This window comes from Microlunatus sagamiharensis, from assembly GCF_900105785.1.
Classification (GTDB): domain Bacteria; phylum Actinomycetota; class Actinomycetes; order Propionibacteriales; family Propionibacteriaceae; genus Microlunatus; species Microlunatus sagamiharensis.
The window spans coordinates 2,122,021-2,237,363 of the sequence record NZ_LT629799.1; the positions used below are offsets into that span (position 1 = coordinate 2,122,021).

Here is a 115,343-nt window from a genome sequence, read left to right on the forward strand (position 1 = left end):
GGCGCCAGAGGAACAGGTAGGTGTCCTCCCCCGCGTCGAGCGCGACGGTGACCCACGCGTCGTCCCAGGTCGGCAGTTCGGTCGGGAACCGCGGGATCGCGCGGGCCAGCGCGTGCCGCGTCTGCTTGTGGACCCGTACGCCGTCGGCGACCAGCGCGAGCTGCGCGTCGTTCATCCGGTCGAGCAGGCCGGACTGGTAGAGCCGGCCGGCGAGCCCCGTGCACATCGTGAAGGCGATGGTCTCGTCGTCCATGCCGGCCTGCGGGTACGCCCAGTGCGCGGCCTGCTCGGGCAGCACGTGGACGAGCGAGGAGGCCGCGATCGCCGGGTAGAGGAGCGGGTCCTGCTGGTCGGAGGTCGACTGCAGCGCCAGCCGCGACAGCATCGCGAAGTCCGACCGCAGCGCGCCTGAGCCGCAGTTCTCGACCACCAGGTCGGGATGCCGGTCGAGCACCCCGTCGAGCCAGCCGAGCAGGGCACGGTTGTGCCCTAGCAGCCCGTCGCCGACGCTCTCGGCGTCGAGGTCGGTGCCCGGGCCGGGCGTGACGTTGTCGTCGAACTTGAAGTACCCGATCCCGAGCTCGGCGACGAGCCGGTCGACCGCCGCGTCGACGTGGGCGCGGGCCTCGGGGCTGCGCAGGTCGAGCAGGTAGCGGGACCGCTCGCGGACGCGGACCCCACCGCGCTGCAGGAAGGCGGTCGCCGGCAGGGTCTCGGCGGCCCGGCTGGTGACGCCGACGACCTCGGGCTCCACCCAGAGCCCGGGCACCATGCCCCGGCTGCGGATGTGGTCGAGGACGAAGCCCAGACCACGCGGGAAGCGCGCGGTCGACGGCTCCCAGTCCCCCACCGAGGACCACCAGCCGTCGGTGTCGTCGTACCAGCCGGCGTCGATGCAGAAGTACTCGCAGCCGACGGCCGCGGCTGCGTCGATCAGGGGCAGCAGCTTGGCCTCGGTCGGGTCGCCCTCGAGGGTGTCCATGTAGTCGTTGAAGACCACCGGCAGCGTCGCGTTCTGCGGGTGGTCTCGGCGGGCGGCCCGGCGGTGCCCCGCGAGCCGGCCGAAGGCGTCGTCGAACGACTCCCCGACGGTGAACGCCGCCGGGACGGTGGTGGAGGTCCGGTCCTCGGTCACCGTCACGGACCAGTGGTGCAGCGCGTCGGTCGGGCCGAGGACGGCGACGTACGCACCGTCGACCCGGCCCTCCAGGCTCGGCGGACCGGCGGCCTCCTCGCTCCCGACCGCGCCGCCGACCAGCCCGTTCGACGCGCCGGCGCGCTCCCCCACCTCCCAGAGCCACGCGCCGTTGTGCTCGACCTGCCAGGCCAGCGTTCGGCCCGACCGGCGGTCCTGCAGGGCGCCGACCGGCAGGTGCGTCGCCGAGGACCAGGTGCTCGTCGCGCTGGCGCTGACGCAGCCGCGGATCGTCTCGCCGGGAGCACCCGGACGGGTCCGCGCGAGACCGGGCGCCTGCAGCGGCCGCGCGGACCAGCGGTTCTCGGCCGACCAGCCGCAGTCGGCGCGCCACACGTCGAGGTCGGCGACGGCGTCGGAGACCAACGCGCCGGTGGCCAGGCTGGTCACCGCCCACAGCACCACCGGTTCGCGACCCGGCGCCACGCCGACCGTGGTCCAGGTGCGGGCGGCCGCGGCGCCGGGCAGGACCTCGAACCGCGTCCGGGTCGTCAGCCCCGAATCGGGATCGGCCTGCTCCACGACGAGCACCTCGGTGCCGCCCTCGACCGACCGCTCGTGGCCGACGTGGCGCAGGCCCCCACCGACGTGGGTCCCGCTGTGCCGGCCGCCGTTGCTGCTGGGGTCGAGGCCCCAGGCCGGGGTGAGCACCTCGACCAGCGGCTGGTGCGCCCGTACGTATGTCGCCGGGTCGAAGGCGTCGGCGAACTCTTGGCCCGGCGTCACGTCGACGAGGCGTACGGGTCCGCCCTCGGCCAGCAGGCGCAGGCTGAGGCGGGGGGTGTTCCACTCGATGGTGACCACGTCGGTCAACAGAGCTGCCTCTCGTGATGTCGGGTCCGCCGTCGGGCCCTGGCCGGGCTGCCGGGAACCACCGGGTCGTGCCGGGGATCGTGCTGGGGTGGTGCCGGGGTCGAGCGCGGGCGCCGGTCAAGCCGGGTGCTGCCCGACGCTTCGGTCGAGCTGCGTCGGGAGAGCTGGGAGCACGATAGTCAGCGGGACCATCGTGGGATCGGTGTGCCCCCGCCCAGCATCGAGGCCTTCTCGAGGAGAAACGTCGTCGGCGCTCGCCGGCGCGCGGCACACGTCCTCGCCGGTCGCTGCATGCTTCGATCCCGCGGCTGCGGGTAGGACAGGAGCACGAGCGGATCGGTGGCCGAGAGCCTCCTGCTCGGGGTCGACGCGCGTTGAGACCACAGCGCGCGGGCCGTACGACGGCGGCCCCTCCGCGGACGTAGCGCGGAGGGGCCTGCCGCCATCATTCCCCGGACGACCGATGACCGGGGAGACGGCTCAGCACCGTCCTAGCGAAGCCGTGGTCCGACCGCCGCGCGAACGCTAGGGTCGCGCCAACGATCGACGAGGGGTGGGCCGGTGACGGCGGACGATCAGCCGTACGGTGCTCCGCACGCCGCGGGGCAGCGCGAGGCGGAACGGGACGACCTGGGGGCGAGCCTCCGAGGTCTGTCCCTGCTGTCCTCCGCGCGCTTGCCGCTGCCGGAGGTGCTGACCCGGATCGCCCGCTACGCGGTCCAGGCCATCCCCGGGGCCGACGGGGCCGGCCTGACCTTGCTCGAGCACCACCGCTCCGACACCATCGTGCAGACCGCCGACTTCGTGGGCGAGGTCGACGCGATCCAGTACGGCGTGGGCGAGGGGCCCTGCATCACAGCGGCTCGGGACGCGGTCACGGTGATCTCGGGCTCGATCGGCGCCGACCCACGCTGGCCGCGGTTCGGCGGCCGGGTCGCACGGCTGGGCGTGCACAGCGCGATCTCGCTGCCGCTGGTCACCCCGGACGAGGTGGTCGGGGCCATGAACGTCTACGCCTTCGCCAAGAACGCGTTCGACGAACGGGCGGCGGAGCTGGGCGAGGTGTTCGCCGTACCGGCTGCCGTGGCGGTGCAGAACGCCCGCGTGCTCGAGGACGCCCGGCGGCTGTCCGAGCGCCTGCAACGCACCCTCGACGAGCGGATGGTGATCGAGCGTGCGGTCGGGATCGTGATGAGCCGCTCCGGCGTCGAGGAAGGCGAGGCGCGGGCACGGCTCACGCGTCTCAGCCAGCACGAGCACGTCAAGCTCGTCCAGGTCGCCCGCACCTTGGTCGAGGAAGCCGCCCGACGCGCCCGGAGCCGACCGCACGAGCGACCGCTCGACTGAGGGACCCCGGGCGTCCACGCGGCCGGGGCACGCCGTCAGGCCGCGCGACGCTGGGCGACCAGCGGGCACAGGAACGGGTCCTTGCCCTTGAGGCCCACGGTGTTCAGGTAGCCGACGACGCTGCGGTAGGACTCCCAGAGCGTGGTCTGGGTGTAGGGCACCCCCTCGGCGGCGCAGTGCGCCCGTACCAGCGGGGCGATGAGGCGCAGGTGCGGCCGCGCGACGGAGGGGAAGAGGTGGTGCTCGACCTGGAGGTCGAGCCCACCCATGAAGACGCTCATCAGCGGCCCCCCGCTGATGTTGCGGCTCATGAGGACCTGCCGACGCAGGAAGTCGAGCTTCAGGCGCGACGACACCAGCGGCATCCCGATGTGGTTCGGCGCGAACGCCGAGCCCATGTAGAGCCCGAAGACCCCCAGCTGCACCACGACGAACACGAGGGCCTTCTCGGGCGGCAGCACCACCAGGACGAGGGCGAGCAGCCCGCCGAGACGCAGGGTCAGCAGCGTCGTCTCGAGAGCGCGTCGCTCGACCTTGCCCCGGCCCGCGACCCGCTTGACGGCCTCGACGTGGAGCGACAGCCCCTCGAGCAGCAGGAGCGGGAAGAAGTACCAGCCCTGGTGCGCCATGAGCCAGCGGAACAGCCGGCCGTCGGACCGGGTGGCTGCGGCCGGCGTGACGGCGACCGCGCCGAGGGCGATGTCGGGGTCGACGCCCTCCTTGTTGGGGCTCGAGTGGTGCTTGGTGTGCTTGCTGCGCCACCAGCCGTAGCTGATGCCGACGAAGAGGTTGGCGAGGACGAGGCTGGCGCCGTCGTTCCAGCGGCCCGACCGGAAGATCTGGCGGTGGGCGGCGTCGTGGCCCAGGAACGCGACCTGCGTGAGCACCACCCCCAGCACGGCAGCCGACACCAGCTGCCACCACGAGTCGCCGAGCCGGACGAAGCCGGCGACCCAGACGGCGAGCACGACGACGGCCCCCACGAGCTTGGTCCAGTAGTAGCCGTAGCGACGCCGCATCAGACCCAGCTCGGCCACCTGCCGGGTGAGGGCGGTGAACGAGCTCCCGGCCTCGCGCGGAGCCCGCGTGCCGGCGGGCGGAGGCGGTGGCGCGGCGGCGGGTTCGGGCAGCGTCCGGCAGACGGGTGAAGGGATGGTCCGGGGGACGAGGGAGGTCACGAGGGAGGCCTGTTCGGGCGATCTTCCCAGGACGGTGCTCAGGTCGACCGCGAGACGCGGACGGGACGCGCGGCGACGGTCGTCACGGCGGTCCCGGTCCTGAGTGGCTGCTCGAGCAGCGGTGACGAGCCTAGCCGCGTGGGACGACGGGGGTCGGGGTGCGAGCGTGCACGTCGACGGGGGTGGCCCCCGAAGGCGACCGACGCAGGAGGACCCGTTCGTCTCGGACTCGCACGATCTCCGGCCGACCGCTAGGATCCTCGTCGCTGCAGCAACAGCCGGTCTGGAACGCGTGCCGCCGCTCGCTCGAGCCGCGACGCGCAGGAGCCCACCACCAGACCACCTGGGCAAGGCCGCAGGACAGGTCCTGGTGTCCTCTCCGTCTTTGTCCCTCGTCGACGACGAGGACGGCCCCCGAAGCAGCGACAGCGCGCCTCCGGCCGGCGGCAGCGCCCTGGCAGCGGCCCTCGCCGACTCGGCCGAGCTCATGCACACCGCGGTCGGCAGCCGCCGGGTGCTCGACGAGCTCGTCGCGGCGGCGCTCCGGCTGGTGCCGGGCGCGCAGGACGCGTCGGTCATGCTCTCGGAGCGCGACGTGTTGACCGCCCAGCGCGCGACCAGCCCGACGGTCGAAGGGGTCGACACCGTCCAGCTGGAGCTGCGTGAGGGTCCGAGCCTCGAGGCGGCCGCGCACGCGCGGCCCGTGCGCGTCGACGACATGGGCCAGGAGGAGCGCTGGGCGGCCTTTGCGCCGCAGGCACGTGGTCTCGGTGTCGTCAGCACGCTGTCCCTCCCGCTCCGGACCCGGACGAGCGTCCTGGGCGTGCTGAACCTCTTCAGCACCCGGGTCGCCGCGTTCGGGGACGAGTCCGAGCAGACCGGGTTGCTGCTCACCCGGCACGCCGCCATCGCCCTCGCGGAGGCACGGGGCGTCGACAACCTCCACCGAGCCGTGGCCGGCCGCGACCTCATCGGGCAGGCCAAGGGCAGGCTCATGGACCGCTACGGGCTCGACGAGGCGCGAGCCTTCGGCGTCCTGCGACGGCTCAGCCAGAACACCCATCGCAAGCTCCACGACGTCGCCCGCCAGATCGCCACCACCGGACAGATGCTCGAGCTCACCGCGCTCGAGGCCGAGCTGGTGCCCGCCCGCGCCGCAGCACCCGACGATCCTGCCCCCGGACTTGGGCCCCGCTGCTGACGACGCCGAGCCCGCCGGCGACGTGGACCCTCCCGCCGGCCACGTGGACACTCCTGCGGACGACCCGGACGTCACCAGCGACACGGCACCAGGTGCAGACGAAGCCTGAGGGACGCTGCCGCGCGTCCGCGGCCCGAGGTGTGCTCCGCCGACCCGGCCGGAACCAGGCGCGGGCAGTCAGGCGGCGCTGCTGCGTCGCATCCGTGCGTACGAGGTGCTCCGAAGGATTTTGCAGCCCTGACCAAGGGCGGCGCCGCGCTCTCGCCGATCGCGGCGCGGTGGCTCGGCAAGCTCAACAGCGCAGCGCGCCGGGCCACCACGGTCAGCACCGACGGTGCACGGAGCCTGTCGGTCCCCCTCCCCTTCGAGGTCCTCGCCCAGCGGGATCAGCCTCTCCGGCCGCGCCCGCTGCGCCCTCTCGCCGAGCGGCTGGCATGATCGGGGGAACGGGTCAGACATCGGCTCGCCGGCTCCTCGTGCACCAACGACGGCGGTCTGCTGCTCGACCTGGAGGACCTTCGCGGTCCGCAGGGCGCGTGCGACCCGGGAAGGCACGACCATGACCAGCGACGCCCACTCCAGCCCTCAGGGCGAGCCGTCCGCAGAGGACCACGGGACGGCGAGCACCGACGCGCTCGCCGGCCGGCTCGGCGGGCTCGCCCGACAGCTCGAGGCCACGGACGACCCGAGCACGATGCTCGACGAGCTGGTCGCCGCGGCCGTCGCGATCATCCCCGGGGTCGAGCACGCCTCGCTGAGCATGGTCCAGCGGCGTCGAGAGGTCCGCTCCGACTACCCGTCGAGCGAGCTCCCGGCACGGGTCGACGCCATCCAGAACGAGGTCGGCGAAGGTCCCTGCCTCGACGCGATCTACGAGGAGCAGACCGTCCGGGTGCCCGACATGCTCCACGAACCCCGCTGGCCGCGGTTCGCGAAGCGGGCGCACGACGCCGGGGCGGGCAGCATGCTCTCCTTCCAGCTGTACGTCCAGGACGACAACCTCGGCTCGCTGAACCTGTACAACACCCGGGCGAACGGTTTCGATGACGAGTCCGAGCAGGTCGGTCTGCTCTTCGCCAGCCATGCGGCGGTCGCGTACGCCGACTCCAAGAAGATCTCCAGCATGGGTCGCGCGCTCGCCAGCCGGGACCTGATCGGTCAGGCGAAGGGCATGCTGATGGAGCGCTACCACCTCGACGCGGATCGGGCCTTCGGCGTCCTCACCCGGGTGAGCCAGGCGACCCACCGGCCACTCCGCGAGATCGCCGAGGAGCTCGCCACGACCGGCCGGCTCACCGCGCTCGAGCCCGATCGAGGGGGCGGCGAATGACCGTCCCGCGGGCGGCCGGAGCGTGACGTCGATCGAGGCCTCCCTCATCGAGGCGCTGGACGGCGGACGCGGGGCCGTGGCGGCGGACCGGCTGTGCGAGGCGTGCGTCACCCTCCTGTCGGTCGACGCGGCCGCGATCTCCCTCGTCTTCGACGGGGTCAACACCGGCACCCTGGGCGGCAGCAGCGACCGGGCGCGGTTGTTCGACGAGCTGCAGTTCACCTACGGGGAGGGCCCCTGCCTGGAGTCGGTGGCGACCCGGGCCCCGGTGCTCGCGCTGGACCTGGGCGCCGAGGTAGACGCCGGCCGGTGGCCCGCGTACGGCCCGGCGCTGCTCGACCAGGGCATCGCCGGCGTGTTCGCGATCCCCGTGCTGGTCGCCGGGGAGTACGTCGGGGCGCTCGACCTCTTCCGGCGCCAGGTGGTGGCGCTGGACGGCTCGGACCTCTCCGGGGCCCTGGTGGCGGCGGAGCTGGCGGAGATGCCGCTGCTGGACCTGCTCAGCGCGACCACGCAGGAGCCGTTGGAGCCCGGGACGCCCGCCTGGGCCGAGCTCGACAGGATCAGCCGGGACGAGGTCAGCCAGGCCACCGGCATGCTGGTGGCCCAGCTCGACGTGGATTCGGCCCAGGCGCTCGTCCGGCTGAGGGCCCACGCCTACGCGACCGACCGTTCGGTGACGGCGGTCGCCCGCGACGTCATCGACCGCCGGCTCCGGCTCGAGGCCTGATGACCGCACACCTCCCCCGCCCGGCCTCGGCCGGCACCACCTCCGCTCGGAAGGGAGCTCCTGATGGCCGACGATGCTCGTGAGGCACGCGTGCTCAGCGCCGTGGTCACCCTGGTCGACAACCTGCTGCAGGACTTCGACGTCGTCGAGCTGCTCACCGACCTGACCGAGCAGTGCGCGACCCTGCTCGACGTGTCCTCGGCCGGGCTGCTGCTCGCTGACGCGCGCGGCGGGCTGCACCTGATGGCCGCCACCTCCGACCACACCGAGGAGATCGAGCTGCTGCAGCTGCAGGCCGACGAGGGGCCCTGCCTGGACTGCTACGCCAGCGGCCGGCCCGTCTCGATCGCCGACCTCTCCGCCGTGAGCGGTCGCTGGCCGCAGTTCGTCCCGGCCGCACGCAGCGCCGGGTTCGCGTCGGTGCACGCCGTCCCGATGACGGCGGCCGGCAGCGCGTTGGGAGCGCTGAACCTGTTCGGCACCCGGTCCGGGAGCCTCAACGAGTCCGACCTCCTGGTCGCCCGCAGCCTCGCCCACGTCGCCAGCGTGGCCATCGTGCAGGGACACCCGCCGACCCCGGAGACCGTCCTGCCGCGCCTGAAGTCGGCGCTGGCCAGCCACGTGGTGGTCGAGCAGGCCAAGGGCTTCCTGCGCGAGCGCCTCGACGTCACCGTCACCGAGGCGTTCGCCCTGCTGCGTCGCTACGCCCGCGAGAACGACACGCACGCCTCCGCCGTGGCGCGCCGGCTCATGTCGGAGCCGGCGTCACGGCCCACGATCGTGGACGGCATCCGGCGGCTGACGGCGGCGGTCTGAGCACGAGCGGGGCCCGAGAGGTCGACACCGCGGTGGATGGGGCGTAGCGTCGTCCGCGCTGATAGTTCAGCCGAAGTGGGGATCAAGGCGCCGCCGTCCCAGCCGCGTCCTGCTGATCGAGCGCTCACGACCGACCAAGCGCTCATCGTGATGGAGCCCCCGTGCCCGAACCCTCCAGCGTCCTCCCCGTCCGTCCGACCGGTCCCGAGGACCGGCCCGGTGTCCGCGGCCACGCATCGTCAGCCGTGCCGCGACGACTGCCACGAGGCGGCAGGCACGCCGGCGCACGCTCGCTGCCGACCCAGGCCGCCAGGCAAAGCCGCTGGTCGAGTGGGCCGGAGACCGCCGAGGACGACCTCATGCGGCGCGTCTTCGTCGCCTCGGCGTCGCAGCGCTACCGGTTGGACCGAGATGCCGCGACCGTGTCGCCCACGGAAGCAGCCTGATGGGTCAGGTGCAGGCGTGGCGCGCGCAGGCCGCGTGCCTCGGCCACGACCTGTCGGTGTTCTTCCCCCCGGGCGGAGCGTCGGCCCGGGCTGAGATCGCCGAGGCCAAGCGCGTCTGCGACGCGTGTGTCGTGCGTGGTGCGTGCCTGGAGTGGGCGCTCCGGAGCGGGGTCTCGGACGGGGTCTTCGGCGGGCTCGACGCAGGAGAGCGCACGTCGCTCCGGCCGCCACGTACACGGCGCCGACCGTCACCCGTGCTCGTCAGGACGACACCGCGCAGGTGACGGCGGGCAGCTGGTGGGCCAGGACGACGGGCGCGAGGAAGGTCGTCGAGGCACCGCGACGACCGCCGCTGCTACTCACCGAGAGGGGCGTCGGCAGAGACGGACGAGCCCTCACGACCGGACGGTCGTGAGGGCTCTCGACTCTGTCAGGTCGTCGCCGACAGCTCGCGACGACCTCAGGGGTGGAGGTGGCGGGAATCGAACCCGCGTCCTTGGACAGCGAACCAGGTCTTCTCCGGGCGCAGCTGGCTAGTCGTCTTCTCGGTCCCTGCGCTCGCGCCAGCACGTCGCAGACAGACCCAGTCTCAGAAAAGTCCCGGACGCACCCTGAGACACGGTGCGGCCAGCAAGTCCTCTAGATGAGGCCAGGTTCCGGGGCGAGGACGGCCTCGGTCTGACCCTTCGATCACTGTTTAGACAGCGAGAGCGAAGTCAGTGCGCTTAGAGTTGGCACTTGTTGGTTTCCAAGGGACATTAACGAGTTGACCTTGGATTCTCGGCCCGCTTCTCCTGGGACTACCGACCCAAGTCGAAACCGATCACCCCCTGTTGAGTTGTCCACCCCGTCGGCCGCGTACGGCTTCCGGAGCGAGGGCCCACTCTACCTGCGTAGCGCGGGACCTGCCATGGGTAACGCGAGAGGGCCGGGAACATTCCCGGCCGGCTCACGGTCCACGGACCCGGGTGCTGCCCGCTACCTCTCGGACAAGACCTGCAGCTTGAGCACCCGCGTCACCGGGTTGCGCCAGTCCTCGCCCTGCAGCGCCTTCGCGCCGCCGACGATCGTGAGGATGAACCAGCCCAGCGCCATGAAGCCCATCACCGGGTCGAAGCCGTCGCCGGGGAAGATCGCCGTGGTGATGCCTCCCGCGATCAGCAGGAGGAACGACAGCAGCTGGAAGTTGAACGCCTTCGCCGCCTCGCGACGGGCGTACGTCCCCGGGCTCGAGAGCCCGAAGACGACCAGCGGGCCGAGGATCCAGAGCAGGAACACCGAGAAGTGCGCGAAGCCGGCGGCGCCCCGTCCGGCCTGCTGACGCAGCTCGGGCCGCACGAGCGGCTGGTAGGCCGGGTGCAGGCCGACGGCCTGCGAGGCCATCGGCACCTGCACGAGCCCCAGGAAGGCCTCGTTGAGCCCACGACGGTCGTGGGCCTCGAGGACCCGTCCGAGGCGCCAGTCGAGCTCGCTCTCCCCGATGCGGTCCTCGGCGTACGCCTGCTGCAACCAGGCCACCGCACGGTCGCGCTGCTCGGGGGTCACGCTCATCGTCAGCGTGGGGTGCGGGTGGTTCGGCTGCGTCGCGCTCATGGGTTCAAGGATCGTCCGGAGAGGGACCGAACCACCATCAGGCGCGACCCCGGTCCCTCCCCGATGAACGTTCCCTGAGTGCACCGGCGCCCTTCGACAGGCTCAGGGATCGTTGGCGCGTCTGCCCGAACGCTCCCACGCCCCCTGAGCTTGTCGAAGGGCCACGAAGTGGTCGGCGCTCCACCCCGGACGCACGAACGGACCGCGCCTGCCGGGCGCCCTTCGACAGGCTCAGGGATCGTTGTCACGTCTGCCCCGAACGCTGGAGCTTCACACGCCCCCTGAGCTTATCGAAGGTCCACGACGTGGTTGGTGCTCCACCCCGGACGCACGAACGGCCCGCGCCTGCCGGGCGCCCTTCGACAGGCTCAGGGATCGTTGTCGCGTCTGCCCCTAGCGCTGGAGCTTCACACGCCCCCTGAGCTTGTCGAAGGGCCACGACGTGGTTGGTGCCTCCCTTCCACGCACGGACGAAGCGCGCCTGCTCAGGGGCCCTTCGACAAGCCCAGGGATCGTCCTCGGGTCTGCACGAACGTCCGGTCCGAGCGCTCGGGATAGGTTGAACGCATGTCTGAGAAGCCCGAGATCGACGCACCCGAGGGTCCCCCGCCCACCGAGCTGGAGGTCACCGACCTGACCGTCGGCGACGGGGCGGAGGCCGCAGCCGGCAACACCGTCAAGGTGCACTACGTGGGCGTGGCCTACAGCACCGGCGAGGAGTTCGACGCGTCGTACAACCGCGGCGCCCCGCTCGACTTCCCCCTCGGGGCCGGCCACGTCATCCGCGGCTGGGACGAGGGCGTGGCCGGGATGAAGGTCGGCGGCCGCCGTCGCCTCGTCATCCCGCCGCACCTGGCGTACGGCGACCGCGGCGCGGGCGGCGTGATCGCCCCGGGCGAGACCCTGATCTTCGTCGTCGACCTGGTCGACGTTCGCTGAACGAGCCCGGCGAGCGGGCGCCGCGCGGCCTCGTCGAGGTCCGCGGCGCCCGCGAGCACAACCTCCGCGACGTCGACGTCTCGCTGCCGCGCGACGCGGTCGTCGCCTTCACCGGCATCTCCGGGTCGGGCAAGTCCTCGCTCGCGTTCGCGACGATCTTCGCGGAGTCCCAGCGCCGCTACCTGGAGTCGGTGGCGCCGTACGCCCGCCGGCTGATCCAGCAGGCCGGGGTCCCCCGTGTCGCCTCGGTGACCGGTCTGCCGCCGGCCGTCGCCCTGCAGCAGCAGCGCGGCGGGGTCGGGTCCCGGTCGTCGGTCGGCACCCTGACCACGCTGTCGAACACGCTGCGGATGCTCTTCTCCCGTGTCGGGGACTACCCCGACGGCGCCGAGCGCCTCGACTCCGACGCCTTCTCGGCCAACACCCCGGCCGGCGCGTGCCCGCACTGCCACGGCGTCGGCCAGGTCTACGCCGTGAGCGAGTCCTCCGTCGTGCCCGACCCCTCGCTGAGCATCCGCGACGGCGCGGTCGCCGCCTGGCCGGGCGCGTGGCTCGGCAAGAACTTCCGCGACATCCTCCGGGTGCTGGGCTACGACGTCGACCGGCCGTGGCGCGAGCTCGACCGGGCCGACCGCGACTGGATCCTCTTCACCGACGAGCACCCCGTCGTCACCGTGAACTTCGAGCGCGAGGCCGGTCGGATCCAGCGGCCCTACCAGGGCCGTTGGACGGGTGTGCGCGAGTACGTGCTCACGACCTTCGCGACCACGAGGTCGGCCCCCATCCGCCGGCGCCTGCGCGGCTACCTCGACGCCAGCCCCTGCCCGGTCTGCGGCGGCCGCCGCCTGCGGCCGGAGGCCCTCGCCGTCACCTTCGCCGGCCACGACATCGCCTCGTTGACCGCCCTGCCCGTCGAGCGCCTGACCGCCGTCCTCGAGGAGGCGGTGGGTGCGCACGACCCCGACAGCGCCGCCGGCACGCTGCTGGGCGAGCTGCTCGGGCGTACGGCGCTCGTGGTCGACCTGGGCCTGGGCTACCTCGCGCTCGACCGGGCGCTGCCGACGCTGTCGTCCGGCGAGCTCCAGCGGCTGCGCCTCGCCACGCAGCTGCGCTCCGGGCTCTTCGGCGTCGTCTACGTCCTCGACGAACCCTCCGCCGGCCTGCACCCGGCCGACACCGAGGCCCTGCAGGAGGTGCTGCTCGGCCTGCGCGACGCGGGCAACACCGTCCTGCTCGTGGAGCACGACCTCGACCTCGTGCGGCAGGCCGACTGGCTGGTCGACGTCGGTCCCGGGGCCGGCTCCGGCGGCGGCCTCGTGCTGCACAGCGGGCCGGTCGACGGCCTGGCGGCGGTCGAGGCCTCGGCGACCAGGCCCTACCTCGACCCGGCCTACCGGCCGGTGGTCAACGCCTCGCCGCGGGCGCCGCAGGAGTGGCTGCGGCTCGAGGGCGTGAGCGCCCACAACCTGCACGACCTCGACGTCGCGCTCCCCCTCGGCACGCTGACCGTCGTCACCGGCGTCTCGGGCGCCGGCAAGACGAGCCTGGTCAGGGTCCTGACCGGAGCCGTCCGCGACCACCTCGGGCTGCCCGACGAGCCCGAGGAGGACGGTGAGGAGCCGGACGAGGACACCGAGGACACGACCGCGGGCGAGGCGGACGACACGGCCGCCGACGACGTCGAGCCGCGGCCCGAGGTCCGGCGGGCGTACGGCCTCGAGCAGGTGACCCGGCTCGTGGTCGTCGACCAGCGCCCGATCGGCCGGACGCCGCGCTCGAACCTCGCCACCTACACCGGGCTGTTCGACGCCGTCCGGTCCGCGTACGCCCGCACGCCCGAGGCGAAGGCCCGGCGCTGGAGCGCCAGCCGCTTCTCCTTCAACGTGGCCGCGGGACGCTGCCCGACCTGCAAGGGCGAGGGGTTCGTCGCCGTGCGGATGCTCTTCCTGCCCGGCTCCTACTCACGCTGCCCCACCTGCCACGGCTCGCGCTACGCCGCGGAGACCCTCGAGGTCACCCGCGGCGGCCTGAGCATCGCCGACGTGCTCGACCTCGACGTCGATCAGGCGGTGGAGGCGCTGGCCGACATCCCGGCCGCCGTGCGGGGGCTGACCGCGCTGCGCGACGTGGGTCTCGGCTATCTGCGCCTCGGCCAGCCGGCGACCGAGCTCTCCGGGGGCGAGGCGCAGCGCATCAAGCTCGCCACCGAGCTGCAGCGCTCACGGCTGGCCGGCACGCTCTACGTCCTCGACGAGCCGACGACCGGGCTGCACCCGGCCGACACCGAGCGGCTGCTGCGGCTGCTGCAGGGCCTGGTCGACGGCGGCAGCACCGTCGTGGTCGTCGAGCACGACGCGGCCGTGGCCCTCGCGGCCGACTGGCTCGTCGACCTCGGGCCCGGGGGCGGAGACGCGGGCGGCCGGGTCGTCGACGCCGGCACCCCGGTCGAGGTGGCCCGGCGGGCGCTCGGCCCGACCGGCTCGCACCTGGCGCGGAGGCTCAGCCCGACAGGCTGAGGCTCACCAGCTGCTGCTACCTCCGCCGCCGCCGCCACCACCGGAGAAACCGCCTCCGCCGAAGGAGCTGCCGCCACCGAAGCCGGTGCCGCTGCTTCCCGAGCTCGCGCTCGGCACCGGCGTGGCCGCCGAGCTCAGCGCGCCCGTCAGGAAGCCTGTGTTGAAGGAGGCGAGGTTGAGGTTGCCGTAGTACCAGTACGGCGTGGTGTCCGGGATGCGGCCCATGGCCACCAGGTCGCCGCACACCTTGGCCCAGCGGTCGGCGAGCCCGAACACGATGGCCCAGGGCAGGTAGCGCGAGAAGATGTCCTCGCCCTCCTCGAAGCGCAGCTGGTCGGCCTCGGCCGTGGCCAGGTACTTCTCGAAGCCCTCGACCTGGTCGGTCCAGGCGCGGCCCTCGGGCGTGCGCTGCCCGCGACGCATCTTGTGCTTGACCACCGCGACCGTGATGACCACCGGCAGCAGCGCCACGGCGAGGAGCAGCGCCCACAGCCCGGCGTGAACGATCCCGAAGATCGAGAGCGCGACGACGGCGAAGCCGAGGCTCGTCGTCGTCTTCTTGCCGGGCACCTTGGTGAACCAGCCGCGCGCGGCGACCTGCTGGCGCACGGCGGCGTCCATGTCCTGGTGCGCCCGCAGCATGCTGCCCTGCGAGCTGAGGTCGACGACCGTGCCGGGCGGGTCGCCGCGGAAGACCCCGTTGAGGAGCCGCATCTCGTGCGGCGCCGTGGCGACGTTGGGGTCCCGCAGCTCGACGCGGACGTCGTCCTTGCTCTCGCTGATGATCCGCAGCCCACCCCGGACCGCGAGGTCGACCAGCGTCGCCGCGGTCTCCTTGGTGTCGATCTGGCCGTCGACGAGCATCCCGGCCTCGGCGACCGGGATCTTCGGGGGCACGAAGGCCACGGGGATCTGCATGTCCGGGTCGCTCAGCTCCGTGGCGACCTGCTGGTCACCGACCGGGAACGTGCCGGGCGGCATACCGGCAAAGCGCTGGTCTCGCCCGTTGCGCCGGTAGTAGGCGGCACCGAGCAACGGGCTGGCGATCGCCGCCCCGCCGACCGCGACCCCCGCACCCACGAGCGCCGCGTTCTCAGCCGGCGTCCGGGCGTCGGCGCGCGGTTGCAGGTCAGGGGTGACGACGGCGACCTGGCCCGGCTCGATCTTGACGCCGATCGTCATGTTCGACCGTGCGGCGAGGTCGTTCGTCTGAAACACACCGACGTCGCCCTGGACCCTCGGCGTCTGGGTGCAGGGGTCCTTGGAACCGACCGGCCCGGCGTAGCAGGTGAGCGCGTCCTCGTACGGGCCGTCAGGAACGTCGGCCGTGACGGCCACCCGCTCGAACGCTGGGTTCCCTGTGCCCGTGACGTCCCAGTACAGCTCGTCGTACGGAGGATTCGCGCCGGGCGAGCTGCGCAGCGCGCCCTGCACGTCGTACGTGATGACGTAGGTCGCGGTGGGGGCTGAGACCGTCTCGCTCGAGCTGCCGATCGTCAGAGTCGTCTCGACCAGACGACCCTTCTGAGAAGAGTCGTCCTCCTGGCTGACGTCGGTGTTGACCCCGTCAGGGCTGGAGACCCTGATGTTGCTGAGCGTGTAGACGGCGTCCTGGTCGGTGTCCTTGCCGTTCTCCGACCAGGGCTCGCGGACGACGAGGGTCCGCTTGATGCCGTGGCGGCCGGACTCACTGCCGAACTGCCAGACCCACGTCTCCTTGACGCTCAGCACGCCGCTCGGGTTGACCGTGTAGGCGACGTCCAGCGACCGCACCAGGTCGCTCGTGGCGGCGTACGCGGGCCGAGCGCCCAGCGCGAGCGTGGTCAGGACCACGCCGCAGGCGAGGAGCAGCGCGGCCAGCAGCCGCCCGGCGCGACCGAGCGGGGCCGGCAGGAGCGCCGCCCTCGCCCGGGAGCTCACCGATTCCTCCGGTTGCGGGCGGCCAGGGCCCGCTCGGCCTCGCGGCGCCCCTCGCGCTCGGCGAGGGCGTGGCGCTTGTCGTACTCCCGCTTGCCGGTGCCGAGCGCCAGCTCGACCTTGGCGTAGCCGTCGTTGAAGTAGAGCGACAGCGGGATGAGCGTCGCCGCGCCCGTGGAGCCGAGCTCGCGGGCGATCTTGTCGATCTCGCGGCGGTTGAGCAGCAGCTTGCGGGTGCGCCGCGCGGTGTGGTTGGTCCAGGTGCCGTGGCTGTACTCGGGGATGTTCGCGCCCCGCAGCCACACCTCGCCGTCGTCCAGCGTGGCGTACGCGTCGGTCAGGTTGGCGTGGCCGGCCCGCAGGGACTTGACCTCGGTCCCGCTCAGGACGAGGCCCGCCTCCCACGTGTCGTGGATGGTGTAGTCGTGCCGCGCCTTCTTGTTCGACGCGACGACGCTGCGACCCTTCTCCTTCGGCATGAGACCCATTCTCCCTGCTCGCGGGGTCGCCCGGGGTCCCGCCTCCGTGGACGGAGGCGGGACCGGCGCGATCAGCCCAGCGTGGCGGTGTCGATGACGAAGCGGTAGCGGACGTCGCTGGCGACGACCCGGTCCCAGGCCTCGTTGATCTTGTCGGCGCTGATGACCTCGATCTCGGCGCCCAGGCCGTGCTCGGCGCAGAAGTCGAGCATCTCCTGGGTCTCGGGGATCCCGCCGATGCTCGAGCCGGCGAGGCTGCGGCGGCCCGGGAGCAGCGAGAAGGCCTTGACCGACATCGGGTGCTCGGGGGCGCCGACCTCGACGAGGGTGCCGTCGACGCGCAGCAGGCTCATGTACGCGTCCAGGTCGAGGTTCGCCGAGACGGTGTTGACGATGAGGTCGAAGGACCCCTTCAGCTGCTCGAACGTGGCGGGGTCGCTCGTCGCGTAGTAGTGGTCGGCCCCGAGGCGGAGCCCGTCCTCCTGCTTCTTGAGCGACTGGCTGAGCACCGTGACCTCGGCGCCCATCGCGTGGGCGATCTTGACGCCCATGTGGCCGAGCCCGCCGAGGCCGATGATGGCGACCTTCTTGCCGGGGCCCGCGTCCCAGTGGTTCAGCGGGGAGTAGAGGGTGATGCCGGCGCAGAGCAGCGGGGCCGCCTCGTCGAGCTCGATGCCCTCGGGGATGCGCAGCGCGAAGTCCTCCTCGACCACGATGTGGGTCGAGTAGCCGCCGGCGGTCGGCTTGCCGTCGCGGCCGATGCCGCCGTAGGTGCCGATGTTGCCGTTGAGGCAGTACTGCTCCAGGCCCTGCTTGCAGCTGTCGCACTCGCGGCAGGAGTCGACGAGGCAGCCGACGCCGACGCGGTCGCCGACCTTGTGCTTGCTGACGTCCGACCCGACCTCGGCGACGACGCCGGCGATCTCGTGGCCGACGACGATCGGCCAGCCGGCGTCGCCCCACTCGCCGCGGGCGGTGTGGATGTCGGAGTGGCAGATGCCGGCGAACTTGATGTCGATCAGGATCTCGGTCGGGCCGACGTCGCGGCGCTCGATCGTGGTCGGGGCGAGCGGCTCGGTGGCGCTCGGGGCTGCGTACGCATGCACGGTCAGCATGGGTGCTCCTCGGTGGTCGTGGACGTCCAGGGCGGCGGGGTGACCGCGCGGGCACCTGGGTCCGGCGTGCCGGGGGCTACGGCACCCGGCGGCGGCGACCGCTCGGAGGCGGCGCCGTGGCCATCGTAGGCGGACGCACCGCAGGGGTCCCGGGGCGGTCGGCCGCCCCTCCCCCGCCCCCGGAACCCGTACACGCCGGGGCCGGACCCGCTTCCCCTGCGGTCCGACCCCGGCGTGCAGCACCGGGAGGTGTTTCCTGGGCCGGGTTGCGAGTCCGGCTCAGCTCGTGGGGCTGGTCAGTACCAGCTCATCGGGTTCACCATCGAGCCGTTCAGCCACACCATGAGGTGGAGGTGGCAGCCCGTGGAGTAGCCCGTCGTTCCGACGTAGCCGATGACCTGGCCCTTGCGCACCCGGTCACCCACCCCGACGGTGTAGCGGATGGCGTGGTTGTAGCCGGTGGTCACGTACTTCCCGTCGACCCGGCCGTGGTCGATCATCAGCCGGTTGCCGTAGCCGGCGTTGTAGTACTTCTCCGACACCACGCCGTCGTACGCGGCGTGCATGGCCGTCCCGCACCCGGCGCCGAAGTCGGTGCCGTCGTGCAGCTTCCACACGTGCAGCACGGGGTGGAGCCGCATCCCGTAGGGCGACGTGATGGGCGCCGAGACCGGGTAGATGAAGCCGTGGTGGGCACCGGACGAGGAGCTGCTGCCCACCGAGGGGCGGGGGGCGGCGGGCCGCGGGGTCGCCGACCGGGTCGAGCGGGACGCCGACGAGGACCGCTTGGCCGACTTGGCCGCCTTGGCCGCGCTGGCGGCCTGACGCGCCTCCTTGGCCTGCTCCGCGGCGCGCCGGGCGGCCGCCGCCTTCTCGGCGGCCCGGGCCGCCGCCTTCTCCTTGGCGATGCGCGCCGCGATGCGGTTCTCCACCGACGACCGCTCGGCGGTCAGCTTGGCGTACTGGGCCTTGTCGTTCGCGACGTCCTTGGCCGCGACCTGCTGGGCTGCCTGGCGGGCCGACACCTCGCCGGCCACGGCGGCCTGGGCCGAGCGGGCCTGGGCCTCGAGCGTGCGGGTGCGGGCTAGGGAGTCGGCTGCCTCGGCGCGGTCGTCGGCGACCTTCTTCTCGGCCTTGGCCATCTCGGCCCGCTTGGCCTTGAGCTGCGCCTCGAGCGCCAGCAGGTCGTCGATCTTGGCCTGCGTGGTGTCGAACATCGTCGTCGACCACTGCATGCGGGTCGCCAGGTCGGCGGTGCTCGCGTCGGTGATCACCGCGATGGGCATCAGGTTGGTCTGCTGCTGGTAGGCGCTGCGCACCATCACCCCGACCATCTTCTTCTTGGCGTCGAGCCGCTCCTGGCACTCGAGGACCGCGGCCTTGGCCTTGGCGAGGTCGGTCTGCGCCTGCTTCAGCTTCTTGGCCAGCCGGGCGTCCTCGACCCGCGCGGCGTCCAGCGCGGACTGCGCGCTGGCCAGCGCGGCCTGGGCGGAGGCCAGCCGGCTCTCCGCCTCGTCGAGCCGGACGCCGGCGCTGCTCAGCGCCGCGCTCGACTCGCTGAGGTCGGCCTTGGTCCGGCTGATCTGCTGCTTGAGCTCGGCCCGGCGGTCGGTCAGGTCGTCGGCCTGGGCCGACGAGACCAGCAGGCCGGCACTGAGGGCGACGACCAGCGCACCGGTCATGAGGGCGGCGGGTACGCGGCGAGGCGTGGCCAGGGCGCGGCGGAGCGGATGGAGCGGGTGGGGCTGACGCTGACCGGTGCGGTCGTCAGCGTCCGGAGCGTCGGTGACGCGGGGAAGGTCCGGCACAGCTGTCTCCCAATTCGGGGGTCCGCCGAGGGCTGCTGCAGGACCGTTCGCGGCGGTCCGGCTCTGACTCTCGACTTGAGATCGAGATTCTGGGGAGAATCCCGGTGTGTCGGTCGGGGTGACCGGCGGCCCGGATGTTACGCAGACGTCAGACCGGGGTCGCAACCCCTGGCACGCGAGTCACAGCCGTCCCAGGCGTGACTGAAGGTGAAGGCTTCATCGAGACTTCAGCAGCACGGTCGAGGCAGCACAGAGGCGCCTGAGGTGTCAAGACCCTGCAGTCCGAAGAGGCCCCGAGAGGCCCCGAGAAGCCGTCGGAGCACCAGCGCCCTGGTGCGAGGTCGTTGGACCACCGGTCAGCAGTGGGCGCCAAGCCGCCCTGCCGGACCCGGAACCGACCAGTGGTCAGCAGTGGGCGGTCTGGGCGCTCGGAACGGCCCGGAAGTGACCAGTGGTCGAGCGGGCGGAACCGGGGCCGGGTTCAGGAGTCCGAAGCCAGGGAGGCGAGGACGGCGGAGACGACCAGGCCCACCGCTCGAGGAGCGGTGGGCCTGGATCAGCGGCTCGAGGTCGAGCCGGCGGGACAGCGTACGGACGTCAGACGCGCAGGTACTTCCGCGTCGTGACGAGCGTCGGGATGATCGCCAGGACCAGGCCCACGAGGGCGACGCCGAGCATGGCCAGGCCGGTCTGGCTCCAGCCGATCCAGGGGATCGAGCGGATGGCCGGCTCGGCGCGCTGCATGACGATGAAGTAGACGCCGGCGGCGAGGGTCCCGCAGGCCAGCGCGGCCCCGACGAGGGCCGAGAAGACGGCCTCGAGCAGGAACGGCAGCGTGATGTAGAGGTTGCTCGCGCCGACCAGGCGCATGATGCCGATCTCCCGCCGTCGGGCGAACGTGGCCAGCCTGATGGTGTTGCCGATCTGCAGGGCCGCGGCGACGAGCAGCAGCGCGGAGGCGATGATCGTCCCCCACTGCACGAAGTTCAGGGCGTTGAAGAAGGGGTCGAGGTACTGGCGGAGGTCCTGGACCTTCTGCACCCCGCGCAGCCCCTGCACCGAGCTGACGACGCCCTGGTACTCCTCCGGGTTCTTGAGCTTGACCCGGAAGGACTCCTGCATCTGGTCGACCGTCAGCGAGTCGCGGATGGGGCTGCCCGCGTACGCCCGCTGGAACTCGTCGTACGCCATCTGCTTGGTCTCGAAGTAGACGCCGTCGGCCGCGACCTCGGGGTTGGACAGCAGCGTCTGCTGGATGACCTGCTTCTGGGCGTCGGTCGCGTCGGTGCCGGGGTCGCAGTTGTCGCCCTGGACGTCGGCGGTGCACAGGAAGATCGAGATCTCGATCTTGTCGTACCAGCGGCCCTTCATGAGGTCGACCTGCTGGCTGGCCAGCAGGCCCGCGCCGAACAGGGACAGCGAGACCCACATGGTCATGATGACCGCGAGGGTCATCGTCAGGTTCTGGCGCAGACCGGCGCCGGTCTCGGAGAAGATGTGACGGAAACGCATCAGCTGTCCTTCTGGGTGCTCACTGGTACCCGTACACGCCACGGCTCTGGTCGCGCACGACCTCGCCGTCGTCGAGCTCGATGACCCGCTTGCGCATCTGGTCGACGATCGTCGAGTCGTGCGTCGCCATCAGCACGGTCGTGTCCGCGCGGTTGATGCGGTCGAGCAGCTTCATGATGCCGATGCTGGTGGCCGGGTCCAGGTTTCCGGTCGGCTCGTCGGCGATGAGGATCATCGGGCGGTTGACGAACGCGCGGGCGATCGCCACGCGCTGCTGCTCCCCGCCGGACAGCTCCTCGGGCAGGCGTCCGCCCTTGCCGTCGAGCCCGACGAGCTCGAGGACCTCGGGGACGACCCGCTTGATGGTGGACTGCGGCTTGCCGATCACCTGGAGGGCGAAGGCGACGTTGTCGGTGACCGTCTTGTTCGGCAGCAGCCGGAAGTCCTGGAACACGGTGCCGATCTGGCGGCGCATCGCCGGGATCTTCCAGCTGTGCAGCTTGCCGAGGTCGCGGCCGGCCACGAAGACCTTGCCGCGCGTGGCGCGCTGCTCGCGCAGGATGAGCCGCAGGAAGGTCGACTTGCCCGAGCCCGAGGCGCCGACGAGGAAGACGAACTCACCCTTGTCGATGTCGACGTTGACGCGGTCCAGCGCTGCACGGCGCTGGCCGTCGTAGGTCTTGGAGACGCTCTCGAAACGGATCACTGGCTTGGTCCCGGCCGGGTAGGAAGCTCCGTCCCAGCCTCACGCTGGGCCAGACGGCCGCGTCCACTGTAGGTGAGCGCGGCGCTCGCCCCCCTCACCTCGGACCCGGGCGCGCCGGGCCGCCCCGGTCGAGCGGGGCTCAGGCCTCGACGTGGTCGCGCATGCGCCAGCGGATGCCCGAGTCGATGAACCCGTCGATGTCGCCGTCGAAGACCGCGTCGGGCGAGGAGACCTCGAAGTCGGTCCGGAGGTCCTTGACCATCTGGTAGGGGTGCAGGACGTAGGACCGCATCTGCGAGCCCCAGCTGTTGCCCCCGTCGCCCTTGAGCGCGTTCATCTCCGCCTCGCGGTCGTGGCGCGCCTTCTCCAGCAGCCGGGACTGCAGCACGCGCAGCGCGGCCGCCTTGTTCTGCAGCTGGGACTTCTCGTTCTGGCAGGAGACGACGATGCCGGTCGGCAGGTGGGTGAGCCGGACGGCGGAGTCGGTCGTGTTGACGCTCTGGCCGCCCGGGCCCGAGGAGCGGAAGACGTCGACGCGCAGGTCGGCCTCGGGGATGTCGATGTGGTCGGTCGACTCGGTGACCGGCAGCACCTCGACACCGGCGAAGGACGTCTGGCGCCGGCCCTGGTTGTCGAAGGGCGAGATGCGCACGAGGCGGTGGGTGCCCTGCTCCACCGAGAGCGTGCCGTAGGCGTACGGGGCCCGGACCTCGAAGGTCGTCGACTTGATCCCCGCCTCCTCGGCGTAGGACGTGTCGAAGACCTCGATGCCGTACTTGTGCCGCTCGGCCCAGCGCAGGTACATCCGCTGGAGCATCTCGGCGAAGTCGGCCGCGTCGACGCCGCCGGCTTCGGAGCGGATCGTCACGAGCGCGTCGCGCTCGTCGTACTCCCCCGCCAGCAGCGTGCGGACCTCGAGGGCGTCGATCGTCTTGCGCAGACCGGCCAGCTCCGCCTCGGCCTCGACCATGCTGGCGTCGTCGCCCTCCTCCTGGCCGAGCTCGACGAGCACGGACAGGTCGTCCAGGCGCGAGCGCAGGCTGGTGAGCCGGTCGACGTCGGCCTGGAGGCGCGAGAGCCGGGAGGTCACCTGCTGCGCGTGCTCGACGTCGTCCCAGAGGTCGGGTGCGGCGACCTGCTCCTCGAGCCCGGCGATCTCGCGCCGCTTGGCCTCGGGGTCGAGGACGGCCTCGATCGAGGAGAGGGCGCGCTCGAGCTCGGGGATCGCCACGGAGAAGTCGGTACCAGCCACGACGTGCGAGTCTAGGTGACCCTGTGCGGATGCAGATCGGCTCCGCGCGTACGAGGGGAGCACGCGTGCCCGAGGCTGCGCCCGAGGTGGTCCTGGCCGTCGACGTCGGCGGCACCAAGATGGCGCTGGCCCTCGTGGACGACACCGGCACGGTGCTCGCCGAGGAGCTGCGCCCGACCCCGGCCGAGGCGGACCCCGAGCGGGTGGTGGCTCCGCTGCTCGACGCGGTGGCCGCCCTCGTCCGTCGCCTCTCGGCCGCCGAGGGGCCGCTGCGGGTCGGGATCTCCTCGGCCGGGCCGTTGGACGCGCCCGCCGGCACCGTCTCACCGGTGAACATCGGCGCGTGGCGCGGCTTCCCGCTGGTCGAGCGCGTGCACGCCGCTATCGCAGCGGAGACGGACCGCCCGGTCGTCGTCGGGCTGGCCAACGACGGCCACTGCTTCACCCTCGGCGAGCACTGGCTGGGCGCGGGGCGCGACGTGGCCTCGATGGTCGGGATGGTCCTCTCGACCGGCGTCGGGGCCGGCGCGGTGCTCGACGACCGGCTCTTCGGTGGGACGACGGGCAACGCCGTGCACCTCGGCCACATCAGCGTGAACGCCTGGGGCGCACGCTGCGTGTGCGGCGGCCACGGGTGCGTGGAGATGTACGCCCGCGGACCGGCCATGGTCGCCGCCGCGCAGCAGCGCGGCTGGACCGGTGGCACCGACGCCAGGGCGCTGACCGCCGACGCCCGTGCCGGCGACCCGGTGGCCCTCGCCGTGATCGACGAGGGCATGCGTGCGCTGGCGGCCGGGATCGCCACGACGGCGACGGAGCTCGACGTGACGACGTTCGTCCTCGGCGGCGGGGTGTCGAAGGCCGGAGAGGTCGTCCTCGGGCCGCTGCGGCGGCACCTGCCCGACTTCGCCGTGCTCCCCTACGTCACCGACCTCGAGGTCAGACCCGCCGTGCTCGAGAACGCGGGGCTCCTCGGCGCCGCGGCGCTCGCCCTGCGCCTGGAGGCCTAACCGGAGCGACGCCCGCTCGGGTCGTCCGGCTCGTCCGGCTCGTCCGACGCTTCGGGGTCGGGCCGGCGGAGCTCCTCGACCCGGACCCAGGTCTCGCCGAGCGGACGCTCGCGCACGGGCCGGTCGCCGATCCACAGCAGCACGAAGGCCGCGAAGGACAGCGCGAGGGCCAGCACCGGACCGAAGACGAGGACGAAGACCAGCGCGAGGGCGAGCACGTCGAGGCCCAGGGCGATCAGCGCGCGCCGGGGGGTGAGCCGGCTGCGCCGGGCCCGCCAGGTCACGTACGCGACCCACGGCACCATCGCCACGAGCGTCACGCCGAGCGCGAAGCCCGACATGCCGCCGGTGAAGGCGCCCGCGACCAGCCGCAGCATCGCCACGAGCCCGATCGCCCCGGTCAGGACGCCGAGCGCGGTCCGCGCGCCGAGGGTGGTGCTCATGGCGCGTCAGCGTACGACCCGGTGGCCGCCCGTCCCGCCTGCGCCGGGTCAGGCGTAGCCGAGCGACTCCTGCAGCGCGCGGACGCGGGCGAGGTCGTCGGCGAACCCGTCGGCCGCGGTGAGGTCGTGCTGGTCGTCGTCGCTCATCACGACGTAGTGGACCGTCTCGACCACGGCGCGCTGCTGGCGGGCGGTGTACTCGTCCCAGTGGGCAAGGATCCGGGCCAGGCCGGCGTGGGCGGCGAAGGCACGGTCGATGTCGAGCCGGTCGTTGCCGTGCAGCGCGCCCTCGAGCATCGCCCGGTGGGCGGTGAGCGTCTCGCGCAGCACGACGACCTCGTCGGTGGTCACGCGCTCAAGGCTAGGGCCGCTGGGCGTCATCTCGACCCTGGTTCGTCCCGGGTCCTCGGGTCGCCCGCCGTTCGGTGCGAGAATGGCGGACCCCGAACGCGGCCGATCAGCATGGCCGGCCGCCGGGGACGCGGGAGCATAGCTCAGCTGGTCAGAGCACCTGCCTTACAAGCAGGGGGTCGGGGGTTCGAGCCCCTCTGCTCCCACCGCGTCATCGGGCTTCCCCGGCCTGAGGGTTTCTGTCATGGTTCGGATGACCCCCGAGCAAGGACACCCCGATGACGCGAGCCCTCAGCACCACGACGCACCCCTCCCCCGCGCTCCACCGACGCCTGGTGGCGGTGGTGCTGGCCGTGCTGCTCAGCCTGCTGATCGCCGCCGCGGGTCCGTCGACGCCGGCCTCGGCCGACGACCCTCCGACCCTGCCCGTGCCCAGCGTGCCGGACCGGCTCGGCGTCTCCGGCTACGACCTCGAGACCGACGCCGTCGCCGACGTGGTGGCCGGGAGCACCGGCAACAACCTGTTGCTCCGCTTCGACGCGGGCGGTCCACTGACCGACGGCACGGTCGTCCTCACGCTGCCGCGCCCGGCCTGGCGCTCACCCCTGCGAGTCGGCTACACCCTCGGCCTCGACGACCCCACGCTCGCGGGCAGCGTCGTCGTCCGGCCGAACGAGCAGTTCGGCGAGCTCGGCCCGGACGACTGCCGCGGCACCTCCGGCCCGCCGACCGTCACGGTCCTGAACACCGCGAAGGCGCAGATCGCCGTCGTCACCCACCTGACCTGCCGGCCCGGGCAGTCGGTGACGCTGCGGGTGTTCGACGTGCAGGCGCCCAAGTCCGTCGGTCGCTACGTGCTCCCGGTGTCGGTGTCCGACGCCAGCGGCCAGCGGAAGCCGTCGCAGGTGGCCCTGCGCGTGGTGCGCAAGCCCACGACCAGCCTCCGCGTCGACGTGCCGGCAACCGTGCACATCGCCGCCCCGACGCCGGTGCTGGTGCGCGCCGTCCGCCGCGACGGCCGCCTCGACACGGCCTACCGAGGGACGGTTCTGCTCCGCGCGGTCGACCGGCCCGACTGCACCTTCGACCTCCGCGAGCCCGTCACCTTCACGGCCGCGGACGGCGGGGTGAAGGTGCTGAGCTTCTCCGTGTCGACCCAGCAGTCGCACCGCATCGATGTCTCTGACGTCAACCACCGCGCCAACGCCGCAAGCAGCGACCCCTACGAGGTCGTGGGCGAGCTCGTACCCGTCACCTGCTCGGTCTCCTACCACTGAGGCAGCACGTCACAGGTCGTGGAGGCCGGGTTCAGGAGGCGCAGCGCTCTGCGAGCGCCCGGCTGGGCCCGGCGGCGACAGCCAGGCCGGCCCGCTCGAAGCCGGCGACCGCCGCCTCCGCCTCGCGGAACGCGGTCGCCCGGTCGCCCGTGGCCTCGGCCACGAGACCGAGCGTGTGGTGCACGTCGGCAGCCGTCAGCTGGTTGCCGACCTGCTCGGCGAGAGCGAGCGCCCGCACGGCCAGCGTGCGGGAGCGGTCGTGCTCGCCCATCAGGAAGAGCTCGCAGGCCTGGTTGCCGTACGCCATCGCGCGGCCGGCCTCGATGCCTGCCTGCTCGAAGACGACACCCGCGAGCCGGTAGGCGTCCTCTGCGGCGCGGTGGTCCCCGCGGTCCGCGTGCACGAGCCCGAGGTTGAGCCGGCACCCGCCCATCTCCTCCATCAACCCGGCCTGGGTGGCGAGCCGGAGACCTTCGGTCAGGGTCTCCTCCGCGGCGTCGAGCTCCCCGGAGGTCTGCTGGAGCGAGCCGAGCAGGCGGAACGCGGTGCACAGCCCGGCCCGGTCGCCGGCGCGCTCGAGGTCGTCGATCGCCCGCGCGGCGTGCTCACGGGCGGCCGCCAGCTCGCCCAGCAGGGTCTCGGCCCGCACCAGCTGCAGGAGGAGCAGCCCGGCCACGCCGTCGCCCGGGTCGCCCGCGTCCAGGCCGACGTGCAGCGTCCGCACCGCACCCTCCAGGTCGCCCGAGACCGAGAGCGCCCAGCTCCGCTCGTTCGCGAGCAGCCGGACGTCACCGCCGGGCGCGGCCGCGTCCGCCTCGTCGAGCAGGGCGAGCGCGTCCGCGTAGCGGCCCTCGCGGCGCAGCACGGAGGCCTCGCCCGCCCAGGGCCGCGCGTCGCCGCCGCGCCGGCGCGCCTCGCCGTAGAGCTCGCGCGCGCGGGCGTGCTCGCCGCGCTCGGCCCAGACGTCGGCCAGATCGGTCGCGAGCTCGGCGAGCTCCTCGGGCGCGACCGTACGGGCGGCCTCCACCGCCCGGCTGAGCGCCAGCACGGCTGAGTCCTGGGCGAGGAGGCGGCGGGCGTGCCCGGCCGCCCGCCGCAGCCACGGCAGGGCGCCGGCCAGGTCGCCGGCGAGGTAGAGGTGCTCCGCCAGCAGGGCCACCACCTCCTCCGACGGCTCCTCGACCGCGGCGAGGGCGTCCGCGACCCGCGCGTGGACCCGCTGGCGGCGTCGCGCCGTGAGCCGGGCGACGAGCAGGTCACGCACGAGGGCGTTCTCGAAGCGCCACGAGGTGACGATGCCGGAGGCCCCGTCCACCGGTCCCGCCCGTAGGACGTCGGCCGCGCGCAGGGCGGCGACCTGAGCCGCGCAGTCGTCGACGGAGAGGCCGGTCACCTGGCGCAGCAGGGCCGCCGGGACGGTGAGACCGATCACCGCGGCCACCGTCGCCACCCGGGCGGCCGCCGGCGGCAGGGCGTCGAGCCGGGCCGCGAGCAGCCCCTCGAGCGTGGCCGGCACCGAGTGCGCGTCGGCGACCAGCCGGACGAAGCCGTGCCGCTCCTCGAGCAGGCCCTCGAGCCGGAGCTGGCGGACGGTCTCGCGGACCATCAGCGGGTTGCCCTGGCCGCGGTCGGCGACGTGGGCCACGAGCCGGTCGTCCGGGACCGGGCCGAGCTCGGCGGTGACGAGCTCGCGGACGTCCGACCCACCGAGCCCGGCCAGCCGCAGGGTGGTCACCTCGCGTGACCCGCCCTCCTGCGCGTCCCGCGTCCCGAGGCAGAGCAGCACCCCGGGTACGGGGTCGTCGACCAGCTGCCCCAGCACCTCCGCCGAGGCCGTGTCGAAGCTCTGCAGCCCGTCGGCCAGCAGCATGACCGGGCCCCGCGCCGCCAGGTCGACCAGCCAGGCCCGGACCGCGGTCCCCAGCTGCCGGCGCACCAGGTCGGGCGAGCGCGGGTGCAGCGCGTCGTCGGCGCCCCCGCGCCCGACCAGGACCGCGGTGAGCTGCGGGTCGACCGGCGCGTGGTCGTCGGCCGCCAGCGCGGCCAGCCCGTCCTCGGCGCGCGGGTAGCGGTGCTGCAGCGCGGTCGCGACCAGCGGGACCAGGCAGCGGTAGGGGCTCTGCGCGTGGACCGCACCGAGGAGCTCGACCACGGCGACGTCGACGACGCGCGCCGCCCGGCCCACCTCGGCCAGCAGCCGTGACTTCCCGGAGCCCGGCGGCCCGCTCACCCGCACCACCACGCCCTCGCCGGCGCGGGCCCGGTCCAGGCGGTCGGCGAGCACCGCCTGCTCGGTCTCGCGGCCCACCAGCGGACCACCCTCGGCGCCGCTCGCGGTTCCCCGCCCGAGGAGCCGGAAGGCCGGGACCGGGGTCGTCCGGCCCCTGACGCTGAGCTCGCCGAGGTCGGCGAACACGAACTCCTCGCCGACGAGCGCCCGCGTCGAGGCACCGACGTAGACCTGGCCCGCGGGCGCGAGCGTCTGCAGACGCTGTGCGAGGACGACGGACTCCCCCAGGACCGCGTAGTCCATGCGAGCCGTCCACCCGACGGTCCGGGCCACCACCGGCCCGGTGCTCACCCCGACGTGGAGCCGCAGCGGGGCCGCCGACCCGTCGGGGACGAGGCCGGTCAGCCCGGACAGCTCCGCCTGCATGTCGAGGGAGGCGTGGAGCGCCCGCGCCGCGTCGTCCTCGTGGGCCACGGGGGCGCCGAACAGGGCCAGCAGGGCGTCGCCGGCGAACTTCTCCACGTGGCCGTCGTAACGGCCGACGACCCGGGCGAGCCCGGCCAGGACGGGGTCGACCACGCCCTGGAGGTCCTCGGCGTCGAGCCGACCGGCCAGTGCGGTGAAGCCGGACAGGTCCGCGAAGACGGCGGTCACGAGCCGGCGCTCCTCCGCGGGACGCCCGCCCTCGAGCGTGATCCGGTCCGCCACCTGACGGCCCACGAACCCCCGCAGGAGCTCGACCAGGGCGTCGGGACCGTCGGCGTCGACCGGTTCGTCGACCGGCCCGGCGGCCGGCTCCGCGGGTGCGGCGTCCAACGTCCGTCCGCAGCGGGCGCAGAACCGGTCCCCGGCAACGGCCACCCGTCCGCAGGCGCACGTCGTGCCCGTCACGGGACCCTCAGGACCCGGCGGGTGTGGCGGCGGTGTGCACGCCCTCATTCTCCGCGCGTGCCCCGACGGCCCCGCCGCCGCCCTTGTGTCGCCGAGACGACAGACGGGCACGGCGGGCCACGCGACTCTTCTCCTGCGGGTCCGAGGACGGCCCGCCGGACGACGCGGGCGGGGTTGGGTCAACGCGTGGTCCGTCGGGGTCCCGGGGGGCCACCGGCAGCGGCCTGGGGGTGCCGCTGCCGGTGCGCGGGACCGACCGGCACCCGGGACCGGCCCTGGCGCTGCGATGCTGACCCGGTGCCCGCCACGACCGCTCCCGGAACCGGCCCGGGCGGCTTCCTGGCCCGGCTCCCCGTCCCCGGGCGGGACGCGGTGCTGGCCGCCGCCGTCCGGCGCAGCTGGGACCCCGGGGAGCTGCTGGTGCGCGACGGCGAGGACGCCACCGCCCTGCTCGTCGTCACCCAGGGGCATGCCGTCGTCCGCCTGCTCCTGCCGTCGGGGAGCCAGGTCACGCTCGCGGTCCTGGGGGCGGGCGACATCGTCGGCGAGGTCGGCCTCCTGAACCGCGACCACGAGCGGACGGCGGACGTCATCGCCCTCGACGCGGTGGAGGCCCTTGTGCTGCGCCGCCCCGCGTTCGACCGCATCCGGCGCAGCACGCCCGAGGTCGACGACTTCGTCATGCAGCTGATGGCTCGTCGGATCGACCGGCTGAGCCACCGCGTGGCCGAGGCCCACCACCTGCCGGCACCGCGCCGGGTCGCCCGCCGCCTGCACGAGGTGGGCCGGCTCTACGGCACCGACGAGGTGTCGGTCCGCGTCCCGCTCACGCAGGAGGACCTCGCCGGGCTGGCGGGCGCGGCCCGCCCGACGGTCAACGCGGCGCTGCGACGCCTCGAGCAGGACGGCGTCGTCCGCCTCGGTCGTGGCGGGGTGGAGATCCTCGACCAGCGCGAGCTGCGCCGGCGGTGCTGAGCGCGCCCGAATCCTGCCCGGGGTTCAGCGGCGCTCCGCCAGCAGCACCGGGATGAGCCGGTCGGTCTTGGTCTGGTACTCCGCGTACGGCGGGTAGGCCGCGACCGCGCGGTCCCACCACTCCTGGCGCTCGCCGCCGGACAGCTCGCGCACGCGGGCGTCCCAGCGCTCGGCCCCGTCCTGGACCATGATCGCGTCGGGGTCGGCGACGAGGTTGTGGTACCAGACGGGGTGCTCCGGCGCGCCGCCCTTGGAGGCGACCAGCGCGTACGCCCCGTCGTGCTCCACCTTCATCAGCGCCATCTTGCGGAGCTTGCCCGAGCGGCGGCCGCGGGTGGTGAAGATGACGACCGGCATCCCGGTGTCACCCAGCGTGCTCGCCTCGCGACCGTCGGTCGCCTCGTAGGTCGCGACCTGGTCGCGGACCCACTTCTCCGGGCTCGGCTCGTACTCACCTTCGAGGGGCATGAAGCCAGACTAAGCACCGGTCTCGAGCCCGTCCACGGCGCCTGAGCCTGCCGGACGTGGCCCTTCGACAAGCTCAGGGATCGTGGTCGGGACACTCTTGCTGGTCTCGATGCCGCCGGCCCGTCCACGATGCCTGAGCCTGTCGAAGGCCGCCCCTCGACGGACTCGTCGAGCCGCTTGACGAGGAGCGTCAGCGCGCGGAGGCGGTCCGCACGTGCTCGACGATGTCGCGGGCCTCGCCGATGCCGTTCACGACGCTCCAGGTGGTCGTCCCGGAGCCGTCGATCAGGAACGACCCGCGCAGCGCGCAGCCGGCCTCCTCGTCGAAGACCCCGTAGGCCCGGGCGATCTCCCCGTGCGGCCAGTGGTCGCTGAGCAGCTCGAAGGGCAGGTCCTCGGCCTCGGCGAAGGCGCGCAGGGTGAACATCGCGTCGCAGGACACCGCCACCACCCGTACGCCGGCCTCGGCCAGCTCGGCGTGGCCGGCCCGCAGGGCGCCGAGCTCACCGGTGCAGATGCCGGAGAAGGCCCAGGGGTAGAAGACCAGCAGCACGCGGGCGTGGTCGGTGCCGGAGAGCAGGTCGTCGAGCGTGACCGTCTCGCCGTGCTGGGTCCGGGCGCGCAGTCCGGGCGCCCGCTCCCCCACCTGCGGCGAGGCGCTCGGGGCGGGCGACGTCACCGACGCGTGCCGCGGGGGCGTACGAGCTTGGTGGCGGCCCAGTCGGTGGACACGGTGGCGCTGACGGTCTGCGCGAGCCCGGCGGTGATCGCGGCCTCGGACAGGTCGCTGGCGTCGACGTAGCCGTCACGGCCGACCTTGGGCGTCATGAGCCAGATGTGGCCGGTGTCCGCGAGGTCGGTCAGGGAGTCGACGAGCCCGTCGACCAGGTCGCCGTCCTCCTCGCGCCACCAGAGCAGCACGACGTCGACGGCCTCGACGGCCTCCTCGACCAGCTCGCCGCCGACGGCGTCCTCGACCGCGAGGCGGAGGTCCTCGTCGACGTCGTCGTCCCACCCGATCTCCTGGACGACCTGGCCAGCGGTGAGACCCAGCTTGCTGGCCACCTGGCTGTCGCCGGAGGCACCTGCCGCCGTGGTCACGCCACTCTCCTCTCGTCCGGCCCACCGAGGTGGACCACGTCTCGTACGGACAGCTTCGCCGTCGTGGGGGTGAGCATTTCACAGCCGCGCCCCACCAGGAAGGGGACGAGCGAACCCGCGCGCGTCGCACCCGCTCATCCCGCGCGTAGGAGCTGTCGGTGAGCGGTGACAGGATGGGGGGACGCACACGAGGGCGCGCGAGGCACCACCCGCGCCGCGCCGCCCGGGAACGAGGAGCATCGATGGCGAGCCAGACCGGCCAGACCAGCACGACCGGCGCGATCACCGGCGGCGGCCCCCGGCCGACCCTGACGGCGGAGGGCCTGGTCAACCAGGTCCCCGACATCGACCCCGAGGAGACGCAGGACTGGCTGGAGTCGCTCGACGACCTCCTCGACGAGAAGGGCAAGCACCGCGCCCGCTTCGTCATGCTGCAGCTGCTGGCCCGGGCGCGTGAGCGCCAGGTCGGCCTGCCGGCCCTTCGCAGCAGCGACTACGTCAACACGATCCCGCCGGAGGCGGAGCCCTGGTTCCCCGGCGAGGAGCACATCGAGCGCCGGCTGCGGGCGTACCTGCGCTGGAACGCCGCGATCATGGTCAGCAAGGCCAACCGCAAGGGCCTCGAGGTCGGCGGCCACATCGCGACCTACCAGAGCGCTGCGAGCCTCTACGAGGTCGGCTTCAACCACTTCTTCCGCGGCAAGGACCACCCCGGCGGCGGCGACCACATCTTCATCCAGGGCCACGCCTCCCCCGGCATCTACGCCCGCGCCTTCCTCGAGGGCCGGCTGAGCGCCGACCAGCTCGACGGCTTCCGCCAGGAGGTCTCGCGCGGGCCGGGCCGCGGCCTGTCGTCCTACCCGCACCCTCGCCTGATGCCGGAGTTCTGGGAGTTCCCGACGGTCTCCATGGGCCTCACGGGCATCAACTCGATCTACCAGGCGCGGTTCAACCGCTACATGGCCAACCGCGGGATCAAGGACACCTCCGACCAGCACGTCTGGGCGTTCATGGGCGACGGCGAGATGGGCGAGCCCGAGTCGCTCGGCGCCATCCGCGTCGCCGCACGCGAGGGCCTGGACAACCTGACCTACGTCATCAACTGCAACCTGCAGCAGCTCGACGGGCCGGTGACCGGCAACGGCAAGGTCGTGCAGGAGCTCGAGTCCTACTTCCTCGGCGCCGGCTGGCACGTGATCAAGGTCCTCTGGGGCCGTGACTGGGACCCGCTGCTGGCCGCCGACGCGTCCGGCGCGCTGGTCAACAAGATGAACACGACCCCGGACGGGCAGTACCAGACCTACCTGGTCGAGGACGGCGCCTACATCCGCCAGAACTTCTTCGGCGGCGACCCGCGGCTGTCCAAGATGGTCGCGGGCTTCAGCGACGAGCAGATCAAGCGGCTCTCGCGCGGCGGCCACGACTACCGCAAGGTGTACGCGGCGTTCAAGGCGGCCTCCGAGCACGTCGGGCAGCCGACCGTGATCCTCGCGCAGACCGTCAAGGGCTGGACGATCGACGCCCTCGAGGGCAAGAACGCCACCCACCAGATGAAGAAGCTGACGACGAAGGACCTCAAGGCCTTCCGCGACCGGCTCTACCTCGACATCCCCGACAGCCAGCTCGAGGACCCGTACAACCCGCCCTACTACCACCCGGGGCAGGACAACGAGGAGATCCAGTACCTGCAGGAGCGTCGTCGCGCGCTCGGCGGCTACATCCCCGAGCGCCGGGTCAACCCGACGATCGTCAAGCTCCCCGGCGACGAGATCTACGCGCCGCTGATGGAGCCGGCGGGCGGGGCCAAGGTCGCCACCACGCAGGCCTTCGTCCGGCTGCTGCGCGACCTCATGCGCGACAAGGAGATCGGCCAGCGCCTGGTGCCGATCGCGCCGGACGAGTTCCGCACGTTCGGCATGGACTCGATGTTCCCGACGGCCAAGCTCTACAACCCGCACGGGCAGACGTACGAGTCGGTCGACCGCAAGCTGCTGCTCTCCTACAAGGAGGCCAAGAACGGGCAGCTGCTCCACGAGGGCATCAGCGAGGCCGGCGCCATGGGCTCGGCGATCGCGGCCGGGTCGGCGTACTCGATGCACGGCGAGCCGATGATCCCGATGTACATCTTCTACTCGATGTTCGGGTTCCAGCGGACCGGTGACTCGATCTGGGCGATGGCCGACCAGATGTCGCGCGGCTTCCTCATCGGGGCCACCGCGGGCCGCACCACGCTCACCGGCGAGGGCCTGCAGCACGCCGACGGGCACTCCCCGCTGCTCGCGAGCACCAACCCGGCGGTCGTGCACTACGACCCCGCGTTCGCCTTCGAGATCGGGCACATCGTCAAGGACGGCCTGCGCCGGATGTACGGCCATGAGGACCCGGAGCACCCGGACGGCGAGAACCTCATCTACTACCTCACCGTCTACAACGAGCCGGTCGAGCAGCCGGGCGCGCCGGAGGGGCTCGACGTCGACGCCCTGCTGCGCGGGCTCTACCGCTTCAAGACCGCGCCGATCGACCCGCAGGGCAAGCCGCGCGCGCAGCTGCTGGCCTCCGGCGTCGCGATGGCCGCGGCGCTGCGGGCGCAGACGATGCTCGCCGACGAGTGGGGTGTGGCCGCCGACGTGTGGTCGGTGACCTCGTGGAACGAGCTGCGCCGTGACGCCGTGGAGACGGCGACGTGGAACCTCAACCACCCGGGCGAGGACCAGCGCTACCCGCACGTGACCCAGGTGCTGCACGGCGCCGAGGGCTCCGTCGTGGCGGTGAGCGACTACATGCGCGCTGTCCAGGACCAGATCGCGCCGTACGTCTACCAGCCGTGGACGTCGCTGGGCACCGACGGCTTCGGGTTCGCCGACACGCGTGCGGCCGCCCGGCGCTTCTTCGAGGTGGACGCCGAGTCGATCGTCGTCGCGACGCTGGAGAGCTTGGGCCGCGAGGGCCAGTACGACCGCGCTGCGGCCAAGCAGGCGTACGACAAGTACCAGGTCGGCGACCCCACCGCCGTCGCCGGTGTGGCGCAGGAGGGTGCGGGCGCGTAGCGCTCAGCGCTCCCTGAGCTGCCGAAGGGCTACGGGGTGGTCGGCGTCCTGCCGATCGCCTCGTGGCCCTTCTGCGTTGCCGGGGTCGAGAACGCCGACCTCTGACGAGGCCCTTCGACAGGCTCAGGGAGCATCCGAGCTGACGCTCCCTGAGCTCGTCGAAGGGCCACGAAGTGGTTGGCGTTCTGGGGCTGCGCCGATCGGGGTGGGGCCGGGGTCCGTCCTTGAGGTCTGCTTCAGGTGGAGCAGGCACTCTCGAACCATGACGCTCTCCACGCCCCTCGGGAACCGCTCGTGAACGCCGTGTCCGGCTTCGGCCTCGTGGACCTGATCGCCCTCGTGCTCGTCGTGTCCTCCGTTGCCGGGGCGCTGGCGTCGCGGCGCGGGATCCTCGGGGCGTTGTTCTCCGGGGTCGGGACCGCGATCTTCTGCTGGCTCGCCTGCCTCGCGCTAGTGGCCTGGGCGCCGGGCGCCGTCGGTCAGGCCGCGTCGTCGAGCGCGCTGCTCCAGCTGGTCCCTGTGCCCGGTCCGGCCCTGCAGCAGGCCCGTGAGCTCGGGAACTGGTTCGCCGGTCAGCTCGACGCGCGCGCCTGACCTAGTCGAAGCGGCGGACCAGCGCCCGTCGGTAGCGCCGCCGGACCACGCGCTGGACCACGAGCAGGACCGGGAAGGCGAGCGCCCACGGGCTCGGCGCCGGCCGGGTCAGCGAGCGCAGGGTCAGCCGCACGGTGCCGGACGGGTCGCGGGACACGACGAACGCCTCCTCGCCCGACACCGGATGGCCGGCCAGCGTCCCGTACGCGAAGCCGACGCGGTCCGGCTCGCGGCAGACGGCGACGACGCGCACGGGCTCGACGACCCAGACCGGGCCGAGGGGGAAGGTCACGCGGCACTCGTCGCCCTCCGCGACGGGGCCGGCCGGCTCGACGACGAACCCGCTCGCGGTCTTCACGCCCCAGCGCAGCACCCGGTTGACGGCGTCGTCCCAGGCGGCCGGCCCGTGCCCGACGACGACCGTGGACTCGTGCCGCAGGAGACCGGGCGGTCGAGCGGTCCAGGTGGCCGAGGCCGGTTCGGTGGCGCCCACGCAGGCGTAGGTCAGGGACCGGGGCGCCACCGACGGAGCCTCAGCCGACGGTGCGACGGGCGACCACCGCGTACAGGGGGTCGCCGCGGTAGCCGCGCTCCGGTGTGCGGAGCGAGACCTCCGGCTCGTCGAACCCCCCGGCGAGGCGCACGTACGCCGCGGCGATCGCGCATCGGGTGGGCTCATCGGCGTACAACCAGCCGGCGACCGCCTTGGAGGGGAAGAGCCGGTTGGAGAAGGTGAGCACGACCGGGGCGCCCGGGCGCAGGACCCGGGCGGCCTCGCGCAGGACCTGCACGGGCCGCACGAGGTAGTCGACCGAGACGCAGCACAGCACCGCGTCGAAGGAGGCGTCGGCGAAGGGCAGCACCGGGTCGGCGTTGAGGTCCTGCACGACCCGCTCGGTGGCCATCGGGTTGGCGCGCAGCTCGCTGGCGTTCATCCCGAGGACGACGAGCTCGGCGGGCGCCGTGCGCAGGTGCGAGACCCAGGACGACATCAGGTCGAGCACACGACGTGGCTCGCCGGCCGACCCGTCGACGCCGAGCTCGGCGTACAGGTCGGAGACGGCCGCGATGGCCCCGTCGTCGATGTGGGTGACCAGCCGTGCGGGTGCGTAGAAGGTCGCGTCCGGGCGCTCGTCCTCGCGGGCGAAGAAGCCGGGCGGGAAGGCGTCCTCGCCGGCCGCGCCCGCGTCGGGGGTGTTCACGCGGCGGCCGCGGCCGCCTCGGTCAGGGCCGTGCGCGTCTCGGCCACGGCCTGCCGGTTGCCGGCGACGAGCCAGCGCTGCTCACCGAGGAGGACCTCCTCGGCCACGCCGCCGGCGCCGATCACCAGCGCGGCGCCCGGGTACCAGTCCCACGGGTGCAGGTTCGCCTGGAGGAAGACGCCGATGCGGCCCGTGGCCACGCCGGCGAGGTCGACGGAGGCCGAGCCGAACATCCGCGTCGTCGCCGCGGTGGTCGTCGCGGCGTTCCAGGAGGCGGCCTTGGCGCGGTCGCGCAGGTGCGAGGCGTTGGAGTAGGTCGCGACCGAGACCTCGGCCAGCGGCCGGTCGGCCAGGGCCGGGAGCTCGCGGCCGTTCAGCGTCGTCGGGCGCCCGCGCCCGCCGACCCAGAGCTCGTCGCGCGCCGGGTAGTAGACGGCGCCGAGCAGCGGGCCCTCGCCGTCGACGAGCCCGACGGCCGAGCACCAGTACGGGATGCCGGAGAGGAAGTTGTAGGTGCCGTCGACCGGGTCGACGTACCAGGTGCGGCCGCTGCCCTCGTCGTTGCTGCGGGCGCCCTCCTCGCCGACGAGGCCGTCGTCGGGGCGCTCCGCGTTCAGCCGACCGACCACCAGCGACTCGGCGGCGTGGTCGGCCGCCGACACGACGTCGGAGATCGACGTCTTGTAGTGGGTCTCGAGCCCCGCGTCGAGCATCCGGGAGGCCAGGCCGCCCGCCTCACGTACGAGATCGGCCGCCAGCGCGTCGTCGTCCACGGGCTCGACCCTATGCCGTGGCGGCTCGGGGGCCGGGAGGACGCGAGACGGACCGGCGCTGGTCGAGCCCAGACTCAGCCCTTGTCGGCCCAGGCCAGCAGCCGGTCGACGTCCCAGGTGTTGACGATGCGGTCGGGGTCGAGCCCCAGCGCCTCGGCCCGCTCGCAGCCGTACGCGAGGAACTCCAGCTGCCCGGGCGCGTGCGCGTCGGTGTCGATGCTGAACAGGCAGCCCGCGTCGATCGCCTGCTGCAGCAGCCTCGTCGGCGGGTCGCGGCGCTCGGGGCGGGAGTTGATCTCGACCGCGACGTCGAAGGTCCGGCAGGCCTCGAAGACGACCTCGGCGTCGAAGACCGACTGCGGCCGGGTCCCGCGCGAGCCCTCGATGAGCCGGCCGGTGCAGTGGCCGAGGACGTTGGTGCGCTTGTTGGCGATCGCGCCGACCATGCGGTGCGTCATCGTCTCGGAGTCCGAGCGCAGCTTGGAGTGCACGCTCGCGACGACGACGTCGAGGCGGGCGAGCATCGCGTCGGTCTGGTCGAGCCCGCCGTCCTCGAGGATGTCGACCTCGATGCCCTGCAGGACCCGGAACGGCGCCAGCTCCTGGCCCAGCCGCGCGGTGAGGGCCATCTGCTCCTCCAGCCGCTCGGGGCTGAGCCCGTGCGCGACGGTCAGGCGCGGCGAGTGGTCGGTGATCACGCAGTACTCGTGGCCGAGCGCGCGGGCGGTCGCCATCATCTCCTCGACCGGGCTGCCGCCGTCGCTCCAGGTGGAGTGGGTGTGCAGGTCGCCGCGGATCTTCGACCGCAAGCCCGCGCCGCCCCCGGCGAGCGGCTCGCGGTCGTCGCGCAGCTGCTGGAGGTAGTCCGGGACCCGTCCGGCCATGGCCTGCGTGATGACGGTCGCCGTCTTGGGTCCGACCCCGGACGCCTTGGCCCAGGAGCCCTCCACCTGACGCTTCGCCCGCTCCTCCGCCGGCATCGCCTCGACCGCGTCGGCCGCGCCGCGGTAGGCGCGTACGCGGTAGGTGTCGGCCCGGGTGCGCTCCAGCAGGAAGCCGATCTCGCGCAGCACCGCGACCGGGTCCAGCGGCTCTCCCGCGTCGCCCACCGTCGTCCTCCTCCCGGCCGGACGCGATCGCCCGACCCCTACGCTCGACCCTATGGCGGCGAGCACCCGGGGGATCACGAAGTCCCTGCTCCCCGCCCCCAAGTCCCGCGCGGCGATGGCCAAGCGCCTGTCCGGGGCCACCGCCGCGATGACGACCGCCACCGTCGCGGAGATGGAGGAGCGCCACCCGTGGTTCCGTGACCTCGACGCCGAGCACCGCTCGTGGGTCGGCGTGGTCGCCCGCGCCGGCATCGACGGCTTCGTCACCTGGTTCGCCGACCCCGACCCGCAGGCGGTGACGACGACCGACATCTTCGGCGCCGCCCCGCGCGCGCTGACCCGCAAGATCACGCTGTCGCAGACCGTCGAGCTCGTCCGCACGACGATCGACGTCGTCGAGGAGCAGATCGACGAGGTCGCCCCGCGCGGCGACCGGCCGGTGCTGCACGCGGCGATCGTCGGCTACAGCCGCGAGGTGGCCTTCGCCGCCGCGGAGATCTACGCGCGCGCCGCCGAGCTGCGCGGCGCCTGGGACGCCCGGCTCGAGGCGCTCGTCGTCGACGCGGTGCTGCGCGGCGAGACCGACGAGACCGTGCTGTCCCGGGCCTCGACGCTCGGCTGGCGCTCTTCCGGTGGCGTCGTGGTCGTGGTCGGGCCGGCGCCCGAGAGCGACGCGGGTCCCGCGGTGGAGTCGGTGCGGCGTACGGCGTCGGCGGCCGGGCTCGACATGCTCGGCGCCGTGCAGGGCGACCGGCTCGTGGTCGTCCTCGGCGGGGCCGGGCTGACCGAAGACGGCGCCGGGCGGAGCGTGGTGTCGAGGTTCGTCGACTGCTTCGGCGACGGACCCGTCGTGGTCGGCCCGCCGGTGGAGCACCTGATGGACGCCGCCGCCTCGACGCGCGAGGCCTTCTCCGGCTTCCGCGCCGCGCCGGCCTGGCCCGAGGCGCCGCGCCCGGTCGACGCCTCCGACCTGCTGCCCGAGCGGGCGCTCTCCGGCGACGGGCACGCGCGTCGCGCGCTCGCCCGCGACCTCTACGACCCGCTCGTCGCCGCCGGCGGCGGGCTGCTCGACACCCTGGTGACGTTCCTCGACCAGGGGCTGCAGGTGGAGGCCGCGGCCCGCGCCCTCTTCGTGCACGCGAACACCGTCCGCTACCGCCTGCGGCGCATCCACGAGGTGACGGGCTACTCCCCCACCGACCCGCGCGACGGCTACGCGCTGCGGCTGGCCCTGACCCTGGGCCGGCTGCGCCGCTGACCGCAGGCGCCACCCGAACCACGACGAGAGAGACGCGCCCCATGGCCCCACGCGAGACCCGCGAGCAGGTGCTGTTCGGCGCCGCGTACTACCACGAGTACCAGCCCAGCCCCCGGCTGGAGACCGACCTCGACCTCATGGTCGAGGCGGGCTTCACCGTCATCCGCGTCGGGGAGTCGGTGTGGACCACCTGGGAGCCCGAGGACGGGCAGTTCGACCTCGAGTGGCTGGCGCCGGTCCTCGACGGCGCGCACGCGCGCGGCATCTCGGTCGTCCTCGGCACCCCGACGTACGCGGTCCCGCCGTGGCTCGCCCGGCGCCACCCCGAGATCGCCGGCGAGTTCGCGAGCGGGCAGCGCACCCCGTGGGGCGGTCGCCAGGAGGTCGACTACTCCCACCCGGCGTTCCGCTTCCACGCCGAGCGCGTCGTCCGGGCGATCCTCGGCCGCTACGCCGGGCACCCGGCGGTGATCGGCTTCCAGGTCGACAACGAGCCGGGCCTGACCCTCTTCCACAACCACGGCGTGTTCGAGCGGTTCGTCGACGAGCTCCGGCACCGCTACGGCACCGTCGAGGCGCTCAACGAGGCGTGGGGCCTCGTCTACTGGTCGCACCGGCTCAGCACCTGGGCCGACCTGTGGCACCCCGACGGCAACTACCAGCCGCAGTACGACCTCGCCTGGCGACGGTTCCAGGCCCGGCTGACCACCGAGTTCATCGCGTGGCAGGCCGGCATCGCCCGCGAGTACGCCCGCGACGACCAGTTCGTCACCACCTGCATCGCCTACGAGCGCCCCGGCGTCGACGACGTCGGCCTCACCCGCGCCCTCGACGTGACGGCGGGCAACCCGTACTACGCGATGCAGGACGCGCTGGCCGTCCCCAGCACCGAGCGCCGCCCGCAGGGCTGGGCCACGGCCGGGGCCTGGACCCTCTTCCTCAGCGCCGACCGGATGTACGCCAGCAAGCAGGCGCCGTTCCTCGTCACCGAGACCAACGCGGGCGCCATCGGCGGCCCGGCCTCGAACTTCCCCGCGTACGACGGGCAATGGCGCCAGGCCGCATGGGCCTTCGTGGCGCGCGGGGCGGAGATGATCGAGTACTGGCACTGGCACACGACCCACTTCGGCACCGAGACCTACTGGGTCGGGATCCTGCCGCACGACCAGCAGCCGGGGCGGGTCTACGCCGAGCTCAGCCGCCTCGGGGCCGACCTCCGGGCGGCCGGTCGGCACGTCCTCGGCCTGCGCCCTGACGCGCGGGTCGGTCTCCTCTACTCGGCGGCCTCCAAGTGGGGCCTCGCCTTCCAGGCGCCGTTCAGCGTGGTGCCCGGCGTCGCGTCGTCGCCGGCGGACCACGACCAGCGCTCCTACCACCGCATCTTCGACGCCTTCTACCGCGGCACGTTCGACGCCGGCACCCCGGCCCGCCTGGTGCACGACACCCAGCTGGTCGACGAGGACGGCGCGACGCTGCTCGACCCGGCGGGGCTCGCGGAGGAGCTGCCCGTGCTCGTGGTCCCCGCGCTGCTCGTGGCGCAGGACGCGCTGCTCGACTGGCTCCGGGCGTACGCGGCCGCCGGCGGCCACCTCGTGCTCGGGCCGCGGACCGCCTACGGCGACGACGAGGGCCGGGCCCGGACCGACGTGAAGCCGGGGCGCCTCGCCGAGGCGGCCGGCGTCCGCTACCAGGAGTTCTCCAACCTCACCGACCCGCTGCCGGTGGTCGCGGAGAGCGACGCGTTCGACCTCGCCGACGGTGCGGCCGGCACCGACTGGGTCGACGGGCTGGTCGGCGAGGGCGCCAAGGTGGTGCTGGGCTACGAGCACCCGCACTTCGGCCGCTTCCCCGCGGTCGTCACGAACGACCACGGGCAGGGGCGCATCACCACGGTGGGCACGCTGCCCAGCCCCACGCTCGCCGCCGACCTGGTGCGCTGGCTGGTCGGGGCCGCCGGGACCTCTGAGGACCCGTGGGCCGGGCGACCCGCGTCGACCACGGTGCACTCCGCGACCAATACCGCCGGCGGCCGCGTCCACGTGGTGCACAACTGGGGCTGGGAGCCGGTCACGGTCGACCTGCCGACGCCGATGCTGGACGTCCTGGTCGAGGGCTCCTCCGAGCGCCTGACCAGCGTCCGGCTCGGCGGGTGGGACGTCCGCGTGCTCCGCGAGCCGGGGTCCGAGGACCGCCTGCTCTGAGGCGGACCGGGACGGCGTGGCCGCGCCGGTGACCCGGGTCTCGGCAACACACCGGCGGCGCTGTCGTACGGGTCACACGATTGTGGGAACCGAACAAGAGGACGTCCGAAGATTCGTGGTGTCCCTGCGCGACTTTCACCCCGAGGTCACGAAAGAGTAACCACGTGCTGGCCATCGTCGCGCCCGGTCAGGGCGCACAGACCCCGGGGTTCCTCGGACCCTGGGTCAAAGAGTCGTCCTTCTCCACCCGCCTCACCTGGCTGAGCGCCGTGAGCGGTCTCGACCTCGAGCACTACGGCGTCCACGCCGACGCCGAGACGATCCGGGACACCGCCGTCGCGCAGCCGCTGCTGGTCGCCGCGGGGCTGCTCGCGGCCCTCGAGCTCTTCCCGCACCCGGCGGACGCGTACCCCCTGGTGGGTGTGGCCGCAGGTCACTCGGTGGGTGAGATCACCGCCGCGGCAGGCGTGGGCGTCCTCTCCGCCGAGTCCGCGATGGTCTTCGTCCGCGAGCGCGGCCGCGCCATGGCCGCCGCCAGCGCCGCCCGGCCGACCTCGATGACCGCGGTCGTCGGCGGCCAGCCGGACGAGGTGCTCGCCGCCCTCGAGGCCCAGGGACTCACCGCCGCGAACCACAACGGCACCGGTCAGGTCGTCGCCGCCGGCACCGTCGAGCAGCTCGCCGCGCTCGCCGAGCACCCCCCGACGCGGGCCCGGCTCGTCCCGCTCAGCGTCGCCGGCGCCTTCCACACCGTGCACATGGAGCCCGCCGTGGACCGTCTCGGGCAGCTCGCCCCGGCGATCTCGGCGCGCGACCCGCGCACGCGCCTCTTGTCGAACCTCGACGGTCAGGTCGTCCACGACGGCCGCGAGGTCCTGCGCCGCCTGGTGGGCCAGGTCGCCTCCCCGGTGCGCTGGGACCTGTGCCTCGCGGCCATGGCCGACCTCGGCGTCACGGGCCTGCTCGAGCTGCCGCCGGCCGGCACGCTGACCGGCATCGCCAAGCGCAACCTCAAGGGCGTCGAGCTCTTCGCGCTCAACACCCCCGACCAGACCGGCGAGGCGATGGAGTTCATCCGCCGCCACGGCGCCCAGCCCGGGTCGTCCACGCCGATCAACGGCAACCCGACCTGGCGCCTCGTCGTCTCCCCGGGCAAGGGCCTCTTCACCCGCACCGAGGACGTCGAGGCCGGCATGCTGCTGCCCGCCGACAGCACCGTCGGCCTGGTGCGCAACCGCCGCGACGAGATCCCCGCGAGCGCCCCGTACGGCGGCATCGTCGTGGAGTGGCTCGTCGAGGACGGCGACCCGGTCTCCCCCGGCCAGCCGCTGCTGCGCCTGCACCCGACCGTGGAGTCCTCCGACGCGACCGAGGTGACCCGCTGATGGCGCTCAAGACGTCGACAGGCGCGCAGTTCGCCAAGATCATGGGCGTCGGCGGCTACCGCCCGCGGCGTGTGGTCGACAACGCCGAGATCGTCACCTACATCGACTCCTCCGACGAGTGGATCCGTACGCGGTCCGGCATCGTCGAGCGCCGCTGGGCCTCCGAGGACGAGACCATCCAGATGATGTCGGTCTCCGCGGCGCGCAAGGCGATCGAGCGGGCGGGCATCGAGCCGGGCCAGGTCGACACGGTGATCGTCTCGACGGTCACGCACCTGTCGCAGACCCCGGCCATCGCCACCACGATCGCCAACGAGCTCGGGGCCAAGGGCGCGGCGGCCTTCGACATCTCGGCGGCCTGCGCCGGCTTCTGCTACATGGTCGCCATGGCCGACGCGCTCGTCCGCGCGGGCTCGTCGAAGTACGTCGTGATCATCGGCGTCGAGCGCCTCACCGACCTGACCGACATCCACGACCGGTCGACGGCGTTCATCTTCGCCGACGGCGCCGGTGCCGCCGTGATCGGCCCGAGCGACGTCCCGGCCATCGGCCCGGTCGTTTGGGGCTCCGACGGCGACCAGGCCGACCTGATCACCCAGACCCAGCCCTGGGACACCGCGATCCCCCGCCACGAGCGCGGCGGGCACGACCCGGTCGCGCAGGCGGCGGCCGCTGCGGACGGGGTCGACGACCCGCAAGCCACGGCCACCTGGCCGGTCCTGCGCATGAACGGCAACCCGGTCTTCAAGTGGGCCTCCTACGCGATGGCCAAGACCGCGGCCGAGGCCATGGACGCGGCGGGCGTGCAGCCCGACGAGCTCGAGGTCTTCATCCCGCACCAGGCGAACAACCGCATCACCGACGCGATGTTCCGGGCGCTCAAGCTGCCCGAGGGCGTCGTCATCGCCCGCGACATCATCAACCACGGCAACACCTCCGCGGCCTCGGTGCCGCTGGCCATGGAGACGCTGCTCGAGTCCGGCGAGGCGAAGCCCGGCCAGACCGCGCTGATCATCGGCTTCGGCGCCGGCCTCGTCTACGCCGGCCAGGTCATCACCCTGCCCTGATCCCGACCGGACCAGCGCACCCCAGTTCACCCGCACGACCCGAGATCCACCCGAGAAGAAGGAGCGCTCAGCGCGATGCCCACCACCGAAGAGGTCCGTTCCGACCTGGCCGAGATCGTCAACGAGGTTGCCGGCGTGCCCGTCGACGACGTCCAGCTCGACAAGTCGTTCACCGACGACCTGGACGTGGACTCGCTGTCGATGGTCGAGATCATCTACGCCTGCGAGGAGAAGTTCGGCGTCTCGATCCCCGACGAGGAGTCCAAGAACCTCAAGACCGTGGGCGACGCCGTCGCCTACATCGAGCGCGCCGCGAACTGACTCATGAGGGGGGACGACCCCCCTCGCCCCCCGCTGAGTTCCACTCGCTAGCGCTCGCGGAACTCGGTGCCGGTGTGGGGGGGCGCCCCCCACCCGGGGGGCGACTCCCCACCCCCGGTCTCCGGAGACCGCACCACTCGCACCGAACCACCAGGAGTCCTTGATGTCCCGCACCCGTGTCGTCGTCACCGGCATCGGCGCCACCACCCCGCTCGGCGGGACCGCGCCCGAGACGTGGGCCGCGCTGCTCGAGGGGCGCTCCGGCGTACGCCGCATCCCGGACTCCTTCCCCGACGACCTCGCGACCAAGATCGCGGCACCCGTCGCGGTCGACCCGTCCGAGGTCCTGGAGCGCGTCGAGGCCCGACGGCTGGACCGATCGGCCCAGCTCGGTGTCGTCGCGGCCATGGAGGCCTGGGCGGACGCCGGCTACGGGCTCAAGGACGACAACCCGGTCGACCGCCAGCGCCTCGCCGTGGCGATCGGGACCGGCATCGGCGGCCTGCACACCCTGCTCGGGCAGTGGGACACCCAGAGGGAGAAGGGCGCCCGCCGGGTCAGCCCGCTGGCCATCCCCATGCTCATGGCCAACGCCACCGCGGCCAACATCGGGCTCCGACTCGGCGCGCAGGCGCCCGTCAGCACGGCCGTGTCGGCCTGCGCCTCCAGCAACGAGTCGATCGCGCTCGGCCTGGACCTGATCCGGCTCGGCCGCGCCGACGTCGTCCTGGTCGGCGGCACCGAGGCGTGCATCCACCCGATGCCCATGGCGTCGTTCGCGCAGATGCAGGCGATGAGCCGGCGCAACGACGAGCCCGAGCGCGCTTCGCGCCCCTGGGACGTCGACCGCGACGGCTTCGTCCTCGGCGAGGGCGCCGCGATGCTCGTCATCGAGACCCTCGAGCACGCCCAGGCCCGCGGCGCCCGGATCTACGGCGAGCTCGCCGGCGCCGGCATCACCGCCGACGCGCACGACATGGTCCAGCCGAACCCGGCCGGCGACACCCAGGCCCGCGCCATCACGTACGCGCTGCGCGAGGCCGAGCTGTCCGCCTCCGACATCGCGCACGTGAACGCGCACGCCACGTCGACCCCGACCGGCGACATGACCGAGATCAGCTCGATCCACCAGGCGCTCGGCGACTCCACCGAGGCGATCGTCACCGGCACCAAGTCGATGACCGGCCACCTGCTCGGCGGGGCCGGTGCGCTCGAGACGATGGCCACGCTGCTCGCGCTCTACCACCGCCAGGTACCGCCGACGATCAACCTCGACAACCCCGAGCCGGCGCTCGACGCCGACGTCGCCACCAAGGTCCGCGACCTGCCCACGGGCGACCTCGCCGCGATCAACAACTCCTTCGGGTTCGGCGGCCACAACGTGGCCGTCGCGCTCACCAACGCCTTCGCAACCCCGGCCACCCCGGCCGCCCGCTAGTCCACGCCCGACCCTCAGGAGGGCCACCATGACCACCACCGCCGCACCCCCGGCCGCCGCCGCTGCTCCCAAGAAGGAGAAGCTCCCCCGCGCGCTCGACCCGCGCAACCCCAACCACCGCCTGGCCGCGCTGCTGGACGAGGGGTCCGTCGAGCTGATCACGCCCGACGACGACTCGGGCATGCTCGCCGCCGTCGGGACGATCAACGGCTCGCGCGTGGTCGCCTTCTGCTCCGACGCGACCGTCATGGGCGGCGCGATGGGCATGCAGGGCTGCGACGTCGTGGTGCAGGCGTACGAGCGGGCGATGCGCGACCGCGTACCGGTCCTGGGGATCTGGCACTCCGGCGGCGCGCGCCTGGCCGAGGGCGTCCTGTCCCTGCACGCCGTCGGGCGGATCTTCCACGCGATGACGCAGGCCTCGGGCAAGATCCCGCAGATCTCGATCGTGCTCGGCTTCGCGGCCGGCGGCGCGGCGTACGGGCCCGCGCTCACCGACCTCGTGATCCTCGCCCCCGAGGGCCGGATCTTCGTGACCGGGCCCGACGTGGTCCGCTCCGTCACCGGCGAGGACGTCGACATGCTCCGCCTCGGCGGGCCCGACACCCACGGCCGCCGCTCCGGCGTCGTGCACCTGGTCGCCGACGACGAGGCCGACGCGCTGGCCCAGGGCCGCGCGCTCACCACGCTGCTCGCCGACCAGGGCGCCACCGCCAAGGAGGTCGCCGACACCGACCTCGCCGCGCTGCTGCCCGAGTCGCCCAAGCGCGCCTACGACGTGCACCCGCTGATCAACGGCGTCCTCGACGAGGGCTCGACGGTCGAGCTGCACGCCCGCTGGGCACCGAACGTCACCATCGCGCTCGGCCGCCTCGGCGGCCGCACGGTCGGTGTCGTGGCCAACAACCCGCTGCGCCTCGGCGGCTGCCTCGACTCCCTCAGCGCGGAGAAGGCGGCGCGGTTCGTCCGCATGTGCGACACCTTCGGCGTGCCGCTCGTCGTGCTGGTCGACGTCCCGGGCTACCTCCCCGGTGTCGGCCAGGAGTGGGACGGTGTGGTCCGCCGCGGCGCCAAGCTGCTGCACGCGTTCGCCGAGGCGACGGTCCCGCGCGTCACGCTGGTGACCCGCAAGGCGTACGGCGGCGCGTACATCGCCATGAACGCCCGCTCGCTCGGCGCGACGAAGGTCTTCGCCTGGCCGGGCGCCGAGGTCGCCGTCATGGGCCCGGTCGCGGCCGTGCGGATCCTGCACCGGCGCAAGCTCGCCGCGGTCGCCGAGGACGTGCGCCCGCAGCTCGAGGCCGAGCTGGCCGCCGAGCACGAGCGCATCGCCGGCGGCGTGGAGAAGGCCGTGGAGATCGGTGTGGTCGACGAGATCGTCACCCCGCAGGTCACCCGCTCGGCCCTCGCCACCGCGATCCGCGAGGCCGACACGGGCACGCGCGGGGACCACACGAACATCCCGCTGTAGGTCCGGTCGTCGCGCCACCGTTCGGGCGCCTCACCGCGGGGTCTTCCTCCTTCGCCCGCAGCCGGTCGTGGCAGCCGCTGCCGCGATCCAGGCGTCGGCTGCTCGCTCTCTCGTCCAGACCCCGCGGGCGCCCTCTCTCCCGGCGCGACGACCTCAGGTCCGCTCCCTGCCCCCGAGGTCTCGTGTCCGGTGCAGAGCGCTGCCCTGACGCTCAGGGAACCTGCCGGACTCAGCCGGCGGCGCGGCGGACGAGGTCCCGGAGCCGGCGCTCGACCTCGTCGGTGACCTCGAGGATGGCGTACGACACGGGCCAGGACGGGCCGTCGTCGAGGTGGGCGTCCTCGCTGAAGCTGACCATGCCGTAGCGGGTGCCGAACTTGGACCCGGGCTGGTAGTAGACGACGACCTTGCCGTCGCGGGCGTAGGACGGGAAGCCGTACCAGGTCTTCGGGTCGAGCTGGGGCGCCTCCTCCGCGACGATCGCGTGGAGCCGCTGCGCGACCAGCTGGTCTGTCCCGGCGAGCGCGGCGATGGCGTCGGTGCAGGCCTGCGCCTCGCGCTCCTTCCTGGCCGCGCCCTTCGGGGCCTTCGCCTGCTCGCGCAGCTCGCCCGCGCGCTGCTTCATGGCGGCGCGCTCGGCGTCGCTGAAGCCCTCCTCCGCACCTCGTTCGTCAGCCACCCGCGTTCTCCTCCTCGACGCTCCCCGGTCGGGCAACATCGTGCACCGCCTCATCGGTCGAGGGCCACCCCTCGGCCTGCGTCGTCCCGAGGGTCCGCAGGAGGTCGAAGCGCGAGGCGTCCTCGCTCCCCGGCACGGCGGTGTACGCGACCACGCGCAGGTCGGTGCCCGCGGCGGTGAAGACGTCGCAGTCCAGGGTCAGCGGCCCGACGACCGGGTGGTCGAACGTCTTCGGCTCGGAGCGGTGCTCGACGATCGTGGCCTCGGCCCAGAGCGTGGCGAAGGTCGCGCTCGCCCGGGTCAGGTGCGCCACGAGCTCGTCCACGCCGCGGTCGTCGGGGTAGCGGATCGACGCCCGGCGCAGGTCCGACACCAGCGCCCGCTGGAAGCGGAGCTCGTCCTCGGGCTCGCGCAGCACCCGGACGCCGGTGCCCGTGAACGCCTGCGCGACGAGGTTGCGACCCGGCACCGCGGGGCCCAGCAGCGCCGACCAGGCGTCGTTGGCGACGAGCAGCGTCCAGGTCGCGGTGTAGACGCCGATCGCCACGTCCGGCAGGCGCGCGAGCAGGCGCTGCACGCTGCCCGGGATGTGCGTCGGGACGAGTCCGGAGGACGGCGCCGCCAGGCCGGCCGCGGCGTAGAGCTGGTCGCGCTCCGGGTCGGACAGCTGCAGCACCCGGGCCAGCGACGCCACGACCTGCGCGGAGGGCCGTTCGGCCCGCCCCTGCTCGAGGCGGACCAGGTAGTCGACCGACAGGCCGGCGAGCAGCGCGACCTCCTCGCGGCGCAGGCCCCGCGTACGCCGTCGTCCGGCGGGGAAGCCGACGGCCGCGGGCTGCAGGCGGTCGCGCCACGCGCGCAGCAGCCCGGCGAGGTCGCTCGTGGTCGTCACCCCACCAGTTTGACCCGCGCCGCGGGCGCTGGGTGGTACCGCGGTTCCCAGGGTCGAGCGCTCCTACCCGTCTTCTCCACGGGACGCGCAGGGTGGACGCATGACCAGCCAGCACCCGACCACCCAGACCACGACCACCCTGATCACCGGCGGCAACAAGGGCCTCGGCCGCGAGACCGCGCGTCGGCTGAAGGAGCACGGCCACCACGTCGTCATCGGCGCCCGCGACGCGGCGCGCGGCGCCCGGGCCGCCGAGGAGCTCGGCGTCGACTGGGTCGAGCTCGACGTCACCTCCGACGCCTCCGTCGCCGCGGCCGCGCGCGAGGTCGAGGAGCGCTTCGGCGGCCTCGACGTCCTCGTGAACAATGCCGGCATCGCCGGGCCGTCGACCGCCGTCGACCAGGTGGACGCCGCCGCGATCACCGCCGTCCTCGACACGAACACGGTCTCCGCGGTGCGGACGATCCACGCCTTCCTCCCCCAGCTGCGCCGCTCGGCCAACCCCGTGGTCGTCAACGTCAGCAGCGGGCTCGGCTCGTTCGCCGTACGGGCCGACACCTCGCGCATCGAGAGCCAGGTCCCCTCGCTCGCCTACTCCGCGAGCAAGGCCGCGATGAACATGATCACGACGGTCTACGCCCAGTTCCTGCCCGAGCTGCGCGTCAACGTCGTCGACCCCGGCTACACCGCCACCGAGCTGAACGGGAACTCGGGCCCGCAGACCGTCACCGAGGGCACCGACGCGGTCGTGGCCATGGCGACCGTCGGCCCCGACGGCCCCACCGGGACCTTCACCGACCGGCACGGGGTCGTCGCCTGGTGAGCTCGGACCTGTCCCGCAGGAGCCGTCGCGCTGAGCCGGTCCTGCTGGTCGGCGTCGGGCGGACGGCGTGTGGACGTCCGTCCCTGGAGGGGCGCGGCCAGGTCAGCGGCTGAAGCGGGCGAACTTCTCCCGTGCTGCATCGGTGGCGGGGGTGAAGACGTTGACGAGGGTGCCGTCGGGGTCGCGCACCAGCAGGGAGCGGTTCCCCCAGGGCATGTACGTCGGGGCCTGCACCACCTCGGCCCAGCCGCTGACCTCGGCGTGCACCACGTCCACGTCCTCGGCGATCAGCTCCACGATCGCCGAGCGGTTCGCGGCCGGCTCCGCCGAGCCCGGCCCGAAGAGCCCGACGGTCCGGGTGCTGCCGATCGCGATGGTGCCGTTCGGGGTCCGCAGCTCGGCGAAGTCGGGTGTCGGCCGGTCGACGGACGCGCCGGTCAGGCGTGTGTAGAAGTCGACGAGGCGGTCGACGTGGTCGGTGATGAGCCGGACGGAGATGAGGTTCATGACGGCGACGCTAGGACCGGTACCGGACACTTCCGGCCCGGTATCCCGGCTACGTTTCGGCGGTGGCTCGACCGACCGCCCGTGTCCTGGCCCTCCTGGAGATCCTGCAGTCGGGCGGGGTGTGGAAGACCGCCGACCTCGCCGGACGCCTCGACGTCGACGCGCGCACCGTCCGGCGTTACGTGGCGCACCTGCTCGATCTCGAGGTGCCGGTCGAGTCGGTCCGGGGGACGTACGGCGGGTACCGGCTCATGCCCGGCTACCGGGTCCCACCGCTCATGCTGACCAGCGACGAGGCGCTCGCCGTGCTGCTGGGCCTGCTCGCGCGAGACACGGGGGCCGAGGGCGGTGCGGCCGACTCCGCCGCCCAGACCGCGGCCGGCAAGGTGCGCCGGGTGCTCCCCCGACACCTCGCCGCGCGGATGGACTCGCTGCTCGAGGTCGCCGACCTGAGTCCCGGCCACACCGCACCACCGGACGAGGCCCAGGTTCTCCTGCTCGTCGCCGAGGCGACGCGCGACCGGCGGCCGTTGAGGATCGAGCACGTCCGCGACGGCCAGGTCCGTCGACGGACCGTGGAGCCGTACGGCCTGGTGGCGCACCGCGACCGCTGGTACCTGTGCGGCGCCGACTCGCTCAGCGGAGAGGTCCGGACCTTCCGCCTCGACCGGGTGGACCGCGTGCAGCTCGGCGAGGGGACGTTCGACCCTCCCGACCAGCTCGACGTGCGGTCGTTGGTGCTCGAGGGGCTGGTCGCCACGCCGTGGCGTCTCCGCGTCGCGGTGCGTGTCCGCGCCACGCCGGACGAGGTTGGCGCGCTCCTGCCTCCGGGCCTCGCGGTGGTGGCTCCCGCCGAGGAGACGGGCTGGGTGCGCGTACGGATGCGTGTCGAGAGCCTGGGTTGGGTGCCCGGAGTGCTCGTGTCCCTCGCTGCCGACCTCGACACCGACGTCGTCGTCGAGGAGCCGGGCGAGCTACGCGAACGGGTGCACGCCCTGGCCCGACGCCTGCTGGACCCGCCGATCGCGCCCGGTACCTGATCGAGCAGCGTCCTGCTCGACGGGACGCCCGACGTCGGACGTGTCAGCGCACCCCGCCCTCTTCACGAAGGTCGACGCTCGACGCACTCTGCACGAGTGTGGGCAGCACCCTCCTGCTGTCGCCGTCGTGGCGGTTGGTGCTCCTTGATGCACGACCAGGTCGCAGCACCTCGTGCGTTCCAGGCATCGGTGGCTCTCCGGCACGACGGCGGATCTCGTGTGCCCGGTGGTCGAACCGCTCTCGCAAAGCGCGGACCCGCCCTAGGTTGCTGTCGTGTTCGTCCCCGTCAGGAGACCGACGGTGCCGCCGATCGAGTGGCGGCACGCCCTGCCCCGCTTGGTGGCGTCGTTCTTGCTGGTTCTCGCCTCGCTGCTCTGCTTCCACCTGGCAACCGGTCGACCCCCCGAGTCCGCTGCCAGCGAGTCGCTCGTCCAGAGCGTGCTGCTCGCCGCCGGCACGACCTTCTTCGGCATCTGGGAGCGGCGCGATCGCTACCGCGCCGCTGACCGACACCTGTCGATGGAGCAACGCGTCCAGGCGCTGGCGGCCAGCCAGCGCGGACCCGTCCCGACGGACGAAGCGGTACGGCGCGAGGCCGAGCGACTGGCACGTCTGTCGTACGAGGCGGCGATCAAGGGCATCGCCGCGCAGGCCATCCTGGGTGCCGGTGCTCTGGTCTTGGCCGTGCTGGCTCTCCTGACCTCACCGTGGTGGTGGGGCGACGCTGTGGCCGCCGCTGCCCTGGCGATCCTGTCGATGCGCGAGCTACGACGATCGCGCTCGAGGACGCTGCTGCTGATGACGCCGGCGGACAGGTGACACCACGAGCAAGCCGCACCGACCTCGGACCGCAGCCCGACCGTGCTCCCGCACGAGGGTCGGCGGGTTCAGCCCGGCGTCGCGCGGGCCGGGGTCAATGACTCTCGCGCCGGCGCTCGGCCCTGCTCCGGTGCACCTGGATGAAGACCAGGAGGAAGGTCAAGGCCGGGAGGTACGACTCGTACACGTAGCGAGGCAGTACGGCCTCAGCCACCAGGAACCCGGCGACGAGCAGGGCGATCGTGGCCCCCGCACCGATCAGGAGCGTCGACGTACTGACGTCGGCGTCGCTGTCCACCAGTGGAGCATCCCACCGACGACGGCTCCTCGGGGCGTGAACGGCGACCAGGGCCTGCGACCGCCTGACCGACGTCGGGGTCGTTCTCGATCGGTGAGCGCACGGTCGCTGCCGTCTCGTCCGACGGTCACTCGCGGTCACCGACCTCGAAGCCCGGGGTGAAGCGGCGTCGGTGGTCTACTGCGTCGGTGACGGAGACGGTAGCGATCGTGGCGCTGATCGCACACGGACGCGTGATGCTCGGCCACCGTCACCCTGCGAGACGTTGGTACCCCGACTGCTGGGACCTCTTCGGCGGACACGTCGAACCGGGTGAATCGCCCGAACAGGCGGCACGACGAGTGCCGCGAGGAGATCAGCGTCGACGTGCTCGACCTTGAGTCCATCGACGCTCCCGACGACGACCCCGCCGTCGTCGCCCACGCGTTCCTGACCAGACGCTGGATCGGACGACCGATCAACGCGGAAGCGGACGAGCACGATGCCATCGGCTGGTTCACCGCGGACGAACTGCCGCGGCTGCGCCTCGCCCAGCCCTCCTACCTCCGGTGGCTCACCGACGTGCTCGAGCGAGAGCCACCGCTCGAGCCGACTCCGTGACGCCGCAGCAGACCCTCGCGTGCGACGACGTCGCGGTCACCGTCTCGTCCTCGTCGGGAGGCCGGCTGCGAGCTCCGCTCGAGGGTCGCCGATGGAGGGCCTGGGTCTCCTCACCAGCTGTCCTGGAGCTCCTCAGCACCGCGCGGGCGCGGGTCCTGCTCGACGAACAGGAGGAGCTCGACGCCGTCTGCGCTGCGCCAGAGCTCTCCGACCATGATCGTCGGGACCCTGCTCGTGCCCTCGTGGCCGCCCAGGCCGGCCGCAGTGATCATGCGCGCCTTGACGTCCCGCCTGAAGCGCTCAGGACGGACGACCGCAGGAGGCGAGGAGCACTCCTGGACCACGAACCTCGTCCCCGCCCGGACGAGGCGTTCCGCATCGGACGGCTCGACCCAGTTGCTGACGCGGGTCCAGGAGTGCCCGGTGTCGTCCACGAGCGATCCGTCCGCCGCATACCCGAGGCCGCGAAGCACGAGCACCAGTGAACACCGCGTCGGAGGCCCCGGGCAGTCCTCCGTGCGGGCAAGGGGGATGTCCGTCGGTCTGCGGTCGAGCGCGACGTGGGGACACCGCCGGATCGGCGAGGGTGCCCACGAGCCGTACCTGTCCGTCACGGCGACGCTTCGGATGCCCCCTGGTCAGGTCTGGGGGTGGCGGCTCCGTCGGGAGCAGGGGTCGCGGTCCGTTCGAGGAAGGCCTCGGCCTTCTTGTCGGTCGTCGCTCGCCAGCTGACGACGCAGGCCGCGACCAGGAAGACGATCATGATGATCGCCAGCACCCGGAGGACCTGGCCGAACACCGGCCCGGTCACCGGCTCCAGGCTCGGAGGCAACAGCACGACGCCCACGAAGAACACCACCAGGCTGACCGCGGCGAGCCTGCCCACGACGGTGGAGCGGCGCAGCGACACCCTGTGCTCCGCGAGCTGACGCAGACGGGCCACCTCATCGGGTCCGTACGGCTCGACGCCGTCGATCTGCCGAGCAGCACGACGAGCGCGCCGGAACCCGGACCCCGCTCCGGGGAGCGGCCTCAGCGGCCGTGACCAGGACGACCAGTCCCGGAACTCCGCCGCCTGGCAGAAGAAGACGCCGCCCAGACCGAGCCCCTTGAGCAGCCCGCCGGCCGCTGACGCCAGCACTGCTCGACGAGCAGGTCCAGCCGGGGCAGCGCTCAACCCCGACGCCTGCATCGCAGCGTCGACGACCGAGACACCACCGATCAGCACTCCGAACGCCACGATCGCGATCCGCACCGTCCACCGCGCTCTGACACTCATGCGTTCGACCTCACGGTTCTCGGCCGGTCTGGGGCACACCTCGACACGGAGAACGATCCTCTGCCCTGTGATCGAGGCCCCGCTGGTGCTTCGCATCATTCCTCAGCATTCCTCGCGACACGAGCCTCACGACGAGCCGGAGAAGGTCACGTGTCGGACCGCCGACCGGCTCGGCTCGGCTCGGAGTGCGGTAGGACTGGCGGGTGTGCGGCTGAAGCTGGTCAGGCGTCGGCGGGACGAGATGGTGCGCACTCGCCGGTGGTCGCTGGTGCTCTTCTCGGTGCTGCCCGGCGTGTACGCCTTCCTGGCCATCACCCAGGAGCAGTGGTGGTGGTGGCTGGCGGAGGTGGTGTTCCTCGCCTTCCTGGCGTACCTCGTGACCCGGCCGCGTCGAACGACGACTCGCGGTCCTTAGCCCGCCGACGACCGGGCCTCGCTGACTGCTCGGGACGACGTCGGCGTCCGTCGCCGCTCGACGCCGTGAGGCAGCTGGCCCACGACGAGTTGCTGCGCACGCGGACCGTTGCGCGTCTCCTGGATCGGGTCAGGGGGGGTGGTCGTGATCGACCGTGCGTGCGTCACCTGAGCCCACGGTGAGCAAACATCCGAGCTGCCGATGGGGTCATCACCTACGTCGATGGGCCCTAGAGTCTTCGCCATGCGCCGCCTGCCCGACCTGGACTCGTTGCAGCTGCTGATGGCGATCGGGGTGCACGGCAGCCTGTCGGAGGCCGGGCGGCAGCACGGGCTCGGGCAGCCGGCGGTGACGGCACGGCTGCGGGCGATGGAGCGTCAGGTCGGGATGAAGCTGGTCGAACGCACACCACGCGGTTCCCGGCTGACCAGTGCCGGCGTGCTCGTGGCCGACTGGGCACGGGAGACGATGGCGTCGGCGTCCTCGCTCGACGCCGGGCTGTCGGCGCTGCGGGACGGAGGCGGCAGCCGGCTCACGATCGCCTCGAGCAAGACCGTCGCCGAGCACCTGGTCCCCGGGTGGCTGGCCGGGCTCGCCCGTCGCCACCCCGGTGCCACCATGCGGCTGGAGTCGATGGACTCCGAGGACGTCCCCGACGCCCTCGCGGCCGGGACGGCGGACGTCGGGTTCGTCGAGGGCCACGAGGCCTCCTCGAGCCTCAGCGACCGCGAGGTGGGGCGTGACGTCCTGCTGCTCGTGGTCAGCACCAGTCATCCCTGGGCCGAGCGCCACCCGCGCCGCGTCTCGCGGACCGAGCTGGCCCGGACCAGGCTCATCGACCGCGGACCCGGGTCGGCGCCTCGGCTCGCCCTGGACCACGCCCTGCGTGACGTCGGGGTTCCCCGTCCCGAACCGCTCGCCGAGCTGCCGACCAACCACGCGGTGGTGGAGGCGGTGATCGGAGGCTGGGGCCCGGCGGTGCTCAGCGACCTGGCCGTCGGCGTCGAGCTCGCCGCCGGCACCCTGGTCGAGGTCGACGTCGAAGGCCCCCCGCTGCGTCGACGTCTCCGGGCGTTGTGGCGCGACGACCAGCCGCTGGCTCCGCTGGCGGCCGAGCTCGTCGAACGCGCCGCGCAGCACCACGCGCGCGCGAGCCGGCGCCACCACCAGACGTTCTCCCACCCGCACCCGGAGCCGACGCTCGTCGGCGGCATCCGGTCCGCGGCCTCGGTGGAGCCCGAAGGCGCACTCGCCCGATGAGCGCCCTGCCTCTGTGGGCCCTCATCGGCCTGTTCGTCGTGGCCGCCGTCGTCGTCTGGTTCGCCGGGATCCAGCTGTCCAAGACGACCGACGTCCTCGACACCCGCTTCCACCTCGGCAGCGCGCTCGGCGGGCTGATCGTGCTCGCCGTCGCCACGAACCTGCCCGAGCTCGCCATCACCGTCAGCGCCGCGATCAGCGGGAACATCTCCGTCGCGGTCGGCAACATCCTCGGCGGCATCGCCCTGCAGACCGTCGTGCTGGTCGTCCTCGACCGCTTCGGCAAGCGCGGCAAGGACGTCAAGCCCCTCACCTACCGCGCCGCGTCGCTGACCCTCGTCGTCGAGGCCCTCGTCGTCGTCGCCGTCCTCACCGTCGTCGTCGCCGGCAGCCAGCTGCCCTCCGACCTCACCTTCGCCCGCCTCACCCCCGGCGTGGTCCTCATCGCCGTCGTCTGGCTGGTCGGCCTCCTCCTGGTCCGCCGCTCCGGGTCGCACCTGCCCTGGCACGAGGACGGCCGCGCGCCCGACAGCTCACCGCACCCCCAGGGCCACCGGCGCCGCAAGCCCGCGCACCACCAGGAGCACCAGAAGCACTCCACCGGCCGTACGGTGCTGGTGTTCGCCGTCGCGGCCCTGCTCACCCTGGGCGCCGGCGTCGTCCTCGAACGCACCGGCGACGCCGCCGCCTCGCAGGTCGGGCTCGACGGCGTGCTGTTCGGTGCCACGGTGCTCGCCCTCGCGACCTCCCTGCCCGAGATCTCGACCGGCCTGCAGTCGATCCGCCAGGGGGACGACAACCTCGCCGTCAGCGACATCTTCGGCGGCAACGCCTTCCTGCCCGTGCTGTTCCTCGTCGCCGCCCTGCTCTCCGGCAAGGCCGTGCTCCCCCAGGCCAACAGCAGCGACATCTACCTCACCGCCATCGCCATGCTCCTGACCCTCGTCTACACGACCGGCCTGATCTTCCGGCCGCAGCGGCGGGTGCTCGGCATGGGTGTCGACTCCCTCGCCGTGCTCGTGCTGTACGCGCTCGGCGTCGTCGGACTCGTCGGCATCAGCTGAACCCGGTCGCCCTCCCCAGCGCCACACCGCAGCCGTCGCGACCGGCGTCGGTCGAGCGCTGGTCGGCGGGAGGGACCGCTGTCGCGCCGGTGCCCGTGAGGTCGCTGCCCCGAGCATCGGGCGCTCGGGCTCAGGGCGAGCCGCCGGGCCGTGGATCGACCCGGCCTGCTTCGTAGGCGTAGATGACCAGGCCCGCTCGGTTGGTGCACCCGGTCTTGCTCAGCAGGTGGTTGACGTGGGTCTTCACCGTGGCCAGGGAGATGCTCAACCGCTCGGCGATCTGGTTGTTGTCGAGTCCCTGGGCGATCTCGTCCAGGATCTCGCACTCACGGGCGGTGAGGCCGGGAAGTGGGGCGGGAGCGCGTTCCGCCGCCTGTGCGGTCCCGAAGCCGGAGCCGGCGGTCAGCATCTCCAGGAGCTTGCGCTGCACCCCGGGGTCGAGCTGGGCTCGCCCGGTCGCGACCGCCATGATGGCGCTCCTGATCTCGGTGGCTCCGACGTCCTTGGTCAGGAAGCCCAACGCGCCGGCGCGCAGCGCCGAGAACACCCACTCGTCCTCGTCGTACGTCGTCATGACGACCACGCGGGCTCGGCTGCCTCGCGCCCGCATCTCCGTGATCGTGTCGATGCCGTTCCGGACCGGCATCTTCAGGTCCATCAGGACGACGTCAGGGTCGTGATCGGCGATCTGACGCAGGGCGTCGTCACCGTCCACCGCTGCGCCCACGACCTCCAGGTCGTCCAGCAGTCCGAGCATCATGCTCAGCCCCTCCCGGATCACCTGCTGGTCGTCCACGACCAGCACCCGGACGGGAGCCGGAACCGCATCGGTCCCGCTCACGGGCGAGCCGCCTGACCGCTGGTCGGCCGCAGTGCCGGCAGCGGCAGGGTCAGCTCGACCCTCCAGCCGCCCGCGCAGGGCCCCGCCTGGAGCGCTCCCCCGCACAGGCCGGCCCGCTCGCGAAGACCGGCCAGACCGTGACCGCCCTCGGGCGCAGGGGCGGCGACCGTCCCGCCGTCGTCGCGGACCTCGACCGTCAGCACCTGAGCAGTCCACCGCAGGAGCACGTCGACGGTGGCATCGGGCCCGGCGTGCTTGGCCGCGTTGGTCAGCGACTCCTGGACGGTGCGGTAGACGACGAGGTCGAGCTCGGCCGGCAGGTCCACCGGGAGCCCGCTCTCCTCCGCGGTGATGGCGAGGTGGGTGGTGCGTCGCGTCAGCTCGATCAGCGAGGGGAGCTGCCGGACCCCGTACGGGGTGTCGTCGCGCAGCGTCACCACGGCCCGACGGGCGTTGACCAGGCCGTCCCGGGTCAGCTGGTGGGAGGTGGCGAGGTGGTCGATCAGCCGCGGGTCGGCGTGCACGTGCTCGGCCAGCATGCGCGCGGCTTCCAGCTGGATCGCGAGCCCGGACAACGTGTGGGCCAGGACGTCGTGCAGCTCGCGGGCCAGGCGCGCGCGCTCGGCCAGCACCGCGGCCTCGTTCTGGGCGACGCGGGTGGCCCGCTCCTGGGCGTGGAGCGCCTGGACGCGCAGCGCGGCGTCGCGGTTGGCGCCGGCGAACCTGGTGGCGACGAACACGAAGGCGACGCCGATGCCGCTGCCGACGGCGGCGCTGACGGGCTCCGGCGAGACCGATGCTTCCGCTGCGACCAGACCGGCGCCCACCAGACCTGCGACCAACCCGGCCGCCAGGCCCCGGCGTCGCAACCCGATCGCGGCCACGGCCATGTAGCAGAGCACGTAACCGGGCCCCGAGGAGTGGATCGCGTCCAGGCCCGCCCCGCAGACGCCGGTGACCGCCAGGCACGGAAGGATCCAGCCCGGCTCTTCCGTCGTCCACAGGGTGGCGCTCCAGCTGACGAGACCGACGACCGTGAGGACCACGACCGACGTCGCCGCTGCTCTCCCCGACGGCAGGCCGACCGCCGCCGTCACCACCCCGACGACCGCGGTGCAGACCCAGCCGATCGTGATGAACACACGCGCGAACTCCCCACCGCGCAGGCTCTCGACCGTCACCGACCCAGACGCTGTCACAGTCCTGATCCGCTGCCGGGAGAAGGAGGTGGGCCGGCACGGGCCGCCGGGCGAAGGCTGCTCGTCATCACCCGTCGTGGTGACCGGCACCCGAGGAGGTGCTCCACACGGGCGATGCGGTCGAGACGCCGCCGCCGGCCTGGACCGGGCGGCGGCGTCTCGAGAGCGGAACGGTTGCTGGTCGGTGCCGGGACGGTCCCCCCTCGCGCCACGGACACCGATCCTGCGACAACCACTCCTGCGGAGATCAGCCGGAGCAACCGCGGCAGCGAGAGCTCGTCGATCATCCGAGTCCTCTCCTGCTGGTTGCCTGACAGCTCCACGCCACTCCCCCCCCGGATGGCGTGAAGCCAGATCCCCGTCGGGAAAGAGTCTGTCGTGGAGCTGACCGCGGATCGTCAACCGCACCGTTGATCTTTCCGGGTCGTCGCTCAACCCCAGGCTCAACCCCAGGGTGGTCAACCCTGCACCCCGGGCCCGGACACGATGAGCCGACCTCGGCGAGACCGTCGGGCCGGGCAACCCAGCCGCGGCCAGAGCCTGGAAGGGGTACGCGGATCCCGATCGGCGTGGGCCACCGACCGCGACAGGCAGGATGCGGTCAGGCTGGCGTGTCTCGTCCGAGGTCGCTTCCCGAGCGCACCAGAGCCACCCTCTGAACCCCGCACCGCTCTCCGACGCGTCCTGCACGTCAGCCGTCCTCGGTCGCTCGTGAAGTCAGTCGAGAGGCGAGCGGTCGGGTCCCCGTCGCGCCATCAGCAGCACGCCGACGACCACGACCGTCGCCGAAGCCAGTAGTGCCACGAGCGTGGCGATCGCACGGGGCACGCCGAGCGCCGGGAGAGCCAGCTGGAGAACCAGGTTCAGGGCGGCGAACACGAGGAGCGGGCCGGACCACCGCGAGCGGCCCCTCGAGTCGTCGTCCGACGTGCCCACGCGGTCGAGTATGCCGCCGACGTCTGGCAGACGTCCGATGCGTGCCGGTGGTATCGGCGCCGCTTCCAGGAATGCAAAGCGGCCTGCACCACCCGTCGTCGACCGACCGACGAGGGTCAGACGAGCGGGGACGGCGGGAAGCCCGGGCAGGCACCGCCGGAACGGCCTCGACGTGTCCTCGTCGGACGGACGGGACACGGGCAGACCGTGGGGAGCAGTTGGAGGACGATCAGGGTCCACGCCTTCTCAGGACCAGGACGTAGAAGCCGACGGCGATGAGAGCGCCGACGACCGGAGCGCCCGCGGGCGAGACCCTGCCCGAGCTGTAGTGGCTCACCAGTCCGTAGATCAGAGCGGCCACGGCGCCGACGAGGAAGGCGACGAGCACGCGTCGAGCAGACGACATGCGGCGACTCTCTCAGACCCGGGTCGCCAGCGGACCCCACAGCCACCGCATCGAGGTCCGGCTGCTTCCTGCGCTGCTCGATGCACCGTTGGTGAAGTGCGTCGTTCTCGGAGGACGTCGGCGTACGAGAAGCCGAGACCACGTCCTCAGAGGCTGAGCGCACGACAGCGACCAGCCGTACGCTCACGTCGTGGCGAGATGGCTGGTGGTCGGCTTGATCGCGCTCGTGGTGCTCGTGCTCAGCGAGGTCGTCTCCCGATCGGTGGTGACCCTGTCGGACAGCATCGTCCCGATCGTCGTCCTGCCCTTGACCGCGCTGGCTGTCGGGACCGGCATCGGCCTCACGAAGAGAGGCTCGGGTCGTGACTGACGCTGCGCCACCGTTCAGCGGCGACGCGCGCGCCCGCGTGGTGGGTGGACTCGTCTGCGGAGTGCTGGCGCTCGCATGCCTGACCTACGCCCTGGCCGCGTGGAGCTGGGACGGAGGGGTCGCCGCCCTGCTCCTCTTGATCGCCCTGCTGGTCGGCGTGCGGTCGAGGTCGATGCAGCTCGAGTTCGAGGTGGGTCAGCAGGAGAGGCATCGCGTCGTCTTCAGCTTCAACAAGTTCTGGGGCAACCTGGCCGTCACGGTTGATGGGCACTCGGTGGTGCGCGACCTGCGGACGTTGTCGGTGAGCCTGACCAAGACGTACCACCTCACGGTCGGCGATCGCGAGATCCACCAGGTCCGCATCGAGAAGGACCGGGCGCGCCTGCTCGCCGGGGCTCGCCGTCAGCCCGTTCGCGCTTACGTCGACGACGTCTTGACCGCCGAGGGTGTCGCCTAGACCGGGCCCACCTCCATCCACGACTCCGGTGATCTCGGTCCGCGCTCCCGAGCGACCCGCCGTTCGAAGCGAAGTCGAGCGTCCTAGGTCCTGAGGCACGCCTCGCACAGCGATCGACTCGCGAGCGCACGTCGACCGAGATCCGCAGGCTTCGTTCCAGAGCGATGGCCCCGGTGCTCCAGCGGTCGTCATCGGTCCCTGCGGTGCAGCAGGTTTCCAACACCGAAGATCACCAACCAGGCCCCGATCCACAGCAAGGCGTAGACCACCGGACGATGGGCCACCAGTGCAACGACCGCTCCGGCGACACCAGCGCCGAGTGCTGCGGGCACCGCCTTCTTGAGCAGCTGGTGAGGGGTCGGGTCGGGTCCAGGCGCTGGATCCGGTCGGATCGTCTGCACGAAGTCCGCCTTCCGATCACGACGTGGGTGGGACACCTCGGACCCATCGTGGTGGAGAGGGCCTCGGGTCTGAGCAGTCCCTCGATCTGCGCCGTGCCCTGATCACACACGTCGCGCCCGAGTTCGGCGATCTGGGGGGCGACGATCGCGCGAGTCCGGTGCCCGACCGGCGAACAGGTGCCCTGGTCGGCCTGCTCACGAGAGCCGATCAGGGAGCGGCGGAGGGAGTGGAGGCGGCCGCGCCCCTCTCGTCGATCCCGGCTCGCCGGCGGATGAGAGCGACCAGGTCGTCGAGGATCTCGTCGGTTGGGCCTCCACGGCGAAGACCCGGCAGAGCGAGCACGTCGGGCGACGAGGTGGGCACGGCGCCGCGCCGTCGTAGCCACACGAGGGAGGTGTCCTCCCACTCCGGTGCACGCTCGGCCGACACGATGTCGGACCAGCGATACACCCGGGTCCTCAGCCTGCGCACCTCGACGCCTTCGTCGGTCAGCCGCACCCGGCCTCTGACCACGCCGAGCACGGCGAGCAGGCTCGCGGCCGGGTAGGCCAGGACGAGTCCGACTGGTCGGTGCCAGACGCCCACGACGAGCGCGACCACCACGGCTGCGACGACCACGTGCACGAGGACCGTCAACGGCCACCGCGGGTCGTCGGTGGCCTTCCACTCGGTCTTCACGGCACCTGCTTCGTCGGGAGGGGCTGCTGGTTCCACCCCGGCCGCGCGGTCGAGGTGGTCGACGCGGCGGTCTGGGTGGGGACGCCGCGTGCTGCGCCCGCGGGACGAGCATGACGGCAGGTCTGGGCGACCGCTCCCGATGTGGTTAGGGTCACTCTGGAGTCTGGCATCGAGGCCGGACCAGGGGAGGACAGGCCGTCCATGACCACCGCGCATCCGAGCACCCCGCAGCCCACCGTCGGCTTCCGGCGCTTCCTCCCCCACGCCCATCCGATCTCGTGGTGGATGCTCGTGGTCACCACCGGGGCGATCTTGATCAACTCGGTGGACCGCGGGATCCTGCCTGCGGTGCTGCCGGCCATCCTGAGCGAGTTCGGCCTGACCGAGGCCGAGGGCGGACTCCTCACGGGGTTGAGCTTCTTCGGCACCGCCATCGGCGGGCTCGTGATCGGCATCTTCGGCGACGCGCTCGGCAAGGGCGCCCGTCGTGCCTGGGCGTGGGCGGTCGCGGTCGCCATCGTGATCATCTCCTCGGTCCTCACCGCCTTCTCGAGGACCCTCGGACAGCTGCAGATCTACCGCGTGATCATGGGTGTCGGCACCGGCGGCATGGAACCCGTCAACGTCACCATGGTCGGCGAGTGGTGGCAGAAGGAGAACCGCGGCTTCGCCGTGGGCACCCACCACACCGGCTTCCCCCTCGGGCAGTTCGTGGGGCTGCTGCTGATCGGCGGCGTCGTCGCCGCGGCGGGCTGGCGAGAGGCCTTCCTGTTCATCCCGCTGATCGCGATCCCGATCGTCGTGATCCAGGTCGTCATCGCCCGCCGCCGCAACCTCACCAAGGTCAACTCCTGGATCACCGAGCACGGCATGACGCCGTCGCTGACCGAGGAGGAGCTGGACGAGGAGCGCACCGAGAAGCCGACCCGGGCCGCGTGGACGTCGGTGAAGGCGGCGCTGCGGGAGCGCAACGTCCGCCTCGCGGTGGCGGTCAACTTCCTCTTCCTGTGGGCCGAGGCGGGCGTGGTGACCTTCCTGACCGTCCAGCTCACCCGTGACGCGGGCCTGCCGCTGGCGCTGGCGATCACCGTGTCGGGCGCGTCGGGGATCACCGGCTGGATCGGGCAGATCGTCTGGGGCACCGTCAGCGACCACAAGGGCCGCAAGTTCTCGCTCTCGATCCTCGCCGTGGGCTGGGCCGTGACGGTGGCGCTGATGATCTTCATCAGCTCGCTCACGTCGGCCTGGGTGATCTTGATCCTGTGGGGTTTGTTCCGCAACAGCCCCTTCCCGGTGATGTACGCCTCGATCATCGACGCGGTGCCCGAGGGGGCCTCGTCGGGGCTCGGCATCATGATCGGCGTCGGGCTGGGCCTGTCGGGCCTGGTGGCCGCCCCCGTGGCGGGCTTCGTCATCGGCCACTTCGGCTTCACCGTGCACTACCTGTTCATCGCCGCGCTGTGCCTGCTGGCCCTGGTCCCCATCGCCCTGATCCGGGAGACCTCCTCAGGGGCCGTTCGCTGATCGGTCCCGCCGGCCGTACGGAGTCGGAGTCGTACGGCCGGGACTCGAGGTTCTCAGCAGAATCACAGAACGCGCCCGCCCGCGAGAGTCTCGTGGCAGCATCTCCGGCGAGGGGCTCTGGTGCCGGGCGACGCGCCCCGGGGGTCTGCTCCGCTCGGGCTGCTCGGCCAGGTCGTACGACCTGCCCCCCTGGAAGAAGTGCCCATGTCGCGACGTAGCCGTGTCGTCGGGATCAGCGCGCTGGTGATCGGGCTGTCCCTGTCGGGGACCGCACTGGTCAACGCCGCGACCCCGTCGACGACCATCACCGCCTGCTCGAACACCAAGTCCGGCGTCGTGCGCGTCGTCTCGGCCAAGACGAAGTGCTCGTCGAAGGAGAAGCGGCTGACCTGGAACACGCAAGGTCCAGCCGGCCAGGACGGAGCGCCCGGCCTCGACGGCAAGGACGGAGCTCCCGGGCTGCCGGGGAAGGACGGTGCGCCCGGCCCGGCCGGTCCCCCCGGGCCCGCCGGCGGCGAGGTCGCCGACCCCAACCCGTACGGCCTCACCTACCGCCTGGCCCTCGGCAGCGCCGGACCCGTCGAGGTCATCGGGTTCACCCAGGAGATCAGCGCGAGCGTCAACCTCGGGGGTACCACCTCCGCCGCCGGCAAGCCTAGTGTCGGGGACGTGAAGGTCACGCTGCCGATGGCCTCCTCGGTCCTCACCCAGCTGTCGAGCATCTCGAGGGGAACCTCCGTGCCCACCGCCCGCCTGGAGATGTGCCGCCCCGGCGAGCTCGTCCCGCAGGAACGACCGGACGGTCCGACCGACACCCGCACCGGGCACTGCACCCTCCAGCTGGACCTCACCGACGTCTACCTCGGTCGCGTCGCGGTCGAGCCCGGGCCGGCCGGCGCCGTCGCCACGCTGCACCTGGTGCCGAGGACCGAGAAGGTCACGTCGTCCCCCGACACCTCGCGGGCGGTCAGCGTGGCCTACGACGTCACGAAGGCGACCTCCTCGCCGTCCGGCACGGCCGTGGCCGCCTCGACCGACGACACGAGGTACACGACCACCCTGAACTCGTCCACGACGTCTCGTGGCGTCCTGTCCACCGAGAGCTGGAGCCAGGGCGTCTCCGCCGACACGAGCTACCGTTCCGGCACGGGGGCGGCGGTCGGCAGGCCGAGCTTCGACGCGATCGCCGCCAGGACACGCACCGGCCCCGGTTCGGTGGCCCTGCTGTCCCGGATTCTCAGCGGCACCCCTCTGACCGGGGTCGAGATCGACGGCTGCGAGACCGACGTGTGCACGCAGAAGGTCACGCTGGGCAAGACGTACGTGGGCAAGGTCGTCATCGGCGCGCCGAGCCTGCTCGACGAGACCGAGCTCGTCTACGAGTCGATCCGGTGGGACCGCAACGACGGCGGGCCCCGTGACGCCAGGCAGACCTACAGCTGGGACGTGCGCGCCGGCTCCGGCGGCTGAGCCGCGCCCGGCCGAGGGGGCGCTCGTCCTCGTAGGGGTGGACGACGCGCGGCTCCGCGCCGGGCGTCGTCGCACAGGAGGAGCCCTCAGGCGCTGACGTCGACCTCGTCGATGACCCAGCCCGTGCCCCGGCGCACCATGTGGAGGCTGTACGCGGCGTCGTCCTGCGGGAGCGTGACGGCCACGGCCGCCTGGTCGTCGTCGGGACCACGACCGATCCGGTCCCAGTGCAGCGTGTAGCCGGTCAGGTCGTCGGGCAGCCAGTACGCGGAGGGCGAGCAGTCGACGCTGGCCTTCTCGCCGGCGTAGTGCCTGGCGGCGGCGGCGCAGTCGCCGTGCTCCAGCGCCTCGACGAAGGACCGTGCGGTCCACCACGACTGCGGACCGCGGCCCCACCACCAGCCGGTGACCAGCAGTCCCAGGAGCACGACCAGGACGACCGCGGCTCTCCCGGGGAGCCGGCGTCGCGGTCGGGGTCCGGCCCGGTCGAGCACCACCGAGGTCGACATGCACGACACGATGTCGTGCCGCTGGCCCCAGCGCCAGACCAGGCCGAGATCGTTGTGCGAATGGTCCTTCTCGGCCGTCGACCACCAGGGGTGGAAGGCGCGCTCACGGCTCCCCAAGAGACTGGAGCGCCGCGACGAGCTGCGGAGCGAAGCCTGGTTCCACGGCGAGAACCACGCGGTGGCTGGGTCGGCTCGCGGTCTCGGCGTGCTCGAGCGCCTCGGGCGTCGTGGTGCGCCCACGTTCGGCACCGTCGCCGGTGGTGACGGTGACGGGGCCGACGAGGTCCCGGGTGACGACCAGGTCGCCGCTCAGGACCGCGGCGGCCAGCGGGTCGTAGAGGACGGCCAGCCGTCGGCCGTACACGCCGTCGTAGAAGTCGGCGTACACGTCGAGCATCGAGGCGACCGTGCGCACCGCCGCCGACGCGCTGCCGGCCAGGCCCGTCAGGTCCGCCTGCTCGAAGCGGTGGTCGCGGGCGACGTCGATGGGGACGACGGTGACCTCCCACGGGGCGTCGAACACGACCGCGGCCGCCTCCGGGTCGTTGTAGACGTTGGCCTCGGCGTGCGGGGTGATGTTGCCGCCGACGAGGAACGCGCCGCCCATCACGGTCACGTCGCGCACGAGTTGGGCGAGGTCGGGGTCCTGGCGGAGGGCCTGCGCCAGGTTGGTGAGCGGTCCGATCGCCAGCACCCGGAGGCGTCCGGGGTGACGACGGGCGAGGTCGAGGAGCATCTCGACCGAGCTCTGGTCGGACAGCGCCCGGGCGCTCTCCGGGAGCCCGACGTCGCCGATGCCGTCGGTGCCGTGCACGGCCGGCGCACCGTCGTAACGGCGGGTGAGGAAGTCGCACCCACCGCTGGCCACCGGGACGTCCGGGGCTCGGAACAGGTCCAGGACCCGGAGCGTGTTCAGCGCGGCGGTGCGCGCGTCGATGTTGCCCGAGACCGTCCCGATGCCGGCGAGCCGGACGTCCGGCCGGCCGAGGAGGTACGCGATGGCGAGGACGTCGTCGATACCGGTGTCGCAGTCCAGGTAGACCGGCACGGGCTCGTCGGTCGTCATCGCGCTCCTCGGGGTTGGTCCGGCACCAGGCCCGGGTGGCCCGGTGCGACGGGCAACCTACGTGGGGACGGAGAACGGCCGGCGGGGAGATCCCCCGGCCGGCCGGTCGAGGGCGGTCCGGCTCGCGGGCGTCGCTAGGACACCAGCCGCCGGAACATGCCGGCCACCGAGCCCGGCGCCTCCTCGCCGAAGAAGAGCCCCAGGTTCGACGCGCTCGCCCGGGCGAAGGTCTCGCTGCGGGGGAAGAGCTCGCGCTCGTACGCGGCGATCGCCGCCTCGAGGTCGTCGGGCGACTCGACGAGGGCGCGCGCGAGCTCGGCGCCGTCGAGCAGGGCGAGGTTCGCTCCCTCGCCGGCGAAGGGCGACATCAGGTGGGCGGCGTCGCCGACCAGCGTCACGCCTGGCACCCGCGGCCAGCTGATCCCCACGGGCAGGGCGTGGATGGGCCTCAGGATCGGGGCGCCGTCGGACTCGGTCACCAGTGTGCGCAGCTCGGGTGCCCACTCCCCGAACGCTGCTGCGACCGCCGCCCGACCCCCGTCGGGGGCGTCCAGGTCGACCGAGGCCAGCCACTCGGCCGACCGGGACACGGCGGCGTAGGTGGTCAGGCTGCCGTCCGCGTGCTTGTGGGCGATGACCGCCTGCCCGGGCGAGGGAGCGATGAGCGTCCCGTCCCCGACGAGCGCGGCGACCGCCGGGTGACGACGGGACGCGTCCTTCAGCGTCGTCTCGACGAAGGTCACCCCGCTGTACCCCGGCCGGGCGTCGCTGAGCAGCGGACGCACGCGCGACCACGCACCGTCGGCGCCCACGAGCACGTCGGCGCTGACCCGGGACCCGTCGGCGAAGCGCAGCTCGCGGCGCCCGTCGCCGTCGACGCCGATCAACGTCAGCTTGTGGCCCCAGCGGATCGTGCCGGGCGGCAACGAGTCGACCAGCATGCGCCGCAGGTCGCCGCGGTCGATCTCGGGGCGGTCACCGTCCGTGCTGCCGGGGTGGTCGAACAGCACCGTCCCGTCCTGGTCGACGACCCGCTTGGCGTCCTCGTTCGGGCGGACGAGGGCGCTGAACTCGTCCCACAGGCCGGCCGCGCGGATCGCCGGCTGGCCGTTGTACTCGTGGAGGTCGAGCAGGCCGCCCTGGGCGCGGGCGTCGATCGAGGTCTCGGCCTCGTAGACGACGACATCGACGCCGTGCAGGGCGAGGACGCGTGCGAGGACGAGGCCGCCGAGGCCGGCGCCGACGATGGTGATGGGCAAGGACACGAGAGCGCTCCTGATCTGGAGCTCGTCGCACGAGCTCCGGGCGTGACCACGAGGGGCCACTCCTGGGGAGACGCTGATCCGGGTCGGGTGACCTCGGCCTGCAGGCGACGGCGGACGAGGTCAGCCGTCGATTTTCGCGACGCGCAGGACTGTACCTCGACGTCGCCCGCACCTCGACCTGTCCCCGTGGCCGATGGTGCGCGGTGCCCGTCACGTCGTCCGGCTCGTACGCAGCCGCCGGATGTGCTGGGATGAGCCCATGGCCGAGCCCGGCTCCACCGAACGAGGCTCCCGCCTCAGACGTCTGCACGAGCGGCTCCTCAACCCACCGCTCGAGACCGGGAGCACCCGGCTCCTCGTCAGGCGGGAGGCGGACGGCTGGACCATCAGCGAGCCTGCCGCGTCACGACCCCTGCGACGGGCCGTCAGCCGCGACCAGGCACTGACGGGCGCGACCTCCACGCTCGCGGAGTTCCGTGGAGGTCAGATCGAGGTCACCGAGGAGGACGGCTCGACGCAGCTGATCCCGGTGACGAGAGGCAAGCGGCCCTGGTGGCGGGTGAGCCAGTCGCCAGTCTCGGGTCTCCTCCTCGGGCTCCTCTGGCTGGGGCTGTTCATCATCCGGGTTCTCGACAGCGAGTGGCCGCCGGGCTGGAGCCGCGACACGGTCGCGCTCGTCCTGACGGGCCTCTGCGCTGCGCTCTACCTCCCGTCGAGCGTGCTCCGCGTCGTCCGAAACGCCCGGACACGCACCCGCGGCCACCCGTCGCGCCGGCGAGGAGGCAGCGGCGACTGAGCCCTGGCTCGCGGCGACGGGCCGCCTGGTTCCGCTGAGGTCGACCCCGAGGAGCGAACGCTCGACAGCGCGGTGAGGATGAGCGACATGTCCGTACCGCGCCCCTGGCCCGCCCGTCGGCCGGTCTGGCAGCTGGTGATGGGACTGGTGGGTCTGCTCGTCGCCGTGCTCTGGCTCGTCGCCCTCCTCGTCAGCCCAAGCGCCGACGCTTGGCGGATCCTGATGGTCGTCGTCTGGGCCGGCATCGGTCTGGTGTCGATCCTCAGCTGGCGTCGCACCGTCAAGGAGTACGACGCTGATGGAGGAAGGGACGAGACCCCGCGACCGGACGGCGGGTAGTACGGGCTGAGCGCGCTTGCCGTGCTCCTCGAGCGCGCGTCCGTCGGCTCACGCCCTCCCCGGCCCGGCCACGTCCTGGCGGTAGAGCACGAACGGCGCCCGGGCATGGAGGCCGGGCCGGCCGGCGACCAGCCCCTCGCGGTGGATCACCCCTGAACGACGAAGGCCGAGACGTCGCATCACCGCCACCGACGCCGCGTTGTGCACCTCGGTGAAGGCGACGACCGGGACCTCGGGGGAGAACGTCGCTGCCCAGGCGAGGGCTGCTCGTCCGATCTCGGTGGCGTAGCCATTGCCGGTCGACGTATCGCGCACCGCCCAGCCCACCTCGAGCACGGCCTCGTCGCCGATGACCATCCGGCTGAGTCCTCCACGACCCACGAGCACGCCGGTCGAGCGGTCGTGGGCGATCCACTTCCCGACGCCGTCGACGGCCCAGCGCTCCGCCATGCCGTTCACCCAGGTCCGGACGAGGGCCGGCGTCCACGGTCCCGTCCAGTGGTCGACGAGCGGTTCCTGGTGGAGGATCGCGAGCTCGTCGACGTGCTGGACGCCGATCGGCGTCAGCAGCAGCCGATCGGTGAGGACCGGATCGGTCCTCGCAGCAGGAGACACGTCGACATCCAACCGCTCGCGTGGCTCGCCCCGCAGCAGGAGACGGGCTCGTCAGCGCGTCCCGACAGACCCTGGGCGTGGTGTCAGTGATGCGACTCGCGCTCTCTCGTGCGCGTCGCCGATCATGAGCTCGAAGGTCGCGTCAGCGGCGCTCCGGCTCCTCGCCCCTCACGGTGCCCCTGCGTCGGAGTGCCCGCACGTAGATCGCGACGAAGACGAGGGCGGGCACGAAGGCCCACGGGAGGAGCCGCGGAGCGAAGGCGTCGGCCAGCGCACCGCACAGGAGGGTCAGGGCGAGTGCGACCGCGACCCCGACGACCAGGGTCGACGTCTTCACGTTGCCGTCGGCGTCCACCCGAGCAGCATCGCAGGTCAGAGGACCGCAGCTCCTCGCCATCGCCCTCGGGGCGTCTCCCAGAACAGACCGGTCGCGCCCGTGGGTCTGAAGACCGTGCGCAGGGTGGTCGATCGCGCGACGATGCTCGGCATGACCACCGAACCGTCCGTTCGACAGGGCCGACTGTCCGCCGCGCTCACGGTGGGGCTCGCCGTCACCTTCCTCCTCGGCGTCCTGCTGAACCTCGCGCAGGCGATCGTCGGTGACGAGGGTTGGCCGTCACGACAGCCCTTGGTCGGTGTCCGGGTGGCCGTGGGGGCCCGGTTCCTGGTGTTCGCCCTCGGCCGGCTCGTGCTCTGGCTGGCCGGTCGCCTCGCCACCCGGCGACCTCGGGCCTGAGTCACGGAGCGCGGCGCCCCCGGCCACCCGTTCCGTACGGTCGAGGACTGGGCCGTGACGGCGTCCCGTGGCCGGACGGTGCGCCCGGACCCGCTCGACACCTGACGACTGGCCCGGTCAGGACCGCCGAGGCCGCTCGAAGCGCTCACCCGCGGGCACCGGCGGCGAGGTGTACCAGACGATGAGCACGACCTCGACCAGGAGCGTGACCGCGCTCGCGAGGCCCGTCACCAGCAGCGGGACACCCGTGAGCATCGGCGGCGGGGTCGTGAGCGACACCGTCCTCGGGAGGAACAGCGTCTGCACGAAGCTGGTCGCGAAGACGACGAGGGACAGCAGCTGCCACCACCCCGTACGCCCGCCGTCGTGGAGACGTCGCACCCCGAGCGCCTGGGTGGGCACGAACGTCGCGGCGAACCAGACGAGCGAGGGCACCGACGTCCAGCGGAGCGAGTACAACGGCGAGGCGAGATAGTCCGAGAGGGACGCCCCGACGAGCACGAACCGCACCGCCTCGAGCACCAGCCCGACGACGGCCGCGGCCAGCGCCCACCACCAGTACTCGGCCCGGCCTGCCCGGCCCGAGAAGACGGCGTACTTCGCCCAGAAGCGCCGTACCGCCTGCGCGAAGGAGGCGTCGTAGAGCGGCCGGTCGAGCGGGACGTCGGTCGTCATCGGGGCCTTGTCTTCGTCGGGGACGGGACGAGGCTCGCACACGGGTCAGGTCCCCGCTGGGCGTTCGGCTGATCCGTACGAGCCGCGCGGACCGCCCCTGGCGCCCCTAGTCGGCGGCGACCCCGCGGAGCACGCAGAGCATCTCGTCGGGCGCGGTGAACTTCTTCGCCGCGTCCCACTTGACCGTGTCGCCGGCCTTGACGTCGACCTCGGTGGAGGCCGAGTTGATCGTCGTGGCCGCGGTGGTGGTGAAGAAGACCGTGACCTTGTAGGTCACGTCCTCCTTGCCCGGGTTGGTCGCCGTCCCCGTCGCGCCCCAGCCGCCGTCGGTGGCCTTGCAGCCGCTCATGACGACGTTCTTGCGGTCGTCGACGTCGTTGGCCACCTTGGTCGGCACCGCCGCGGGCTTGACGCCCTTGGGCAGGCTCGGCGCCGAGCTCGACGGCGCCGCGGCCGGTTCGGTGGCCCCGGCCGGTGCCGGTGCCTCGTCGTCGCCGCTGCACGCGGTCAGCGCCAGCGGGGCGAGCACGAGCGCGACGGCCGGGGCGAGCGCACGGAATGAGGTCCGCGACGAGCGCGAGGACGGGGAGAGCAGCGGGGACATGGACGACCTCCTGTGGGGGTGGCACTTCGACGTGTCGAGCAGGGTCATGAGCGGCGGCGCCCGCGGACGAGGACCAGACCACCGGCGGCCACGAGGAGCAGGCCGAGCACGGCGGCGTAGCCGAGCCACACCGTCGCCCCGGTCTTCGCCAGCTCGGTCGCCTGGGCCAGCGGAGCCACCCGCACGCGCGCGCTGGCGGTGTCGGAGAGCGTCCGGCCGACGGTGTCGCCCGCGGTGGCGGTCGCCGTGTTGGTCACATAACCACGCCGGGCGTCCGAACTGGTGATGACGCGCTCGGCGGCGGTGCAGACCGTCTGCTCCCCCGGTGCGAGCGTCGTGGTCGGGCAGGCGACGGTGCCGGCGGTCGGGTCGTCGACGGCGACGTCGTCGAGCGTCAGCGTGCCGGTGTTGGTGACGACGAAGGTCCAGCGGATGCGGTCGCCGGGCCCCGTGGCGCCGTCGCCGTCGTCGAGGACCTGCGCCCGCTTGACCATGGTCAGCCCGGTCGCGCCGGCCACCGGCAGGGTGGCCGTGGCCGCCTCGGACGAGATCCGGCCGCAGCCGACGCGGAGCTCGCCGGAGATCGGGCACGGAGGCAGCGCGGAGGCGGTCGCGGTGTTGGTCACCGCACCGGCGTCGACGTCGGCCTGGCTGATCGTGCCGACCACGTCGGCGCGGCAGGTGACCGAGGCACCGGGCACGAGCGGCCCGGTCGGGCAGGTCACGGCGCCGGCCGTCGGGTCGGACACCGCGGGCTGCGTGAGCGTCGTGGTGCCGGTGTTGCTCAGCACGAAGACCCACGCGACGCCGTCGCCGAGGCTGCCCACGCCGTCGCCGTCGCGGTCGTCCAGCACCGCGGACTTGGTGAGGCCGAGCCCCGTACGCCCGTCGAGGGTCAGGCGGGCGCCGTCGGAGGTGCTCCCCACGGGTCCGCTGCCGGCCCCGAGGGCGGAGGCGGCCGCGCGGTTGTCGACGGTGCCCGCGTCGACGTCGGCCTGGGTGACGACGTAGGTCGCCGTGCAGGTGACCTCGTCACCCGGAGCCACCGTGGTGGCCGGGCAGGCCGGCGTCGGCGTGCCGCCGGAGCCCGTGAACCCGGACTCGACGACCTGCAGCCCGGTCAGCGTCTCGTTGCCGGTGTTGGTGACGGCGAAGGAGTAGGTGACGGTCTGGCCGGCGGCGGTGACCCGCTGCGGCGACACCGTCTTGTCGATGCTCAGCGCACCCGCGAGGTCGGCGTCGGCGCTGCTCGAGGCGGGCTCGGAGAGGACCGGTGCGTCGGAGCCGGCGGACCGGCCGCTCGACCGCACGGTCAGCGCGACCGTGCCGCGGTCCAGGTCGCCCTGCTCGACGGTCGAGGTGCCCGTGCAGACCACGGACTCCCCCGGCGCCAGCGCGCCGGCCGGGCAGCTGAACGTCGGCTCCGCCCCCGAGCCGGTCCAGGTGCCGACGACGACCGACGGGTCGGTGAGCGTCGTGGTGCCCGTGTTGGTCGCGCGGGCGGTCCAGGTGAGCGTGTCGCCGACGACCGAGTACGTGGTCGGGTCGACGTCGAGCGCGACGGTGATCGCCGGGGCGCGCCGCGTGGTCGCGCTGGCCTGGACCTCGGCGGAGGTCACCGCGGCACCGCCCGCCGTCGTCGCGCTCGCGGCGGCGGAGAGGCTCACCGAACCCCGGTCGACGTCGGCCTGCGTGATCGTGGTCGGGGTCGCCGTGCAGGTCACCGAGGCGCCCGGGGCGAGGCCGCCCGTCGGGCAGGTGATCGTCGGCCGCGTCCCGGCGCCGGTCCACGCCGCCACCGTCACGGCCGGGTCGGTCACCGTCTGGTTGCCGCGGTTGGTGACCGTGACCGTCCAGCCGAGCTGGTCGCCGACGCCCAGGCCGCTGCTCGGAGTCGGGGTGATGCCCAGGTCGAGGCCGCGGGTGGCGCGGACGCCGACCATGGCCGTCGAGTCGGCCGACCGGGTCTGGGTCCCGCCCGAGGTGCCGACGGCGTACGCGGTGTTGGCGACCGTGCCGGCGTCCAGGTCGGCCTGGGTGACGACGTAGGTCGAGGTGCAGGTCGTCGCGCTCCCCGGGGCGAGCCGCGCGGTCGAGCAGCTGACGTCGCCCGGCGTCCCCGAGCCCGTGAATGCACCCTCGACGACCCCGACGCCCGTGAGCGTGATGGTCCCGGTGTTGGTGACGCGGTAGGAGAACGTCACCTCGTCGCCGACCGCGGCGACCGTGGTCGGGGACACGGTCTTCTGCAGCCGCAGGGCCGGCGCGGAGCCGATGACGACCTGGGCGTCGTCGGGGGTGGCGGTGATCGCCGCGCCCCGCGGCGGCTGCCCGCTCGCCGTCGCGGTGTTGTCGATGGTCCCGGCGTCGATGTCGGCCTGGGTCACCGCGTACGTGCCGCTGCAGGTCACCGAGGCGCCGGGGACCAGGCGGGCCGCGCTGGTCGGGCAGACCAGCGCCGGGGCCGCACCGCCGCCGGTGAAGCTCACCTCGGTCGGCACGACGTCGGTCAGCGTGACGTTGCCGGTGTTGGTGACGACCAAGTCGTAGGTGATGGTGTCGCCGAGGCGCTCCGCCCGCTCCGGGGTCGCGTTCTTGACGACGGTCAGCGCCGGGGCGTCGACGACGCCGAGCGTCGTGCTGGCCGCGGGGGTGGTGACCAGCGTCCCGTCCGGACCGGCCGCGCGGCCCTCCGAGGTCTGCCGCACCACGCCGGCGTCGACGTCGGCTTGGGTGACCGTGTAGGTCGCGGTGCAGGTCACCGACTCCCCCGGCGCGAGCGCGCGGTCGGCGCAGGCCGCCGACGGGGCGGAGCCGGTGCCGGAGAAGGCGGTCGAGCGGATCGTGGAACCGCTGACGGTGACGTTGCCGGCGTTGGTGATCGTGTAGCTGTAGCGCACCTGCTCGCCGGCCGCGGCGATGCCCGTCCGGTCGGCGGCCACCGCGTAGGTCAGGGCCGGCAGGCGCTGGGCGTTGACCGCCTCGTCGTCGACCGCGGAGACGACGCGCGTGCCGTCGGCCCGCGCCAGCGAACCGGTGGCCCGCAGCACGACCGAGCCGGCGTCGAGGTCGGCCTGGGTGACGGCGTAGGTCGCGGTGCACTCGACCGACTGGCCGGGCTCGACCGTCGTCGTGGGGCAGACGCCGACCGGCGGGGTGCCGGTGCCGGTGAAGGAGGTCGCGCTCACCCGGGCCGCGCCGGCCCGGACCGAGCCGTCGTTGATGACGCGGTAGCTGAAGGTCACGACGTCGCCGACGGCCGCGTACGACGAGGTCGGCGAGGTGAGCACGAGCCGGACGGCCGTCTGCTGAGCGGCGGTGGTCGTGGCCTGCGAGGTGTTCGAGGTGACCGGGACGGTGCCGGCGCTGCCGGTCGCCACGGCCGTGGTGCTGACGCTGCCGGCCTCGACGTCGTCCTGCGTGAGCGTGTAGGAGGCGGTGCAGGTGAGCGTGTCGCCCGGGCGCAGCGTCGTGGTCGCCGGGCAGACGACCGTCGGCGGCGTCCCGGCCCCGGTGAAGGCGGTGCGCGCCACCTCGACCCCGGTGACCGACGTGGTGCCGGTGTTGGTGACGACGAAGGTGTACGCGACCTGGGCGCCCGCGCCGGTGACGCTCGTCGGGGTCGCCGTGGTCACCAGGCTGAGCCCGGAGGTGGCGCGGCCCGCGGTCGTCGTCGCCGTGGTGGCGGCCGAGGTGACCGGGGTGGTCCCGTCGCGACCCGCCGCGGCGGCGGTCAGCGCGACCGAGCCGGCGTCGACGTCGGCCTGCGTGATCGTGTAGGTCGCGGTGCAGGTGTAGCTCGCGCCGACCGCGAGGGTGGTGGGCGCCCCGGGGCAGTCGAGCGTAGGAGCCGCGCCGGCGCCGGTGAAGCCCGTGACCGACGCGCTCGGCGCGGTCAGCGTGACGTTGCCGCGGTTGGCCACCGTGACGGTGAAGGTGACGCTGTCGCCGACGGCCGAGTAGCTGGTCGGGGTGACCGCCGCGGTCGCGACGAGCGCCGGGGTGCGCTCGACCGTGACGCGGGCCACCGAGGAGCCGGAGCGGACCGTGGCGCCGGTCTGGGTGCGCCCGACCCCGAAGGCGGTGGCCTCGACGCCGCCGGCGTCCAGGTCGGCCTGGGTGATCACGTAGGTCGAGGTGCAGACGCCGGTCTCCCCCGGCGACAGGGTGCGGTCGTCCTGGCAGACGCGGTTGGGCGGGGCGCCACGACCGGTGAACACCACGGCATCGGGCGCGACGTCGCTGACCGTGACGTTGCCGGTGTTGGTGACGTCGGCGGTGAAGGTGATGACCTCCCCGACCCGCGACACGGTCTGCGGGGCGACCCGCAGCGCCAGCCCGAGCGAGGGCCGCTCGTCGGCAGTGGTCGTGACCGCCGAGGCCGGCGCGAGCACGACGGCGCCCGTCGGGCTCGTCGCGCGGGCCCCGACCGAGCCGGTGAACCGACCGGCGTCGAGGTCGGCCTGGGTCACGGTGTAGGTGGCCGTGCAGACGTACGCGGCACCCGGCGCGAGCACCGTGGTGGCCGGGCAGGTGGCCTCGGGCGGGGTGCCCAGGCCGGTGAAGGCGGCCTCGTCGAGCGCGACGCCGGTCAGCGTGACGTTGCCGGTGTTGCGGACGGTGACCGTGTAGGTGACGGTCTGCCCGGGCGCGTCGACGGTGGCGCGGTCCGCGGTCTGGACGACCTGCAGGCCCGCGCTCTGGCCGGAGGCGATCGAGACGGCCACGGGCCCGCCGAGGACCTCCTGGCCGGCGGCGCTCCCCCGTGCCGTGGCGGCGAGGGCGATCGAGCCCGCGTCGAGGTCGGCCTGGGTGACGGTGTAGCTCGCCGTGCAGGTCGTGCCCTCGCCCGGGGCGAGCGCGACGACGGGGCAGGTGACGCTCGGCGCCGGTCCGGCCGGAGCCGCCGCGGTGTCGGTGACCGTCAGCCCGGTCGCGGTGACGTTGCCGGTGTTGACGACGTCGTAGGTGAGCGCGACGACCTGGCCGACCGTGGTGACCGTGCCCGGGGTGGCGGCCCGGGTGAGGCGCAGCGCGGGGGTGGCGACCGCGGTGACGGTGGCCGTGCTGTCGGCGGTGGTCACGGTCGCACCCGCGGGCGTGCGGCCCTCGACGGAGGCGGTGTTGGTGATGCTGCCGGCGTCGAGGTCGGCCTGCGTGGCCGCGTACGGGGCCGTGCAGGTCACCGTGCCGCCCGGGGCCACCGCGGTGGCCGGGCAGGTCACCACGAGGGCCGGGGCGGCCGGCGCCGTGAGCGCGTCGTCGACGGTGAGGCCGGAGATCGTGACGTTGCCGGTGTTGGTGACGGCGAAGCCGTACGCGACCCCCTGGCCCGGGCGGGCGACGGAGCCGGGCTCCGCGGTCTTCACCAGGCTCAGGGCCGGTTCCGCGGCGACGCTCGCGGCGGCGAGGGCCGCGCGGGCGGGCACCACGGCGCCCGTCGGTGTGGTCGCGGTCGCCGAGGCCGTGCCGGCGATCGTGCCGGCGTCGACGTCGGCCTGGGTGACCACGTAGGTCGCGGTGCAGCTGACCGAGGCCCCCGGCGCGATCGTCGCCGCCGGGCAGGAGAGGTCGGCCGCGCCGGCCGGGGCGACCGGCTCGTCGAGGACCCGCAGGCCGCTGAGGTTGACGTTGCCCGTGTTGGTGGCCGTCACCGTGATGGTCAGCGTCTGGCCGGCGCGGGTCACCTGCTGCGGGCTGACCGACCGGGTCAGCGCGAGGCCCGGGGCCGCCGTCGCCGAGACGCTCGCCGCCGACTCGTCCGAGCTCACGGCCACGTCCCCGGGTGCGACGGCGCGGGCGGTGGCGCGGTTGTCGATGCCGCCGTTGTCGACGTCGGCCTGCGTCACGGTGAGGTCCGCGGTGCACTCGACGGTGGCGCCGGGGACGACCTCGCGGTCGAGGCAGGTCACCGCGAGCGCGGGTCCGGCCGGGGCCGCGAGCGTGTCGTCGATCGTGAGGCCGGTGACGGTCTGGTTGCCCGCGTTGGTGACGGCGAAGGTGTACGCGACGCCCTGGCCCGGCGCGGTGACCGTCGCCGGCGACGCGCTCTTGACCAGCCGGAGGTCCGGGGCCGCGTCGACGGTCGCGGTCTGCACGAGCGCCGCGGAACTGACCGGCCCGGCCGGCGTCGTCGCGGAGGCCAGCGCGCTGTCGACGACCTGGCCGGCGTCGAGGTCGGCCTGGGTGACGACGTACGTCGCGGTGCAGGTCGTCTCCGCGCCCGGCGCGAGGCTCGTCGCGAGGCAGGTGAAGGTGGGCGCCGGGCCGGCGGGCGCGGTCGGCGTGCCCGCCACCCGGACGCCGGTGGCGGTCTGGTTGCCGGTGTTCCGCACGGTGACGCGGTAGCTCAGGGTGTCGCCGACGGCCGAGACCGAGCCCGGCGTCGTCGTCCCGGTGACCGTCAGCCCGCTGGTCGGCGCAGTGGTGACGGCGACCGTCACCGGGGCGGAGGTGACGGGCGCGCCGGTCGGCGGGGTGCCCGTGCCGGCCGCGGCGAGGTTCACGGTGCCGGCGTCGAGGTCGGCCTGGGTGACGGTGTAGGTCGCGGTGCAGGTGGTGGACGCCCCCGGCTCGAGGACGGCCGTGCCACAGCTCGGGGCCGGTGCGGCGCCGGAGCCGGAGAAGGCGGTCACGACGGCGGCCGCGGAGCCCAGCGTGACGTTGCCGCGGTTGGTGACGACGACGGTGTAGGCGATCCGGTCGCCCACGGCCGCGACGATCGCCCGGTCGGCCTGCACGGTCGCGGAGACCGCGGGGGCCGCGTCGACCGGCACCAGCACGGGCTGGGGTGCCGCGGCGACGGCCCCGCCCGGCGCCGACGCGGTGGCGGTCACGGTGCTGCGGACCGCGCCGGCGTCGACGTCGGCCTGGGTGAGGACGTACGACGTCGTGCAGGTGACGGTGCCGCCCGGGGCGAGCGCCCCCGGCGGGCAGACGACGGCCGCGGCCGGGCCGGCCGGGGCGGCGTACGCGGTGGCCGCGGCGACGTCGGTGAGCGTCTGGTTGCCGGCGTTGGTCAGCTCGACGGCGTAGGTGATGCGCTGCCCGGCGACCTGGCCGCTGGTCGGCGTGGTGCTGACGCGCGCGACGAGGGCCGGCGTCGCCCGGACGCCGACGGTGGCCGAGGCGGCGGGGCTGACCACGGCCGCGCCGTCGGGGGCGGTGCCGCTCGCGGTGGCCGTGTTGAGGATCGAGGCGGCGTCCGCGTCCGCCTGCGTCGCGGTGTAGCCCGCGGTGCAGGTGGTGCTCGCGCCCGGGGCCAGGACGGCGACCGGGCAGGTCACGGCGCTGCCGGGACCGGCCGGGGCGACGAACGTGTCGGCTACGGCCAAGTCGCCCACGGTCACGTTGCCGACGTTCGTCACGGCGAAGCGGTAGGCGACGTCCGCCCCGGCGCCGCCGACGGTGGTCGGGTTCGCCGTCTTGACCAGGCGCAGCGCGGGCGCGGCGAGGATCGGCACGGTGGTGCCCGCCTCCGCGGACGAGACCGAGCCGCCGGAGGCGGGCGTGCCCACCGCGGTCGCGCTGACGCGCACCGAGCCGGCGTCCACGTCGGCCTGCGTGACGGTGTAGACGGCGGTGCAGGTCGCGGTCGTGCCCGGGGCCACGGTGCCCCCCGGGCACCTGATCGTGAGGGCCGGCCCGGCCGGCGCGGCCAGCGCCGCCTGGACGGCGACCGCCGAGACCCCGACGTTGCCGCGGTTGGTGACGGCGAAGGACAGCGTCACCTGGTCACCGGCGGCGTTGGCCTGGGCCGGGGTGCTGGTCACGGCCAGGTCGAGGGCCGGGGCGGCGCTCACCGTCACCTCGGCGGACGCCGGGAGGGAGGTGACCGGGCCGCCACCGGGGGCGGCACCGCTCGCCTGGGCGGTGTTGCTCACGCGGCCGGCGTCGAGGTCGGCCTGGGTGACGGTGTAGCGGGCGACGCAGCTCGTCGACGCCCCAGGCGCGAGGGTGACCGGCGGGCAGCTCGGCGCCGGCGCGACACCGGTCCCGCTGAAGGCGGTCTCGGCGACCTCGACCCCGGAGACCGAGACGTTGCCGCGGTTGGTGACGGTGAAGGTGTAGCGGACCGACTGCCCGGCGGCGCTCACGGTGGTCGGGGTCGCGGTCTTCGCCAGGTCGAGGGCGGGCGCGGCCGTGGCGCCCGCGGTGGCCGAGCTCGGGGCCGACCTGACGGCGGCCGACCCGTCCGGCGGGGTGCCGAAGCCGACGGCGGTGTTGGAGATCCCGCCGGCGTCGACGTCGGCCTGCGTGGCGACGTACGTCCCGGTGCAGGTGACCGACGCGGTCGGGGCCAGGCTGACCGGCGAGCCCGGGCAGGTGACGGCCGGCGCCGCCCCGGTGCCGCTGAACGCCTGCTCGTCGATCCCGATGAGGCTCAGGGTCACGTTGCCGGTGTTGGTGACGAGGAAGGAGTAGGTGACCACGGTCCCGGCCGTGGTGACGCTGCTCGGGCTCGCCGTCTTGACCGTGGTCAGGGACGGCGCGGCGGGCGCGGTCGCGGACGCCGTGCGGAGCTCGGAGCGGACCGTCGCCGAGGGCGTGCCCGCCGGTGCGGTCGGGGGGACCGGGACGGTTCCCTGCGCCTGCGCCTGGAGGCTGAGCGCGCCGCGGTCGACGTCGGCCTGCGTGGTGGTGACCGTAGCGGTGCAGACGAGAGTCGCTCCCGGCAGCAGACCCGTCGACGCCGGGCAGACGATCGTCGGCGCGCCGCCCGAGCCGCTGTACGCCGTGGCGAGGACGGCCGGGTCGGTCAGCGTCGTGTTGCCCGTGTTGGTCGCCGTGAAGGTGAAGGTGAGCGTCCGGTTCGCGGCGTCGTACGTCGGGGCGCTGCTCGCTGCGGCCAGGTCGATCGACGGCGTCCGCTCGATCGCCAGCACGGCGGTCGCCGGCGCCGAGGTGACGGTCGTCCCGGCCGGCACGCGTCCCGACGCGACCGAGGTGTCGCTGACCTCGCCGGCGTCGACGTCGGCCTGCGTGACCTCGTACGGCGCGGTGCAGGTGATCTGCTCGTCCGGCGCGAGCACCGTCTGGGGGCAGGTGATCGCGAGCGGCTCGCCGGTCCCGGTGAAGACCGTGCTGGTCAGGGCCAGCCCGCCCAGCGTGACGTTGCCCGTGTTCGTCACCCGGTAGCGGAACTCGGTCGAGGCGCCGGCCGCGCTCACCGTGTCGGGGTTGACCGTCTCGATGAGGATGAGCGCGCTGCTCTCGCTCACCCCGACCGTCGCCGTCGACGGGGCCGCGGACACCGGGCCGGTCGGGCCGGTCGCCGTCGCGGCTGCGGTGTTGTCGAAGCCGCCCGCGTCGAGGTCGGCCTGGGTGGCGACGTAGCGGGCGCGGCAGGTGGTCGACGCACCCGGCAGCAGCGTCGTGCCCGACGGGCAGGTCAGCTCGGGGGTCCCGCCGGAGCCGGTGAAGCCGGTCTCGGCCGGGGTCACGCCGGTGAGGGTGGTGTTGCCGCCGTTGGTGACGACGACGCTGTAGGTGACCGACTGCCCGGCGGCCCCGACCTGCGTCGGGTTGGCGGTCTTGACCACGCTCAGCGCGTCGGTGCGCGCGGCCGTCAGCTCGAGCGAGCGGGTGGGAGACAGCACTGCGGCGCCGCCACCCGGCGGGGTGCCGGTGGCCTGGCCGGTGAGGCTCAGCCGGCCGGCGTCGACGTCGGCCTGCGTGACCGTGTAGGTGGCGGTGCAGGTGGCCGAGGCCCCCGGGTCGAGCCGCCCGGCCTCGCTCGCGCAGACCGGGTCGGGGGTGGCGCCGGTGCCCGAGAAGGTCGGGTCGAGCACGTCGACCAGGCTCAGGGTCGTGTTCCCGGTGTTGGTGACCACGAAGGAGTAGGTGACCTGGTCGCCGGCCGCGGAGTAGGCCGTGCGGTCGGCGGTCAGCGCGAGGTCGAGCGCGTCGGCACGGGCCACGTCGACCCGGGCCGAGGATGGCGCCGAGGAGACCCCCGCGCCATCCGGCGCCTGGCCGGTGACGACGGCGGTGTTGTCGAACCCACCGGCGTCGACGTCGCCCTGCACGACCGTGTACGCGGCGCTGCAGGTCAGGCTCGCGCCGGGGGCGAGGGCCGCGGTGGCCGGGCAGCTCAGCGAGGGGGCCGTGCCGCGGCCGCCGAAGCGGGTCTCGGTCACCACCGGCGCGGTCACCGTGACGTTGCCGGTGTTGGTCACGACGAAGCCGTAGGTCACCGCCTCCCCGGCCGCACCGGCGCTGGTCGGCGAGACCGTCTTGACCAGGCTCAGCTGCGGCTGCGCCGCGACCTGCACGCGGCCGGTCGCCGCCGCCGAGGTCGTCGTCGCGCCGGCCGGCGTGACCCCGCTGGCGACGGCGGAGCTGTTGACGATCCCGTTGTCGACGTCGGCCTGCGTGAGGACGTACGACGACGTGCAGGTCACCGTCTGGCCGGGCGCGACCGGGCCGGACGGGCAGGTGACCGCCTGACCGGGGCCGGCCGGGGCGCTGAACGTGTGGGCCACGCTCACCCCGCTGATCGTGACGTTGCCCGCGTTGGTGACCGCGAAGGCGTACGACACCGCGGTGCCGGCCGTCGTCGCCGTGCGCGGGGTCGGGGTCAGGGTGAGGCGCAGGGCGGGCGCGGTGCCCACCCCGACGCTGGCCTGGGACACCGGGGCGACGACCGTGTCGCCGGCCGGGGTCCGCGCGCTGGCGCCGGCGGTGTTGTCGATCCGGCCGTTGTCGAGGTCGGCCTGCGAGACCGTGTAGGTCGCCGTGCAGGTCCGGGTCTCCCCCGGGGCCAGCGCGCCGGGCGGGCAGGTGAGCGTCGGCGCCGGCCCGGCCGGGGCGACCGGGCTGTCGGTCACGACGAGCCGGTCCAGGCTGACGTTGCCGGTGTTGGTCACGGCGACGGAGTAGCCGATGCTCTGCCCGAGCGTGGTCGCCGTCGTCGGGCTGGCCGACTTGACGACCCGCAGCGACGCGGCGGGGGCGATGGTGACGCTGGTGGCCGCCGCCGGGGAGGCGACGTCGTCGCCCGCCGGGGTCCTCGCCGACGCCGTGGCCACGAGCGCGACCTGGCCGGCGTCGACGTCGGCCTGGGTCACGGTGTAGGTCGCGGTGCACGTCGTCGCGGCACCGGGCGCGAGCGCCACGGGCGGGCAGGTGACGACCGGCGTCGGGCCACCGGGCGCGGCGAGGGTCGCGGCGACGGCGGCCGCGCTCAGGGTCACGTTGCCGGCGTTGCTGACCGCGAAGGAGAAGGTCACGCTCTCCCCCGCGCGGGCGACGCTCGAGGGCGAGGCCGTGACGGCGAGCCGCAGGGCCCCGGCCGGCGCCGCGGTCACGGTGGCGCCCGAGGCCGGCGAGGTGACGGCGGTGCCGCCCGGGGCGCTGGCCCGGGCCACGGCGGAGTTGACGATCGAGCCGGCGTCGAGGTCGGCCTGGGAGGCCGCGTACGTCAGGGAGCAGGTCGTGGTCGCGCCCGGGGCGAGCGTCGTGGTCGGGCAGCCGACCGGGGCCGCGGTGCCGGCCGGGGCGGCGAAGGTGTCGACGACCTCGAGGCCGGTCAGGGTGACGTTGCCGGTGTTGGTGACGCCGAAGGAGTACGCGACGTTCTGGCCCGCGGCCGACACCGTCGTCGGGGTGGCCTGCTTGGTCAGCGCGAGCGCCGGCGCGGCGTCGAGGGTCAGCGCCGAGGACGAGGTCGCGGTGACGGTCGTGCCCTGCGGGGTGGTGCCGGCCACGCGGCCGGCGGCGCTGACGCTGCCGGCGTCGACGTCGGCCTGGGTGACCGTGTACGGCGCGGTGCAGGTGACCGCCGCGCCCGGGGCCAGGCTCGTCGCCGGGCAGGTGACCGCCAGCGCCGCCCCGCCCGGACCGGCGAGGGCCGCCGAGACGTCCAGCGGCGACAGGGTCACGTTGCCCGTGTTGCGGGCGACGAAGGAGAAGGTCACGTTGGCCCCCGCGCCGGCGGCCGTCGACGGGCTCACCGAGCTCGTGAGGGTCACCGCCGGCCCCTGCGACACCGCGACGGTGGCGGAGGACTCGTTCGACGGACGCTGCAGGCCCATCGGGCCCACGCCCGTGGTGACGGCGGTGTCGCTGATGCTGCCGCTGTCGAGGTCGGCCTGGGTGACCGTGTACGTCGCGGTGCAGGTGGTGCTCGCCGCGGGCGCCAGGGTCGTGACCGGGCAGACCACCGGGCTCAGCGACTGCGGGTCCGAGGGCGCCGCGAGCCGGTCGGTGACCCCGAGGCGGTAGAGCGTGACGTTGCCGGTGTTGGTCGCCAGGAACGAGTAGCCGATCTGCTGCCCGACCGCGGACACGGTGGTGACGTCGGCGGACTTGACCAGGCCGACCGTGCGCAGCCGGACCGTCACGACCGAGGCCGACGACGAGGGCGAGGTCACCGTGCTGCCGTCCGGCGCGGTCGCGCTGGCGGTGGCCGTGTCGCGGATCGTGCCGTAGTCCAGGTCGACCTGGGTGACGCGGTAGGTCCCGGTGCAGGTGGTCCCGGCGCCGGGCGCCAGGCTGGTGGTCGGGCAGGTGACGCCGCTCAGCCCGGCCGGGTCGGACGGTGCGGTCGCGACGTCGTCCACGGCGAGGCCCGAGAGGCTCACGTTGCCGGTGTTCGTCACCGCGAAGCTGTACGCGACGAGCTGGCCGACCGCGGTCACCGGGTCGGACGACACGCTCTTGACCAGCCGCAGCGCACCCGCGGGGCTCGCGGTGACCGTCGCGCTCGAGGGCGCGGAGGTGACCGCGCCGACCGGGCTGGTGCCGGTGGCGCGGGCCGTGTTGGTGACCGAGCCGGCGTCGACGTCGGCCTGGGTGGTCGTGTACGACGCCGTGCAGGTGGTGCTCGCCCCCGGGGCCAGCGCACCGGCGGGGCACGTCGCGACCGGGGCGGTGCCCGTGCCGCCGAAGGAGGTCTCGGTGACGTCGACCCCGGAGACGGTGACCGTGCCGGTGTTGGTGACCGCGAAGCGGTAGGCGACGGCCTGGCCCGCGGCCGTGACGGTCGTCGGGCTCGCGGACTTGGCGAGCGTGAGCTGGCCCGTCCGCGTCGCGCCGAGCGTGACCGTCGTCGAGCCGGAGGTGACCGGTCCCCCCGGCGTCGTGGCGGTGCCGGTGGCGGTGAGCCGGACCGAGCCGGCGTCCACGTCGGCCTGGGTCGTCGTGTAGGTGGCGGTGCAGGCCACCGAGGCACCCGGGGCGACCGCGCCGGCCGGGCAGGTGAGCACCGGGGCCGGCCCCGAGCCGGTGAAGGACGTCACCGCGACGGACGGGTCGGTCACGGTCTGGTTGCCGGCGTTGCTCAGCACCAGCCGGAAGGTGACCTGCTGCCCGGCGGCCGTCACGCTCACCGGGGCGACGGTGCCGGTGAGCCCGAGCGCCGGGTTCGCGGCCGTGGTCACCGTGGCGGTGGAGGAGGCGGAGTCGACGCCCGCGCCGCCGGGCGTGGTCGCGCTGGCCACGGCGGTGTTCGACACCGAGCCGGCGTCGAGGTCGGCCTGCGTGACCGCGTACGAGGCCGTGCAGGTTATGCTGCCGCCGGGGGCGAGGGTGCCGGCGGGGCAGCTGATCGCCGGAGCCGGCCCGGAGCCGGTGAAGCGGGTGTCGACCACGCGGACGCCGGTCAGGCTGAGGTTGCCGGTGTTGCGCACCAGCAGGGCGTAGCCGACGGTCTGGCCGGCGGCGTCGACGCTCGCCCGGCTCGCGGACTTGACGAGGCTCAGCGAGGCGCCCGGCACGACCGGCACGCTGGCCGCGCTGGCCGGCGACGTGACGGCGGCACCCGCCGGGGTCTGGCCGGTGGCGGTGGCGGTGTTGCTCACCGAGCCGGCGTCGAGGTCGGCCTGGGTCGCGACGTAGGTGGAGGTGCAGGTCGTCGAGCGGCCCGGGTCGAGGGTGGTGACCGGGCAGGCGACCGCCGAGCCCGGACCGGCCGGGGCCGCGAAGGTGTCGGTGACCCCGAGCTGGGACAGCGTGACGTTGCCGCCGTTGGTCACCGCGAAGGAGTAGGTCACGGTCTGGCCGGCGGCGGTCAGCGAGGTCGGGCTGGCCGTCTTGCGCACGCCCAGCGCCGGGGCCTGGTCGACGCGGACGGCGGCACCGGCCAGCGGCGAGGCCACCCGGGCGCCGCCCGGGGCCGTCGCGCTCGCGGTGGCGGCGTTGGTCACGCGGCCGGCGTTCAGGTCGGCCTGCGTGACGCGGTAGGTCGCGGCGCAGGTGACCGTCGCGCCCGGGCCCACGGTGGTCGTCGGGCAGGTGATCGCGCTCAGGTCGTCGTTCGAGGCCGGCGCGGTCATGGTGTCGGCGAGGGCGAGCCCGCTCAGCGTGACGTTGCCGGTGTTGGTGGCGGCGAAGGAGTAGGTGACGGTCTGGCCGACGGCGGACACCGTGGCCGGGCTCGGCGTCTTCACCAGCCGCAGGGCCGGGGCCGCGGTGACCGTGGCCGTCGCACCCGCCGGGCTCGAGGTGACCGGGCCGACCCCCGCCGCGGTGCCGGAGGCGGTCGCGCGGTTGACCACCGAGCCGCGGTCCACGTCGGCCTGCGTCGCAGTGTAGGTGGCGGTGCAGGTCGTGGCCGCGCCCGGGGCGAGCGTGGTCGTCGGGCACGCGACGGCGCTGAGCCCGGCGAGCGCGTCGTCCAGCGCGACGCCCGTCACGGTCGTCGTCCCGGCGTTGGTGACGGTGAAGCGGTAGGCCAGCGCCGCGCCCGCGGCGGTGATCGTCGTCGGCGACACGCTCTTGGCCAGGGTCAGGCCGGCGACGCGGCTGGTCGTGACGGTCGCCGTCGACGCCGCCGACGTCACGCGCGCGCCGCCGGGGGCGGTCCCGCTGACGGTCGCGGTGTTGGTGATGCTCCCGGCGTCGACGTCGGTCTGCGTCGGGGTGTAGGTCGCGGTGCAGGTCGTCGAGGCACCCGGGTCGAGCGAGGTGGCCGCGCAGGTGGCCGCGGTCAGGTTGGCCGCGCTGGCCGGGGCGGCCAGCGTGTCGGCGACCTCGAGCCCGGAGACGGTCACGTTGCCCGGGTTGGTGACCGCGAAGGTGTAGCTGACGGTCTGGCCCGCGCTGCCGACCGTCGTCGGGGAGGCCGACTTGGCCAGGCCGAGGGCGGGCGCGGCGGCGATGGTCACCGTGGCGGTCGAGGCGGCGGAGCGGACGACCGCCCCCGTCGGCGAGGTGGCCGACGCCGTGGCGCTGTTGACCACCGACCCGGCGTCGGCGTCTGCCTGCGTGACCGTGTACGACGCGGTGCATGTCGTCTGGTCGCCGGGCGCCAGCGTGGTGACCGGGCAGGCGACCGAGGGCACCGGGCTGGCCGGTGCGGTGAAGCTGTCGGCGATGCTCAGCCCGCTGACGGTCTGGTTGCCGGTGTTGGCGACGGCGAAGGCGTACGCCACGCTCTGGCCCGCGCGGCTCACCGTGCTCGGGCTGACCGACTTGGTCAGGCTGATCGAGGCCGCCCGGGTCGTGGTCACCGTGGCGGTCGAGGGCGCGGAGGTGACGGTGCCGCCGGTCGGGTCGGTGCCGGCGACGGTCGCGGTGTTGACCACCGAGCCGGCGTCGAGGTCGGTCTGCGCGACGCCGTACGTGCCTGTGCAGGTGGTGGTGTCGCCGGGGGCGAGCGTCGTGGCCTGGCAGGTGACCGCGCTCAGCCGGGCGTTGCTCGCCGGGGCGGTCAGGTTGTCGGTGACCGCGAGGCCGGAGAGGGTGACGTTGCCGCTGTTGCGGACGGCGAAGGTGTAGGTGACCGGGCCGGTCGCCGTCACCGTCGTCGGGTCGGCGGTCTTGACCAGGCTCAGCGCGCCGGCGCGGGCCGCGGTGACGGAGGCGGCCGAGGTGTTCGAGGTGACCGTCGCCCCGCCGGGCGCGGCGGCGGCCGCGACGGCGGTGTTCTGGATCCGGCCGTTGTCGACGTCGGCCTGGGTGGCGGTGTAGGTCGCGGTGCAGGTGGTCGCCGCGCCCGGGGCCAGCGTGGTGGTCGGGCAGGTCACGGCGGAGAGGTTCGCCTGGGTCGCGGGAGCGGCCATCGTGTCGGTGACGGCCAGGCCGGTGACCGTGACGTTGCCCGCGTTGGTGACGCGGAGGCTGTAGGTGACGACCGCACCGCGGGCGGAGACCGAGGTCGGGCTGGCCGACTTGGTCAGCGAGAGGCTCGCCGTCTGGCTCGCGCTGACCGTGGCGGTCGAGGACGGCGAGCTGACGCTCGTGCCGGCGGGCGCGGACCCCCGGGCCACGGCGGTGTTGGTCACCGAGCCCGCGTTGAGGTCGGCCTGGGTCGTGGTGTAGGTCGCGGTGCAGGTGACCGAGGCGCCGGGCGCCAGCGTCGCGGCGCCGGCCGGGCAGGTCGCGGCCGGGGTCGGCGAGCCGGAGAAGTCCGTCTCGGCCACCGACACCCCGGTGACGGTCTGGTTGCCGGTGTTGGTGACGCGGAACGAGTAGGTGACCACCTGGCCGACGGCCGTGATGCCGGTCGGGCTCGCCGACTTGGCCAGCGTCAGCGCGGGGGCGGCGGTCGTGGTCAGCGTGGCCGTCGCGGTGGCCGGGGTGACCGCCTGGCCGGCCGCCGTGCCCGTCGCCCGGAAGGTCGCCGCCACCGACGCGGCGTCCTGGTCGGCCTGCGTCGTCGTGTACGTCGCCGTGCAGGTCAGCGAGGCGCCCGGCGCGAGACTGGTGGCCGGGCAGGTGACGCTCGGCGCGGTCCCGCTGCCGCTGAACGCGCTCGGCGCGACGGCGAGGCCCAAGACCGTGGTGTTGCCCGTGTTGGTGACGACGACGCGGTAGGAGACCGCCGTCCCGGCCGCGGCGACGCTGCCCGGCGAGACGGTCGCGGTCGCGCTGAGCTGGCGCGTCTGCGCGGCGGGCACGGTGGCGGTGGCGTTCGGCGAGGTGACCGTGCCGCCGCCGGCGCTGGTGCCCGTCGCCGTCGCCACGTTGCCGATGCTGCCGTTGTCGAGGTCGGCCTGGGTGGTCGTGTAGGTCGCCGTGCAGGTGACCGTCGCGCCGGGGGCCAGCGAGGCCGCCCCGGCCGGGCAGGTCGGGCCGACCAGGTTGGCCTGGGTCGCCGGGGCCGTCATGGTGTCGGCGACGGCGATGCCGCTGACCGTGACGTTGCCGCTGTTGCGGACCGCGAAGGAGTAGCTCACGACCGCGCCGGGCGCGGCGACGCTGGCCGGGCTGGCCGTCTTGGTGACGCTCAGCGCCGGGGTGCGGGCGCTGGTGACGGTGGCGGTGACGGCCGGGGAGGTGACCGCTCCCCCGCTGCTGGTGCCGCTCGCGGTGGCCGTGTTGGCGATGCTGCCGTTGTCGAGGTCGGCCTGGGTGGTCGTGTAAGTGGCCGCGCAGGTGGTCGAGGCCCCCGGCGCGAGCGAGGTCGCCTGGCAGGTGGCGGCGGTCAGGTTCGCCTGGGTCGCCGGGCTGGCCATCGTGTCGGCGACGGCGATGCCGCTGACCGCCACGTTGCCGGTGTTGCGCACGGTGAAGGCGTACGCGACGCTCGCCCCGACACTGCTGACGCTCGTCGGCGTCGGGGTCTTGGTCAGCACCAGCGCCGGCGCGCGGCTGGCGGTGACGGTGGCCGACGAGGCGGGTGAGGTGACCGCGGCGCCGCCCGCACCGGTGCCGGTGGCGACCGCGGTGTTGGCGATGCTGCCGGCCTCGAGGTCGGCCTGCGTCGTCGTGTAGGTCGCCGAGCAGGTGGTCGAGGCCCCCGGCGCGAGCGTCGTGGCGACGCAGGTCGCGACCGGCGCGGTCCCGGTGCCGCTGAACGTCCGCTCGCTGACCGCGATGCCGCTGATCGTGGTGTTGCCGCTGTTGCGGACCGCGAAGCCGTACGTCACGGTCGCCCCGGTCGTCGTCACGCTCGCCGGGCTGGCCGACTTGACCAGGGTGAGCGCGGGCGAGCGGGTGACGGACACCGTCGCGGTCGGCGTGTTCGAGGTGACCGCTCCCCCGGTGCTGGTGGCGGTCGCGGTGGCCGTGTTGACGATGCTGCCGCTGTCGACGTCGGCCTGGGTCGCGGTGTAGGTCGCCGAGCAGGTGGTGCTCGCGCCCGCCGCGAGGCTCGTGGCCGCGCAGGTGACGGTCGGGTTCGGGCCGGCCGGGGCCGTCATGGTGTCGGCGACGGCGAGACCGGTCAGCGCGACGTTGCCGGTGTTGCGGGCGGTGAAGGAGTAGGTCACCGTCTGGCCGGCCGCCGTCACCGTGGTCGGGCTCGCGGTCTTGGTCAGCGACAGCGCCGGGGCCCGGGTGGCCGTGACCGTGGCGGTCGCCGCGGGCGAGGTGACGGCCTGCCCGCCGGCGGTGCCCGTGGCCCGGGCGGTGTTGGCGATGCTCCCGGCCTCGAGGTCGGCCTGCGTGGTCGTGTAGGTCGCCGTGCAGGTCGTCGAGGCGTTCGGGGCCAGCGTCGTCGCGGCACAGGTCACGGGGCCGAGGGCCGACTGCGAGGCCGGGGCGGTCATCGTGTCGGTGACGCCGATGCCGGTGGTCGTCACCGAGCCCGCGTTGGTGACGCCGAAGGTGTAGGTCACGACCGCCCCGACCGCGGCGACCGTGGTCGGCGAGGCGGTCTTGGTGACGGTGAGAGCGCGGGTCTGGCTGACCGCGACGGCGGCCGAGGACGACGCGCTCACGGTCGTGCCGCCCGAGCCGGTGGCGGTGACGGTGGCCGTGTTCGCGACCGAGCCGGCGTCGACGTCGGCCTGCGTGGCCGTGTAGGACGCGGTGCAGGTGGTGCTCGCCCCCGGGACCAGCGTGGTGGCCGGGCAGGCCACGGCCGGGTTCGGCCCGGCCGGGGAGCTCATCACGTCGACGACCGACACCGCGCTCAGCGCGACGTTGCCGGTGTTGGTGACCGTCATCGCGTACGAGACGACGGCGCCGACTCCGCTGACGGTCGCCGGGGTCGCCGCCTTGGTGATGGTGACGGCCGGGGTCCGGGTGGCGGTGACGTTCGCCGCGACACTGGTCGAGGTGATCCGGGCGCCGTCGGGACGGGCCGCCGAGGCGGTCGCGGTGTTGGCCACGGCGCCGTTGTCGAGGTCGGCCTGCGTCACCGTGTAGCGGGCGGTGCAGGTGGTCGAGGCGCCCGGCGCGAGGGCGGTCGCCGCGCAGGTCGGGGTGGTGAGCCCGGCCTGGCTGGCCGGCGCCGTCATGGTGTCGGCCACGGCGAGGCCGGTGAGGCTCGCCGTGCCGGTGTTCGTGGCCCGGAAGGTGTAGGTGACGACGTCGCCGACGGCAGCCACCGTGGTCGGCGACGGGACCTTGGTCAGGCTGAGCCCGGTGCTCTGGCCGACGCTGACCGCGGCGGTGGAGACGCCCGAGGTGACGGCCGCGCCCCCGGTGCCGGTGCCCGTGGCCGTGGCGCGGTTGACCACGGTGCCGGCGTCGACGTCGGCCTGGGTCACGGTGTAGGAGGCGGAGCAGGTCGTCGACGCGCCGGCGGCGAGGCTCGTGGCCTGGCAGGTGACCGGCGGGTTCGGTCCCGCGGGAGCGGTCATGACGTCCGCGACGGCGATGCCGGTGACGGCCACGTTGCCGGAGTTCGTGACCGTGAACCCGTACGTGACGACCGAGCCGAGCGCGGTCGCCGCCGGGACCGTGGTGGGGCTCGCGGTCTTGACCACCGTGAGCGCCGGGCTGCGGGTGGCGGTGACCGTCGCGGCGACGTCCGGCGAGGTGACGGCGGCGCCGTACGTGGTCGTCGCGGCCGCGGACGCGGTGTTGCGGACCGTGCCGTTCTCGAGGTCGGCCTGGGTCGTGGTGTAGGTCGCGGTGCAGCTCGTCGACGCGCCCGGCGCCAGGGTCGTCGCCGTGCAGGTCACCGCGCTCAGGTTCGCCTGGCTGGCCGGCGCGGTCATCGTGTCGGTGACGGCGAGCCCGGTCAGCGACACGTTGCCGCTGTTGGTGGCGACGAACGTGTAGGTGATGGTCGCCCCGGTGCTGGCCACCGTGGTCGGGGAGGCCGACTTGGTGACGGTCAGGGCCGGGCTGCGGGTGGCGGTGACGCTGGCCGCGGCACTCGGGGAGCTGACGCCCTGGCCGCCCGCGGTGCCGCTGGCCACGGCCGTGTTGGCGACCACGCCCGCGTTCACGTCGGACTGGGTCACGGTGTAGGTCGCGATGCAGCTGGTCGAGGCACCCGGAGCCAGGGTCGTCGCCGTGCACGTCACCGCGCTCAGGTTCGCCTGGCTGGCCGGCGCGGTCATCGTGTCGGCGACGGACAGCCCGGTCACGGTGGTCGTCCCGGTGTTGCCGACCGCGAACGTGTAGCCGATCGTCTGGCCGGCGGCGGTGACGGTGGCGCGGGAGGCGGTCTTGGTCAGGCTCAGCGAGCGGGTCTGCGCGACCCCGACGGTCGCCGAGGAGGACGCGGTCACCGCGTTGCCGTTCGCGCCGGTGCCGGTGACCGTCGCCGTGTTCGCGATCGAGCCGGCGTCGCGGTCGGCCTGGGTGACGGGGTAGGTCGCGGTGCAGGTCGTGCTCGCGCCCGGGGCCAGCGTGGTGGCCGGGCAGGTCACGGCCGGGTTCGGCCCGGCCGGGGCGGTCATCGCGTCGACCACGGAGATCTGGGAGACGGTCACGTTGCCGGTGTTGGTGACGAGCATCGCGTACGCGACCGACGTCGTGGTCGTGCTCACCGTGGTCGGGCTCGCCGACTTGGTCAGGCTCAGGGTCGCCGTCCGCGTCGCCGTGACCCGGGCGGTGGCGGCGGCCGAGGTCGCCGTGGCGCCGTCGGGGCGCCGGGCGGTCGCCGTCGCCGTGTTGGCCACGGCGCCGTTGTCGAGGTCGGCCTGGGTGACGGTGTAGGTCGCGGTGCAGCTGGTGCTCGAGCCGGGCGCCAGCGAGGTCGCGGCGCAGGTGGCGGTGGTGAGGTTCGCCTGGGTGCCCGGGCTCGCCACCGTGTCGGCGACCGCGAGGTTCGTCAGGGTCACGTTGCCGGCGTTGACCACCGCGAAGGTGTAGGTGACGACGGCGCCGACCCGCGACACCGACGTGACGTCCGGGGTCTTGGTGAGGTTCAGCGCGCTGGTCTGGGCGACCGCGACGGCGGCGCTCGAGCCCGGCGAGGTGACCGACGCGCCGCCGGCGGCCGTGCCGCGGGCGGTGGCGGTGTTGCTGATGCTGCCCTGGTCGAGGTCGGCCTGCCGGGTCGTGTACGACGCGGTGCAGGTCGTGCTGGCCCCCGGCGCGAGGGTGGTGACCGGGCAGCTGACCGCCGGGTCCGGCCCGGCCGGTGCGGCCATGGTGTCGGTCACGGTGATCGTCGAGACCGTGACGTTGCCGCTGTTCGTGACCCGGATCGAGTAGCCGACGACGTCACCGACCGCGGTGACGGAGGTGGGGCTGGCGGTCTTGGCGACGGTCAGGGCGGGCGAGCGGGTGGCGGTCACCGTCGCCGTCGACGAGGCGGAGGTGACGGTGGCCCCGGAGCTCGTCGAGGTGGCCGAGGCGGTGGCGGTGTTGGTGACCGTGCCCGCGTCGAGGTCGGCCTGCACCGTCGTGTACGTCGCCGTGCACGTCGTGGACGCCCCCGCAGCGAGGGTGGTGGTCGGGCAGGTCTTGGTCCCGAGGGTGCCGGCGCCGGTGAAGGTCGTCTCGTTGATCGCCAGCCCGGTCGCCGGGCCGTTGCCGGTGTTGGTGACCTGGTAGCTGTAGGTGACCGTCTGCCCGACCGCGGTCACGGTCGAGGGCGAGACGGTCTTGCTCAGCGACAGCGCCGCGCTGCGGGCGGTGTTGGTCACCGTGCAGAGCAGGTCGGAGGAGCTGCTACCCGCAGCGGGGAAGGTCACGGTCCACGACGGGGTGCTGGCGCCGTTGACGGGCGTGGCCGTCACCGCCGCGTTGCCGTTGGCGCCGTCGGTGCAGGCGATCGCGGTGGTGTAGCTGGAGAGGTTCGTCGCCGGGGTCGTGCTCGCCGCCGTCTCGGTCAGCGTGTAGGTGGTTCCCGGGACACCCGGCACCGGGCCCGAGGTCGGGGTCTGGTTGCCCGTCGTGGTCCCCGTCGTCGTCGCCGTGCTCAGCGTGCTGCCGCCAGCCGCGATCGTCAGCGAGAACTGGTCCGTGCTGACGGCGCGCGAGGCGACGTTCTTGCGGAGGGTGAGGCTGCCGCCGTAGTCGCAGTCGGCGAGGTCGACGGTCGCGTTGGTGTTCGGGCCCCCGGCGATGGTGTTGCTCGACACGAGGGCGCCGCTGTTCGGGTTGATCGCGCTGAGCGTGCCGGGCGCGGTGGTCCCGCCGGCGGAGTTGCTGGTGTAGAGCAGGCCGTCGGCGTCGAAGGTGATGCCGTTGTAGGCGTTGGCGGACGGGTTGATGTTGCTGACGAGCGTCGCGGTCAGGGACGCGTTGCCGGCCGTCGTGGGCACCGCGGAGGTCACGCGGCCGAGCTGGGACGAGCCGGCAGTCGTGCTGGACGCCGACTGGACGACGTAGAGCGTCCCGAGCTGGTCGAAGACGATGTCACCGTTCGCGCCGCCCGCGCTCAGCCCCGTGACCGAGCCGATGAGGCCGATCGCGGTGTTCGTCGCGGTGTTGAAGGCGTAGAGCGTCTGCGTGTTGCCCGTGTAGTAGGCGTAGTAGAAGATCCCGTTCACCGGGTTGATCGCTCCGCCGACGAAGTTGCTGCCGTTCGGCGGGACGGCGGTGGTCGCGTACGACGTGACCGCGGCGGACGTCGTCGTGTAGCGGTAGATCGTCGGCGCCGCGCCGTTGGCGGCCACCTGCTGGACGGCGTACGCGGCCGAGCCGTCGCGCGTCACCGCCAGCCCGTTGAGACCGGTCACGCCGAAGTCGCCGACCTGGGTCCGAGCCGCGGAGCCCGTGGCCGTGGCGTAGAGCGCGCCGCCGATGGCGAGGGAGTAGATGGTGCCGGCGGTGCAGGACAAGGGGGCCGGCGCGTTGTACTGCAGCACCACCAGACCGGGGCCGCCCGCCGCGGTGGCGTCGTTGGTGGAGACGCCGCCGCCGGTGGCCACACCGCTGACGTAGCCGGCCGCGCCGGTCTGCGGGGCCGCGCCAGCGGAGCCCGGGCTGCCGAACGCGGCGTTGCCCCCGGCCGTCGTCGACCCGCTCGTGACGCCGGTCCCGCCCGTGTAGCTGGAGCCACCCCCGCCCGCGCCGTTGCCGGTCCCGCCGGCGGGCTGGCAGCGACCTCCGCCGCCGCCGTACCAGCCGCCACCACCGCCGCCGCCGCCCTCGGCGTTGGCGGCAGCCACCCCGGAACCGCTGCCACCGGCCAGCGCCGCGCCCGCCGCCCCACTCGTGCAGCCGGTCGTCGTGCTCGCCGCCGCCCCGCCCGCGCTCTGCGTGCCCCCGCGTCCGGAGAGGGTCGCCTGCCCGTCCTGGCCACCGGTCGTGCCGCCACCGCCACCGGCGAAGGGTTCCGAACCGGCTGGGCTGTCGGACCCGGGCGAGGCGCCGCCGCCACCGCCGGCGACGACGAGCGCGGTGGTCTGGCTGATCGTCGTGCTGCTGAAGACGCCGGAGTAGCCGCCGCCGCTCGATCCCTTGGTGTACTGGCTGGTGCTGGACGTCGTGCCGCCCGCTCCGCCGCCGCCGTAGGTCGCGTTGGCACCGGCGTTGCCGACCTGGCCGCCGCTGCCGACCACCACGCCGAGCGTGGAGCCCGGGGTGACCGCCGCGGTCCCCGTGGCGTAACCGCCCGCGCCACCGCCCGACTGACCGGGGTAGTAGGAGGTGTTCGCGCCGCCACCGCCGGCACCCCAGGACCTGACGTTGACGGAGTAGACGCCGCCCGGGACCGACCAGGACTGGGCCGCGCCGCTGGAGGTGAAGGCCACGCAGGCGGTGAAGCCGGACGACGGGGTGCAGGTCGTCTGCGCCGCCTCCGCGGGCAGCGTCGAGACGGGGTTCAGGAGCACGGCCAGCGGGCCGAGCAGGAGGGAGAGGGCCAGCAGCAGCGCGACCCGGGGTGACGGCACGGTCCAGCCGTGCCCGGACGCGCTCGCGCGATGGCGCGGTCGCGCACGGTGCGTGCGCGGCGTCGGGCGTGACGTCACTGGGGGCCTTCGCGGTTATGCCGGCGTCACCCCGTTCGCCGCTGTGCGGCCAGGCCCCCGCCCGGATGACGAGTGACAGTTAAGACGCCTATGGGGCGTCTGTGAAGGGCGACGGGCCGAATTCGGTCACCGATCGAGCGAATTCCCTCCTTTGGGGTGGTCCGCAGGCGGCAGGTCAGGCCGGCGGCTGCATCCGGTAGACCGCGCCGGCGTCGTCGTCGCTCACGTAGACCGCGCCGTCGGGGCCCTCGACCGCCGACACCGGTCGGCCCCAGCGCTCGCCGTCGGGGCTCTGGAAGCCGGTGAGGATCGTCTGCTGGTCGCCCATCGTGCCGTCGGAGCCGTACGGGAAGAACGCCACCTCCGGCGCGCGCGGCGGGGTGCGGTTCCAGGAGCCGTGGATGCCGACGAGGGCGCCCGAGCCGTAGGGCGCGGGCAGGCCGGCGGCCGTGGTGAAGCTCAGGCCGAGCGGCGCGGAGTGCGCACCCATGCCCTGCTCCACGGGCGCCAGGGTCGCGCAGTCGAGCTTGGAGCCGTCCGCGTTGGTCTGCACGTCGCGGACGAACGGGCGGTCGGAATAGTCGAGCGCGCTGCCCGGCGTACCGGGGTCGACGTCCGGGTCGGGGTTGCAGTAGGGCCAGCCGAGGTCGCGGCCCTGCGTCAGCCGGGCGAACGGCTCGAGCGGGTGGTCGCCGACGTACGCGGGCAGCACCTCGCCCAGGTCGGAGCGCCCGTCGCCGTCGTAGTCCCGGTCGTAGGGGTACTGGACGTTGTCGCGGTTGTTGACCGCGGTCCAGACCTCGCCGTCGGGCGCGACGGCCAGACCGGTCCCGTTGCGCACGCCCCGCGCGAACACCGCGGCCTCGCCGCCGCCCGGGGGCACGCGCAGGATCGTGGCGCGCTGCGGGTCGGCGTCGCGGTCCTCGGCGGAGATGTTGCCCGTCGAGCCGACCGAGACGTAGACCGCGCCGTCCTCCCCCACCGCGACGCTCTTGAGCGCGTGCGCGTACGCCCCTCGCAGGTCGTCGCTCTTGGCGTCGGGCAGGCCGGTGACCACCGGGCGGGGGTCGCTCACCCGGCCGTCGGCGTAGGCGTAGGAGTCGACGCGGTCGCTCTGGGCGACGTAGAGGCGGCCGTCGTGGAAGGCGAGCCCGTGCGGCTGGTTCTGCCCGCTCAGCAGGGTCGTCGTCGTGGCCTCGCCGCCCCCGGACGCCGGAGCCACCAGGGTGACCTGGCCGTCCTTGGGCTGCGAGACCAGGAGCTTGCCGTCAGGGGTCCAGGCGAGCAGCCGGGCCGCGTCGACGCGGACGACCAGGCTCACCGTCCAGCCCGTCGGGGCCTCGACCGTGCGCGGCTCGTCGAACGGCGACGCCGCGAGCCCCGGGGGCACGGCCAGGTCGACGGTGGTGAGCGGCGAGGACGCCGAGGCGGCGGTCGTCGGTGCGCTCGACGGCTCGGCGGCGGGCGAGGTGCTGCAGCCGGCGCCCACCAGGAGCAGTCCGGCGGCCACGAGGGCCAGTGATCGAGCTCGACGGGTGGGCACGACAGCCTCCACTCGGTGCGACAGCTGGACGTCCAGCCTGCCGACCGGCCCCAAACCCAGGCCCCGCGCGTACCCCCCCTCACCCCCGCCGAGAGGTAGGTTGCAGCGCGATTTCGGGTGCGAAAGGCGCGGCAACCTACCGCTCGGCGGAGAAGTGCGGGCGGGTCAGGCGGGCGGGGCCAGGCGGTAGACCGCGTTCGCGTAGTCGTCGCTGACGTAGACCGCGCCGTCGGCGCCCTGGACCGCGGCGACCGGGCGGCCCCAGCGGTTGCCGTTCGCGTCCTGGAACCCCGACATCAGGGTCTGCTGGTCACCCAGGCCGCCGTTCGCGTACGGGAAGAAGGCGACCTCGGGTGCGCGCGGGGGCTTGCGGTTCCACGAACCGTGGACGCCGACCAGCGCCCCGCTCCCGACGCCCGGCAGCGATTCGCGCGTGAAGCTCAGCCCGAGCGGCGCGGAGTGGGCGGGCAGGCCCTGCTCGACCGGCGGCAGCGCCGAGCAGTCGAGCTTGGAGCCGTTCGCGTTCGTCTGCACGTCGCGCACGAAGCCCCGGTCGGAGTAGTCGAACGCGCTCCCGGCGACGCCGGGCTGCACGTCGGGGTCGGGGTTGCAGTACGGCCAGCCGAGGTCGCGGCCCGCCGAGAGCCGGGCGAGCGGCTCCAGCGGGTGGTCGTTGACGTAGGAGGCCATCACCTTGCCGTAGTCGTCGCTGCCGTCGGTCCCCCAGTCGCGGTGGTAGGGGTAGGCGACGTTGTCCCGGTTGTTCACCGCCGTCCAGAGCGCCCCGTCGGGCGCGACGGCCAGCCCGGTGCCGTTGCGGACGCCGCGGGCGAAGGTCGTGTACTTCCCGGTCGCCGGGTCGACCCGCAGGATGCTCGCGCGCTGCGGCTTGCTGGAGCGGTCGGCCGGGGAGACGTTCGCCTGGGAGCCGATCGAGACGTAGAGCGCGTGGTCCGGCCCGACCGCCACGCTCTTGAGGGCGTGGGCGTACGCGCCCTTGAGGTCCTTGCTCTTCGAGTCCGGCAGCCCGGAGAGCACCGTGGTGCGCGAACCCACCTTGCCGTCCTTGTAGGTGTAGCGGTCGATCCGGTGGCTCTCCGCGACGTAGAGCGTGCTGCCGTCGAAGGCCATCCCGTGCGGCTGGCGCAGGCCCTTGACCAGGGTCGAGGAGGTCGGGTAGCCGCGCTTGTTCGGCGTCAGGCGCGTGATCAGGCCGTCCGACGGGCGCGACACGAGCAGCCGGCCGTCGGGCGTCGGGATCTCGAGGCGCGCCTTCTTGGGTCGCGCCACCACGCTCACGGTCCAGCCGGTGGGGACGGTGACCGAGCGCGCCCGGTCGAAGGGGGCGCTGTCGATGGCCGAGGGCACCGAGATGCGGACGCTCTGGGTCGAGAAGGCGGCGGGCGCCGCGGGCCGCGTCGGGGCGGCGACCGCGGAGGTGCTGAGGCCGGGCAGGGCGGGCAGGGTGAGGGCGGCGAGCAGGGCCGCGGACGCGAGCGGGACGGCGGGTCGGAGGCGGGCAGGCAGGGGCACGGGGGACGCTCCTCAGAGATGGCCCACGCGGCTGCGAGGGCCGAAGACCTGCATCGTAGGCATGGGTACGCGTCCCGTAGGAAGACTCGGCGAGATCCGCCGGGTGTTCAGACCACCTCGTGGAGCCAACGGACCGGCGCGCCGTCACCGGCGTGGCGGAACGTCTCCAGCTCCTCGTCCCAGGCACGGCCGAGCAGCTCGTCGATCCCCGACTCGAGGCTCCGGCCACCGCTCGCGGCGCTCAGCACGGCCGCCCGCAGGCGGTCCTCGGGGATCATGATGTCGCCGTGCAGGCCGGTGATGGCGTGGAAGACGCCGAGGGCGGGCGTGTAGGAGTAGCGCTCCCCCTCGGTGCCGGGACGCGCTTCCTCGGTCACCTCGAAGCGCAGCCGCTGCCAGCCGCGCAGCGCGCTGGCCAGGCGCGCGGCAGTGCCCACGCCGCCCAGCCACGAGTACTCGGCGCGGTACGCGGCACGCTCGGCCGGCTGGGGCGTCCAGTCCAGTCGTACGGGCATGCCGAACAGACCGCCGACCGCCCACTCCACGTGCGGGCACAGCGCCGACGGCGACGAGTGGACGTACAGCACTCCACGGGTCGTGCTCATCCGAACCTCCACGGTGGGACCTCGGCAGCTCAGGGCTGCCTTCCCCGACATCCTTCGCACCGGGTCCCGCGTGGAGTCTTGCTGAGCGTCTTTCGTTGTGCCGCTCATTCTGCCTCATGAGTCCCAGACGCACCAGGCGTTCGCGAGGTCCGCTCGCCCGCCGGGCGCCGCCCGAGTCTTCGTAGGGTGGGCCGGTGACCGCGACTCCGACCGGCCCCGCCCGCGAACCCGTCCGCCAGCCCGCCACCGCCCCGTACGGGTCCTGGTCGTCGCCGGTCGGCGTCGAGGACCTGACCGCGGGCTCGGTCGGGCTCGACGCCGTCCACGTCGACGGCGACGACCTCTACTGGCTGGAGTCGCGGCCCGACCAGGCCGGCCGCACGAGCCTGTGGACCCGCCCGCTGGCCGGCGGCGAGCCGGTGGAGCTGACCCCGGCGCCGGTCGACGTGCGCACCCGCGTCAACGAGTACGGCGGCGGCGAGTACGGCGTCCGCGACGGCGTCGTCGTCTACTCCGCGCTCGCCGACGGCCGGCTGTGGCGCCGAGACCGTGACGGTTCGCTGACGGCGCTGACCGCCGAGGGGCCGGCCTGGTACGCCGACCCGGACGTGCACCCCGGGCGCGGCCTGGTCGTCGCGGTGCGCGAGGACCGCCGCGACGCCGTGGTCGCCGCGCACGGCGAGGCCGTCACCACGCTCGTCACGATCCCGCTCGACGGCTCCGCGGCCGACGACCTCGACGCGGTGACCGTCCTCGCCGAGGGTGCCGACTTCTACTCCACCCCGCAGCTGAGCGCCGAGGGCCGGCTGGCCTGGGTCCAGTGGGACCACCCGGACATGCCCTGGGACGCGACCGCGCTGCGCGTGGCGGACCTCACGCCCGAGGGCCTGTCCGGCCACGGGACGGTCGCCGGCGGGCCCGAGGAGTCGGCGGTCGCCCCGCGCTGGCGCGGCGAGGACCTCCTCTTCGCCTCCGACCGCACCGGCTTCTGGAACCTCCACCTCTACGCCGCCGGGTCGCCGGCGAAGTCGGTGCGCGCGGTCCACGAGGAGCGCTCCGAGTTCGCCGGCCCGCAGTGGGTGCTGGGCACGAGCCCGTACGCGCTGCTCGACGAGCACCGGGTGATCGCCCACCGGATCACCGACGGGGAGTCGAGCCTGGTCGTGGTCGACCTCGAGACGGGCGCGCTGAGCACCGTCGCGGAGCCCGGCGTCGGCGCGGCGGCGCTCGCCGCCGGTCCGGGCGGCGCCGCGGCGGTCCTCACCCGGCCCGACCGGCCCACCGAGCTCGCCGTGCTCGACACCGGGTCGGACCTCGAGGGTGCGGACGCCTCCTGGTCGACGGTGCGCAGCAGCACGGACTCGCCGCTCGCAGCGGGCCTGGTCTCGGTGCCGCGCGACGTCACCTGGCCGGGGGCCGACGGCGTCGTCCACGGCTGGTATTACCCGCCGGTCAACGCCGGCTTCACCGCGCCCGAGGGCGAGGCCCCGCCGCTGATCACGCTGTCGCACGGTGGACCGACGTCGCAGTCGCAGGCGGTCTTCACCCTGACCAAGCAGTACTGGACGACGCGCGGCTTCGCGGTGCTCGACGTCAACTACGGCGGCAGCACCGGCTACGGCCGCCCCTACCGCGAGCGGCTCAAGCCGCGCTGGGGCATCGTCGACGTCGACGACTGCGCCAACGGAGCGCTGGCGATGGTCGACCAGGGGCTGGCGGACCGGCGCCGGCTCGTCGTCAAGGGCGGCAGCGCCGGCGGCTACACGACGCTGCGCGCGCTCACCGCGACCGACGTCTTCACCGCGGGGATCAGCTCGTACGGCGTCGGTGACCTCGAGATCCTGGCGCGCGACACCCACAAGTTCGAGTCGCGCTACCTCGACAGGCTCGTCGGGCCCTACCCCGAGGCCCGCGACGTCTACGTCGAGCGCTCCCCCCTCCACCACGTCGACCGGCTGTCGGCGCCGATCCTGCTGCTGCAGGGGCTCGAGGACCTCGTGGTGCCCCCCAACCAGGCCGAGGCGATGGCCGACGCCGCCCGGGCCAAGGGCCTGCCGGTCGCGCTGCTCATGTTCGAGGGCGAGGGCCACGGGTTCCGCCGCGCGGAGACGATCGTCGCCTCGTACGAGGCCCAGGTCAGCTTCCTCGCCCAGGTCTTCGGCTTCACGCCCGCCGACGACGTGCCCGTGCTGGCGGTCGAGAACCTGTCCTGACGGACAACGGGGACGATCTGGCACCGCAGCGGTGCCATATCGTCCCCGCTGTCAGTCTCAGCGCGAGTCGCGCGCCCCGAAGACCGCCTGGCCCACGCGGACCGTCGTCGCCCCGTGGGCGATGGCGAGGGCGAGGTCGCCGGACATGCCCATCGACAGCTCGCGCCCGCAGAGGTGCTCGGGCAGCGCGTCGCGCAGCTCGACCATGCGGCCGAAGCACGCAGCGACCGGCGCGTCCCCGGTCCCGGCGTCGCGCTGCACGGCCACGGTCATCAGCCCGCGCACCCGGAGGGTCGACAGCTCCGCGAGCTCCCCGACGACGTCAGGCACCTCCTCGGGCGCGAGACCGAACTTCTGCGGCTCGGCCGAGGAGTTCACCTGCACGAAGACGTCGAGCGTCCGGTCCTCCTCGTGCAGGGCGCGGTGCAGCGCCCGCGCGATCTTGAGCGAGTCGAGCGCGTGGAACTCGTCGGCGAACCCGGCCACCTGGCGCGCCTTGTTGGTCTGCAGGTGCCCGATCATCGCCCAGCGCAGGTCGGGCCGCTCCGTCGCGAAGTGCTCGGCCTTCTCGGCGGCCTCCTGCACGCGGTTCTCCCCGAGCAGGCGCGCACCCGCGTCGTACGCCGCCGTGAGCAGCTCCGGCGGGTGCGTCTTGCTCACCGGGAGCAGGCGCACCTCCGACGGCTCACGCCCTGCGGCGGCGCAGGCGTCGTCGATCTCCTGCCGGACGCGGTGCAGGTTCGCGGCGACGTCGATCACGGGCATCAACCTAGGCCGCGTTCATGACGCCGCAGGGATCAGCCGCTCGGCGCGGTAACGGTCGAACAGCTCGGTGAACGCCCGCTCGGTGCGCCGGTAGCCCAGGAAGCCGGCCTCGCGGCTCTTGCTCATGTCGGTGACGACCTCCATCGGCCTCCCGAGGTCGGCGTCGGTGTGCCACCACGACGCCAGCCGGGTGATGTCGGCCTCGGCGAGGCCGTGGCGCTCCGCGATCGCGGCCCACTCCCCCTCGTACGGGGTCAGCTGCTCCTCGAACGGCTGCGGGTCGCCCTCGGGACCGCGGACGCGGGCCGGGTCGACGCCCAGGTGCGCGGCCAGCCGCGGCCACATCCAGCGCCACCGGAAGACGTCGCCGTCGACGATGTTGAACGCCTCGTCCGCGCCGGCGGGATCGGTCGACGCCCAGACCATCTGCTCGGCCAGCAGGCCGGCGTCGGTCATGTCGGTGAGGCCGTTCCACTGCGCCTCGCTACCCGGGAAGACGAACGGCAGGTCGAGCTCGTTCGACAGCGTGGCGGCGACGGCGATCGTCAGGCCCATGTTCATCGCGTTGCCGACGGCGTAGCCGATGACGGTGTGCGAGCGGTGCACCGACCACGTGAACCCCTGCCGCTCGGCGGCGGCGAAGAGCTCGTCCTCCTGCGCGTAGTAGAAGTTCGGGGTCTCCAGGCGCGGCTCCTCCTCGTGGAAGGGCGTGTCGGGGACCTTGCCCTGCGCGTACGCCTCGAACGGGCCGAGGTAGTGCTTGAGCCCGGTCACCAGCGCGACGTGCTGCAGCGGCGCGTGGGCGAGCGCGGCGAGCAGGTCGCGGACCATGCCGCCGTTGACGGCGATGTTCTCGGCCTCGGTGTCCTGGCGCTGCCAAGCGGTGAAGAAGACGTGCGTCGGACGGTGCTCGGCCAGTGCCGCGCGGAGGCTGTCGACCTCACGCAGGTTGGCGGCGACCCCGGTCGCGCCGCCCCGGGCGGAGCCGCCGCGCGACAGCGCCAGCACCTCCCAGCCCTCGTCGAGCAGCTGGTCGACCAGGGCCGTCCCGGTGATGCCGCTGGCCCCCACCACGAGGGCGGTGCGGGTCGCGTCGGACAGGTTCGAAGCGGGTTCGGTCACCCCGGCACAACCGGACGGTCGCCGCGGTCATTCCTCCGACGTCGCACAGGCAGGACCGGTCGGCGCGGCACCCGCCACCGGGCGGGGCATCATCGACGTCGGACGCAGTCGTCCCCCACCGTCGCGAGGAGAACCATGAAGGCATCGGTCAACGGAACGGTCATCGCCGAGGCGCCGCAGGACGAGCTGATCAGGATCGAGGGGAACTGGTACTTCCCGCCCTCGAGCGTGAGGCGCGAGCTGCTCGAGGAGAGTCCCACGCCGTACACGTGCCCCTGGAAGGGGCCCTGCCAGTACTTCACGGTCGCCGTCGACGGCGAGCGTCTCCAGGACCGCGCGTGGACGTACCCGGAGCTCGACGACGGCGCCGTCCAGCGCGTCGGGAAGGACTTCGCGAACTACGTGGCCTTCTGGAAAGAGGTCGAGGTCACCGAGTCCTGAGGCGGCCGGCGGTGAGCGCCCCCGGACCGGTGGCGCCGCACCGTCGTCCGAGCCCGCGCTACGGCCAGCGGGCGCCGAGGGAGACCATGCCCAGGGCGGCGAGGATCGCGAAGGCCAGCCCGAAGCCGGCGTAGCGCGAAGTGACCTCCTTGTCGACCTTCTCGGTGCCGACCGAGCTGCCGATGTCGCGGTAGACGTCCTTCAGCTGCCCGGCGGAGGTGGCGGTGTACGCGGTCCCGCCCGAGATCCGCGAGACCCGGTTGAGCTCGGCCCGGTCGACCGGGACCGGCTCGCGCCGGCCGCCGATGTCGATGTAGCCGTCGGCGGTGCCGTACGCGATCGTGTAGATCGGCACGTCCTGGACCTTGGCCTGCTGGGCCGCCTCGTCCGAGGGCCGCCCGATCTGGGTCTTGCCGTCGCTGAGCAGCACGATGCGCGCCGGGGCGACCGCGTCCGGGTCACCGGGGTCGGGCGCCACCTGGGCGAGCGCGGCCAGCGAGGTGTAGATCCCCTCGCCGATCGCCGTCGACGCCTTGGGCTGCAGGCTCTGGATGGCCGCCGTCGCCGCGCCCCGGTCCTGCGTCGGCGGCACGAGCGTCGTCGCCGTGCCGGCGAAGGACACGATCGCCACGTTGAACTTCGGCGGTAGCGAGTTCACGAACCCCTCGGCCGCGGCCTTGGCCGCGTCGAGCCGGTTCGGCGAGACGTCGGTGGCCTCCATCGACAGCGAGACGTCGATCGTCACCACGATCGTGGCGCGCTCGCGCGGCACCGCGACCTCGCCCTTCGGCTTCGCGTACGCGATGGTCAGCGTGAGCAGGCTGAGGATCGACAGGCCGACGGCCACGTGGCGCAGCCAGGTGCGGTCGCGCGGGATGACGAGGTCGAACATCGTCCGCGCGATCCGTGCGTTGCGCTTGCGCTTGCGGTTGACCAGGAACAGGTAGAACGCGACCAGCGCCGGGATGAGCAGCAGCCACCACAGCCGCACGGGCTCCATGAAGGAGAGCAGCGGGGCGAGCTGGAGCGGGTTCAGGATCACGGCCACTTCGCCCCCAGGGAGATCGCGCCGAGCGCGGCGAGGACGGCGAACGCCAGGCCGAAGCCCGCGAACTGCGCCGTGACCTCGCGGTCGGCCTTCTCGTAGCCCACCTCGGAGGAGATGTTCTCGTAGACGGTGCGCAGCTGCTCGGGCGTCGCGGCGGAGAAGTACTGCCCGTCGCTGATCTGCGCGATCTGCTGCATGAGCTCGGTGTCGACCGGCACGGGGTTGCGCTGCCCGTCGAGGTCGACGTAGCCGTTCTCGGTGCCGTACGCGATCGTGTAGATCGGCACCTCGGCCTTGCGGGCGTCGGCCGCGGCCTGCTGCGGTGCACGGCCCTGCTGGTTGGTGCCGTCGCTCAGCAGCACGATCGCGCCCGGCGCCGGGTCGTCGGGGTGGTCCGGGTCCTTGGGCGCCTGCTGCAGCGCGGCCATCGCCGTGTCGATGCCGGCGCCGATGGCCGTCGAGTCCTGCAGCTTGATCGAGTTGATCGCGTTGGCCACGTTGCTGTGCTGCAGCGTCGGCGGCACGAGGATCGACGTCGCCCCGGCCATCGAGACGACCGAGACGTTGTACTTCTCGGGCAGCTCGTTGACGAAGCCGACGGCCGCGGCCTTGGCCGCGTCGAGCCGGTTGGGCGGCACGTCGGTCGCCTGCATCGACAGCGACGCGTCGATGACCAGCACGACGGTCGCCCGCTCGCGCGGCACGTTGACCTCGGTCGTGGGCTGCGCGAAGGCCGTCGTCAGCGTGATCAGGCTCAGCAGCGACAGCGCGACGGCGAGGTGGCGGCGCCACTGCGACTGCCGCGGGATGACGACGTCGAGCATCGAGGTGTTCGTGAAGCGCATGCCGCGCCGGTTCTTGCGCCGGGTGGCCAGCACGTAAGCCGCCACGAGCAGCGGGATGACCACGAGGATCGCCATCCGCCCGGGCGAGGCGAAGCTGAGCTGGCTGAAGAAGCTCCAGGCGTCCCCGAACACGTTCAGCGGGGCGAGCAGCGGGGTCACTTCGACACCCCCGTGGGCGGGGCGTGCAGCATGCTCGCCACCCGGCGGTAGGCCAGCACGAAGCGCGCGATGTCGGCGACCCAGTCGCGGTCGGTGCGCAGCTGGATGTGCCCGACCCCGGCGCGGCGGAGCGCGATGCGGATCCGCTCGCGCTGGGCCGAGCTGGCCGCGTCCATCCGGGCGCGGGCGTCCGGGTCGGCGGTGTTCACGTAGCGCTCGAAGTCGGTCTCGGGGTCGCGGATGAGCATGTCGCCCACGTTGGGGAACTCGATCTCGCGCCGGTCGACGACCTCGATGGCCAGCACCTGGTTGCGCACGGCGAGGCGGCGCATCGAGCGCTCCCACTCCGGCGGCACGTTGGGGTCGAGCTCGTGGTCGCCGGGGGTCAGGAAGTCCGACACGACGACCCGCAGGCCACGGCGGCGCTGCGCGCGCGACATCTGCTCGACGCCGTTCGCCAGGGTCATCGGTCCGGACGCGTGGTCGGGGACGAACGGCTCGGTGAGCATCGTGCGCAGCAGGCCGTAGAGCGCCGAGCGCCCCGAGCGCGCCGGCAGCCGGCGCAGCTTGTCGGGCTTCATCACGTAGCCGCCGAAGCGGTCGCCCATCTTCTGGCTGAGGAAGCCGATCGTGGCGATCGCGGCGATGCCCAGGTCGCGCTTGGTGACGCCCTCGGTGCCCCAGTTCATCGACGGGGTCACGTCGAGCAGCGCCCACACCTCGAGCTCGCGGTCGGAGACGGTGTCGCGCACGTACGGGACGGTGGTGCGGGCCGTGACCGCCCAGTCGATCTTGCGGACGTCGTCCTCGCCGGCGATGTAGAGGCGCGCGTCGTTGGCTTCGGAGCCCGGCCCGGGCAGCAGGCCGAGGTGGTCACCGTGCAGGTAGCCCTCGAGGCGCCGCACGATGGTCAGCTCGAGGCGGCGCAGCGCCGCCTCGGGCGCGAGCTTGTTGAGCGGGATGGTCGCCCGGGTGGGCGTACCGAGCACGGAGGCCACCGCCCCCACCTCGCGCGGGGGCGCGGCGAACTGCACGGGCGGGCCCGACGGCGGTCCGAACGAGGGAGAGGCTGACATGTCGACCGGCCTCAGCCGAAGTCCCTCGACGGCGGGTACGGCGCGACGGGACGGCCCGAGGGCGGCGGGTAGCCGCCCTGCCCGTTCGCCGGCCCCTGCTGACCGGGACGCTGCTGGCCCTGGCCCGGCTGTCCCGGGCCCTGCGGCTGACCCTGCTGCTGCGACTGGCCCTGCCCCGGCTGGCCGGGCTGGCCCTGCTGCGGCTGCTGGCCGTTGCCGCCCTGCCACACCGGGGTGGGCGGCGGGACCATCGCCACGATCCGCTCGATGACCTGGGCGGGCGAGATGTTGTCGGCGATCGCGTCGAAGCCGAGGGTCAGGCGGTGCGCCATGACGTCCTTGGCCACGGCCTGCACGTCGGTCGGCAGCACGTAGTCGCGCCCGTGGATCAGGGCGAGCGCGCGGGAGGCGGCGACCAGGCCGAGCGTGGCGCGCGGGCTGCAGCCGATCTGGATCACCGAGGTGAGGTCGGGCAGGTTGAACTCCGCCGGCGTACGCGTGGCTAGCACGAGGCGGACGACGTACTCGGCCACGAGGTTGTGCACGAAGACGTCGCTGGCCTGGCGCTGCAGCGAGCGCACCAGGTCCGGGTCGAGGATCGGGCTCGCCTCGGGCGGGTCGACGCTCATCCGGCGGAGGATCTCGAACTCCTCGTTGCCGCGCGGGTAGGGCACGTCGACCTTGAGCAGGAAGCGGTCGCGCTGCGCCTCGGGCAGCGGGTAGACGCCCTCGGACTCGACCGGGTTCTGCGTCGCGAGCACGATGAACGGCTGCGGGACCGGGTAGGTCGTACCGCCGATCGAGACCTGCTTCTCGGCCATCAGCTCGAGCATCGCGGCCTGCACCTTGGCGGGCGCGCGGTTGATCTCGTCGGCGAGGACGAAGTTGACGAAGACCGGGCCGAGCTCGACGTCGAAGCTCTCCTGGCTGGACTTGTAGATCCGCGTGCCGACGATGTCGGAGGGCACCAGGTCGGGGGTGAACTGGATGCGGGAGAACGAGCCGCCCACCACGGTCGCGAAGCTGCGCACGGCCAACGTCTTGGCCACGCCGGGGACGCCCTCGAGGAGGATGTGGCCCTTGGCCAGCAGGCCGACCATGAGCTGCTCGACCATGTGCTCCTGGCCGACGATCACCCGCTGCACCTGGCTGATCGCCTCGCCGAGCAGGCGGGACGCCTCCGCCGGGTCCATGCCGTGCCGAATCGCGGTGGCCGTCCCGTTGGTCGCTCCCGGGGCCGGGGCGGACGGGGCGGACGCGCCGGAGGCCGGCGGACCGTAGCTGGGGGTGCTCACTCGCTCACTCCTGCGGGACGGGGTGCGGGGGTCGTGCGCCGGGCGGGCTCCGTGCCGCCGGCAGGCCCGCACAGTTTCGCAGACCGACTCCTCCAGCGTAGGCGGCGGAGGTTCGCGGGCCAGGAGTTCACAGGTACCGCATAGGTGACCCTGCTCGGGCGCCCCGGGCGGCGGCGCGGCCCTGGTCACGACGCCCGGGGGTGCCCCGGGAGCCGAATAGACTCGCCCGGTCCCGTCCGGACCGCTGCCGCAGGAGGTGCTCGTGTCGTCGCCGTACTACGGCCCCTGGACACCGGGCGACCCCGCCGGTCCCCCGCGCGGTCCCGAGCCCGCCAACGCCGAGGCGATGCGCGCGTACGAGTCGGTCGATGCCGCCACGCTCGAGGACGTCGTCCCCGTCAGCCCGCTGCTGCCGACCGACCCGCCCAAGGTCGGCGGCTACTGGCTCGACGCGCGGCTGCACGCCAGCGCCGCCGGCACCGCCTTCACCGCGCACTCCTCGGAGGAGACCGGCAGCGTCCCGGCGATGGTGCTCCTGCTCTCCGAGGGCGCCGCCGCCGACGCCGCCGCCCGCGACCGGCTGGCCGGCGAGGTCAACGAGATGCACATCGACACCGTGCTCGCGCGCGGAGGCCAGGGCCAGGACACCGGCCGGCTCGGGCGGCGGTTCGTCGCCCCGGACACGCCGGTCACCCCCGACGGGCGCCCCGACGCCCCGTGGGTGGCGCTCGCCTACGACGGCTCCCCCGCCGCGGCCGAGGAGTCGGTGCGCGTCCTCGACGCCGTCGAGCTCGCCGCCCTCGAGCCGCTGGGCGCGCCCAAGGGGCCCGACTACCAGCTGCCCTGGATCGAGCGCGTGCGCCCCGGGCTGGCCCGGCTCTGGCCGCTGCCCTGGCCCGGTCGCTACGACCGCGCCGGCTGGCGGACGATCCTCGTGTCCTGGCTGCTGATGATGCTGCTCGCGGCCCTGGCCGTGCTGATCGCGATCCTGATCTTCCGCAACCAGCCGCCGCAGAGCCCGCCGCCGCCCGCGGAGGGCACGGGCAGCCCGCCACCGGCCTCGGCGTCGCCGAGCCCGCAGTCCGGCTCCCCGTCGTCCTCGCAGAGCGGTTCCGGCTCGCCGTCGCCGTCGCAGTCCGGGTCGCAGTCCGGCTCCCCCTCCGGGTCGCCGTCACCGTCCGGGACGCAGTCCGGCTCACCCAGCGGCGGACCGAGCCCGGGCGAGAGCGGCGAGCCCGGCAGCCCCACCCCACCCTCCCGGCTCTAGGCACAAGGCGGCCACCACCCCCATGACCTCCGACGTGACCTCCGACCTCGACGCCGGACCTCCCGCGCTGGTCGCGTGCGACCTCGACGGCACGTTCCTCTCCCCCGACGGCACGGTCAGCGAGACCAACGCCCGCGCGGTGCACGCGGCGCAGGCGGCCGGGATCCCCGTCGTCTTCGCCACCGGTCGCCCGGTGCGCTGGCTCGGCGTCATCGCCGACCTGCCGGGCGCGCACCGCACGGTCATCGCCTCCAACGGCGCCGTGCTCTACGACCTCGGCACCCGGCAGACGCTGGACCGGCTCTGCCTCGACCCCGACGTCGCCCTCGAGGCCGTCGCCTGCATCCGCGAGCACGTCCCCGACGCGGCCTTCGCCTTCGAGTCGGGCACGCACTTCGGCTACGAGCCGGCGTACCGGACCTGGGTGCCCGACACCGGCCAGGACCCGGACCTGCGCCACGGCAGCGTCGAGGAGCTCGCCCGCGAGATCTCCGCGGTCAAGATGCTCGTGCAGAGCCAGACCCTCGACGACGACGCGCTGCGGGCGCAGGTCGGCGCGTGCGTCGGCGGTTCGCTGACCGCCACGAGCTCGACCGGGCGGGGCTACGGCCTCGTCGAGGTCAGCGCGCGCGGCGTCGACAAGGCGAGCATGCTGGCGCGCACCTGCTCGCGGCTCGGCGTACCGGCCCGTCGCGTTGCCGCCTTCGGCGACATGCCGAATGATGTGAGCATGCTCAGCTGGGTGGGGATGCCGCGCGTCGTCGCGAACGCCCACCCGGCGCTGCTCGCCCTCGGCTTCCCCGTCGTCGGCGCCAACCACGAGTCCGGCGTCGGCACCACGATCCTCGACTGGGTGGCCTCGCGCCCCTCGCTCGACGCGTCGCTGGAGCACGCCGGAGCCGCCGCGCCGGCATGACCCGGTCGGTCAGGTCCGTCCTGGTCTGCCTCCTGCCCGTCGTCACCGGGCTGTGGGTGGCCGGGACCGAGTTCGGTGGGCGCCTCGTGCCCTGGCGGCCGGCCATGGTCGACCTCGGCGTCTACCTCGACGCCGCGCGCGTGCTGCTCGCCGGCGGCGACTTCTACGCCCTGGCCGGGCGGCTGCAGTTCCTCTACCCGCCGCTGGCCGCCGTGCTGTCGGTGCCGCTGACCCTGCTGCCCACCGCGCTCGTCGAGATCGGCTGGACCGCCGCCGGTGTGCTCGCCCTGCTCGCCGTCCTGCACCGGGTCGGGCTGCGCGGCTGGGTCCTGAGCCTGGCGACCACGGCGTCGCTGTTCGTGGAGCCGGTGCGCCAGACGCTCGGCTTCGGCCAGGTGGGCATCTTCCTCGTCGCCCTGGTCGTGCTCGACCTCGTCCCCGGCCCGCGCCTGCTCGCCCGGCGCGTGCTGCCCGAGGGCTTCTGGACCGCGCTCGCCGCGTGCATCAAGCTCACGCCGGCCCTGTTCGTCGTCTACCTGCTGCTCGTGCGGCGCCGCCGCGCCTTCGTGACCGCCGTCGTCTCCGCCGTCGTCCTCACCCTCGCGGCCGCGGTCTTCGCGCCGCGGCAGTCGTACGGCTTCTGGACCCGGCTCGCCCACGGCGACACCGGGCTCGGCGGCAGCATCGTCTACTTCACCAACCAGTCGGTGCTCGCCGACGTCATCCGCGTGCTCGGCTTCAGCACCGGCGCCACGCTGCTCGGGCTCGTGCTCAGCGCCGCGATCGCGGCCCTCGGCGTCTGGGCCGCGGTGCTGTGGCACCGGCGGGGCGAGGTCGCCCTCGCCGTGATGCTCGGCGGCGTCGCCACGCTGCTCGCCTCGCCCGTGTCCTGGCTGCACCACTTCGTGTGGGTCGTGCCCCTCGCCGTCGTGCTGGTGCTCGACCTGCTGCCCTTCCCCGCGCGCCCGCGGCTGCCCGAGTGGTTCAGCGTGCTCGGGCTGCTCTTCTGCGGCTGGGTCGCCGTCGAGCCGTTCAAGAACCTACCGAATAGCGGCGACGTCGAGCTGACCTGGAACGCCGGGCAGAACCTGCTCGCCTCCGGCACGCTGCTGATCGGCGTCGTCTTCCTCGCCGCCGCGGTCGTCGTCGCCCGCGGCCGCGCCCCCCTCACCAGCGCCCCTGCCGGGCCGGCCGCGCCCGTCGCGGACCGCACCGGTGCCCGTACCCCCGCCCACACCCTCCGGGAGGCCCGCCGATGACCACTTACGGAACCCCGCCCGGCGCGCTGCCCGAGCGCGGCCGCCTCGCGCGGCTGAGCTGGATCGCCGTCCTCGTCGTCGGCGTCGCCGCCTACCTGCTCGTGCTGCGGACGCTCGTCGGCACCGAGAACCTGAACTTCGTGCCGTCGCTGCTGCTGCTCGGCTCGGTGGTCGTGCCCGCGACCGTCCTCACCTTCGCCGCGACCGGCGGCCGCCGTGTCGTCGTCTCCGCCGGGCTGCTCGCCCTGGTGGCGATCATCGGCGGCATCATCGGCACCGTCGCCGCGGGGACGCTGGAGTACGACACGCTGCGCCGCCTCGGCGGGCTGCCGATGTTCTTCGTCGGGCTGATCGAGGAGAGCGCCAAGCTCGTCGTCCCGCTGCTCGTCGTGCTCTTCGCCCGCCGCTACCGCAACCCCGCCGCGGGCGTCGTCGTCGGCGTCGCGAGCGGCATGGGCTTCGCCACCCTGGAGACGATGGGCTACGGCTTCAACGCGCTCCTGCAGAGCCGAAGCCTCGCCGCCGTGGACTCGACCCTGCTGCTGCGGGCCCTGCTCTCCCCCGCCGGCCACGTCGCCTGGACCGGCGTGACCGCCGCGGCGCTGTTCGCGATCCCGGCCTCGGCCGCCACGGGCCAGGCGGGCAAGGCGTTCTTCCGCTTCGTCGGCACCTTCCTCGCCGCCGTCCTGCTCCACACGGCCTGGGACGGTTCGAACAACGTCGTCGTCCACGTCCTCGTCGCCGTGATCAGCGTCGGCGGCCTGCTCGTGGTCATCCACCGCACCCGCCGCACGCCACCGTCCGCGGCGCACCCGTACGGCCAGCCGGTCTCGGTAGCATCGGCGCCTCAGGGGCGATAGCTCAGCCGGTCAGAGCAAGGGACTCATAATCCTTCGGTCGTGGGTTCAAGCCCCACTCGCCCCACGCACGGGATACGTACGGACCGGTCGGCTCAGTCGTCAGCCGGTTCCGGACGCGGAGCGCTCGAGGCGCTGAGCAGGCCGCCGAGCGGGACCGTCTGCGGGAGGATCGTCCGTGAGGCGATGCGCCACCCGTCGGCGGTACGACGGACGACGTCGTGGTGCGTGACGCTGCGGATCGTCCCCTCGACCGTGATCATGAAGCCCTTCGACTCCACGACCGCCTCGTCGTCGGTCGCGCTGTCGATGACGACGTCGGTCACGTGGTGGGCGACCGGGTTGTGCGCGCCGAGCTGCAGGGCCCCTGACCTCAGGGCCTCGACGCCCTGCATGACGGGGAGCCCGACCGCGCTCATGTCGTAGACCACGTCCGGGGTGAATACGGTGTCGAGCCGGTCCAGCCGCCCTCGGTCGACCACGTGGCCGTAGCGCGCCAGCGTCTCAGCCACCAGCAGGCGGTCCTCGGTGTCCATCTCGTGCTCCTTTTCCTCAACCCTCCTTGGGCCTCTGGTTCGGATGGTACTCAGTACCAGATGGGCCGCAAGTCGTCTCGCAAGCACGACTGCCCTAACCTCCTCGTATGCCTGTCGACGTCCCGCTGATCGAGCGCAAGCAGCGCGAGGCGCGTCGTCGGATCGTCGCCGCCGCCGAGGAGCTGTTCGCCGCGCGCGGTTTCGCCGCCGTGTCGGTGAGCGACATCGCCGAGCGGGCGGAGGTCGGGCGGACGACCTTCTTCCGCCACTTCGGCGACAAGCAGGAGGTCGTCTTCGCCCGCGAGCAGGAGCTGCTCGACCTGCTCGCCGCCGAGACGCTGGAGACCGACGGGCCCGACGACCGCAGCGCCTCGGCCGCCCTCCGTGCGCTCGAGCCGGTCCTGCTGTGCCTCTGCGAACGCATGACCGCCGACCTCGACGGCTACCGGCGGCACGTGCGTCTCGTCGAGGACCACCCCGAGCTCGGCGCGCGCGAAGGCGTCAAGATGCAGGTCGTCACGGAGCGTCTGACCGATCTGCTCGTCGCGCAGGGATGGGCGGGCGGCACCGCGACCTTCGCCGCCGAGATCGCCCTGGCCTGCTACCGGACCGCGCGCCGCACCTCGCCGGACCCGGCGACGCTCGTCGCCGCCACCCGGACCGCCATCCACCACGCCCTCGGGCTGGGCACCCGCTGACCCGCGGACGTACGCCGGACGGGGGACGTAGCCCGGGTCGTGCCTCCGGGTCGACCCTGGTCCGACCCCGCGGGCCGCCGTTCGAGACCACGGGTCGACGCGCGGACGGGCCTCGGCCCACGAGGGTGACGGGGTGCAGACCCCGGCCCCCGTCCCCTCCACCGCTCTCCCTTCGATCAGCCGCGAGACCCACGCGCGCCGACCCTCACCGTGCCGCTGGACCTCCGTACTGGTCCCCGTCGTGGTGGGGCTCGTGCTCGGGCCGGTGGACCTGCTGCTGCAGCACGTGCTGCCCTACCCCTTCGCCAACCTCGCGAACTCGTCCGCGGTGTGGGCCCTGGTCGCCTTCGCCGTCGGGTGGTCCGACCGGATCCGCGGCCGCTGGTGGCCCGCCGTCGCGGGCACCGTCGCCATGCTGCTGGCCGTCGAGAGCTACTACCTCGCCGCCGTGCTCGCCCTGGGTGACGACCTGTCGACGATGACGAACAGCGCGGCCCTGGCCTGGCTCGCCCTCGCGGTCGGCGCCGGCGCCGTCTTCGGCACCGCCGGTTCGTGGGCCAGCTCCGGGCGCCGTCGGCTCGGACCCCTCGGGACTGGCGCGGGAGCCGGGGTGCTCCTGGCCGAGGCCGCGTTCCGGCTCACGCTCTCCTGGGGTCCGTCGGCCGACGCGGCGTACCGGCAGGACATGGTCGGCACCGCCGTCCTCCTGGTGGTGCTGGCCGCGGTGACCGGCGGGGTCGCCGGACGATCGGCCCACCAGCGCCTGGTCGGCTCGCTGCTCGCCCTCGGGCTCGCGCTCGTCGGCGCCCTGGCGTTCGGGCTGCTGTTCCGCTGAACCCCACACGGTTCGTGCGATCGGCCGGCTAGGGCGCCGGCTCGGGCGGGATCACGGTCGTGCGGCCGGGACCAGGAGCCCACTGCTGCGGCAGCAGGTCCTCCGCGACCAGCTCGGACCACAGGTCGGTGGGCACCGGAGTCGCGAGCCACGCGAGGTTCTGGTCGAGCTCGGCCGGATCGCGCGGTCCGAGCAGCAGGCTCGTGAAGCCGGGGTTCGCGGCGACGAGCTGCACCGCGGCCGCCGGCAGCTCGACGGCGTGCCGCGCGC

General features: G+C 73.6%; 91 protein-coding genes, 2 tRNA genes, 1 other RNA gene and 1 pseudogene (2 of these 95 only partly in view). 44 read left to right on the top strand and 51 right to left on the bottom strand.

Annotation, left to right across the window (positions count from 1 at the left end):
* Positions 1 to 1,999, bottom strand: partial view of a glycoside hydrolase family 36 protein gene (locus BLU42_RS09645; RefSeq protein WP_231918583.1) — the 5' portion only. The gene continues 191 nt to the left of window position 1, outside the view; the window shows 1,999 of its 2,190 coding nt (coding positions 1–1,999); the start codon lies at positions 1,997 to 1,999; its stop codon lies off the left edge, out of view.
* 684 nt (positions 2,000 to 2,683) lie between these two features.
* Here BLU42_RS09645 and BLU42_RS09650 point away from each other — a divergent pair.
* Entirely contained in the window at positions 2,684 to 3,355 is a 672-nt protein-coding gene (locus tag BLU42_RS09650) for a GAF and ANTAR domain-containing protein (protein ID WP_231918537.1), read from the top strand.
* A gap of 35 nt (positions 3,356 to 3,390) precedes the next feature.
* Here BLU42_RS09650 and BLU42_RS09655 read toward each other — a convergent pair whose 3' ends face one another.
* Positions 3,391 to 4,533, bottom strand: coding sequence for a fatty acid desaturase family protein (locus BLU42_RS09655; protein WP_231918538.1), 1,143 nt, complete (start codon positions 4,531 to 4,533; stop codon positions 3,391 to 3,393).
* A 370-nt stretch (positions 4,534 to 4,903) separates the two neighbouring features.
* Between BLU42_RS09655 and BLU42_RS09660 the strand changes: the two genes are divergently transcribed.
* The 5 genes from BLU42_RS09660 to BLU42_RS09680 all read left to right on the top strand — a co-directional run bounded on the left by BLU42_RS09660 (position 4,904) and on the right by BLU42_RS09680 (position 9,340).
* Positions 4,904 to 5,734, top strand: coding sequence for a GAF and ANTAR domain-containing protein (locus BLU42_RS09660; RefSeq protein WP_157719911.1), 831 nt, complete (start codon positions 4,904 to 4,906; stop codon positions 5,732 to 5,734).
* Positions 5,735 to 6,293: 559 nt separating this feature from the next.
* Positions 6,294 to 7,064 (top strand): GAF and ANTAR domain-containing protein, encoded by a 771-nt coding sequence (locus BLU42_RS09665; protein WP_091074252.1) that lies wholly within the window; start codon positions 6,294 to 6,296, stop codon positions 7,062 to 7,064.
* Positions 7,065 to 7,086: 22 nt separating this feature from the next.
* Entirely contained in the window at positions 7,087 to 7,794 is a 708-nt protein-coding gene (locus tag BLU42_RS09670) for a GAF and ANTAR domain-containing protein (RefSeq protein ID WP_197680697.1), read from the top strand.
* A 63-nt stretch (positions 7,795 to 7,857) separates the two neighbouring features.
* A complete protein-coding gene (locus tag BLU42_RS09675) occupies positions 7,858 to 8,610 on the top strand; it encodes a GAF and ANTAR domain-containing protein (RefSeq protein ID WP_091074253.1) in 753 nt (250 codons plus the stop codon).
* Positions 8,611 to 9,055: 445 nt separating this feature from the next.
* Positions 9,056 to 9,340, top strand: a complete 285-nt coding sequence (locus BLU42_RS09680) for a WhiB family transcriptional regulator (RefSeq protein WP_091074254.1) — start codon at positions 9,056 to 9,058, stop codon at positions 9,338 to 9,340.
* A gap of 180 nt (positions 9,341 to 9,520) precedes the next feature.
* Here BLU42_RS09680 and ssrA read toward each other — a convergent pair.
* Together ssrA and BLU42_RS09690 are read right to left on the bottom strand one after the other, a co-directional pair.
* Positions 9,521 to 9,887: a transfer-messenger RNA gene (gene ssrA / locus BLU42_RS09685) on the bottom strand.
* A gap of 147 nt (positions 9,888 to 10,034) precedes the next feature.
* Complete coding sequence (locus tag BLU42_RS09690) at positions 10,035 to 10,649, bottom strand: DUF1707 and DUF4870 domain-containing protein (protein WP_091074255.1); 615 nt, start codon at positions 10,647 to 10,649, stop codon at positions 10,035 to 10,037.
* 567 nt (positions 10,650 to 11,216) lie between these two features.
* Here BLU42_RS09690 and BLU42_RS09695 point away from each other — a divergent pair.
* Both BLU42_RS09695 and BLU42_RS09700 read left to right on the top strand, forming a co-directional pair.
* A complete protein-coding gene (locus tag BLU42_RS09695; protein WP_091074256.1) occupies positions 11,217 to 11,588 on the top strand; it encodes an FKBP-type peptidyl-prolyl cis-trans isomerase in 372 nt (123 codons plus the stop codon).
* Between the two features lie 191 nt (positions 11,589 to 11,779).
* The gene (locus tag BLU42_RS09700) at positions 11,780 to 14,104 is read left to right on the top strand and encodes an excinuclease ABC subunit UvrA (RefSeq protein WP_231918539.1); all 2,325 of its coding nucleotides are present in this window, start codon (positions 11,780 to 11,782) and stop codon (positions 14,102 to 14,104) included.
* Between the two features lie 3 nt (positions 14,105 to 14,107).
* Here the strand turns inward: BLU42_RS09700 and BLU42_RS09705 are convergent, their stop codons facing one another.
* The 7 genes from BLU42_RS09705 to prfB all read right to left on the bottom strand — a co-directional run bounded on the left by BLU42_RS09705 (position 14,108) and on the right by prfB (position 22,893).
* The gene (locus tag BLU42_RS09705) at positions 14,108 to 16,024 is read right to left on the bottom strand and encodes a DUF2207 domain-containing protein (protein ID WP_091074258.1); all 1,917 of its coding nucleotides are present in this window, start codon (positions 16,022 to 16,024) and stop codon (positions 14,108 to 14,110) included.
* Positions 16,021 to 16,500 carry an SsrA-binding protein SmpB gene (gene smpB / locus BLU42_RS09710; protein ID WP_091080053.1) on the bottom strand — a complete coding sequence of 160 codons (480 nt, stop codon included), beginning with the start codon at positions 16,498 to 16,500 and terminating at the stop codon, positions 16,021 to 16,023. The genes BLU42_RS09705 and smpB overlap by 4 nt, the downstream gene beginning before the upstream one ends.
* Before the next feature lie 71 nt (positions 16,501 to 16,571).
* Positions 16,572 to 17,615, bottom strand: a complete 1,044-nt coding sequence (locus BLU42_RS09715) for an NAD(P)-dependent alcohol dehydrogenase (protein ID WP_091074259.1) — start codon at positions 17,613 to 17,615, stop codon at positions 16,572 to 16,574.
* 296 nt (positions 17,616 to 17,911) lie between these two features.
* Entirely contained in the window at positions 17,912 to 19,297 is a 1,386-nt protein-coding gene (locus tag BLU42_RS09720) for a M23 family metallopeptidase (RefSeq protein WP_157719912.1), read from the bottom strand.
* Between the two features lie 723 nt (positions 19,298 to 20,020).
* The gene (gene ftsX, locus BLU42_RS09725; RefSeq protein ID WP_091074261.1) at positions 20,021 to 20,935 is read right to left on the bottom strand and encodes a permease-like cell division protein FtsX; all 915 of its coding nucleotides are present in this window, start codon (positions 20,933 to 20,935) and stop codon (positions 20,021 to 20,023) included.
* Positions 20,936 to 20,954: 19 nt separating this feature from the next.
* Positions 20,955 to 21,641 carry a cell division ATP-binding protein FtsE gene (gene ftsE / locus BLU42_RS09730; protein ID WP_091074262.1) on the bottom strand — a complete coding sequence of 229 codons (687 nt, stop codon included), beginning with the start codon at positions 21,639 to 21,641 and terminating at the stop codon, positions 20,955 to 20,957.
* 139 nt (positions 21,642 to 21,780) lie between these two features.
* The gene (prfB, locus tag BLU42_RS09735; RefSeq protein ID WP_091074263.1) at positions 21,781 to 22,893 is read right to left on the bottom strand and encodes a peptide chain release factor 2; all 1,113 of its coding nucleotides are present in this window, start codon (positions 22,891 to 22,893) and stop codon (positions 21,781 to 21,783) included.
* Positions 22,894 to 22,958: 65 nt separating this feature from the next.
* Here prfB and BLU42_RS09740 point away from each other — a divergent pair, with 65 nt between their 5' ends.
* Positions 22,959 to 23,903 carry an ROK family protein gene (locus BLU42_RS09740; RefSeq protein ID WP_231918540.1) on the top strand — a complete coding sequence of 315 codons (945 nt, stop codon included), beginning with the start codon at positions 22,959 to 22,961 and terminating at the stop codon, positions 23,901 to 23,903.
* Here the strand turns inward: BLU42_RS09740 and BLU42_RS09745 are convergent.
* Both BLU42_RS09745 and BLU42_RS09750 read right to left on the bottom strand, forming a co-directional pair.
* A complete protein-coding gene (locus tag BLU42_RS09745; protein WP_091074264.1) occupies positions 23,900 to 24,346 on the bottom strand; it encodes a hypothetical protein in 447 nt (148 codons plus the stop codon). The genes BLU42_RS09740 and BLU42_RS09745 overlap by 4 nt on opposite strands.
* 48 nt (positions 24,347 to 24,394) lie before the next feature.
* Positions 24,395 to 24,697 (bottom strand): hypothetical protein, encoded by a 303-nt coding sequence (locus BLU42_RS09750; protein ID WP_091074265.1) that lies wholly within the window; start codon positions 24,695 to 24,697, stop codon positions 24,395 to 24,397.
* 132 nt (positions 24,698 to 24,829) lie between these two features.
* Between BLU42_RS09750 and BLU42_RS09755 the strand changes: the two genes are divergently transcribed.
* A tRNA-Val gene (locus tag BLU42_RS09755) sits at positions 24,830 to 24,903 on the top strand.
* A gap of 72 nt (positions 24,904 to 24,975) precedes the next feature.
* On the top strand, positions 24,976 to 25,974 hold the full coding sequence (locus BLU42_RS09760; RefSeq protein ID WP_091074266.1) for a hypothetical protein: 999 nt from the start codon (positions 24,976 to 24,978) through the stop codon (positions 25,972 to 25,974).
* A 31-nt stretch (positions 25,975 to 26,005) separates the two neighbouring features.
* Here the strand turns inward: BLU42_RS09760 and BLU42_RS09765 are convergent, their stop codons facing one another.
* The gene (locus BLU42_RS09765; RefSeq protein WP_172825777.1) at positions 26,006 to 29,020 is read right to left on the bottom strand and encodes an adenylate/guanylate cyclase domain-containing protein; all 3,015 of its coding nucleotides are present in this window, start codon (positions 29,018 to 29,020) and stop codon (positions 26,006 to 26,008) included.
* A gap of 372 nt (positions 29,021 to 29,392) precedes the next feature.
* Between BLU42_RS09765 and BLU42_RS20860 the strand changes: the two genes are divergently transcribed.
* On the top strand, positions 29,393 to 30,070 hold the full coding sequence (locus tag BLU42_RS20860; protein ID WP_172825778.1) for a Crp/Fnr family transcriptional regulator: 678 nt from the start codon (positions 29,393 to 29,395) through the stop codon (positions 30,068 to 30,070).
* A gap of 24 nt (positions 30,071 to 30,094) precedes the next feature.
* Here the strand turns inward: BLU42_RS20860 and BLU42_RS09775 are convergent, their stop codons facing one another.
* From BLU42_RS09775 to BLU42_RS09785, 3 genes are all read right to left on the bottom strand, one after another.
* Positions 30,095 to 30,538: a nitroreductase family deazaflavin-dependent oxidoreductase gene (locus BLU42_RS09775; RefSeq protein WP_091074268.1), complete on the bottom strand. Its 444-nt coding sequence runs from the start codon at positions 30,536 to 30,538 to the stop codon at positions 30,095 to 30,097.
* A 190-nt stretch (positions 30,539 to 30,728) separates the two neighbouring features.
* Complete coding sequence (locus BLU42_RS09780; RefSeq protein WP_091074269.1) at positions 30,729 to 31,217, bottom strand: peroxiredoxin; 489 nt, start codon at positions 31,215 to 31,217, stop codon at positions 30,729 to 30,731.
* On the bottom strand, positions 31,214 to 31,639 hold the full coding sequence (locus tag BLU42_RS09785; protein WP_091074270.1) for a DUF3052 domain-containing protein: 426 nt from the start codon (positions 31,637 to 31,639) through the stop codon (positions 31,214 to 31,216). Before BLU42_RS09785 ends, BLU42_RS09780 begins: the two co-directional genes overlap by 4 nt.
* Before the next feature lie 242 nt (positions 31,640 to 31,881).
* Here BLU42_RS09785 and aceE point away from each other — a divergent pair, with 242 nt between their 5' ends.
* Entirely contained in the window at positions 31,882 to 34,686 is a 2,805-nt protein-coding gene (gene aceE / locus BLU42_RS09790) for a pyruvate dehydrogenase (acetyl-transferring), homodimeric type (RefSeq protein ID WP_091074271.1), read from the top strand.
* A gap of 294 nt (positions 34,687 to 34,980) precedes the next feature.
* On the top strand, positions 34,981 to 35,280 hold the full coding sequence (locus BLU42_RS09795; protein WP_091074272.1) for a hypothetical protein: 300 nt from the start codon (positions 34,981 to 34,983) through the stop codon (positions 35,278 to 35,280).
* Position 35,281: 1 nt separating this feature from the next.
* Here the strand turns inward: BLU42_RS09795 and BLU42_RS09800 are convergent, their stop codons facing one another.
* From BLU42_RS09800 to BLU42_RS09815, 4 genes are all read right to left on the bottom strand, one after another.
* The gene (locus BLU42_RS09800; protein ID WP_091074273.1) at positions 35,282 to 35,803 is read right to left on the bottom strand and encodes a DUF1990 family protein; all 522 of its coding nucleotides are present in this window, start codon (positions 35,801 to 35,803) and stop codon (positions 35,282 to 35,284) included.
* Between the two features lie 10 nt (positions 35,804 to 35,813).
* Positions 35,814 to 36,482 (bottom strand): class I SAM-dependent methyltransferase, encoded by a 669-nt coding sequence (locus BLU42_RS21380; RefSeq protein WP_091074274.1) that lies wholly within the window; start codon positions 36,480 to 36,482, stop codon positions 35,814 to 35,816.
* Positions 36,479 to 37,255 (bottom strand): inositol monophosphatase family protein, encoded by a 777-nt coding sequence (locus BLU42_RS09810; RefSeq protein ID WP_091074275.1) that lies wholly within the window; start codon positions 37,253 to 37,255, stop codon positions 36,479 to 36,481. The genes BLU42_RS21380 and BLU42_RS09810 overlap by 4 nt, the downstream gene beginning before the upstream one ends.
* A 74-nt stretch (positions 37,256 to 37,329) precedes the next feature.
* Positions 37,330 to 38,364, bottom strand: a complete 1,035-nt coding sequence (locus BLU42_RS09815; RefSeq protein WP_231918541.1) for a PHP domain-containing protein — start codon at positions 38,362 to 38,364, stop codon at positions 37,330 to 37,332.
* A gap of 52 nt (positions 38,365 to 38,416) precedes the next feature.
* Here BLU42_RS09815 and BLU42_RS09820 point away from each other — a divergent pair, with 52 nt between their 5' ends.
* The 7 genes from BLU42_RS09820 to BLU42_RS09850 all read left to right on the top strand — a co-directional run bounded on the left by BLU42_RS09820 (position 38,417) and on the right by BLU42_RS09850 (position 47,505).
* On the top strand, positions 38,417 to 39,622 hold the full coding sequence (locus BLU42_RS09820) for a PucR family transcriptional regulator (RefSeq protein WP_091074276.1): 1,206 nt from the start codon (positions 38,417 to 38,419) through the stop codon (positions 39,620 to 39,622).
* A 41-nt stretch (positions 39,623 to 39,663) separates the two neighbouring features.
* Complete coding sequence (locus tag BLU42_RS09825) at positions 39,664 to 41,823, top strand: beta-galactosidase (RefSeq protein ID WP_091074277.1); 2,160 nt, start codon at positions 39,664 to 39,666, stop codon at positions 41,821 to 41,823.
* A gap of 164 nt (positions 41,824 to 41,987) precedes the next feature.
* The gene (locus BLU42_RS09830; protein WP_091074278.1) at positions 41,988 to 43,208 is read left to right on the top strand and encodes an acyltransferase domain-containing protein; all 1,221 of its coding nucleotides are present in this window, start codon (positions 41,988 to 41,990) and stop codon (positions 43,206 to 43,208) included.
* A complete protein-coding gene (locus tag BLU42_RS09835; RefSeq protein ID WP_197680791.1) occupies positions 43,205 to 44,275 on the top strand; it encodes a beta-ketoacyl-ACP synthase III in 1,071 nt (356 codons plus the stop codon). Before BLU42_RS09830 ends, BLU42_RS09835 begins: the two co-directional genes overlap by 4 nt.
* Positions 44,276 to 44,350: 75 nt before the next feature.
* Positions 44,351 to 44,596 carry an acyl carrier protein gene (locus BLU42_RS09840; protein WP_091074280.1) on the top strand — a complete coding sequence of 82 codons (246 nt, stop codon included), beginning with the start codon at positions 44,351 to 44,353 and terminating at the stop codon, positions 44,594 to 44,596.
* A gap of 163 nt (positions 44,597 to 44,759) precedes the next feature.
* Positions 44,760 to 46,034, top strand: coding sequence for a beta-ketoacyl-[acyl-carrier-protein] synthase family protein (locus BLU42_RS09845; protein WP_091074281.1), 1,275 nt, complete (start codon positions 44,760 to 44,762; stop codon positions 46,032 to 46,034).
* A gap of 28 nt (positions 46,035 to 46,062) precedes the next feature.
* Complete coding sequence (locus BLU42_RS09850; RefSeq protein WP_091074282.1) at positions 46,063 to 47,505, top strand: acyl-CoA carboxylase subunit beta; 1,443 nt, start codon at positions 46,063 to 46,065, stop codon at positions 47,503 to 47,505.
* Positions 47,506 to 47,734: 229 nt separating this feature from the next.
* On the opposite strand, the gene BLU42_RS09855 is transcribed toward BLU42_RS09850, so the two are convergent.
* Complete coding sequence (locus BLU42_RS09855) at positions 47,735 to 48,184, bottom strand: hypothetical protein (RefSeq protein ID WP_197680699.1); 450 nt, start codon at positions 48,182 to 48,184, stop codon at positions 47,735 to 47,737.
* Positions 48,177 to 49,076: a helix-turn-helix transcriptional regulator gene (locus BLU42_RS09860; protein WP_091074283.1), complete on the bottom strand. Its 900-nt coding sequence runs from the start codon at positions 49,074 to 49,076 to the stop codon at positions 48,177 to 48,179. The genes BLU42_RS09855 and BLU42_RS09860 overlap by 8 nt, the downstream gene beginning before the upstream one ends.
* 100 nt (positions 49,077 to 49,176) lie before the next feature.
* Between BLU42_RS09860 and BLU42_RS09865 the strand changes: the two genes are divergently transcribed.
* A complete protein-coding gene (locus BLU42_RS09865) occupies positions 49,177 to 49,899 on the top strand; it encodes an SDR family NAD(P)-dependent oxidoreductase (protein WP_172825779.1) in 723 nt (240 codons plus the stop codon).
* Between the two features lie 102 nt (positions 49,900 to 50,001).
* Here BLU42_RS09865 and BLU42_RS09870 read toward each other — a convergent pair whose 3' ends face one another.
* Positions 50,002 to 50,406 carry a VOC family protein gene (locus BLU42_RS09870; RefSeq protein WP_091074284.1) on the bottom strand — a complete coding sequence of 135 codons (405 nt, stop codon included), beginning with the start codon at positions 50,404 to 50,406 and terminating at the stop codon, positions 50,002 to 50,004.
* Positions 50,407 to 50,468: 62 nt separating this feature from the next.
* On the opposite strand from BLU42_RS09870, the gene BLU42_RS09875 reads away from it, so the two are divergent.
* Positions 50,469 to 51,446 carry a helix-turn-helix transcriptional regulator gene (locus tag BLU42_RS09875; protein ID WP_091074285.1) on the top strand — a complete coding sequence of 326 codons (978 nt, stop codon included), beginning with the start codon at positions 50,469 to 50,471 and terminating at the stop codon, positions 51,444 to 51,446.
* Positions 51,447 to 51,720: 274 nt separating this feature from the next.
* Positions 51,721 to 52,266 carry a hypothetical protein gene (locus tag BLU42_RS09880; protein ID WP_157719914.1) on the top strand — a complete coding sequence of 182 codons (546 nt, stop codon included), beginning with the start codon at positions 51,721 to 51,723 and terminating at the stop codon, positions 52,264 to 52,266.
* 94 nt (positions 52,267 to 52,360) lie between these two features.
* On the opposite strand, the gene BLU42_RS09885 is transcribed toward BLU42_RS09880, so the two are convergent.
* On the bottom strand, positions 52,361 to 52,564 hold the full coding sequence (locus BLU42_RS09885; RefSeq protein ID WP_091074287.1) for a hypothetical protein: 204 nt from the start codon (positions 52,562 to 52,564) through the stop codon (positions 52,361 to 52,363).
* Between the two features lie 236 nt (positions 52,565 to 52,800).
* On the opposite strand from BLU42_RS09885, the pseudogene BLU42_RS09890 reads away from it, so the two are divergent.
* Positions 52,801 to 53,164 (top strand): annotated as a pseudogene (locus tag BLU42_RS09890) (NUDIX hydrolase).
* 110 nt (positions 53,165 to 53,274) lie between these two features.
* Here the strand turns inward: BLU42_RS09890 and BLU42_RS09895 are convergent.
* A complete protein-coding gene (locus BLU42_RS09895; RefSeq protein WP_157719915.1) occupies positions 53,275 to 53,598 on the bottom strand; it encodes a hypothetical protein in 324 nt (107 codons plus the stop codon).
* Between the two features lie 176 nt (positions 53,599 to 53,774).
* The gene (locus BLU42_RS09900) at positions 53,775 to 54,419 is read right to left on the bottom strand and encodes a hypothetical protein (protein WP_157719916.1); all 645 of its coding nucleotides are present in this window, start codon (positions 54,417 to 54,419) and stop codon (positions 53,775 to 53,777) included.
* A 229-nt stretch (positions 54,420 to 54,648) separates the two neighbouring features.
* On the opposite strand from BLU42_RS09900, the gene BLU42_RS20585 reads away from it, so the two are divergent.
* The 3 genes from BLU42_RS20585 (at position 54,649) to BLU42_RS09915 (ending at position 57,182) form a co-directional block, all read left to right on the top strand.
* Positions 54,649 to 54,858: a hypothetical protein gene (locus BLU42_RS20585; RefSeq protein ID WP_157719917.1), complete on the top strand. Its 210-nt coding sequence runs from the start codon at positions 54,649 to 54,651 to the stop codon at positions 54,856 to 54,858.
* 243 nt (positions 54,859 to 55,101) lie between these two features.
* Complete coding sequence (locus BLU42_RS09910; RefSeq protein WP_197680700.1) at positions 55,102 to 56,118, top strand: LysR family transcriptional regulator; 1,017 nt, start codon at positions 55,102 to 55,104, stop codon at positions 56,116 to 56,118.
* Positions 56,115 to 57,182 carry a sodium:calcium antiporter gene (locus BLU42_RS09915; RefSeq protein ID WP_091074292.1) on the top strand — a complete coding sequence of 356 codons (1,068 nt, stop codon included), beginning with the start codon at positions 56,115 to 56,117 and terminating at the stop codon, positions 57,180 to 57,182. Before BLU42_RS09910 ends, BLU42_RS09915 begins: the two co-directional genes overlap by 4 nt.
* 130 nt (positions 57,183 to 57,312) lie before the next feature.
* Here the strand turns inward: BLU42_RS09915 and BLU42_RS09920 are convergent, their stop codons facing one another.
* The 4 genes from BLU42_RS09920 to BLU42_RS20590 form a co-directional block, all read right to left on the bottom strand.
* A complete protein-coding gene (locus BLU42_RS09920) occupies positions 57,313 to 58,023 on the bottom strand; it encodes a response regulator (protein WP_231918542.1) in 711 nt (236 codons plus the stop codon).
* Positions 58,020 to 59,204: a sensor histidine kinase gene (locus tag BLU42_RS09925; protein ID WP_091074293.1), complete on the bottom strand. Its 1,185-nt coding sequence runs from the start codon at positions 59,202 to 59,204 to the stop codon at positions 58,020 to 58,022. The genes BLU42_RS09920 and BLU42_RS09925 overlap by 4 nt, the downstream gene beginning before the upstream one ends.
* Positions 59,205 to 59,939: 735 nt before the next feature.
* Entirely contained in the window at positions 59,940 to 60,158 is a 219-nt protein-coding gene (locus tag BLU42_RS09930; protein WP_091074294.1) for a hypothetical protein, read from the bottom strand.
* A gap of 229 nt (positions 60,159 to 60,387) precedes the next feature.
* Positions 60,388 to 60,564, bottom strand: coding sequence for a hypothetical protein (locus BLU42_RS20590; protein ID WP_157719918.1), 177 nt, complete (start codon positions 60,562 to 60,564; stop codon positions 60,388 to 60,390).
* A 190-nt stretch (positions 60,565 to 60,754) separates the two neighbouring features.
* Here BLU42_RS20590 and BLU42_RS20595 point away from each other — a divergent pair, with 190 nt between their 5' ends.
* A complete protein-coding gene (locus tag BLU42_RS20595) occupies positions 60,755 to 60,934 on the top strand; it encodes a hypothetical protein (protein WP_157719919.1) in 180 nt (59 codons plus the stop codon).
* On the top strand, positions 60,927 to 61,391 hold the full coding sequence (locus BLU42_RS21080; RefSeq protein ID WP_197680701.1) for a hypothetical protein: 465 nt from the start codon (positions 60,927 to 60,929) through the stop codon (positions 61,389 to 61,391). The genes BLU42_RS20595 and BLU42_RS21080 overlap by 8 nt, the downstream gene beginning before the upstream one ends.
* A 609-nt stretch (positions 61,392 to 62,000) precedes the next feature.
* Here BLU42_RS21080 and BLU42_RS09945 read toward each other — a convergent pair.
* Complete coding sequence (locus BLU42_RS09945; protein WP_091074296.1) at positions 62,001 to 62,471, bottom strand: hypothetical protein; 471 nt, start codon at positions 62,469 to 62,471, stop codon at positions 62,001 to 62,003.
* A 201-nt stretch (positions 62,472 to 62,672) separates the two neighbouring features.
* Between BLU42_RS09945 and BLU42_RS09950 the strand changes: the two genes are divergently transcribed.
* The gene (locus BLU42_RS09950) at positions 62,673 to 63,995 is read left to right on the top strand and encodes an MFS transporter (protein ID WP_197680702.1); all 1,323 of its coding nucleotides are present in this window, start codon (positions 62,673 to 62,675) and stop codon (positions 63,993 to 63,995) included.
* A gap of 204 nt (positions 63,996 to 64,199) precedes the next feature.
* On the top strand, positions 64,200 to 65,465 hold the full coding sequence (locus tag BLU42_RS09955; RefSeq protein ID WP_091074297.1) for a type VI secretion system tube protein Hcp: 1,266 nt from the start codon (positions 64,200 to 64,202) through the stop codon (positions 65,463 to 65,465).
* Positions 65,466 to 65,551: 86 nt separating this feature from the next.
* Here BLU42_RS09955 and BLU42_RS09960 read toward each other — a convergent pair whose 3' ends face one another.
* The 3 genes from BLU42_RS09960 to BLU42_RS09970 form a co-directional block, all read right to left on the bottom strand.
* Complete coding sequence (locus tag BLU42_RS09960) at positions 65,552 to 65,974, bottom strand: hypothetical protein (RefSeq protein ID WP_157719920.1); 423 nt, start codon at positions 65,972 to 65,974, stop codon at positions 65,552 to 65,554.
* A gap of 103 nt (positions 65,975 to 66,077) precedes the next feature.
* A complete protein-coding gene (locus tag BLU42_RS09965) occupies positions 66,078 to 67,040 on the bottom strand; it encodes a nucleoside hydrolase (protein WP_091074299.1) in 963 nt (320 codons plus the stop codon).
* A 134-nt stretch (positions 67,041 to 67,174) separates the two neighbouring features.
* Positions 67,175 to 68,305 carry an FAD-dependent oxidoreductase gene (locus tag BLU42_RS09970; protein ID WP_091074300.1) on the bottom strand — a complete coding sequence of 377 codons (1,131 nt, stop codon included), beginning with the start codon at positions 68,303 to 68,305 and terminating at the stop codon, positions 67,175 to 67,177.
* Between the two features lie 259 nt (positions 68,306 to 68,564).
* Here BLU42_RS09970 and BLU42_RS09975 point away from each other — a divergent pair, with 259 nt between their 5' ends.
* Together BLU42_RS09975 and BLU42_RS09980 are read left to right on the top strand one after the other, a co-directional pair.
* Positions 68,565 to 69,101 (top strand): hypothetical protein, encoded by a 537-nt coding sequence (locus tag BLU42_RS09975; protein ID WP_091074301.1) that lies wholly within the window; start codon positions 68,565 to 68,567, stop codon positions 69,099 to 69,101.
* A gap of 87 nt (positions 69,102 to 69,188) precedes the next feature.
* Complete coding sequence (locus BLU42_RS09980; RefSeq protein ID WP_157719921.1) at positions 69,189 to 69,440, top strand: hypothetical protein; 252 nt, start codon at positions 69,189 to 69,191, stop codon at positions 69,438 to 69,440.
* A gap of 48 nt (positions 69,441 to 69,488) precedes the next feature.
* Here BLU42_RS09980 and BLU42_RS09985 read toward each other — a convergent pair whose 3' ends face one another.
* A complete protein-coding gene (locus BLU42_RS09985; RefSeq protein WP_157719922.1) occupies positions 69,489 to 70,055 on the bottom strand; it encodes a GNAT family N-acetyltransferase in 567 nt (188 codons plus the stop codon).
* Positions 70,056 to 70,197: 142 nt separating this feature from the next.
* Entirely contained in the window at positions 70,198 to 70,410 is a 213-nt protein-coding gene (locus BLU42_RS09990) for a hypothetical protein (RefSeq protein WP_091074304.1), read from the bottom strand.
* Positions 70,411 to 70,542: 132 nt separating this feature from the next.
* Between BLU42_RS09990 and BLU42_RS09995 the strand changes: the two genes are divergently transcribed.
* A complete protein-coding gene (locus tag BLU42_RS09995; protein ID WP_157719923.1) occupies positions 70,543 to 70,791 on the top strand; it encodes a hypothetical protein in 249 nt (82 codons plus the stop codon).
* A gap of 117 nt (positions 70,792 to 70,908) precedes the next feature.
* Here the strand turns inward: BLU42_RS09995 and BLU42_RS10000 are convergent, their stop codons facing one another.
* The 6 genes from BLU42_RS10000 to BLU42_RS10025 all read right to left on the bottom strand — a co-directional run bounded on the left by BLU42_RS10000 (position 70,909) and on the right by BLU42_RS10025 (position 99,741).
* A complete protein-coding gene (locus BLU42_RS10000) occupies positions 70,909 to 71,466 on the bottom strand; it encodes a DUF805 domain-containing protein (protein WP_091074306.1) in 558 nt (185 codons plus the stop codon).
* A 106-nt stretch (positions 71,467 to 71,572) separates the two neighbouring features.
* Positions 71,573 to 72,070, bottom strand: a complete 498-nt coding sequence (locus BLU42_RS10005; protein WP_091074307.1) for a hypothetical protein — start codon at positions 72,068 to 72,070, stop codon at positions 71,573 to 71,575.
* A gap of 44 nt (positions 72,071 to 72,114) precedes the next feature.
* Positions 72,115 to 95,982, bottom strand: coding sequence for a DUF7507 domain-containing protein (locus BLU42_RS21600; RefSeq protein WP_091074308.1), 23,868 nt, complete (start codon positions 95,980 to 95,982; stop codon positions 72,115 to 72,117).
* A 253-nt stretch (positions 95,983 to 96,235) separates the two neighbouring features.
* Positions 96,236 to 97,603, bottom strand: coding sequence for a PQQ-dependent sugar dehydrogenase (locus tag BLU42_RS10015; protein WP_091074309.1), 1,368 nt, complete (start codon positions 97,601 to 97,603; stop codon positions 96,236 to 96,238).
* 165 nt (positions 97,604 to 97,768) lie between these two features.
* On the bottom strand, positions 97,769 to 99,136 hold the full coding sequence (locus BLU42_RS10020) for a PQQ-dependent sugar dehydrogenase (protein WP_197680398.1): 1,368 nt from the start codon (positions 99,134 to 99,136) through the stop codon (positions 97,769 to 97,771).
* A gap of 107 nt (positions 99,137 to 99,243) precedes the next feature.
* Complete coding sequence (locus BLU42_RS10025) at positions 99,244 to 99,741, bottom strand: DUF3145 domain-containing protein (RefSeq protein WP_091074310.1); 498 nt, start codon at positions 99,739 to 99,741, stop codon at positions 99,244 to 99,246.
* Positions 99,742 to 99,935: 194 nt separating this feature from the next.
* Between BLU42_RS10025 and BLU42_RS10030 the strand changes: the two genes are divergently transcribed.
* Complete coding sequence (locus tag BLU42_RS10030) at positions 99,936 to 101,954, top strand: S9 family peptidase (protein WP_091074311.1); 2,019 nt, start codon at positions 99,936 to 99,938, stop codon at positions 101,952 to 101,954.
* A gap of 57 nt (positions 101,955 to 102,011) precedes the next feature.
* On the opposite strand, the gene BLU42_RS10035 is transcribed toward BLU42_RS10030, so the two are convergent.
* Together BLU42_RS10035 and BLU42_RS10040 are read right to left on the bottom strand one after the other, a co-directional pair.
* Positions 102,012 to 102,710: a YggS family pyridoxal phosphate-dependent enzyme gene (locus BLU42_RS10035; protein ID WP_091080089.1), complete on the bottom strand. Its 699-nt coding sequence runs from the start codon at positions 102,708 to 102,710 to the stop codon at positions 102,012 to 102,014.
* Between the two features lie 24 nt (positions 102,711 to 102,734).
* Positions 102,735 to 103,841, bottom strand: a complete 1,107-nt coding sequence (locus BLU42_RS10040) for an SDR family oxidoreductase (RefSeq protein WP_091074312.1) — start codon at positions 103,839 to 103,841, stop codon at positions 102,735 to 102,737.
* A gap of 135 nt (positions 103,842 to 103,976) precedes the next feature.
* Between BLU42_RS10040 and BLU42_RS10045 the strand changes: the two genes are divergently transcribed.
* On the top strand, positions 103,977 to 104,282 hold the full coding sequence (locus BLU42_RS10045; protein WP_091074313.1) for a DUF427 domain-containing protein: 306 nt from the start codon (positions 103,977 to 103,979) through the stop codon (positions 104,280 to 104,282).
* A 58-nt stretch (positions 104,283 to 104,340) separates the two neighbouring features.
* On the opposite strand, the gene BLU42_RS10050 is transcribed toward BLU42_RS10045, so the two are convergent.
* From BLU42_RS10050 to BLU42_RS10065, 4 genes are read right to left on the bottom strand one after another with little or no spacing between them, the layout of a single operon-like run.
* Positions 104,341 to 105,282 carry a VWA domain-containing protein gene (locus BLU42_RS10050; RefSeq protein ID WP_091080092.1) on the bottom strand — a complete coding sequence of 314 codons (942 nt, stop codon included), beginning with the start codon at positions 105,280 to 105,282 and terminating at the stop codon, positions 104,341 to 104,343.
* Positions 105,283 to 105,320: 38 nt separating this feature from the next.
* Entirely contained in the window at positions 105,321 to 106,334 is a 1,014-nt protein-coding gene (locus BLU42_RS10055; protein WP_231918081.1) for a VWA domain-containing protein, read from the bottom strand.
* The gene (locus tag BLU42_RS10060) at positions 106,331 to 107,410 is read right to left on the bottom strand and encodes a DUF58 domain-containing protein (protein ID WP_091074314.1); all 1,080 of its coding nucleotides are present in this window, start codon (positions 107,408 to 107,410) and stop codon (positions 106,331 to 106,333) included. Before BLU42_RS10060 ends, BLU42_RS10055 begins: the two co-directional genes overlap by 4 nt.
* An 11-nt stretch (positions 107,411 to 107,421) precedes the next feature.
* Positions 107,422 to 108,603, bottom strand: coding sequence for an AAA family ATPase (locus BLU42_RS10065; protein WP_091080099.1), 1,182 nt, complete (start codon positions 108,601 to 108,603; stop codon positions 107,422 to 107,424).
* A 364-nt stretch (positions 108,604 to 108,967) separates the two neighbouring features.
* Between BLU42_RS10065 and BLU42_RS10070 the strand changes: the two genes are divergently transcribed.
* The 5 genes from BLU42_RS10070 (at position 108,968) to BLU42_RS10090 (ending at position 113,071) form a co-directional block, all read left to right on the top strand.
* Complete coding sequence (locus BLU42_RS10070; protein ID WP_231918082.1) at positions 108,968 to 109,972, top strand: hypothetical protein; 1,005 nt, start codon at positions 108,968 to 108,970, stop codon at positions 109,970 to 109,972.
* 22 nt (positions 109,973 to 109,994) lie between these two features.
* Complete coding sequence (locus tag BLU42_RS10075; RefSeq protein WP_091074315.1) at positions 109,995 to 110,888, top strand: HAD family hydrolase; 894 nt, start codon at positions 109,995 to 109,997, stop codon at positions 110,886 to 110,888.
* Positions 110,885 to 112,147: a glycosyltransferase 87 family protein gene (locus BLU42_RS10080; protein WP_091074316.1), complete on the top strand. Its 1,263-nt coding sequence runs from the start codon at positions 110,885 to 110,887 to the stop codon at positions 112,145 to 112,147. Before BLU42_RS10075 ends, BLU42_RS10080 begins: the two co-directional genes overlap by 4 nt.
* Positions 112,144 to 113,007 carry a PrsW family intramembrane metalloprotease gene (locus BLU42_RS10085; protein WP_091074317.1) on the top strand — a complete coding sequence of 288 codons (864 nt, stop codon included), beginning with the start codon at positions 112,144 to 112,146 and terminating at the stop codon, positions 113,005 to 113,007. The genes BLU42_RS10080 and BLU42_RS10085 overlap by 4 nt, the downstream gene beginning before the upstream one ends.
* A tRNA-Ile gene (locus tag BLU42_RS10090) sits at positions 112,998 to 113,071 on the top strand. Before BLU42_RS10085 ends, BLU42_RS10090 begins: the two co-directional genes overlap by 10 nt.
* A gap of 28 nt (positions 113,072 to 113,099) precedes the next feature.
* On the opposite strand, the gene BLU42_RS10095 is transcribed toward BLU42_RS10090, so the two are convergent.
* The gene (locus BLU42_RS10095; RefSeq protein ID WP_091074318.1) at positions 113,100 to 113,540 is read right to left on the bottom strand and encodes a nuclear transport factor 2 family protein; all 441 of its coding nucleotides are present in this window, start codon (positions 113,538 to 113,540) and stop codon (positions 113,100 to 113,102) included.
* A gap of 107 nt (positions 113,541 to 113,647) precedes the next feature.
* On the opposite strand from BLU42_RS10095, the gene BLU42_RS10100 reads away from it, so the two are divergent.
* Complete coding sequence (locus BLU42_RS10100) at positions 113,648 to 114,238, top strand: TetR/AcrR family transcriptional regulator (protein ID WP_091074319.1); 591 nt, start codon at positions 113,648 to 113,650, stop codon at positions 114,236 to 114,238.
* Between the two features lie 133 nt (positions 114,239 to 114,371).
* The gene (locus BLU42_RS10105) at positions 114,372 to 115,073 is read left to right on the top strand and encodes a DUF6518 family protein (protein ID WP_157719924.1); all 702 of its coding nucleotides are present in this window, start codon (positions 114,372 to 114,374) and stop codon (positions 115,071 to 115,073) included.
* A 28-nt stretch (positions 115,074 to 115,101) separates the two neighbouring features.
* Here the strand turns inward: BLU42_RS10105 and BLU42_RS10110 are convergent, their stop codons facing one another.
* Positions 115,102 to 115,343, bottom strand: partial view of an aldo/keto reductase gene (locus BLU42_RS10110; RefSeq protein WP_091074321.1) — the final stretch only. 805 nt of this gene lie beyond the right edge of the window; the window shows 242 of its 1,047 coding nt (coding positions 806–1,047); its start codon lies beyond the right edge, outside the window — the gene reads right to left on this strand; its stop codon occupies positions 115,102 to 115,104.

Coding starts and splice junctions, on each gene's coding strand:
- BLU42_RS10095 (WP_091074318.1), bottom strand. CDS start 113,540: ATGGACACCGAGGACCGCCTGCTGGTGGCTGAGACGCTGGCGCGCTAC.
- BLU42_RS09675 (WP_091074253.1), top strand. CDS start 7,858: ATGGCCGACGATGCTCGTGAGGCACGCGTGCTCAGCGCCGTGGTCACC.
- BLU42_RS09760 (WP_091074266.1), top strand. CDS start 24,976: ATGACGCGAGCCCTCAGCACCACGACGCACCCCTCCCCCGCGCTCCAC.
- BLU42_RS09820 (WP_091074276.1), top strand. CDS start 38,417: ATGGCGGCGAGCACCCGGGGGATCACGAAGTCCCTGCTCCCCGCCCCC.
- BLU42_RS10000 (WP_091074306.1), bottom strand. CDS start 71,466: ATGACGACCGACGTCCCGCTCGACCGGCCGCTCTACGACGCCTCCTTC.
- BLU42_RS10025 (WP_091074310.1), bottom strand. CDS start 99,741: ATGAGCACGACCCGTGGAGTGCTGTACGTCCACTCGTCGCCGTCGGCG.
- BLU42_RS09715 (WP_091074259.1), bottom strand. CDS start 17,615: ATGCTGACCGTGCATGCGTACGCAGCCCCGAGCGCCACCGAGCCGCTC.
- BLU42_RS09825 (WP_091074277.1), top strand. CDS start 39,664: ATGGCCCCACGCGAGACCCGCGAGCAGGTGCTGTTCGGCGCCGCGTAC.
- BLU42_RS10050 (WP_091080092.1), bottom strand. CDS start 105,282: ATGGAGCCCGTGCGGCTGTGGTGGCTGCTGCTCATCCCGGCGCTGGTC.
- BLU42_RS09850 (WP_091074282.1), top strand. CDS start 46,063: ATGACCACCACCGCCGCACCCCCGGCCGCCGCCGCTGCTCCCAAGAAG.
- BLU42_RS10005 (WP_091074307.1), bottom strand. CDS start 72,070: ATGTCCCCGCTGCTCTCCCCGTCCTCGCGCTCGTCGCGGACCTCATTC.
- BLU42_RS09745 (WP_091074264.1), bottom strand. CDS start 24,346: ATGAGCACCACCCTCGGCGCGCGGACCGCGCTCGGCGTCCTGACCGGG.
- BLU42_RS10085 (WP_091074317.1), top strand. CDS start 112,144: ATGACCACTTACGGAACCCCGCCCGGCGCGCTGCCCGAGCGCGGCCGC.
- BLU42_RS10060 (WP_091074314.1), bottom strand. CDS start 107,410: ATGTCAGCCTCTCCCTCGTTCGGACCGCCGTCGGGCCCGCCCGTGCAG.
- BLU42_RS20590 (WP_157719918.1), bottom strand. CDS start 60,564: ATGTCGTCTGCTCGACGCGTGCTCGTCGCCTTCCTCGTCGGCGCCGTG.
- BLU42_RS09680 (WP_091074254.1), top strand. CDS start 9,056: ATGGGTCAGGTGCAGGCGTGGCGCGCGCAGGCCGCGTGCCTCGGCCAC.
- ftsX (WP_091074261.1), bottom strand. CDS start 20,935: ATGCGTTTCCGTCACATCTTCTCCGAGACCGGCGCCGGTCTGCGCCAG.
- BLU42_RS10100 (WP_091074319.1), top strand. CDS start 113,648: ATGCCTGTCGACGTCCCGCTGATCGAGCGCAAGCAGCGCGAGGCGCGT.
- smpB (WP_091080053.1), bottom strand. CDS start 16,500: ATGCCGAAGGAGAAGGGTCGCAGCGTCGTCGCGTCGAACAAGAAGGCG.
- BLU42_RS10045 (WP_091074313.1), top strand. CDS start 103,977: ATGAAGGCATCGGTCAACGGAACGGTCATCGCCGAGGCGCCGCAGGAC.
- BLU42_RS09695 (WP_091074256.1), top strand. CDS start 11,217: ATGTCTGAGAAGCCCGAGATCGACGCACCCGAGGGTCCCCCGCCCACC.
- BLU42_RS09665 (WP_091074252.1), top strand. CDS start 6,294: ATGACCAGCGACGCCCACTCCAGCCCTCAGGGCGAGCCGTCCGCAGAG.
- BLU42_RS09910 (WP_197680700.1), top strand. CDS start 55,102: ATGCGCCGCCTGCCCGACCTGGACTCGTTGCAGCTGCTGATGGCGATC.
- BLU42_RS09840 (WP_091074280.1), top strand. CDS start 44,351: ATGCCCACCACCGAAGAGGTCCGTTCCGACCTGGCCGAGATCGTCAAC.
- BLU42_RS09720 (WP_157719912.1), bottom strand. CDS start 19,297: ATGACCGGTGCGCTGGTCGTCGCCCTCAGTGCCGGCCTGCTGGTCTCG.
- BLU42_RS09955 (WP_091074297.1), top strand. CDS start 64,200: ATGTCGCGACGTAGCCGTGTCGTCGGGATCAGCGCGCTGGTGATCGGG.
- BLU42_RS09965 (WP_091074299.1), bottom strand. CDS start 67,040: ATGACGACCGACGAGCCCGTGCCGGTCTACCTGGACTGCGACACCGGT.
- BLU42_RS09690 (WP_091074255.1), bottom strand. CDS start 10,649: ATGAGCGCGACGCAGCCGAACCACCCGCACCCCACGCTGACGATGAGC.
- BLU42_RS09775 (WP_091074268.1), bottom strand. CDS start 30,538: ATGCCCCTCGAAGGTGAGTACGAGCCGAGCCCGGAGAAGTGGGTCCGC.
- BLU42_RS09995 (WP_157719923.1), top strand. CDS start 70,543: ATGACCACCGAACCGTCCGTTCGACAGGGCCGACTGTCCGCCGCGCTC.
- BLU42_RS09915 (WP_091074292.1), top strand. CDS start 56,115: ATGAGCGCCCTGCCTCTGTGGGCCCTCATCGGCCTGTTCGTCGTGGCC.
- BLU42_RS09980 (WP_157719921.1), top strand. CDS start 69,189: ATGTCCGTACCGCGCCCCTGGCCCGCCCGTCGGCCGGTCTGGCAGCTG.
- BLU42_RS10075 (WP_091074315.1), top strand. CDS start 109,995: ATGACCTCCGACGTGACCTCCGACCTCGACGCCGGACCTCCCGCGCTG.
- BLU42_RS09960 (WP_157719920.1), bottom strand. CDS start 65,974: ATGTCGACCTCGGTGGTGCTCGACCGGGCCGGACCCCGACCGCGACGC.
- BLU42_RS09870 (WP_091074284.1), bottom strand. CDS start 50,406: ATGAACCTCATCTCCGTCCGGCTCATCACCGACCACGTCGACCGCCTC.
- BLU42_RS09865 (WP_172825779.1), top strand. CDS start 49,177: ATGACCAGCCAGCACCCGACCACCCAGACCACGACCACCCTGATCACC.
- BLU42_RS09845 (WP_091074281.1), top strand. CDS start 44,760: ATGTCCCGCACCCGTGTCGTCGTCACCGGCATCGGCGCCACCACCCCG.
- BLU42_RS09975 (WP_091074301.1), top strand. CDS start 68,565: ATGGCCGAGCCCGGCTCCACCGAACGAGGCTCCCGCCTCAGACGTCTG.
- BLU42_RS10080 (WP_091074316.1), top strand. CDS start 110,885: ATGACCCGGTCGGTCAGGTCCGTCCTGGTCTGCCTCCTGCCCGTCGTC.
- BLU42_RS10065 (WP_091080099.1), bottom strand. CDS start 108,603: ATGGACCCGGCGGAGGCGTCCCGCCTGCTCGGCGAGGCGATCAGCCAG.
- aceE (WP_091074271.1), top strand. CDS start 31,882: ATGGCGAGCCAGACCGGCCAGACCAGCACGACCGGCGCGATCACCGGC.
- BLU42_RS09950 (WP_197680702.1), top strand. CDS start 62,673: ATGACCACCGCGCATCCGAGCACCCCGCAGCCCACCGTCGGCTTCCGG.